The 110,553-nt window shown below is 71.9% G+C and carries 113 protein-coding genes, 2 tRNA genes and 1 riboswitch (2 of these 116 only partly in view); of the genes, 56 read left to right on the top strand and 59 right to left on the bottom strand.

The features are described from left to right. A riboswitch (TPP riboswitch) is annotated at positions 1-75 on the top strand; it begins 31 nt to the left of the window's first position. Beyond that, positions 66-767 carry a thiaminase II gene (tenA, locus tag FOF52_RS16430; RefSeq protein ID WP_248590824.1) on the top strand — a complete coding sequence of 234 codons (702 nt, stop codon included), beginning with the start codon at positions 66-68 and terminating at the stop codon, positions 765-767. (Overlaps the previous riboswitch by 10 nt.) A gap of 49 nt (positions 768-816) precedes the next feature. Here tenA and FOF52_RS16425 read toward each other — a convergent pair whose 3' ends face one another. From FOF52_RS16425 to FOF52_RS16415, 3 genes are all read right to left on the bottom strand, one after another. After that, positions 817-1,299: a hypothetical protein gene (locus tag FOF52_RS16425; RefSeq protein ID WP_248590823.1), complete on the bottom strand. Its 483-nt coding sequence runs from the start codon at positions 1,297-1,299 to the stop codon at positions 817-819. A gap of 288 nt (positions 1,300-1,587) precedes the next feature. Then, the gene (locus tag FOF52_RS16420) at positions 1,588-2,274 is read right to left on the bottom strand and encodes a hypothetical protein (protein WP_248590822.1); all 687 of its coding nucleotides are present in this window, start codon (positions 2,272-2,274) and stop codon (positions 1,588-1,590) included. Between the two features lie 493 nt (positions 2,275-2,767). Beyond that, on the bottom strand, positions 2,768-4,024 hold the full coding sequence (locus FOF52_RS16415; protein WP_248590821.1) for an LCP family protein: 1,257 nt from the start codon (positions 4,022-4,024) through the stop codon (positions 2,768-2,770). Between the two features lie 355 nt (positions 4,025-4,379). Here FOF52_RS16415 and FOF52_RS16410 point away from each other — a divergent pair, with 355 nt between their 5' ends. Both FOF52_RS16410 and FOF52_RS16405 read left to right on the top strand, forming a co-directional pair. Continuing rightward, on the top strand, positions 4,380-4,766 hold the full coding sequence (locus FOF52_RS16410) for a hypothetical protein (RefSeq protein ID WP_248590820.1): 387 nt from the start codon (positions 4,380-4,382) through the stop codon (positions 4,764-4,766). A gap of 27 nt (positions 4,767-4,793) precedes the next feature. Next, the gene (locus FOF52_RS16405) at positions 4,794-5,150 is read left to right on the top strand and encodes a hypothetical protein (protein ID WP_248590819.1); all 357 of its coding nucleotides are present in this window, start codon (positions 4,794-4,796) and stop codon (positions 5,148-5,150) included. A 285-nt stretch (positions 5,151-5,435) separates the two neighbouring features. Here FOF52_RS16405 and FOF52_RS16400 read toward each other — a convergent pair whose 3' ends face one another. The 6 genes from FOF52_RS16400 to FOF52_RS16375 all read right to left on the bottom strand — a co-directional run bounded on the left by FOF52_RS16400 (position 5,436) and on the right by FOF52_RS16375 (position 9,901). Further along, a complete protein-coding gene (locus FOF52_RS16400) occupies positions 5,436-6,113 on the bottom strand; it encodes a response regulator (RefSeq protein WP_248590818.1) in 678 nt (225 codons plus the stop codon). Between the two features lie 114 nt (positions 6,114-6,227). After that, positions 6,228-7,385 (bottom strand): sensor histidine kinase, encoded by a 1,158-nt coding sequence (locus FOF52_RS16395; protein ID WP_248590817.1) that lies wholly within the window; start codon positions 7,383-7,385, stop codon positions 6,228-6,230. Continuing rightward, positions 7,349-7,672, bottom strand: a complete 324-nt coding sequence (locus FOF52_RS16390; protein WP_248590816.1) for a hypothetical protein — start codon at positions 7,670-7,672, stop codon at positions 7,349-7,351. Before FOF52_RS16390 ends, FOF52_RS16395 begins: the two co-directional genes overlap by 37 nt. Positions 7,673-7,712: 40 nt before the next feature. Continuing rightward, positions 7,713-8,420: a signal peptidase I gene (locus tag FOF52_RS16385; protein ID WP_248590815.1), complete on the bottom strand. Its 708-nt coding sequence runs from the start codon at positions 8,418-8,420 to the stop codon at positions 7,713-7,715. A gap of 223 nt (positions 8,421-8,643) precedes the next feature. After that, positions 8,644-9,435, bottom strand: coding sequence for a hypothetical protein (locus tag FOF52_RS16380; RefSeq protein ID WP_248590814.1), 792 nt, complete (start codon positions 9,433-9,435; stop codon positions 8,644-8,646). After that, positions 9,413-9,901, bottom strand: a complete 489-nt coding sequence (locus tag FOF52_RS16375; RefSeq protein WP_248590813.1) for a hypothetical protein — start codon at positions 9,899-9,901, stop codon at positions 9,413-9,415. The genes FOF52_RS16380 and FOF52_RS16375 overlap by 23 nt, the downstream gene beginning before the upstream one ends. 418 nt (positions 9,902-10,319) lie before the next feature. On the opposite strand from FOF52_RS16375, the gene FOF52_RS16370 reads away from it, so the two are divergent. The 3 genes from FOF52_RS16370 (at position 10,320) to FOF52_RS16360 (ending at position 12,225) form a co-directional block, all read left to right on the top strand. After that, on the top strand, positions 10,320-10,946 hold the full coding sequence (locus FOF52_RS16370; RefSeq protein ID WP_248590812.1) for a TasA family protein: 627 nt from the start codon (positions 10,320-10,322) through the stop codon (positions 10,944-10,946). A gap of 80 nt (positions 10,947-11,026) precedes the next feature. Next, positions 11,027-11,611, top strand: coding sequence for a TasA family protein (locus tag FOF52_RS16365; RefSeq protein WP_248590811.1), 585 nt, complete (start codon positions 11,027-11,029; stop codon positions 11,609-11,611). Between the two features lie 11 nt (positions 11,612-11,622). Next, complete coding sequence (locus FOF52_RS16360; protein WP_248590810.1) at positions 11,623-12,225, top strand: hypothetical protein; 603 nt, start codon at positions 11,623-11,625, stop codon at positions 12,223-12,225. A gap of 74 nt (positions 12,226-12,299) precedes the next feature. On the opposite strand, the gene FOF52_RS16355 is transcribed toward FOF52_RS16360, so the two are convergent. The 3 genes from FOF52_RS16355 to FOF52_RS16345 all read right to left on the bottom strand — a co-directional run bounded on the left by FOF52_RS16355 (position 12,300) and on the right by FOF52_RS16345 (position 15,020). Beyond that, positions 12,300-12,800 (bottom strand): ATP-binding protein, encoded by a 501-nt coding sequence (locus tag FOF52_RS16355; protein ID WP_248590809.1) that lies wholly within the window; start codon positions 12,798-12,800, stop codon positions 12,300-12,302. Between the two features lie 207 nt (positions 12,801-13,007). After that, complete coding sequence (locus tag FOF52_RS16350; RefSeq protein ID WP_248590808.1) at positions 13,008-14,480, bottom strand: collagen-binding domain-containing protein; 1,473 nt, start codon at positions 14,478-14,480, stop codon at positions 13,008-13,010. A 258-nt stretch (positions 14,481-14,738) separates the two neighbouring features. Next, a complete protein-coding gene (locus FOF52_RS16345) occupies positions 14,739-15,020 on the bottom strand; it encodes a GlsB/YeaQ/YmgE family stress response membrane protein (RefSeq protein ID WP_248590807.1) in 282 nt (93 codons plus the stop codon). A 220-nt stretch (positions 15,021-15,240) separates the two neighbouring features. On the opposite strand from FOF52_RS16345, the gene FOF52_RS16340 reads away from it, so the two are divergent. Continuing rightward, positions 15,241-16,029 carry an aldehyde dehydrogenase family protein gene (locus FOF52_RS16340; RefSeq protein ID WP_248590806.1) on the top strand — a complete coding sequence of 263 codons (789 nt, stop codon included), beginning with the start codon at positions 15,241-15,243 and terminating at the stop codon, positions 16,027-16,029. Here the strand turns inward: FOF52_RS16340 and FOF52_RS16335 are convergent. The 3 genes from FOF52_RS16335 to FOF52_RS16325 form a co-directional block, all read right to left on the bottom strand. Continuing rightward, on the bottom strand, positions 15,998-16,564 hold the full coding sequence (locus FOF52_RS16335; RefSeq protein ID WP_248590805.1) for a hypothetical protein: 567 nt from the start codon (positions 16,562-16,564) through the stop codon (positions 15,998-16,000). The genes FOF52_RS16340 and FOF52_RS16335 overlap by 32 nt on opposite strands. 109 nt (positions 16,565-16,673) lie before the next feature. Further along, a complete protein-coding gene (locus FOF52_RS16330; RefSeq protein ID WP_248590804.1) occupies positions 16,674-17,315 on the bottom strand; it encodes a hypothetical protein in 642 nt (213 codons plus the stop codon). Positions 17,316-17,459: 144 nt separating this feature from the next. After that, positions 17,460-18,302, bottom strand: a complete 843-nt coding sequence (locus FOF52_RS16325) for an SDR family oxidoreductase (protein WP_248590803.1) — start codon at positions 18,300-18,302, stop codon at positions 17,460-17,462. A gap of 143 nt (positions 18,303-18,445) precedes the next feature. On the opposite strand from FOF52_RS16325, the gene FOF52_RS16320 reads away from it, so the two are divergent. From FOF52_RS16320 to FOF52_RS16305, 4 genes are all read left to right on the top strand, one after another. Continuing rightward, positions 18,446-20,824, top strand: coding sequence for a phosphoketolase family protein (locus tag FOF52_RS16320; protein WP_248590802.1), 2,379 nt, complete (start codon positions 18,446-18,448; stop codon positions 20,822-20,824). Further along, the gene (locus tag FOF52_RS16315) at positions 20,824-21,909 is read left to right on the top strand and encodes an acetate/propionate family kinase (protein WP_248590801.1); all 1,086 of its coding nucleotides are present in this window, start codon (positions 20,824-20,826) and stop codon (positions 21,907-21,909) included. The genes FOF52_RS16320 and FOF52_RS16315 overlap by 1 nt, the downstream gene beginning before the upstream one ends. A 111-nt stretch (positions 21,910-22,020) precedes the next feature. Next, entirely contained in the window at positions 22,021-23,094 is a 1,074-nt protein-coding gene (locus FOF52_RS16310) for a winged helix DNA-binding domain-containing protein (protein ID WP_248590800.1), read from the top strand. A 142-nt stretch (positions 23,095-23,236) separates the two neighbouring features. After that, positions 23,237-24,013, top strand: coding sequence for a thioesterase family protein (locus tag FOF52_RS16305; protein ID WP_248590799.1), 777 nt, complete (start codon positions 23,237-23,239; stop codon positions 24,011-24,013). Between the two features lie 143 nt (positions 24,014-24,156). Here FOF52_RS16305 and FOF52_RS16300 read toward each other — a convergent pair whose 3' ends face one another. Continuing rightward, on the bottom strand, positions 24,157-24,702 hold the full coding sequence (locus FOF52_RS16300) for a DUF7144 family membrane protein (protein ID WP_248590798.1): 546 nt from the start codon (positions 24,700-24,702) through the stop codon (positions 24,157-24,159). A 180-nt stretch (positions 24,703-24,882) separates the two neighbouring features. Beyond that, positions 24,883-25,320 (bottom strand): SRPBCC family protein, encoded by a 438-nt coding sequence (locus FOF52_RS16295; protein ID WP_248590797.1) that lies wholly within the window; start codon positions 25,318-25,320, stop codon positions 24,883-24,885. 194 nt (positions 25,321-25,514) lie between these two features. Between FOF52_RS16295 and mftD the strand changes: the two genes are divergently transcribed. The 3 genes from mftD to FOF52_RS16280 all read left to right on the top strand — a co-directional run bounded on the left by mftD (position 25,515) and on the right by FOF52_RS16280 (position 28,226). Continuing rightward, on the top strand, positions 25,515-26,720 hold the full coding sequence (gene mftD, locus FOF52_RS16290) for a pre-mycofactocin synthase MftD (RefSeq protein ID WP_248590796.1): 1,206 nt from the start codon (positions 25,515-25,517) through the stop codon (positions 26,718-26,720). 169 nt (positions 26,721-26,889) lie between these two features. Further along, positions 26,890-27,522, top strand: a complete 633-nt coding sequence (locus FOF52_RS16285; RefSeq protein ID WP_425265497.1) for a pyridoxamine 5'-phosphate oxidase family protein — start codon at positions 26,890-26,892, stop codon at positions 27,520-27,522. 371 nt (positions 27,523-27,893) lie between these two features. Beyond that, positions 27,894-28,226, top strand: a complete 333-nt coding sequence (locus tag FOF52_RS16280) for a histone-like nucleoid-structuring protein Lsr2 (protein ID WP_248590794.1) — start codon at positions 27,894-27,896, stop codon at positions 28,224-28,226. A gap of 108 nt (positions 28,227-28,334) precedes the next feature. Here the strand turns inward: FOF52_RS16280 and FOF52_RS16275 are convergent, their stop codons facing one another. The 4 genes from FOF52_RS16275 to FOF52_RS16260 form a co-directional block, all read right to left on the bottom strand. Continuing rightward, on the bottom strand, positions 28,335-29,438 hold the full coding sequence (locus FOF52_RS16275; RefSeq protein WP_248590793.1) for a cytochrome P450 family protein: 1,104 nt from the start codon (positions 29,436-29,438) through the stop codon (positions 28,335-28,337). Beyond that, positions 29,402-30,766, bottom strand: a complete 1,365-nt coding sequence (locus FOF52_RS16270; RefSeq protein ID WP_248590792.1) for a cytochrome P450 — start codon at positions 30,764-30,766, stop codon at positions 29,402-29,404. The genes FOF52_RS16275 and FOF52_RS16270 overlap by 37 nt, the downstream gene beginning before the upstream one ends. A 1,062-nt stretch (positions 30,767-31,828) precedes the next feature. Then, positions 31,829-31,917, bottom strand: a tRNA-Ser gene (locus FOF52_RS16265). Between the two features lie 64 nt (positions 31,918-31,981). Continuing rightward, a complete protein-coding gene (locus FOF52_RS16260) occupies positions 31,982-32,497 on the bottom strand; it encodes a SigE family RNA polymerase sigma factor (protein WP_248590791.1) in 516 nt (171 codons plus the stop codon). A gap of 372 nt (positions 32,498-32,869) precedes the next feature. Between FOF52_RS16260 and FOF52_RS16255 the strand changes: the two genes are divergently transcribed. Together FOF52_RS16255 and FOF52_RS16250 are read left to right on the top strand one after the other, a co-directional pair. Beyond that, a complete protein-coding gene (locus FOF52_RS16255; RefSeq protein ID WP_425265555.1) occupies positions 32,870-33,799 on the top strand; it encodes a hypothetical protein in 930 nt (309 codons plus the stop codon). After that, entirely contained in the window at positions 33,796-34,596 is an 801-nt protein-coding gene (locus tag FOF52_RS16250; protein WP_248590790.1) for a MauE/DoxX family redox-associated membrane protein, read from the top strand. Before FOF52_RS16255 ends, FOF52_RS16250 begins: the two co-directional genes overlap by 4 nt. 200 nt (positions 34,597-34,796) lie before the next feature. On the opposite strand, the gene FOF52_RS16245 is transcribed toward FOF52_RS16250, so the two are convergent. Further along, complete coding sequence (locus FOF52_RS16245) at positions 34,797-35,522, bottom strand: hypothetical protein (RefSeq protein WP_248590789.1); 726 nt, start codon at positions 35,520-35,522, stop codon at positions 34,797-34,799. A 197-nt stretch (positions 35,523-35,719) separates the two neighbouring features. Here FOF52_RS16245 and hisC point away from each other — a divergent pair, with 197 nt between their 5' ends. Next, positions 35,720-36,805 carry a histidinol-phosphate transaminase gene (hisC, locus tag FOF52_RS16240; RefSeq protein ID WP_248590788.1) on the top strand — a complete coding sequence of 362 codons (1,086 nt, stop codon included), beginning with the start codon at positions 35,720-35,722 and terminating at the stop codon, positions 36,803-36,805. 46 nt (positions 36,806-36,851) lie between these two features. On the opposite strand, the gene FOF52_RS16235 is transcribed toward hisC, so the two are convergent. The 8 genes from FOF52_RS16235 to fbaA form a co-directional block, all read right to left on the bottom strand. Further along, the gene (locus tag FOF52_RS16235; RefSeq protein ID WP_248590787.1) at positions 36,852-38,108 is read right to left on the bottom strand and encodes a transcriptional regulator; all 1,257 of its coding nucleotides are present in this window, start codon (positions 38,106-38,108) and stop codon (positions 36,852-36,854) included. Positions 38,109-38,372: 264 nt separating this feature from the next. Beyond that, positions 38,373-39,668, bottom strand: a complete 1,296-nt coding sequence (murA, locus tag FOF52_RS16230; protein WP_248590786.1) for a UDP-N-acetylglucosamine 1-carboxyvinyltransferase — start codon at positions 39,666-39,668, stop codon at positions 38,373-38,375. Positions 39,669-40,059: 391 nt separating this feature from the next. After that, positions 40,060-40,983 (bottom strand): phosphoribosylaminoimidazolesuccinocarboxamide synthase, encoded by a 924-nt coding sequence (locus tag FOF52_RS16225; RefSeq protein WP_248590785.1) that lies wholly within the window; start codon positions 40,981-40,983, stop codon positions 40,060-40,062. Between the two features lie 73 nt (positions 40,984-41,056). Further along, positions 41,057-42,364 (bottom strand): adenylosuccinate lyase, encoded by a 1,308-nt coding sequence (purB, locus tag FOF52_RS16220; RefSeq protein WP_248590784.1) that lies wholly within the window; start codon positions 42,362-42,364, stop codon positions 41,057-41,059. A 121-nt stretch (positions 42,365-42,485) separates the two neighbouring features. Further along, on the bottom strand, positions 42,486-43,739 hold the full coding sequence (gene purD / locus FOF52_RS16215) for a phosphoribosylamine--glycine ligase (protein WP_248590783.1): 1,254 nt from the start codon (positions 43,737-43,739) through the stop codon (positions 42,486-42,488). 106 nt (positions 43,740-43,845) lie between these two features. Then, a complete protein-coding gene (locus tag FOF52_RS16210; protein ID WP_248590782.1) occupies positions 43,846-45,129 on the bottom strand; it encodes an adenylosuccinate synthase in 1,284 nt (427 codons plus the stop codon). 169 nt (positions 45,130-45,298) lie between these two features. Continuing rightward, positions 45,299-45,715, bottom strand: a complete 417-nt coding sequence (locus FOF52_RS16205) for a DUF3151 domain-containing protein (protein WP_248590781.1) — start codon at positions 45,713-45,715, stop codon at positions 45,299-45,301. Positions 45,716-45,815: 100 nt separating this feature from the next. Next, a complete protein-coding gene (gene fbaA, locus FOF52_RS16200) occupies positions 45,816-46,838 on the bottom strand; it encodes a class II fructose-bisphosphate aldolase (RefSeq protein ID WP_248590780.1) in 1,023 nt (340 codons plus the stop codon). Between the two features lie 295 nt (positions 46,839-47,133). On the opposite strand from fbaA, the gene FOF52_RS16195 reads away from it, so the two are divergent. Next, positions 47,134-47,562, top strand: a complete 429-nt coding sequence (locus FOF52_RS16195; protein WP_248590779.1) for a DUF4115 domain-containing protein — start codon at positions 47,134-47,136, stop codon at positions 47,560-47,562. Between the two features lie 29 nt (positions 47,563-47,591). Here FOF52_RS16195 and pyrE read toward each other — a convergent pair whose 3' ends face one another. Continuing rightward, complete coding sequence (gene pyrE, locus FOF52_RS16190) at positions 47,592-48,125, bottom strand: orotate phosphoribosyltransferase (protein WP_248590778.1); 534 nt, start codon at positions 48,123-48,125, stop codon at positions 47,592-47,594. A gap of 53 nt (positions 48,126-48,178) precedes the next feature. On the opposite strand from pyrE, the gene cutA reads away from it, so the two are divergent. The 5 genes from cutA to FOF52_RS16165 all read left to right on the top strand — a co-directional run bounded on the left by cutA (position 48,179) and on the right by FOF52_RS16165 (position 52,182). Next, positions 48,179-48,523 (top strand): divalent-cation tolerance protein CutA, encoded by a 345-nt coding sequence (cutA, locus tag FOF52_RS16185; protein WP_248590777.1) that lies wholly within the window; start codon positions 48,179-48,181, stop codon positions 48,521-48,523. Continuing rightward, positions 48,520-49,113, top strand: a complete 594-nt coding sequence (locus FOF52_RS16180; protein ID WP_248590776.1) for a hypothetical protein — start codon at positions 48,520-48,522, stop codon at positions 49,111-49,113. Before cutA ends, FOF52_RS16180 begins: the two co-directional genes overlap by 4 nt. A gap of 144 nt (positions 49,114-49,257) precedes the next feature. Beyond that, positions 49,258-50,799 carry an NYN domain-containing protein gene (locus FOF52_RS16175; RefSeq protein ID WP_248590775.1) on the top strand — a complete coding sequence of 514 codons (1,542 nt, stop codon included), beginning with the start codon at positions 49,258-49,260 and terminating at the stop codon, positions 50,797-50,799. A 33-nt stretch (positions 50,800-50,832) separates the two neighbouring features. Continuing rightward, positions 50,833-51,387, top strand: a complete 555-nt coding sequence (locus FOF52_RS16170) for a hypothetical protein (RefSeq protein ID WP_248590774.1) — start codon at positions 50,833-50,835, stop codon at positions 51,385-51,387. Between the two features lie 84 nt (positions 51,388-51,471). Beyond that, a complete protein-coding gene (locus tag FOF52_RS16165) occupies positions 51,472-52,182 on the top strand; it encodes a helix-turn-helix transcriptional regulator (protein WP_248590773.1) in 711 nt (236 codons plus the stop codon). A 1-nt stretch (position 52,183) separates the two neighbouring features. Here the strand turns inward: FOF52_RS16165 and FOF52_RS16160 are convergent, their stop codons facing one another. Further along, positions 52,184-52,582 (bottom strand): VOC family protein, encoded by a 399-nt coding sequence (locus tag FOF52_RS16160; protein WP_248590772.1) that lies wholly within the window; start codon positions 52,580-52,582, stop codon positions 52,184-52,186. A 492-nt stretch (positions 52,583-53,074) separates the two neighbouring features. On the opposite strand from FOF52_RS16160, the gene FOF52_RS16155 reads away from it, so the two are divergent. From FOF52_RS16155 to FOF52_RS16120, 8 genes are all read left to right on the top strand, one after another. Then, positions 53,075-55,603 carry a ribonucleoside-diphosphate reductase subunit alpha gene (locus FOF52_RS16155; RefSeq protein ID WP_248590771.1) on the top strand — a complete coding sequence of 843 codons (2,529 nt, stop codon included), beginning with the start codon at positions 53,075-53,077 and terminating at the stop codon, positions 55,601-55,603. Positions 55,604-55,678: 75 nt separating this feature from the next. After that, positions 55,679-56,743, top strand: a complete 1,065-nt coding sequence (locus FOF52_RS16150; RefSeq protein WP_248590770.1) for a ribonucleotide-diphosphate reductase subunit beta — start codon at positions 55,679-55,681, stop codon at positions 56,741-56,743. A 325-nt stretch (positions 56,744-57,068) separates the two neighbouring features. Then, the gene (locus FOF52_RS16145) at positions 57,069-57,944 is read left to right on the top strand and encodes an SPFH domain-containing protein (RefSeq protein ID WP_248590769.1); all 876 of its coding nucleotides are present in this window, start codon (positions 57,069-57,071) and stop codon (positions 57,942-57,944) included. A 193-nt stretch (positions 57,945-58,137) separates the two neighbouring features. Then, the gene (locus tag FOF52_RS16140) at positions 58,138-58,962 is read left to right on the top strand and encodes a CPBP family intramembrane glutamic endopeptidase (protein ID WP_248590768.1); all 825 of its coding nucleotides are present in this window, start codon (positions 58,138-58,140) and stop codon (positions 58,960-58,962) included. Further along, entirely contained in the window at positions 58,959-60,116 is a 1,158-nt protein-coding gene (locus FOF52_RS16135) for a sensor histidine kinase (RefSeq protein ID WP_248590767.1), read from the top strand. The genes FOF52_RS16140 and FOF52_RS16135 overlap by 4 nt, the downstream gene beginning before the upstream one ends. Continuing rightward, positions 60,113-60,772: a response regulator gene (locus tag FOF52_RS16130; protein WP_248590766.1), complete on the top strand. Its 660-nt coding sequence runs from the start codon at positions 60,113-60,115 to the stop codon at positions 60,770-60,772. Before FOF52_RS16135 ends, FOF52_RS16130 begins: the two co-directional genes overlap by 4 nt. Before the next feature lie 122 nt (positions 60,773-60,894). Further along, entirely contained in the window at positions 60,895-62,427 is a 1,533-nt protein-coding gene (putP, locus tag FOF52_RS16125; protein WP_248590765.1) for a sodium/proline symporter PutP, read from the top strand. Between the two features lie 114 nt (positions 62,428-62,541). Further along, positions 62,542-63,114: a putative glycolipid-binding domain-containing protein gene (locus FOF52_RS16120; protein ID WP_248590764.1), complete on the top strand. Its 573-nt coding sequence runs from the start codon at positions 62,542-62,544 to the stop codon at positions 63,112-63,114. 13 nt (positions 63,115-63,127) lie between these two features. Here FOF52_RS16120 and FOF52_RS16115 read toward each other — a convergent pair whose 3' ends face one another. Beyond that, positions 63,128-63,706 (bottom strand): Uma2 family endonuclease, encoded by a 579-nt coding sequence (locus FOF52_RS16115; RefSeq protein WP_248590763.1) that lies wholly within the window; start codon positions 63,704-63,706, stop codon positions 63,128-63,130. Between the two features lie 164 nt (positions 63,707-63,870). Here FOF52_RS16115 and FOF52_RS16110 point away from each other — a divergent pair, with 164 nt between their 5' ends. Beyond that, complete coding sequence (locus tag FOF52_RS16110) at positions 63,871-64,680, top strand: alpha/beta fold hydrolase (protein WP_248590762.1); 810 nt, start codon at positions 63,871-63,873, stop codon at positions 64,678-64,680. An 87-nt stretch (positions 64,681-64,767) separates the two neighbouring features. After that, positions 64,768-65,535: a maleylpyruvate isomerase family mycothiol-dependent enzyme gene (locus FOF52_RS16105; RefSeq protein WP_248590761.1), complete on the top strand. Its 768-nt coding sequence runs from the start codon at positions 64,768-64,770 to the stop codon at positions 65,533-65,535. A gap of 61 nt (positions 65,536-65,596) precedes the next feature. Here FOF52_RS16105 and FOF52_RS16100 read toward each other — a convergent pair whose 3' ends face one another. The 3 genes from FOF52_RS16100 to FOF52_RS16090 all read right to left on the bottom strand — a co-directional run bounded on the left by FOF52_RS16100 (position 65,597) and on the right by FOF52_RS16090 (position 70,043). Then, positions 65,597-67,777, bottom strand: coding sequence for an MMPL family transporter (locus FOF52_RS16100; RefSeq protein WP_248593897.1), 2,181 nt, complete (start codon positions 67,775-67,777; stop codon positions 65,597-65,599). A gap of 281 nt (positions 67,778-68,058) precedes the next feature. Then, positions 68,059-69,528, bottom strand: a complete 1,470-nt coding sequence (locus FOF52_RS16095) for an SDR family oxidoreductase (protein ID WP_248593896.1) — start codon at positions 69,526-69,528, stop codon at positions 68,059-68,061. Between the two features lie 2 nt (positions 69,529-69,530). Continuing rightward, positions 69,531-70,043 (bottom strand): hypothetical protein, encoded by a 513-nt coding sequence (locus FOF52_RS16090; protein ID WP_248590760.1) that lies wholly within the window; start codon positions 70,041-70,043, stop codon positions 69,531-69,533. 151 nt (positions 70,044-70,194) lie between these two features. Between FOF52_RS16090 and FOF52_RS16085 the strand changes: the two genes are divergently transcribed. Continuing rightward, a complete protein-coding gene (locus FOF52_RS16085) occupies positions 70,195-71,193 on the top strand; it encodes a glutathione S-transferase family protein (RefSeq protein ID WP_248590759.1) in 999 nt (332 codons plus the stop codon). A gap of 8 nt (positions 71,194-71,201) precedes the next feature. On the opposite strand, the gene FOF52_RS16080 is transcribed toward FOF52_RS16085, so the two are convergent. Both FOF52_RS16080 and FOF52_RS16075 read right to left on the bottom strand, forming a co-directional pair. Continuing rightward, the gene (locus FOF52_RS16080) at positions 71,202-72,413 is read right to left on the bottom strand and encodes an MFS transporter (RefSeq protein ID WP_248590758.1); all 1,212 of its coding nucleotides are present in this window, start codon (positions 72,411-72,413) and stop codon (positions 71,202-71,204) included. Positions 72,414-72,470: 57 nt separating this feature from the next. Then, positions 72,471-73,328, bottom strand: coding sequence for a CPBP family intramembrane glutamic endopeptidase (locus tag FOF52_RS16075; RefSeq protein WP_248590757.1), 858 nt, complete (start codon positions 73,326-73,328; stop codon positions 72,471-72,473). Positions 73,329-73,656: 328 nt separating this feature from the next. Here FOF52_RS16075 and FOF52_RS16070 point away from each other — a divergent pair, with 328 nt between their 5' ends. Genes FOF52_RS16070 through FOF52_RS16060 form a run of 3 tightly spaced genes read left to right on the top strand, consistent with a single transcriptional unit; the run spans position 73,657 to position 75,318 of the window. Next, on the top strand, positions 73,657-74,283 hold the full coding sequence (locus FOF52_RS16070; protein WP_248590756.1) for a hypothetical protein: 627 nt from the start codon (positions 73,657-73,659) through the stop codon (positions 74,281-74,283). Between the two features lies 1 nt (position 74,284). Continuing rightward, positions 74,285-74,740 (top strand): phage holin family protein, encoded by a 456-nt coding sequence (locus FOF52_RS16065; RefSeq protein ID WP_248590755.1) that lies wholly within the window; start codon positions 74,285-74,287, stop codon positions 74,738-74,740. Beyond that, positions 74,698-75,318, top strand: coding sequence for a DUF3618 domain-containing protein (locus FOF52_RS16060; RefSeq protein WP_248590754.1), 621 nt, complete (start codon positions 74,698-74,700; stop codon positions 75,316-75,318). Before FOF52_RS16065 ends, FOF52_RS16060 begins: the two co-directional genes overlap by 43 nt. 71 nt (positions 75,319-75,389) lie before the next feature. Here the strand turns inward: FOF52_RS16060 and FOF52_RS16055 are convergent, their stop codons facing one another. The 4 genes from FOF52_RS16055 to FOF52_RS16040 all read right to left on the bottom strand — a co-directional run bounded on the left by FOF52_RS16055 (position 75,390) and on the right by FOF52_RS16040 (position 79,237). Continuing rightward, entirely contained in the window at positions 75,390-76,511 is a 1,122-nt protein-coding gene (locus tag FOF52_RS16055; RefSeq protein ID WP_248590753.1) for a cellulose binding domain-containing protein, read from the bottom strand. Positions 76,512-76,658: 147 nt separating this feature from the next. After that, positions 76,659-76,877, bottom strand: coding sequence for a hypothetical protein (locus tag FOF52_RS16050; RefSeq protein ID WP_248590752.1), 219 nt, complete (start codon positions 76,875-76,877; stop codon positions 76,659-76,661). Between the two features lie 165 nt (positions 76,878-77,042). Continuing rightward, positions 77,043-78,554, bottom strand: coding sequence for an MDR family MFS transporter (locus tag FOF52_RS16045; RefSeq protein WP_248590751.1), 1,512 nt, complete (start codon positions 78,552-78,554; stop codon positions 77,043-77,045). 29 nt (positions 78,555-78,583) lie between these two features. Continuing rightward, on the bottom strand, positions 78,584-79,237 hold the full coding sequence (locus tag FOF52_RS16040; RefSeq protein ID WP_248590750.1) for a TetR/AcrR family transcriptional regulator: 654 nt from the start codon (positions 79,235-79,237) through the stop codon (positions 78,584-78,586). Between the two features lie 278 nt (positions 79,238-79,515). On the opposite strand from FOF52_RS16040, the gene FOF52_RS16035 reads away from it, so the two are divergent. Then, positions 79,516-80,352 (top strand): alpha/beta fold hydrolase, encoded by an 837-nt coding sequence (locus FOF52_RS16035; RefSeq protein WP_248590749.1) that lies wholly within the window; start codon positions 79,516-79,518, stop codon positions 80,350-80,352. 68 nt (positions 80,353-80,420) lie between these two features. Here the strand turns inward: FOF52_RS16035 and FOF52_RS16030 are convergent, their stop codons facing one another. Continuing rightward, positions 80,421-80,909 carry a GNAT family N-acetyltransferase gene (locus FOF52_RS16030; RefSeq protein ID WP_068756178.1) on the bottom strand — a complete coding sequence of 163 codons (489 nt, stop codon included), beginning with the start codon at positions 80,907-80,909 and terminating at the stop codon, positions 80,421-80,423. Positions 80,910-81,242: 333 nt separating this feature from the next. Between FOF52_RS16030 and FOF52_RS16025 the strand changes: the two genes are divergently transcribed. Beyond that, positions 81,243-82,088: a poly(ethylene terephthalate) hydrolase family protein gene (locus FOF52_RS16025; protein WP_248590748.1), complete on the top strand. Its 846-nt coding sequence runs from the start codon at positions 81,243-81,245 to the stop codon at positions 82,086-82,088. Between the two features lie 850 nt (positions 82,089-82,938). On the opposite strand, the gene FOF52_RS21965 is transcribed toward FOF52_RS16025, so the two are convergent. Both FOF52_RS21965 and FOF52_RS16020 read right to left on the bottom strand, forming a co-directional pair. Continuing rightward, complete coding sequence (locus FOF52_RS21965) at positions 82,939-83,064, bottom strand: hypothetical protein (RefSeq protein ID WP_282573559.1); 126 nt, start codon at positions 83,062-83,064, stop codon at positions 82,939-82,941. A gap of 77 nt (positions 83,065-83,141) precedes the next feature. Further along, positions 83,142-83,212 (bottom strand) — tRNA-Gly (locus tag FOF52_RS16020). A 142-nt stretch (positions 83,213-83,354) separates the two neighbouring features. On the opposite strand from FOF52_RS16020, the gene dcd reads away from it, so the two are divergent. Beyond that, complete coding sequence (gene dcd, locus FOF52_RS16015; RefSeq protein ID WP_248590747.1) at positions 83,355-83,945, top strand: dCTP deaminase; 591 nt, start codon at positions 83,355-83,357, stop codon at positions 83,943-83,945. Here the strand turns inward: dcd and FOF52_RS16010 are convergent. Beyond that, the gene (locus FOF52_RS16010; protein WP_248590746.1) at positions 83,939-84,577 is read right to left on the bottom strand and encodes a rhomboid family intramembrane serine protease; all 639 of its coding nucleotides are present in this window, start codon (positions 84,575-84,577) and stop codon (positions 83,939-83,941) included. The two genes, dcd and FOF52_RS16010, sit on opposite strands and share 7 nt — an antisense overlap. Before the next feature lie 484 nt (positions 84,578-85,061). On the opposite strand from FOF52_RS16010, the gene FOF52_RS16005 reads away from it, so the two are divergent. The 3 genes from FOF52_RS16005 to FOF52_RS15995 all read left to right on the top strand — a co-directional run bounded on the left by FOF52_RS16005 (position 85,062) and on the right by FOF52_RS15995 (position 88,447). Next, positions 85,062-86,150, top strand: coding sequence for a quaternary amine ABC transporter ATP-binding protein (locus tag FOF52_RS16005; RefSeq protein WP_248590745.1), 1,089 nt, complete (start codon positions 85,062-85,064; stop codon positions 86,148-86,150). After that, the gene (locus FOF52_RS16000) at positions 86,147-87,397 is read left to right on the top strand and encodes an ABC transporter permease (RefSeq protein WP_248590744.1); all 1,251 of its coding nucleotides are present in this window, start codon (positions 86,147-86,149) and stop codon (positions 87,395-87,397) included. Before FOF52_RS16005 ends, FOF52_RS16000 begins: the two co-directional genes overlap by 4 nt. 102 nt (positions 87,398-87,499) lie before the next feature. Beyond that, on the top strand, positions 87,500-88,447 hold the full coding sequence (locus FOF52_RS15995; protein ID WP_248590743.1) for a glycine betaine ABC transporter substrate-binding protein: 948 nt from the start codon (positions 87,500-87,502) through the stop codon (positions 88,445-88,447). Positions 88,448-88,525: 78 nt separating this feature from the next. On the opposite strand, the gene FOF52_RS15990 is transcribed toward FOF52_RS15995, so the two are convergent. Further along, positions 88,526-89,011 carry a hypothetical protein gene (locus FOF52_RS15990; RefSeq protein WP_248590742.1) on the bottom strand — a complete coding sequence of 162 codons (486 nt, stop codon included), beginning with the start codon at positions 89,009-89,011 and terminating at the stop codon, positions 88,526-88,528. Positions 89,012-89,339: 328 nt separating this feature from the next. On the opposite strand from FOF52_RS15990, the gene FOF52_RS15985 reads away from it, so the two are divergent. The 5 genes from FOF52_RS15985 to FOF52_RS15965 all read left to right on the top strand — a co-directional run bounded on the left by FOF52_RS15985 (position 89,340) and on the right by FOF52_RS15965 (position 95,097). Next, positions 89,340-89,843 carry a helix-turn-helix domain-containing protein gene (locus FOF52_RS15985; RefSeq protein WP_248590741.1) on the top strand — a complete coding sequence of 168 codons (504 nt, stop codon included), beginning with the start codon at positions 89,340-89,342 and terminating at the stop codon, positions 89,841-89,843. Positions 89,844-90,043: 200 nt separating this feature from the next. Further along, entirely contained in the window at positions 90,044-90,391 is a 348-nt protein-coding gene (locus FOF52_RS15980; protein WP_248590740.1) for a hypothetical protein, read from the top strand. A 42-nt stretch (positions 90,392-90,433) separates the two neighbouring features. Then, a complete protein-coding gene (locus FOF52_RS15975; RefSeq protein ID WP_248590739.1) occupies positions 90,434-91,804 on the top strand; it encodes an SWIM zinc finger family protein in 1,371 nt (456 codons plus the stop codon). Then, a complete protein-coding gene (locus tag FOF52_RS15970) occupies positions 91,801-94,662 on the top strand; it encodes a DUF6493 family protein (RefSeq protein WP_248590738.1) in 2,862 nt (953 codons plus the stop codon). Before FOF52_RS15975 ends, FOF52_RS15970 begins: the two co-directional genes overlap by 4 nt. A 72-nt stretch (positions 94,663-94,734) precedes the next feature. Then, positions 94,735-95,097 carry a DsrE family protein gene (locus tag FOF52_RS15965; RefSeq protein WP_248590737.1) on the top strand — a complete coding sequence of 121 codons (363 nt, stop codon included), beginning with the start codon at positions 94,735-94,737 and terminating at the stop codon, positions 95,095-95,097. 117 nt (positions 95,098-95,214) lie between these two features. On the opposite strand, the gene FOF52_RS15960 is transcribed toward FOF52_RS15965, so the two are convergent. The 3 genes from FOF52_RS15960 to FOF52_RS15950 all read right to left on the bottom strand — a co-directional run bounded on the left by FOF52_RS15960 (position 95,215) and on the right by FOF52_RS15950 (position 99,047). Further along, entirely contained in the window at positions 95,215-96,678 is a 1,464-nt protein-coding gene (locus tag FOF52_RS15960) for an endo-1,4-beta-xylanase (protein ID WP_248590736.1), read from the bottom strand. Positions 96,679-96,853: 175 nt separating this feature from the next. After that, the gene (gene dtd / locus FOF52_RS15955) at positions 96,854-97,279 is read right to left on the bottom strand and encodes a D-aminoacyl-tRNA deacylase (RefSeq protein WP_248590735.1); all 426 of its coding nucleotides are present in this window, start codon (positions 97,277-97,279) and stop codon (positions 96,854-96,856) included. Between the two features lie 13 nt (positions 97,280-97,292). Next, positions 97,293-99,047 (bottom strand): DUF2207 domain-containing protein, encoded by a 1,755-nt coding sequence (locus tag FOF52_RS15950; RefSeq protein WP_248590734.1) that lies wholly within the window; start codon positions 99,045-99,047, stop codon positions 97,293-97,295. A 155-nt stretch (positions 99,048-99,202) separates the two neighbouring features. Here FOF52_RS15950 and FOF52_RS15945 point away from each other — a divergent pair, with 155 nt between their 5' ends. Both FOF52_RS15945 and FOF52_RS15940 read left to right on the top strand, forming a co-directional pair. Then, a complete protein-coding gene (locus FOF52_RS15945) occupies positions 99,203-100,171 on the top strand; it encodes a neutral zinc metallopeptidase (RefSeq protein WP_248590733.1) in 969 nt (322 codons plus the stop codon). A 13-nt stretch (positions 100,172-100,184) separates the two neighbouring features. Further along, a complete protein-coding gene (locus tag FOF52_RS15940) occupies positions 100,185-101,141 on the top strand; it encodes a neutral zinc metallopeptidase (protein ID WP_248590732.1) in 957 nt (318 codons plus the stop codon). A gap of 4 nt (positions 101,142-101,145) precedes the next feature. Here the strand turns inward: FOF52_RS15940 and FOF52_RS15935 are convergent, their stop codons facing one another. From FOF52_RS15935 to FOF52_RS15915, 5 genes are all read right to left on the bottom strand, one after another. Next, on the bottom strand, positions 101,146-101,460 hold the full coding sequence (locus tag FOF52_RS15935) for a DUF2516 family protein (RefSeq protein ID WP_248590731.1): 315 nt from the start codon (positions 101,458-101,460) through the stop codon (positions 101,146-101,148). 90 nt (positions 101,461-101,550) lie between these two features. After that, positions 101,551-102,495: a M56 family metallopeptidase gene (locus FOF52_RS15930; protein ID WP_248590730.1), complete on the bottom strand. Its 945-nt coding sequence runs from the start codon at positions 102,493-102,495 to the stop codon at positions 101,551-101,553. A gap of 4 nt (positions 102,496-102,499) precedes the next feature. Next, positions 102,500-102,877: a BlaI/MecI/CopY family transcriptional regulator gene (locus tag FOF52_RS15925; RefSeq protein WP_282573557.1), complete on the bottom strand. Its 378-nt coding sequence runs from the start codon at positions 102,875-102,877 to the stop codon at positions 102,500-102,502. Positions 102,878-103,086: 209 nt separating this feature from the next. Next, a complete protein-coding gene (locus tag FOF52_RS15920; protein ID WP_248590729.1) occupies positions 103,087-103,278 on the bottom strand; it encodes a DUF397 domain-containing protein in 192 nt (63 codons plus the stop codon). Between the two features lie 9 nt (positions 103,279-103,287). After that, positions 103,288-104,094, bottom strand: a complete 807-nt coding sequence (locus tag FOF52_RS15915; protein WP_341849839.1) for a helix-turn-helix domain-containing protein — start codon at positions 104,092-104,094, stop codon at positions 103,288-103,290. A gap of 242 nt (positions 104,095-104,336) precedes the next feature. Between FOF52_RS15915 and FOF52_RS15910 the strand changes: the two genes are divergently transcribed. The 3 genes from FOF52_RS15910 to FOF52_RS21960 all read left to right on the top strand — a co-directional run bounded on the left by FOF52_RS15910 (position 104,337) and on the right by FOF52_RS21960 (position 105,312). Further along, the gene (locus FOF52_RS15910; protein WP_248590727.1) at positions 104,337-104,753 is read left to right on the top strand and encodes a hypothetical protein; all 417 of its coding nucleotides are present in this window, start codon (positions 104,337-104,339) and stop codon (positions 104,751-104,753) included. A 64-nt stretch (positions 104,754-104,817) separates the two neighbouring features. Beyond that, positions 104,818-105,030: a hypothetical protein gene (locus FOF52_RS15905; protein WP_248590726.1), complete on the top strand. Its 213-nt coding sequence runs from the start codon at positions 104,818-104,820 to the stop codon at positions 105,028-105,030. Between the two features lie 159 nt (positions 105,031-105,189). Beyond that, positions 105,190-105,312 carry a hypothetical protein gene (locus tag FOF52_RS21960; protein ID WP_282573555.1) on the top strand — a complete coding sequence of 41 codons (123 nt, stop codon included), beginning with the start codon at positions 105,190-105,192 and terminating at the stop codon, positions 105,310-105,312. Between the two features lie 49 nt (positions 105,313-105,361). Here the strand turns inward: FOF52_RS21960 and FOF52_RS15900 are convergent, their stop codons facing one another. Continuing rightward, positions 105,362-105,868: a hypothetical protein gene (locus FOF52_RS15900; protein ID WP_248590725.1), complete on the bottom strand. Its 507-nt coding sequence runs from the start codon at positions 105,866-105,868 to the stop codon at positions 105,362-105,364. After that, positions 105,859-106,065, bottom strand: a complete 207-nt coding sequence (locus FOF52_RS15895; RefSeq protein ID WP_248593980.1) for a hypothetical protein — start codon at positions 106,063-106,065, stop codon at positions 105,859-105,861. Before FOF52_RS15895 ends, FOF52_RS15900 begins: the two co-directional genes overlap by 10 nt. A 7-nt stretch (positions 106,066-106,072) precedes the next feature. Between FOF52_RS15895 and FOF52_RS15890 the strand changes: the two genes are divergently transcribed. Then, complete coding sequence (locus FOF52_RS15890; protein WP_248593894.1) at positions 106,073-106,591, top strand: protein-L-isoaspartate O-methyltransferase family protein; 519 nt, start codon at positions 106,073-106,075, stop codon at positions 106,589-106,591. Here FOF52_RS15890 and FOF52_RS15885 read toward each other — a convergent pair. Further along, a complete protein-coding gene (locus tag FOF52_RS15885) occupies positions 106,480-106,728 on the bottom strand; it encodes a hypothetical protein (protein ID WP_248590724.1) in 249 nt (82 codons plus the stop codon). The genes FOF52_RS15890 and FOF52_RS15885 overlap by 112 nt on opposite strands. A 107-nt stretch (positions 106,729-106,835) precedes the next feature. After that, on the bottom strand, positions 106,836-108,800 hold the full coding sequence (locus tag FOF52_RS15880) for an N-acetylmuramoyl-L-alanine amidase (protein WP_248590723.1): 1,965 nt from the start codon (positions 108,798-108,800) through the stop codon (positions 106,836-106,838). A gap of 145 nt (positions 108,801-108,945) precedes the next feature. Between FOF52_RS15880 and FOF52_RS15875 the strand changes: the two genes are divergently transcribed. Both FOF52_RS15875 and mshA read left to right on the top strand, forming a co-directional pair. Next, the gene (locus FOF52_RS15875) at positions 108,946-109,467 is read left to right on the top strand and encodes an O-acetyl-ADP-ribose deacetylase (protein ID WP_248590722.1); all 522 of its coding nucleotides are present in this window, start codon (positions 108,946-108,948) and stop codon (positions 109,465-109,467) included. 152 nt (positions 109,468-109,619) lie between these two features. Further along, positions 109,620-110,553, top strand: partial view of a D-inositol-3-phosphate glycosyltransferase gene (gene mshA / locus FOF52_RS15870; RefSeq protein ID WP_248590721.1) — the 5' portion only. The gene runs 371 nt beyond the window's last position; only the first 934 of its 1,305 coding nucleotides appear in the window; its start codon is at positions 109,620-109,622; the stop codon falls past the right edge of the window.

Below are 110,553 nucleotides of genomic sequence, written 5' to 3'. Positions count from 1 at the left end.
GAGACGGGCCGGGGCCCGAACCCGTTGAACCTGATCTCGTTAGCACGAGCGGAGGAACGGTGGGCGTGCTTCCTGTTGCCGCCGGTGAGACCGGTTTCACCGCCGACCTTGGGCGTCGGCACGCGGACCTGTTCGAGGCCTTCTACCAGCATCCCTTCCTCAAGGGCCTGCGCGAGGGCAGCCTCGCCAGGGAACAGGTGCTGCACTACGTCGGTCAGGACCACCAGTACCTGACCGCCTACGTCCGCTGCTACGGCCTGGGGCTGGCGCTCTCCCCGGACCGGGAGTGGATGCGGTTCTTCCACGACGGCGCTTCGGTGATCCTCGGCGCGGAGAGCCACGCGCACGAGGCGCTGTGCGAGTACGCGGGCGTCTCCTACGAGGAAGCGCAGGTCGACCACCTGGCGCCCAGCGCGCAGGCGTACGTCGACCACATGATGGCGGCGGGCCGCGACACCCTCGGTGTGCTGCTGGCCGCGCTGCTGCCGTGCCCGTGGACCTACCTCTGGGCCGCGGCGCGGTTCACCGAGGAGGCGCCGCTGGCCGCCGACCACCCCTTCCACGGCTGGTGGGACTTCTACGCGGGACGGTACGAGACGGACAAGCTCGCCTGGACGCGTTCGCTGCTGGACCGGGCGGCCGCCGAGGCGGGGCCCGCCGAACGGGAGCGGATGGAGCGGGCGTTCGTGGCCAGCTGCCACCACGAGGTCCGGTTCTGGGAGATGGCGTGGTCCCTGGAGGACTGGACTCCGCCGAACGGTTCCTGACCCGGGCACCGGCGGCCGGTCCGCGCGGACCGGCCGCCGGTGCGGCGGGCTACAGCGACAGGCCCTCGCCCAGCAGCCCCTTGCCGAGCAGGCCCTCGGTGGACAGGCCCAGCGTCTCGGCGGGGTCGGCGGCGTCACGCTGCGGCACGACGTCGGGCGCGGCGCCGCCGAGCAGCGACCCGGCCCTCTCCTGGTGGACCGCGGACCGGCGTTCGATCTCGTCGAGCAGCACCTGCGCGGTGTCCTTGCCCTCGGGCAGCACGGTCAGGTCACCGGAGACGGTCGGCTTCTCCTCGCCCTCGGTGACGGGGGCCCTCATCGGGACGATCCGGTCGTCGACCAGGTCGCCCGGCAGCGAGTCCGCGGGCGCTGCCTCACCGGGCAGGCTGATGCCGAGCCCGCCGAGCGGTCCGGTGAGGTTCTCGGCGGTCGGCACGGCGGCGAAGGCGACGCCGCCGCCCAGGGCGACCAGCCCTGCGGCGCCCAGGGAGAGGACGACGGTCTTCACGGTGGCGCGGATGGTGTCGAACATGGGTTCTCCTCACTGAGTCGGTGTTCGGGGAAGGAACACGAGATGTGCGGCCGGGACGGGAGTCGGCGGGTGTGGGGTGCGACTCCGGCGTGCCGACACGTCAGCCGAGCGGTTCGACGGGCCGTTCAGCTGACCTGAGCCCCGCGGCGGTCGGGTGCGCGGAGTTCAGGACAGCTTCCAGAGCGGGCTGGGGCCGCGGGCCGGTCGGGCGGGAAGGACGCGTCGCCGGTGGTCGGAGACGGTCGGCCGCCGGGGCGGTGCGCGGTCGCGGGCCCGGAACCGGAGCGGCTAGTCGGGGGAGAAGGAGGGGTCGGCCGCGTGCTGTCGGGTCGGAAACGCGGCGGTCGGGCCGACCGTGGCGGTGAGTGCGTCGCGGCGGGGCGCGGCGGGCGGGCGGGGGAGGTAGCCGACGAGCGCCCCGGGGAACGAGGGGCCCTGCTGCTGGGCCTGTGCGGGCTGGGGCGGAGCGGACGCCGCGGTCGCGGACGGTTCCGTTCCGGGGTCGGCCGGGGGCGCGGCGGTGGCGTCCGGTTCGGACGCGGTGGGGTCGAGGACGGGGCTTGCTGCGGGGGCGGCGCCGGATCCGGCCTCTCCGGACTCTGGGGAGCGCCGGGGAGAGGTGTCCGGGGTGCCGGGTGCTTCGGCGGGGGCGCGGCCGGTCTCGGGGGAGCCGGACCGGGGGCCGGTCGGCGTCGCCGGGGACGGGTCCGCCGCGACCGGGTCGAGCAGCGGGCCGAGGCCGACGGCCCGGGGGAGGTCGACCGGCGGCGCCGGCGCGGCGGAGTCGTCCGGGGTGAGCACGTCCTGCACGGTTCCGGTCAGGTCGGCGATCTCGACAGGCTGCTGCGCCCCGGCCCGTTCCGGGACCAGGGCGACCTCGGTGAGGGTGTCGAGCGTGTCGGCGAACGCCGGGGCCGTCGCGCCGAGCACCCAGGCGACCAGGGTGAACCAGCCGAGGGCCACGGCGCGGCGCACCGGGAGGGACCAGAGGGCGCGACCGAGACCGCGGAAGCGCGGTGTGCGCTCCGTCCGTCTCCTCCACGTCATGGTGTCCTCCGGGTGTGCCGCCGACATGTGAACACTTTGAGTAGTTCTTTGCTTACTCAAAGTGTTGCTCGCTGTGGTCAGTGACCGTAGCACGACCACGGCTCAGAAGGGGAGCCGCTGCGGGGAAAACACCGTGCTCACCTGGACCGTTGGGACCAAAGCCCCGGCCGTATGCGGTCTTTGTGCCGATGCCGCGCCCCCTCGGTCTGGGGTTGACTGATGGTGGCGGTCGAGAGTGCGGTCCTCGACCGCCGTCAAGAAAGCCCCCGACGGGGCGGGCGCGAAAGAACTCCTCACTTCGGCTGTACCGGGCAGACTCCACAGCCGTTGAGCGCCCCTCGCGGGGACGGCCGGGAGCGCGGACCCGGCCGTCCCCGCCGTTTCCTTTCCTCCCCGCTTCCCCGACGGCCGGCCGGCGGCGTCACCACCCCTGCGTTCCGGTGGTCTCCGTGCCCAGGCCCAGACCGTTGACACACGGGTTGGCGGTCGCGTCGCGTCCCTCGATCGCGTCGTGGGGAGTCGCGGACGGGACCGGTTCGTGGTGGACCGAGGGGTCGGTGGAGGGCTCGGCCGGGTAGGACGGGGTGAGGTCGGCCGACGGGCTCGGCTCGGCCTGCGGCCGCCCGGTCTCCAGCAGCGCGTCGTCCACCGGTTCGTCCTCGTTGATCGCGTGGAACAGGCGCGCGGCCTTCTCCTCGTTCCAGACCACCCGGTTCGGGTCCCAGGGGGCGGGCCAGGACGGCACCGTGTAGAAGGTGATGTTCCGCGGTTCGACGTCGGACAGGGTGAACCCGATCGACAGCATGGTGTCCAGGGTCAGTTCCGCGTCGGTCGCGGTGTACCGGGTGACCGAGTCGAGCAGCGCGTTCAGCTTGACGGGGTTGGCCAGCACCCTGCTGCTGAGCACCTGGGAGGCCAACGCGCCGAGGAACATCTGCTGGCGGTCGATGCGGCCCAGGTCGCCGCCGTCGCCGATCTCGTAGCGGGCCCGGACGAAAGCGAGCGCCTGCTCACCGTCCAGCACCTGGGTGCCCGCCTCCAGGTCGAGTTTGGCGCGCTGGTCGTGCATGGGTTCGGGGATGCACATCTCCACCCCGCCGATCGAGTCCACCATCTCCCGGAAGCCCACGAAGCTCAGGTGCACGAAGTGGTCGACGCGGATCTGGGTGAGCGACTCGATCGTCTTGACCACGCACGGCGGTCCGCCGTGGAACAGCGCCGCGTTGATCATGCCGTAGTAGCCGTAGGTTCCCTCGGTCTCCCCGTACGGGTCGCAGTCGGGCAGGTTCACCAGCGAGTCGCGGGGGAAGCTGACGACGATGACCCCGTTGTCGGGGGAGATGTGCGCCAGCAGCAGGGAGTCGGAGCGCTCGCCGACGAAGTCCCGGCCGCCGTAGGCGGCGTTGCCCCCCTCCCGGCCGTCGGAGCCGATGAAGAGGATGTTGACGGCGTCACCGATCTTCGGCGGACGCTCTTCCTCGGGCAGGAGGGCGGTCAGGTCGTGGTGGACCATGTTGGCGCGGAGCGACCGGTAGTAGACGTAGGCCGTGCCGAGGCAGGCGATCAGGGCTGCGGCCAGGCACAGGGAGGTCCACACCACCACCCGCCGTCTGCTGCGGCGGCGCGGTGGCGGGGAGTCCGTGGAGGAGGCGGCAGGCGTGGGGGCGTCGTCGGACATGGGGGCTTCCACGAGGGGTGTGGGACTCCGGGGAGTCAACGTGCCAGGGCACCGGATCAAAGGCACAACAGGTGACAAGAGGTGACTGGGAGCCGATCCTATGAGATTCCTCATGGGGAATGCACGGCGAGGGGACCGTTATCGGACAGCCCAGGTTACAGATCGGTACCGCGCGAAAAACACCGTTCCCCGGTGGCTTAGGGTGGAGGGGAATCACGGTGACCGGCTCTGTTGCCGCTGTTCACCGCCTGGATTCAGTGGACCGACAACAACGGCGACTCAGCGTGTGAAACCGGACTTCTGGATGCCTGTCTCCCCCTTCTCCTCGACCGGCGAGCCCTTCCGGTTGCCAGCCGTGTCCGACCACGAGCGGCAACCCGATCTGGTCGAACGGATCACGGACGGACTGCGCGACCATTCCCGTGTCATTCTGGACGCGGCCACCGACCGGGACCGGCAACGCACCGTCGCGGCGGGCAAGGTCGCGGGCAAGCACCTCAAACGCGCGACCCGGGCCACTGTCACCAGCAGGGGCGTGCTGGTCGAGTTCGACGACCTCGACGATTCCTACCAGCAGTTCCAGGACGAGCAGGAGCAGTGGCGGGCACGGCCCCGGCCGACCTCTTCCGAGGCGGCTCCTCCGGTCGAGCAGTCCGTCCACCACCCCCCGGAAGGACAGTTGCCGCGGCGGATTCCCGGAGCGGGCCCCCGGCCGGGGGCACCCGGCCCCGGTCGGCGCTGAGCGGGACACGAGACAGTGGAGAGAGCAGTGCACGACGTGCTACCCGGGCCGGTCCGCTGGGCCAGAATCCTGGTCTTCGTCCTGGCCGGCCTCATCTTCGTGCAGAACGCCGTGCAGTTGCTGGGCGTGGCGTCCGCCGCGGAGGCGACCAGCCACCTGGTGGCCGCCGGGACGTCCGGCGGTGCGCAACTGGTTCTGGGACTGCTCATGCGCCGCCACGGCTGGCCGGTGCTGGCCGCCGTCATCGTCGTGCAGGTGCTGACCGTCGCCGCCACACTGCTCTCGGCTGCCCAGGGGGTCGCGCTCACCCAGCTTGCCCTGCCCGTGGCGGTGGTCGTGCTGGTGCTGACCCGTCCCTCCCGGGAGTACTACCTGGGGACCTGACCCCCGTTGGCCGCGGCCGGGGTCCGGAACCGCCGTCCTCGCGGACGCCCGTGGTCCCTCCCCGCGCGGCGCCGGGGCGGAGCGGCGGCCCCGGTCGGGGCCGTGCCCCGGAGGCCGCCGCAGACGCGGAAAGAGAAGGCGGGCGGTGGTTCATCCCCCCGGAAACCACCGCCCGCTGCCATCCCCCCGGTAGAGGTCCTGACCCTGGAGCGGGGGTCCAAACACCGGGCGGCGAGAAATCTTCGCCTTCCCCTCCCCCGGGGGAGAACACGGGGCGCCGGCGGTCTACCCGTCCTGCTCCTTCGCCAGCGCGACCGCTTCGAGCTGGGATTTCACGTTGAGCTTGGCCAGGATCGACCGGATCTGGGAGCGGACCGTGGCGATCGAGACGTACGACTCCTCGGCGATCACCTTGGCGCGTTTGCCCTCCACCAGCGCGGCGAGCACCTGGCGTTCCCGCTTGGTCAACTGGTCGAACATCTGCTTGGTGGCGCGCCGCTGCGCCTGCCGGGCGCGGTACTCGGACAGCAGCTCCTGCCGCTCGGCGGGGTCCATCATCGGCCGGCCCGCGAAACCGTCGAGGATGGCGTAGATCAGGTCCTCGAAGGGCACCGACTTGGACAGCCAGGCCGCGGCCCCGGCCGCGAGCGCCTCGGCGATCCGCTGCCGTTCGGTGCTTCCGGTGACCAGTAGGACCTGCCAGCCGTCGCGGTTCAGGTCCCGCGCCAGCGTCACGCCGTCCAGGGGGCGTCCCGCGGCGTCGTTGCCCAGGTCCAGGTCGAGCAGGACCAGCGACGGCCGGAGTTCGGCGGCCTGGGCGAGCACGTCCGGCGGGGCCAGGGAGGGGGCGCGTACCGCGTTGATGCCTCGGCCGCGCAGTGTCATCTCGACGGCGGCGCTGAACAGTTCGTGGTCGTCGACGATGAGGACCGACGGGGAGACCGGGCGGTCAGGGGTGGGCATTGCCGCTCCCGTTACTCGTGGTGGGGGTGGGTGTGGCGGACGGTTCGGCGGGACGGCCCGACCCGTTCCGCCGGGAGGAGGGACCGCGGGGACAGGGCGGTCCGATGCGGACGACTATCCCGAACGCGACTTCACGGGCAGGTCGATGAGGACGGTGCAGCCGGAGCGGTCCGGGCGGTTCGGGGCGATCCGCAGCCGTCCCCCGTGGGCCGCGAGCAGGTCCTGGCACACGGCCAGACCGATGCCGTCCCCGACCGAGCCGCTGCCCCTGACGCCGCGCCGCACCACCTCGCTCTCCTGTCCGGGCGGGATGCCCGGGCCGTCGTCCTGGACCCGCACCCGCACCGTGTCGCCGCGCCGATGGGCCTCCACCCACACGTGCGCGCCGGGGGCGTGCCGTTCGCAGTTCGCGAGGATGTTGGTGACCACCTGTGCGATGGCGTCCTGGGGCATGTCGACGACGAGGTCCTGGTCCACCGTGAGGTCGATCCGGGTGCCGTTGCCGCGCCGGATCAGCACCAGCTGCTCCAGCAGCGGCCGGAGCCGGGTCCGCTCCTGGCGGTTCTGCTCCGACTGCGGGGACAGCATGGCCCGCATCCGGTTCAGTTCCGCCGACAGCGCGGCGCGCAGGGCGGCGCGGTCGACCCTCCCTTCCGGGTCGTCCATGGTGAGCAGCTGCGCCGCGCCGTCCACCCCGGCCAGGGCGTTGCGGAGTTCGTGCGCCTGCGTCGACAGCCGCTCGCGTGCCTCGACGGCCTCGGCCTCGGCCTTGGCGAGTCGCTCCCGGTCGAGGTGGAACCGCTGGTAGGTCCGGTAGGCGACCTGGAGCACGGCCAGCAGGACCAGGGTCGTGCCCAGCGCGCGGATCGCCGGGACCAGCAGCGGCGAGTACAGCAGCGGGTCGCCGCTCCAGAACCGGGGCGCGTGCCCCAGGACGATGGCGAGCTGTCCGAAACCGGTCCACACCCGCATGCGGTGCCGCCGCAGCAGTCCCGTCACCAGGGTCGTCAACGCGACGTGCAGCCACAGCAGCGCGGCGCCGTAGAGCAGGAAGGGCGAGCGGACCACCAGGTGGGCGGTTTCGGGGAACACCGCGGCGACCGCCCCCGCGGCCAGGGAGCACACCGTTGCGACGAACAGGCCGCGCAGACCGGTCGCCGGCGTCCGCAGCGGACGCATCGGCCAGGGGCGGGGCCGGTCGAAGGGGACCACCGCGAGCAGCAGCAGACCGATCGTCAGCAGCGTGCCGGTGTGCCGGATCGTGGCCACCACGATGGTGTCGACGGTGGCGGCGGCCAGCCCCGAGGCCGTGGGGGGATGACCACCATGCCGTAGAGCATCATCGCGGCCGCGATCCGGCGCAGCGAGGGCTGTTCGGAGAGCCGGGTGACCAGTTCGGCGGCGAATCCGGCGGCCACCGCGGTGGCCGCCGCGAACATCGCCATGGTCGCCATCGCCCCGGAGGTCAGCGAGACCCAGGGCTCCAGGGCGGAGAGCGTGAGCGCGCTGCCGATGACCAGCGCCAGCAGGACGCCTGCTTCCACAACGAGTCTGCGCACGGTGCAACCGTCCTTCACTACGGGGGCAGAGCGGGAAGGCTCATCGGGACGCGCCCCCTCCGCCCGCCACCGGGGGGACCGGCCGCGGCCGGTCGTCGTCGGACGGCTCGTCGTCGCCGAGCGCCACGCTGAGCAGCCAGATGCCGAAGACGAAGAGCAGACCGGCCAGAACGTAGACGAGGGTCGGCCCCTGGACCAGGGCCTGCTGGGCGTAGCCGAAGTAGGGGATGTGGTACCACACCCTCCCCTGGACGTCGGCGGCGGGGACCGGGGGGTCGTCGGGGACCGTGTTGGCGTCCCCCTGGGTGTGGAAGAACGTGCCCTCGGCGGTCGTCTCGACGTCGATCACCCGGTGGGTCACCAGGGGGGCGGAGGCGGACTCGGCGACCTCCGTCTGGGCCGGGGCGGCGTGGGTGAACGTGATGATGTCGCCCACCTCGACCTCGTCGGGCGCCACGGGGCCGGCGATCACCACCGAGCCGACCGGGAGGGTGGGTTCCATGCTGCCGCTGAGCACGATCAGGGCCTGGGCGCCGGTGACACGGGGCAGCACCGACACGGAGAAGACGATCGCCAGTGCGACGAGCACGAGAATCGTCACGGTGATCCGGAACAGTGCGGAGAGGACGCGGAGAATCACGGAACGTTTCTTGGGTCCGGGGTCCGGCGGCTCTTTCCCGTGGTCGTCCTCCGAGAGTCCGCCGGGCGGCGAAGTACCGTCGCCGACCTGGTCGAGACGGTCGTCCATGTGCTCTCCCCTTCGCGTTCGCGTGCCTCGCGGGCCTGGTCACCGCGGCTGTGCGACGCGGCGGAAAACCCGTTCTCGCGTGATGCGTCGAACGGACGGAGGGAACAACACCGGTTCGTGTCGCCCGTCAGCGATTTTACGAAGAATTGATATGAATCGGAGCATCTCATGAAGTTTTTGAATTTTCTTCGGGGGGTCGGAGACGCGTGCACGGACGAGGTGTTCACCGTTCGGTAGAACGGTCCGCCGGCTGCCGTTCCGCTCCGCCTCGCCGCGTCATGAGAAACAGCAGGGCGCCGCCCGCGACCAGGGCCACCGCCAGGCCGACCAGCAGCATGATCCGGGCGCCCGTCTGGGCCAGGTCCGCGGAGCTGTCGCCGCCCACGACGGTCGACCGCAGCTCCACCCCGTCCTCGGCCGTCTCCGGCACGGTGCCCAGAACCGTCTCGGCGCGCCACACCAGGACGAAGTCCACCGAGTCGGTCTGCACCTCGTTGCCGGTGCTGGCGGGCAGGCGCAGGCCGATCACCACCTCGGTCTCGCCCTGTGCGGGGACGGTGACGAGCTGGCCGCTGCCCGAGACGGCCTCGTCCAACGGCGCGCTGAACATGCGGACGTTGTCCGGGGTGCCCAGCCGCAACCGCAGGTGCTCGCCCAGTTCTCCGTCACCGTCGCAGGTGTCGTCCACCCGGGACTCGGGGCCGCTGCACCCGTTCTCGGCGTTGCGCAGGTCGTCCACCCGCACCCCGACGGTCACCGGCTCGGGGCGCTCGTTGACGACGGTGACCAGCCAGGAGTCCTCGTAGCCGGGGGCGATGTCGGACACGTCGAGACCGTGGAAGCCGCTCACGTCCACCTTCTGGCCGATCCGGACCACTCCGCCGGGCCGGGGGGAGCCCTCCGCGAGGACCGGGGCGCCGGAGGCCAGCACCAGGGCGGGGCACAACAGGAGCGCGGCGGTCCGTGCGGCGATCGACCGGGCGGTGGAGGGTTCACTCCTGCGCAAAGTCGCCACCTCTCGGTTCTCGTGCGGTGGAGGCGTCCGGGTCGGACGAGGACAGGCCGCCGTGGGGGGAACGAGGGGAGCGTCCTTGGCCGTCCCCCTCGAAGGGGGCGTCCTGGGGGACCCCCGAGGACTCCTGTGGGGACGGTCGTGCTCCGGCACCCTCCTCCTGCTGCGGGGAGGACGCGGGGGAGACCGGGGCCGAGGGGGAGGGGTCCGCGGCGGGGGGTGTCGGCTCCGCGGGGGCGGTGGGGGACGCGGAGGCTGTGGGGGCGGGGGCGATCACCTCGATGGGGGGAGTGGTGGCGCGCACTGTGAAGGCGGCGCTCGTGCCCGCCAGGGACAGCAGGGACAGCGCTGCCGCGGCCGACGCGGCGGCGAACACCACGACCAGAGCGACGGAGCGGACCGCCGCGGCCGACGGGTTCGGCTGCCGTGTCGCTGTGCCGGCGCCGCGGTCGGCGCGGTTGATGCTCATGCTGTCGATCCTCGAACCGGGACGTTGGGAACTGTTGTCGGCGGTCTGGGCCACGACCACGGATATCACCGACCAGACTGCCCGGGGCGGAGCGGGGGCTCATCGCCAAAAAAGGGGGAAACGACTTCGTCCACTTTGGGGATGACCGGGGAACGGCGGATCGGCAGAGTGCTCTACGGCAGAACCGGAGGGTCCGGTGGCGGAGCACGGCCACCGCGGTGGCGACACCGCCGGTACGGGCGTGCTGCGGGTGCGAAGCCGCGCCACATCCCCCTGACGGTCCCGCTGCGTCACCGCGACAACGGGACGGTTCGGCGTGGACTGGCACCGCCCGACTGCACCCTCGGGTCCCCGCTCTCCGGTTCTGCCCCGCGAACTTCCCCCGGCTTCGCCTCACGGCGTGAAAGGAAGGGCCATTGTGGCCACCAAGATGAACAAGAGCAGAAGACTCGTCGCGGGCTTGGGTGCGGCGGCGGTGATCGGCGCAGCGGTGGCGATCACCGGCGGTACCTACGCCTACTTCACCGACAGCGCCCGGACCGTCGAACAGGCGATCGAGGCCGGAGACCTGGAGGTCCGCATCGACCAGTCCGGGCACGGGGTGTCGAACAAGCCGGTCAACATCACCAACGCCGCGCCCGGGGACGTCTACGTCGAGGACCTGACCTTCCCCCACATCGGACACAAGTGGTACCGCCTGAAGGTCACCAACACCGGCAGCATCGACGGTGAGATCAACTCCCTGGAGATCGTCGACCTGGCCGGCAGCACCCCCAACCTGGCCGACCGGCTGCAGATCCGCGCGGTCGTCAGGCAGTTCGACTTCGAGCCCGGCTCCTTCGGCAACCCCGGCTTCGAGCCGCTGGACAGCGGCAAGCTGGACAACCTGCCCGGCATCAAGCTTGTGCCCGCGGGCCACTCCGTCTACATCTACTTCCAGATCGAGTGGCCCAACGGCAGCCCGGAGGAGGACAACCCGTACATGAACGCGACGACCTCCTTCAAGTTCCAGGTGAACCTGGACCAGGTCAACCAGGGGAACTAGCCGTGCCCACCCCCGCACCGGTGGAGGCCGGTGCGGGACCGTCGCACGGTCGCAGGAATCCGGGGAGATGAGACGCGAGCATGAGGAAGAGGACCGCCCTGGCCCTGGGAGTCGCCGCGGCCGGTGCGGCACTGCTGTTGTCCGTCGGCGGCACCTACGCCTACTTCTCCACGAGCGCGGTCTCCCAGCCCGGCCAGATCACCGCGGGAAACCTCAGGGTGGAGGTGGACGAGCACGGCCCGAACGGGGCCAGCGGCCTGGTCGGCCTCAGCGGAGCCGCTCCGGGGGGACGCTGGCCGGCCTCCTCCGCCGAGTCCTACACCCTGGTCATCACCAACACCGGTTCGCTCTCCGCGCTGATCGACTCCATCGACGTGGTGGTCACCGACGGAAGCCGACCGAACCTCAGTGAGGCCCTGGAGATCAGGTACAGCCTCGTCCCGGGGAACCGCGAACCGGACTGGTCGCGCGGCAGCGGCTGGGTCGGACTGGACCCCGGACCGGTGCTCGACCACCTGCCCGGGCGTCCCGCTCCGCTCGGACCGGGCAGCTCCAGCGAACTGCACTTCCAGCTCCGGTGGCCCAACGGCACCCCCGAGTACGACAATCGCTTCCAGGGCGCCGAGACCGAGTTCATGTTCGACGTCAGTCTCGGCCAGGCGTGACGGGGGACCGGATGAAGAGGATGAGACTGCGCAAGCCGGTGCTGGTGGCGGCGAGCGTCGCCGCCGCCGCGGCGGCGGTGTGCGGGGTTCTCGTGACCACCCAGGCCGCGTTCACCACGCAGACCACCGCAGGTGAGCTGCCGGTCTCGGCGGGACGCCTCGACGTGGCGCTGACCACCTCGCTCACCGGCCAGGACCCGATCCTGGTGGACCTGTCGGAGGTGGGGCCGGACCTGATGTGGCCGGAGGACGGCGCGCTGGCGGTGTCACTGCGCAACACCGGGACCCTGGACGGCGTGGTCAGCGGCTTGGAGACGGTGGAGGTCGCCGACGGCGGTCCCGGCGGCTCCGCGGCGCTGAGCAGGGTGCTGGAGGTGGCGGTCAGCGCCGACCCCGGGCAGGACTGGCACGACCCGGCGCTGACCTGGGAGCGTATCGCCGCGGAGGCGGCTCCCGGCGGTCGTGCCGTCGCCTCGGGGCTGGGAGGGCTGCCGGTCGGGCAGACCCGTACCATCCACCTCAAACTGCGTTTCGCGGACGTGTCCGATATCGACGCCTACGCCGGGACGACCACCTCCTTCCGGCTGGTCGCGACGGTGACCCAGGCGCTCTGACGGCCGGGCCCGTCCGCCGACGGCCCCGGCCGCCGTGGCCGCGGTCCCGAGGAAGGGAGATGGCCGGGAGCCGTTCAGGGGCTCCCGGCCATCTCCATCTCCTGACGAAGGGCGAATTCCACCCAGGTGGTCATGGCACCGTCGCGGTGTTCCCGGACCGGCTCCGCTGGGCGGGGTCCGTCGCCGTCGGCCGGGAAGCACCCCCACGCGTACGACACCACCGAGGTGATGAACAGGCCGCGGCCGCTCTGCGCGTCCTCGGGCGGCAGCATGGCGCGGGACACCTGCCTGGGCACGTGGTTTCGCCGACCTTCGTCGGTGACCTCCAGGCGCAGCAGGGACGGAGGGTCGCCTTCGGTCCGGACCGTCACCCGGACCGTCCCTCCCGGGTCCCCCGACGCCGTGTGTCTGATCGCGTTGGTGAAGAGTTCGCTGATGACCAGTTCCGCCGAGTCGCGGATCTCCGGATAGGGAAGGATCAGGGAGCGGATCCAGGAACGCGCCTGGCCGCAACTCTCGGCCGTTCCCGGGAAGGTCCGCGTCGCCTGGATCGGGCCTCGGGCGTCATCGCTCATGGGCACCACCATTCCTGGGCGTCGCACCGGATCGCACGGGGGAACGGCTACCCGGTCATCGGACCGCAACGCCCCGGAACGGTATTCCCGTCCTCCTTTTTGTCCTTTGTCCAGTTGACGGAAGTGGGCCGGCGGCCGGGGTGGGCCGCCCCGGAGAACCGGAAAGGGGGCCGACCGCGCGGCCCCCTTTCCGGCTCGGCTGTCCGGTCAGGTGCTCCTGCGGCGGCGGGTGAGGAAGAGGGCGGCGGCACCCGCGGCGACGATGGCGACGGCCGCGGTGATCAGGCCGACGAGGCCGGCGCCGGTGACGGGCAGGCCCTTGTCGGCCGTGGGACCGCCGGCTTCGGGGCCCTCGGTCCTGGGGGCGGGGGAGGCGGTGGCGTCCGGGTCGCCGGGCGGAGGCGTGGTCCCGCCGTCGCCGGTCTCCTCCTGCTCCTCCTCGTCGGTCTCCTGGTCGTCGTCGCCGTTGTCGGCGGGAGGAGCCTCGGTGCCGCACAGTTCGACCTCGGCGGCGAAGGGGACGTGGTACAGGGTGTTGTCGAACTCCGGAATCTCCTGCACCTCCGTCACCACCTCCTCCTCGATCTCCAGGAACTCCTCGAACTCCTCCGGTTCCCCGAAGTCCTCGGTCGCCGTCGGCTCCCCCTCCTCGGGGAGGAGGAAGGTCATGAAGCGCTGGGTGATGACGTTGCCCCGCATGCCGTCGGCCAGGGCCGCCAGGACGGTGGCGTCGGGGGCGAACAGGGTGCCCGGGAAGGTGCCCAGGCTGACCAGGAGGAGCTGGCCGTGCGCGGAGGAGAGGTTGAACAGGACGTAGGGGGCCTCCGCCGCGCCCAGCCCGTCCACGGGCGGGAGCACCAGGAAGGAGGTGTCGAACTCGTCCGCGGAGGTCTGCACGTTGATCACCAGCGGGGTGTCGGCGCTGGGCTTGACGGCGCCGACCTCGATCCCCGCGAGGCTGGACAGGTCCTCGTCGGAGACGTTCCAGACGTTCTGCCGGCCCGGTTGCAGGGTGAGCTGGGCGACGCGTTCGGCCATGGGGGAGTCGCCGAAGGGTTCATCGGTGTCGGTGTCGACCGGGACCACGTTCGGTTCGCAGGAGGCGAGCGCGGCCGAACGGGTGCGGTACTCGGCGAAGGCCGCCGCGAAGTCGATCGGGGAGCCCTGGACCGTCTCCTCCGCCTGCCGGGTGGTGAGGGTGATGCGCGAGGGCTCGTCGTTGACGGGGGCGAAGGAGATGACCGTGTTCTCCCCGGAGTTGTCGACCTCGGCGTTGCCGGTGTCACCGATCCTGACGAGGCCGCCGTTGTGCACCCGCAGCTCGCCCACGGAGCCGAGGGCGCCGACCGCACCGCCGACGACCAGCGCCGACGGCTGCTGGTCACCGGGCGCCACGAATGAGCCGGCGGTGGCCGTGGCCACGCTGTAGTCCACGAAGTCCAGGGTGGCGCCGACCGCGACGGGGCCTTCGGAGCGGCCACCGCCGAGCAGGGCCTCGGCTTCGGTCATCACCAGGAAGCCGTGGTTGCCGGAGACGGGGTTGACCGTGACGGGGGCGGCCGAGACGGGGGCCGCGGTCAGGCCGAAGGCGAGCAGGGCCGCGGTCGAGGCGCCGGCGACGGCGACCCCGCGGGAGCGGGAGAGTCCACCGCGGCGGCCCCGGGGCAGGGAAGAGCTCATGAAGGATTCCAAGTCGACGGGGGATGGGGAGTGCGGGCACGGGGCAGGCACGGTTCCCGCACAGTCGCTGATTCTGCCGACGGGGCCGTTCCGCGCCATCACCAAAAACGACGAAAGTTGGTTTTTCTTCGCATAACGGAAGGAGCCCGCACTCGACGGTGCGGGCTCCCGGGAGACCGGCCCGGGCGAGCAGCACGGGGCCCGCGCCCTGGAGCGCGGGTCCCGTTCCTCGTGGCTGTGCTGCGGGATGTGCGGACGTCACACGGGGCTGTGCCGACGGCGCCCGCCGCGCATCATCGTGATGAGGTAGACACCGGCCGCCGCCAGCAGGACCTGGACGATCAGGGTGAGCCAGAAGGAACTGGTGAAGCTCGCCATGATCGCGGTCCCGAGCAGGGCGGCGACGATGCCGATGACGAGCATCAGCCAGATGGGCATGTCCTGCTTGCCGGGGACGATGAGACGTCCCAGGGCACCGACGATCAGGCCGACGAAGAGGGCACTGATGATGGTGCCGAAGAATCCACCGCCGATCTCCATGCTTACCTCCCGAGTTCTCTGGACATTCCCCACCTGCCCGGGAGTGTCGGAAAGATGCGCGCGGATGTCGGCGGGGGCGCGCGGCGGCCGGTTGGGCCGGGCGCGTCCGGGCGGTACCGGAATAAGGGATGAACCGGGCGCGGCGAAGCACTACGCTCTTCGGCGGATTCCGACGGCCGCGGTTGCGGCGCGGGCGGTGCCCCGAAAGGAGAGGGTGGCGATGACCGGACACGCGGAAGGCGGCGCCGATCCGTCGGTCCGTGCCGCCGGACGGACCGCCCCCGCGGAGAGCTACCCGGTGGTCGCCCATGACGGGACCGCGCTGGGCCGGGTGCCCCGGATGTCGCACGCCGACGCCCACCGTGCGGTGCGTGCGGCCCGCGCGGCCGCCGACGGCTGGGCACGGCGCTCTGCCGGGCAGCGGGCACGGGTCCTGCACCGGGTCGCCGACGCGCTGCGCGGCCGCCGCACCCGCCTGGTCCGCCAGGTCGTCGACGCCGACGGAGTCCCCCACGACCTGGCCGAACGGCTGGTGGACACCGCCGCCGAGCGGTGGACCCGCTACGCCGAGCAGATCGCCGGAGGGGCGTGCGCCGGGAGGCCCCCCGTCGGCGTCGTCGCAATCGTCGCCCCGCCGTTCGGTCCGCTGCTGGGTCTGGTCTCGGTGCTCGCCCCGGTGGTCGCGGGCGGCAACACGGCGGTGGTGGCGGTCAGCGAACGCGCGCCGCTGCCCGCGCTGGCCCTCGCCGAGGCGCTGGCCGAGGCGCAACTGCCGGACGGCGTGGCCGCCCTGCTCACCGGGCCCACCGCGGAGCTCGCGCCGCTGCTGGCCGCGCACCCCGGCATCGACGCCGTCGACCTGACCGGTGCGGGGGAGGCGGCCCCCGGACTGGCGGACCGCTCCGCCGCGACGGCCAAGCGCATCCTGCGGTCCGAGGGGCGCGTCGACTGGTTCGCCGACCCGGGGACCGCCCGCCTCACCGCGTTCCTGCGCCCCGCGGCGGACTGACCGGCTCCGCGGGCGGCCACAGCAGCGCGGACGCCAACGCCAGCTGCACCTGGGTGATCCCGACGACCAGCAGGGGGACGAGCCAGAGCGCGACCAGCCCGGCCAGTCCGTGCACCAGCCACGCCCCGGCCAGCGTGGGTCCGCCCCACGCGTCGGCCGTGAGGCTGGCGGTGTCGGGTTCGGCGAGCAGCCGGACCGGATAGGCGATGTTCAGCACCACGACGGCCCAGCCGTAACCGGCGACCACCGACGCGAGCACGTCGAGGGGCAGGCCGAACAGTGCGTGGCCGACCACCCTCGGCCAGGTGGGGACGGAACGGCCCGGGGAGGCGTCGAGCAGGCGCACGGCGAGCCGCCGGCGCACCCGCGCGGCGGCACGGTGGCCGCCGAACAGCGCCACCACCAGGAGGCACAGCCCCACCAGCGGGGAGACCACCGCGTACAGCGTCCGCCGCCACGTTCTGCCCCGGAACGGAAGCCGCAGGAACCCCCCGGGGAACGACCGTTCCACTTCGGTGCCCACCGTCTCGCCCATGACCGCCTCCCTGGTCCGCCGTCTCCCCGGTTTCCCGTGACGGCGGGCTGTGAAACAGCGGAGGGGCCGGTGGGACGGCCGGCCGGCGGAGCCGACGGGCCGCGCCGGCTCAGTCCAGCGGGTCGGAGTCCTTGGTGTCCTTGGCGGTGCTCTTGCGGGTGCTGCGCGGTCGGCTGCGCACCTTCCGGGTGGGGACCTCGGCGGTGTCCGCGGCCGGCGGCTCCTCGGCGGGCTCGGGGGGCAGGAAGCCGTTGGTGTCCTCCGCGGGCCGGGGAGCCGAGGAGACGACGCCCGCGCGGATGTTCAACGCCTCGTTCTCGACGCTGCGCATACTGCGGACGGTCTCGGGCGCCTGCGGCAGCCGGTCGCCGCGCAGGTGCGCGCCGAGGACCGCCAGCCCGTGGTCGCACAGGATCTGCCGGGCCCGCGCGGCGGGCACCCCGCTGAGCTGCTCCAACTCCGGCAGGTCGCACTCGCGGAGCAGGCGGATCACCTCCTGCACGGCCTCGCGGGGGCGGCGTGCGGTGATGGTCGCCGCGAGCAGTTCGGCCTCGGCGAGCGCGGTGGTCGACGGAGTGCCCTCGGGGGCGTCGCGCTGCGCGATGAGCAGACTGGTCAGTTGCCGGGTGGCGGTGCGTGACGCCGACCGCGTCTCCGCCCTGCGGGCGTAGCGCCCCTGCAACCAGGTGACGGTGGCGCTGGTCACCAGACTGACGGCGCCACCCGCCAGGACGAGGAGGAATTCGTTCAAGACTACGCTCCGTGCGGGAGGGAAAGCGGACGTTTGGTGAGCATTCGCCACTCGGGGGCGACTTGTCAAGGATCGCTCACGGTGATCCTCACCGGGAAGGGGCCCCGGGAGGTCACGGCCCCCCTCCCGCCGCGGACGGCGACGTCAGTAGGTGAAACCTCCCTCACTGCTGATGACCTGACCGGTGATCCACCGCGCCTCGTCGGTGGCCAGCCACGCGATGAGCCGCGCCGGGTCGTCGGGGAACCCGCAGCGGCCGAACGGCAGCATCGGCCGCAGCCGGTCCAGCAGCTCCCCGGTGAGGTAGCCGGTCTGCACCGGCCCGGGGTTGACCGTGTTCACGGTGATGCCGCTCCGGGACAGTCCGGCGGCGACGCTCGGCGTGATCGCGGCCAGCGCGCCCTTGGCGGCGGCGTAGCAGATCTCATCGGGCATCGGACCACGCACCTGGCCGGAGGTCAGGAAGACCACCCGGCCGCCCGCGCGGCCGTCGTGCCGGGCGGCGAACTCCTTGGCCAGCAGCAGCGCGGAACGGGTGTTCACGGCCCAGTGCGCGTCCAGCATCGCCGCGTCCACCTCGGACAGGCGGCCGTCGCCGCCGCTGCGCGCGTGGTTGGCCACGAGGATGTCCACGTGCCCGAACTCGGCGGCCGCCGCGGCCACCACCCGGCGCGGCGCGTCCACCTCGGCCAGGTCCGCCGAGAGGTCGGCCACCCGCGCGCCGGGAGCGGCCAGCGCCCGGCGCACCCCCGCGAGCACCGCGGCCACGTCGTCGCCGCCCCACGGCTGCTCCTCATCGTGCGGCCGGTAGTGGTGGCAGAACACGCTCGCCCCGTAGGCCGCGAGCCGCCGCGCCACCGCGTACCCGATGCCCTCGCGCCGGCTCACCCCGGTGACCAGGGCGACGCGGCCGCGCAGCGGAAGCGGGTCACGGGCCAGTTCCTCGACCGTGGGACGGGCGACCGGAACCAGATCGTCGTTGTCCATGGGGAGACTGTCGCGCAGCACCCCCGCCGCGCGCATCCCGTTTTCCGTGGTGCGGCGGGTCCCGTGCGGGGAGCCGGAACCGCATAGAACACCGGGGCGGCGGTAGTGAACGAGGTGATGTCCACCGATCCGAGGGAAGCCGTATGACCGCGACCGAGTCGGTTCCCCGCCAGAACCTCACCGCCGCCGAACTCCACGAGATCGACCGGTACTGGCGGGCCGCGAACTACCTGTCCGTCGGCCAGATCTACCTGCTGGACAACCCGCTGCTGCGCGAACCGCTCGCCCCCGGGCACATCAAGCCGCGGCTGCTCGGCCACTGGGGCACCACGCCCGGCCTCACCTTCGTCTACGCGCACCTCAACCACCAGGTCCGCCGCCGCGACACCGAACTGATGTGGATCGTCGGCCCCGGGCACGGCGGGCCCGCGGCCGTCGCCACGGCGTGGCTGGACGGCGTCTACTCCGAGGTCTACCCCGACGTCGGCCGGGACGCCGCGGGCATGCGCCGCCTGTTCCGCCAGTTCTCCTTCCCCGGCGGCGTTCCCAGCCACGCCGCCCCGGAGACGCCCGGCTCCATCCACGAGGGCGGCGAACTCGGCTACGCGCTCGCCCACGCCTTCGGCGCGGCCTTCGACAACCCCGACCTGGTGGTCGCCGCCGTCGTCGGCGACGGCGAGGCCGAGACCGGAGCGCTGTCCGGGAGCTGGCAGTCGGTCCGCTTCCTCAACCCGGTGCGCGACGGCGCGGTCCTGCCGATCCTGCACCTCAACGGCTACAAGATCGCCGGACCGACCGTACCGGCCCGCATCCCCGAGGAGGACCTGCTCGCCCAGCTGCGCGGCCACGGCTACGCACCGCACGTGGTCGCGGGCGACGACCCGGACACCGTGCACCGGTCGATGGCCGGGGCCCTCGCCTCCTGTCTGGAACGCATCGACACGATCCGGTTCCGCGCCCGGCACAGCGGCAGCAGTGTCGAGAACGTGCGCTGGCCCATGATCGTCCTGCGCACCCCCAAGGGCTGGACCGGCCCCCGGACGGTGGACGGGCAGCCGGTGGAGAACACCTGGCGGTCCCACCAGGTGCCGCTCGCCGCCCCCCGGGAGAACCCCGAACACCTGCGCCAACTGGAGGAGTGGCTGCGCGGCTACCGGCCCGGGGAGCTGTTCGACGACGACGGCGCGCCCCGCCCCGGGACCACCGCCGTGGTACCGCGCCCCGAACGCCGCATCAGCGGCAGCCCGCACGCCAACGGCGGCCTGCTGCTGCGCGACCTCCTCCTGCCGGACCTCCGCGACCACGCCGTGCAGGTGACCCGCCCCGGGGTGGAGAAGGCGGAGGCCACACGGGTGCTGGGAGGTTTCCTGTGCGACGTCGTCGCCGCCAACCCGCGCAACTTCCGGATCATGGGCCCCGACGAGACCCGGTCCAACCGGCTCGACGCGGTCTTCGAGGCCACCGACCGGGCCTGGACCACCGGCCGCCTGCCCGTCGACCGGCAGCTCTCCCCCGACGGGCGGGTCATGGAGGTCCTCAACGAGCAGCTGTGCCAGGGCTGGCTGGAGGGCTACCTGCTGACCGGGCGGCACGGCCTGTTCAACTCCTACGAGGCGTTCATCCACATCGTCGACTCGATGTTCAACCAGCACGCCAAGTGGTTGAAGGTCTCCCGCGACCTGCCGTGGCGGCGTCCGGTGGCCTCGTTGAACTACCTGCTCAGCTCGCACGTGTGGCGGCAGGACCACAACGGGTTCAGCCACCAGGACCCCGGTTTCATCGACCACGTGGTCAACAAGAAGCCGGAGATCGTCCGGGTGTACCTGCCGCCGGACAGCAACACCCTGCTGTCCACCGTGGACCACTGCCTGCGCTCGCGGAACTACGTCAACGTGGTCGTCGCGGGCAAGCAGCCGCAGTTCAACTACCTGCCGATGGACGCGGCGGTCGCGCACTGCGCGCGGGGGGCGGGCCTGTGGGAGTGGGCGGGCTCCGAGGACGGCGCCGCACCCGACGTGGTGCTGGCCTGCGCCGGGGACGTGCCCACCCTGGAGACGCTGGCCGCCGCCGACCTGCTCCGCCGCCACCTGCCGGAGCTGCGGGTGCGCGTGGTCAACGTGGTGGACCTGATGCGGTTGAGCAACGAGGGCGAGCACCCGCACGCCATGACCGACCGCGAGTACGACACCCTGTTCACCCGTGACAGGCCGGTCATCTTCGCGTTCCACGGCTATCCGTGGCTGATCCACCGGCTCACCTACCGCCGCGCCGGGCACCCCAACCTGCACGTGCGCGGCTACAAGGAGGAAGGCACCACCACGACGCCGTTCGACATGGTGATGCTCAACGACCTGGACCGCTTCCACCTGGTGATGGACGTGATCGACCGGGTGCCGGGACTGGGCGTGCGTGCGGCGGGGCTGCGCCAGCATATGCGGGACGAGCGGCTGCGCTGCCGCGCGTACACCCGCGAGTACGGCGAGGACGCGCCCGACATCCGCGACTGGGTGTGGGAGCACTGATGCGGGTCCTCGTGGTCAACACCGGGTCCACCAGCGTCAAACTCCGGCTGCTGGACGCCGACGACACGCTGCTGGACCGGTACGACCTCGCCGTCGTCGACGGCCGCCTGCCCGCCGACCAGGTGGTCCGGGCGCTGCGCTCCCTCGGCCCCTGCGACGCGGTGGGGCACCGGGTGGTGCACGGCGGCACGGCCTACCGGTCGGCGGTGCGCATCGACGACCGGGTGCGCCGGACGCTGCGGTCGCTGACGGAACTGGCGCCGCTGCACCAGCCGCAGGCGCTGGCCGCGGTCGACACGCTCCGCGACCTGCTGCCCGGGGTGCCGCAGGTGGCGTGCTTCGACACCACGTTCCACAGCACCCTGCCGGAGGCGGCGGCCACGTACGCGCTGCCCGCCCCGTGGCGGAAGCGGTTCACGCTGCGCCGCTACGGGTTCCACGGGCTGTCGCACGCGTACGCGGCCCGCCGCGCCGCCGAGCTGGTGGGCGGCGACCCGGGCCGGGTGGTCACCGCCCACCTGGGCGCGGGCGCGTCGCTGGCGGCGGTGCGCGACGGGCGCTGCGTGGCCACCACCATGGGGTTCACCCCGTTGGAGGGCCTGGTGATGGCCACCCGCGCGGGGGACGTGGACCCCGGCCTGATGCTGTGGCTGCTGCGCGAGGGGCGGCTCACCTACGAGGAGCTGGACCACGGTCTCACCCACCGCAGCGGCCTGGCCGGACTGGCGGGCACCGCCGACCTGCGGGAGGTGGTGAAGCGCGCCGAGACGGGCGACGCCGAGGCGCGGCTGGCCGTGGACGTGTACCTGTACCGGCTGCGCGGCAAGGTCGCCGCGATGGCCTCGGCCCTGGACGGCCTGGACACCCTGGTGTTCACCGGGGGCGTGGGCGAGCACCAGCCCGTGGTGCGGTCGGGGGCGGCGGCCGGGCTCGGCTTCCTGGGCGTCCGCGTGGACGAGGAGGCCGACCGGACCGCGGTGCCGGACGCGGAGCTGACCGCCGAGGGCTCCCGGGTGCGGGTGTTCGTGGTCGCCGCCCGCGAGGACCTCCAGATCGCCGGGGAGACCCGGGAGGCGCTGGCCTGACCTCGACGGGGCCGTCCGCGCACCGCGGCGGCGGGGGCGCCGGCCGCTGCGGTGTCGGAAGCGGGACCGCCGGACGGTTTCGGTGACGGTACCGCGGTGTACCAAGACCCCATGACTCCCGCTCTCACCGCCGCCTCCGCCCGTCGTCTGCGCGCCGCCGCGCAACTGCTGCTCGGGGAGCGCGAGCGCGACCCCGTCCGGGTGCTCGACCGGATCCTCACGGTGCAGGCGCAGGACGCCACCGCCGCCGCGCTGGGGCTGCGCGCCCGCGCGGCGGACGCCCGCCTCAGCGACGTGGCTCGTGCCGTCGGGACCGACCGGACGGTGGTGCGCGGCTGGTTCCTGCGCGGCACCCTCCACCTGGTGCCCGCTGCCGACGTGCGCTGGCTGCTCGCCCTCCTCGGACCGGTGTTCCTCGCGGCGAGCCGCCGCCGCTGCGCCGAACTGGGGTTGGACGAGCCCCTGCTGTCCCGCGCCGACGCCCTCGTCTCGGACGCGGTCGCCGAACGTCCGCGCACCCGTGCCGAGCTGGCCGGGCTGCTCACCGCGGCCGGGGTGCCCGCCGCCGGGCAGGCCGCGTTCCACCTGATCCGGCGCAACGCGCTGGCCGGGCGGATCTGTCAGGGGCCGGTCCGCGACGGCGAACCCGCCTACGTCGCTTTGGACGACTGGGTTCCCGGTCCCGGTCCGGGGTGGGACCGGGAGGAGGCGGCGGCCCGCCTGGCCGGCCGCTACCTCGCCGCGCACGCCCCGGCGTCCCTCGCCGACTTCGTCCACTGGTCGGGGCTGCCCGCCGCCGTCGCCCGGGCCGCGTGGCGGACTCTCGACACCGTCGAGGTCACCGTCGACGGAAAGCCGTACGCGCTGCCCGCGGAACGCGCCGACGAGATCGCGGCGGCCGGGCGCGCCGGCGGCCCCGGGGACGTGCGGCTGCTGCCCGCTTACGACGACTACCTGGTCGGCTGGCGCGACCGGACGCTGGCGGTGCCGCCGGGGCGCGAACGGGCGGTGTGGCCGGGCGGGGGGCAGATCCGCCCCGCCGTCGTCGTGGACGGCCGCGTGGTCGGGACGTGGTGGCGCACCGGCGGGGAGGTGGGGACCACGTTCTTCGAGCCGCCGTCCGAGCCGGTGGGGGAGGCGGTCGGGACCGAGGCGGCCGACGTCGCGCGCTTCCTCGCGGAGTGAGCCGGGGGTCCGGTGCGGTGGCTGACCGGCGCACGGGGGGTGACGGGGCACCCCCGCTCCAGTCGAAACCGAATCGGATTCGGTAATCTCTGGGTGTCATGCCCCTCCGCCCCGACCGCACCGCCCCTGCGAGGACTGAGCCATGAGTGAACCGGCGGAAGCCTTCTACCTGCCCCTCGGCGACGACCGCTACGAGCCGACCCGCGCCACCGAGAGCCCCTGGGACCCCGGAGCCCAGCACGGCGGCCCGCCCACGGCGCTGCTGGGACACCTCCTCGACGAGGCCGCCGGCCCCGGCATGCGGCTGGCCCGGATCTCGGCGGACTTCCTCGGCGCCATCCCGCGCCGCCCCTTCCGCGTCGAGGTGGCCCAGCTCCGACCGGGCCGGCGGATCGCCCTGTCCGAGGCGCGGATGGTCTTCGACGACCGTCCGGCGGTGGTCGCGCGCGCCTGGGCGATCGCGACCGGGCCGACTCCCCCGTCCACCGGGGAGCGCATCCAGCCGCCCGCCCTGCCCGGGACCGGGCAGGGGCCCGACCTGACCGGCTGGGGCTACGGCGAGGCGATCGAGTGGCGGTTCACCCGCGGCGGCCACGACACCGCCTCCGGAGCGGCGGACGTGTGGACCCGGGTCCGCATCCCCCTGATCGCGGGGGAGAAGCCCACCGGCCTGGACCGCACGCTGGTCGTCGCGGACTCCGCCAACGGCCTGTCCGCCGCCCTGCCGATGACGGAGTGGCTGTTCATCCCGCCGTCCATCACCGTCACCCTGGGCCGCTTCCCCGAAGCCGAGTGGGTGCACCTGGCCTGCCGTTCCCACCTGTCCACCGACGGGCTCGGCGTCTCCCACGCCACCCTGAGCGACCCCGACGGCCACCTGGGCGAGGTCAGCCAGCCGCTGCTGGTCCGGGAGCGCTGAGCGCGGTCCGCCGGAAGCGTCCACGGTGGACCCGGCCAGCAGCGATCATGTCCACGGGGCCGGATTCGGCGGCGGTCCCGGCCCCAGGACCAGGCCAGGGGCAGCTGCGTCCTGCCGTGCCCCCGGCCGTGAGCCGAGCACGCTCAGCGCGCGTGCTCGCCCCGGGACGGCTGCGGGATGTGCGCGCCGGAGGACGCGCCGGAGGAGGGAGCCTCCTCGCGGGTCTCCCGAGCCTCCCGCATTCCCGCCTCGTAACCGGAGCGGTAGGAGTCCTCGGCCTCCCGACCGGACTCCCGCTCCTCCTCGGCCGCGTGGGCCGAGGACCAGCCGGCGGTCAGCCCGTAGATGGCCAGCAGGTCAACGGCGATGACCACCAGCGACCACAGCGGGTTGGCGGCGAAGAACGCCAGCTGCGCGACGACGTTGATCGCGAGCAGGACCACACCCAGGGTGCGCGCCCAGCTCCTACCGCTGGTCAGGGCGAAGCCCGCCCCCAGCAGGAGCAGCCCCCACAGGCCCAGCAGGAGGCCCCAGGGGGTGAGGGTGAAGAAGAACGCCTCGCCTCCGGTGATGAAGAGGTAGTCCCTCAGGAAGAGGGCGAAGATGCCCTGGATGAGATTGACCGCTCCCGTCAGGAACAGCAGGGTCGCGGCGAAGAGCATCCAGCCGCGGGAACGTGTCCGGTTCATTGCCTTCCCTTTCCCTTCGCGGGCTTGCTCGGGGCCGGGGACGGGATGGCGATCGGCGCCGTCCTTACTCCCGTTCCGTCCCACCCCACAAACTCCCCCGTATCGGGGCGAAGGTTCACGCGCGTGGGCAATGAGTTCGCAAAGGACGGAGTGTTGCCGTGCCGGACGGCGGGAACGCGGTCACCCGCGCCCGTAGCGGTGGGCCAGGGCGTCCAGGCCCACGGCGAACACGCCGTCGCCCATCGTGGACTCCAACTCCTGCGCGGTCTCCGCGGAGCACTCGAACGTCGCCGTCCAGACCACCGTGCAGTGCTGCGCGTCCCGTTCCACGACCTCCAGGACCGCCCGGTGGTCGGTGATGGGGAATGGCGGATCCGGCATCGTGTAGACGAGGCGGCGGGCCGACTCGTCCCGTTCCACGAGCCGCTCGACCAGTTCCTGTTCGGTCCGCTCACCGAAGACGCGCTCGGCTCTCGGCGTGTTGGGGGAGGCCGGGCCGCGCATGACCGGGGCGCTGACCTCCGGGTGCCAGCGGTGGATCGAGGAGAAGTCGCCGATGAGGTCCCAGACCTCTGCGGCCGGTGCGGCCAGGTCAACACTGCGTCGTAGGGTCGCCATGCCCCGAGTATTCGACACGGCTGCGGCGACACGCCGCAGGTGCGCCCCCGTGTCGCGGAGCCGCCCCTTTCGGGTTTGTCCGTTCCTCCCCCCGGTTAGACGGAGGGCCGAGCCGTTGGGAGGCCCGCCGTCGACCGACACCCGGGGCGGCGGACCGCTTCCGTCCGAACGAGTCCGACGAGGAGTGTGTCCAGGTGCTGTTCACGAGTGCCCCATTGGAATCCGTCGCCGAGGCGCAGCGGCGCGCGAAGAAACGTCTGCCGACGGCGGTGTACGCGTCGCTCATCGCCGGAACGGAGAAGGGGGTCACCCTGCACGACAACATCCAGGCGTTCGACGAGATCGGATTGATCCCGCGCATCGCCGCGGACCTGCCGCCCAAACGCGAGATGAGCACGACCGTCCTGGGGCAGGACATCGACTTCCCGGTCATCGTCTCGCCCGCGGGGGCCCAGGCCGTCCACCCCGGCGGGGAGGTGGCCGTGGCGAAGGCGGCGGCGTCGGTGGGCACCGCCATCGGGCTGAGCTCGTTCGCCAGCATGCCCTTCGAGGACATTGCCGCGGCCAACCCCAAGGCGTTCTTCCAGCTGTACTGGGTGGGGACCCGCGACGACATCGCCGAGCGGGTGGAACGCGCCCGCCGGGCCGGGGCGAAGGCGCTGATCCTCACCCTGGACTGGTCCTTCGCCAGCCGCCGCGACTGGGGCAGCCCCACCATCCCGGAACGGGTGACGTTCTCCACGCTGCTGCAGTTCGCGCCCATGGGGCTCTCCCGGCCCGGGTGGGCGCTGCGGTTCCTCCTCAACGGCATCCCCGACCTGAAGGCGCCCAACCTGCACACCGAGGCCAAGGGCACGCCGACCTTCCGCCAGGCGTACGTGGAGTGGGCGCAGACCCCGCTGCCCACGTGGGAGGACGTGCGGTGGCTGCGGGACCTGTGGAACGGCGAGTTCCTCGTCAAGGGCGTCTACTATCCCGACGACGCGCGGCGGGCCGTCGACTGCGGGGCCACCGCGATCTCCGTCTCCAACCACGGCGGCAACAACCTCGACGGCATCCCGGGGGCGCTGCGCGCGCTGCCCGGCGTCGTCGAGGCCGTGGGCGACCAGGTCGAGGTGCTGATGGACGGCGGGGTCCGCCGCGGCAGTGACGTGGTCAAGGCCCTGGCCATGGGGGCGAAGGCGGTGCTCGTGGGGCGGGTGTGGCTGTGGGGGCTCGCGGCGGGCGGCGAGGACGGGGTCCGCCAACTCCTGGAGATCCTCCGTGCCGGGATCGACGAGTCCCTCATCGGACTGGGTCACCGGTCGATCCACGACCTGAGCCCCGACGACCTGGTCATCCCGGCGGGATTCACCGTTCCCACGATGACCGCGATGACGTCGGTGCCCGGCAAGAAGTGACGCGGTCCCCGTCGGCGCCGGACCGCACCGGACGGCGGTCCGGCGCCGACGGGGATGTCCGGGGGCGGGAACCGCTCCGGGCTGCCGTCGCGAAGCAGTCCGGGAAAAGAGGTGCTTCCTGAACCGCTTAAGGGCTACTCTGGCCGTCAGCCGTGGTCGCCGTCGGGGAGTGGTTGTGGAAGAAAGCGGTCTGGCGGAGGTCACCTCGGAGGAGGAACTCACGGAGCTGCTCGGCGCCCCGGCCCCGCAGGCCCTGGCCAAAGAGCGCACGGCACTGCACGAACTCGACCGGGAGTGGCTGGCCGCCTCCCCTTTCTGCCTCATCGCGACGTCCGACGCGAACGGCCGGTGCGACGTCTCCCCCAAGGGCGATCCGCCCGGTTTCACGCTGGTTCTCGACGACACCACGATCGCCATTCCCGACCGCAGGGGCAACCGCAGGTTCGACGGTTTCCGGAACGTGCTGGCCAATCCCCACGTCGGCCTGGTCTACCTGATTCCCGGACGGGGCGACACGCTGCGGATCAACGGCCGCGCCAGGGTGCTGCGGGACGCGCCGTTCTTCGACGCGATGGCCGTCCGGGGGAAGCGGCCCGCGCTCGCCCTGCTCGTCGAGGTCGAGGAGGTGTTCCACCACTGCGCGAAGGCCTTCCTCCGCTCCTCGCTGTGGCGGCCGGAGACCTGGCGCCCCGACGCACTGCCGTCGCGGGCGCGGATCGCCAAGGACATGGAGCGCCGGGACGAGCCGCTGGAGGCGATCGAGCGCTTCTACGCCGAGGAGTACACCGGGGGGCTCTACTGACGGATACCCCTTCGGGGGCGGCCGGAACGGCCGTGCGGGGCACGGCGGCCCGCGGGAGGGACCGGAGGCCGAATCCGGCCAATCCCATTTTCGGACCTGTCGGGAGGTTCACTGTTCTGCCGTGATTGGCGGGAGTCCGGTGAGGTGGCCCGGTCTGCGTGTCCTCCCGTCCCGACTTGACCGGTAAAATGGACCCGGTTTTCTAAACGGACCCTGAAACGGCCTCCGATCTATCGAAATCTTATAGAAAAGATAAAGATCGTAATACGGGATGCCGTGCGGTCCGGAAAAACCTGACATTCTGTTGAAGTTATCCAGATCACCTGTCTGGTATCCGAAGTCTCTCTTACCGATGGATGGAGACCGTCCCCATGGCGCAGAAGGTTCAGGTGCTTCTCATCGACGACCTCGATGGCGGAGAGGCCGAGGAAACGGTCTCGTTCGGGATCGACGGCTCCGCCTACGAGATCGACCTCAGCAGCGATAACGCGGCGAAGCTCCGCTCCGCGCTCGCGCCGTTCGTCGAGGCGGCCCGCAGGGCCCCGACCAAGCGCAACACCTCCCGGGGGAAGCAGCGCGGCGCGTCCGGCAGGGACCGCAGCGCCGAGATCCGGGCGTGGGCCAAGGCCGCGGGCAAGCAGGTCAGCGACCGGGGACGCATTCCCCAGGCGATCGTCGACGAGTACCTCGCGACGCACGGCTGATCCGTACCGCACACCGGGACACCAGGGGCCGGGGCCGACGGCGGGCCGACCGCCAAGACGGCGTTCCCGGCCCCTGGTGTGTCTCCCTCTGGAGAACCGGGAGAACGGTCAGGGAGTCGGACGCAGCAGCACGGGGCGGGCCAGCGGGTGGTTCATGAAGACCGTGGGCGTGGGCGGGGCCTCACCGACCAGGGAGATCTCGGGGAAGCGCGTGAACAGCGCGGGAAGCGCGATCAGCAACTCCAACCGGGCCAGCGCGGCTCCCAGGCAGAGGTGCGCCCCGTGGCCGAACGCCATGTGCCGGATCTTCGGACGGGTGATGTCGAAGCGGTCGGGATCGTCGTGGGCCCGCGGGTCCCGGTTGGCCGAGCCGAAGGAGAGCAGCACGGCGTCCCCGGCGGGGATGGTGATGCCGTCGATCTCCACGTCCCGCGTGGTGTACAGGAACGGCAGCATGACCACCGACGACTCGAAACGCAGGCACTCCTCGATGGCGTTCTCCCACGACACCTGACCGGTGCGCAGCAGTTCCAGCTGGTCCGGATGGGTGAGCAGCAGCTGCACCGAGTTGCTGATCATGCCCATCGTGGTCTCGAAGCCGCCGATGATGAGCAGCAGCGTGTTGTGGATCAGCTCGGTCTCGCTGAGCCGGTCGCCGTCCTCGGCGCGCGCGTTGATCATCGCGCTGATCAGACCGTCGTCCGGGTCCTTCCGCTTGGCCTCGATCAGGGACGCGACAAAGGCGAACGCGTCGGTGTTGGCGTCGGGATCGGTGCCGGAGAGGGTGCGTCCCACCAGGGTCTGCAGGGTGAGGTGGTCCTCCTCGTCGAGGCCGAGGAGGTCGCTGATGACGCGGATGGGCAGGGGGAAGGAGTAGGCCGCCTTGAGATCGACGGTTCCGTCGCTCTCGGCCATGCGGTCCAGCAGTTCCCCGGTGATGGCCTCGATGCGGGGGCGGAGGTCCTCGACGCGGCGGCGGGTGAAGGCGGACTGGACCAGGCCGCGCATGCGCTTGTGGTCCGCTCCGGAACGGGCCAGCATCGACTCCACGCGCAGCATGTTGGCGACGGGGTGGTGGGGGTCGACCTCACCGGCCATCAGGGGGCGCCAGTTGCGCCAGCCGCGGACGAAGACGGACTCGTCGGCCATCGCCTCCCGCAGCGGCGCGTCGTGGGTCAGTGCCCAGACCTCCAGGTCCCCGGGAAAAGCCACCCGTACCAGCGGGCCTTTTTCGAGGAATTCGCGTCTTTGGGCGGGGATGTCGACTCTGCCGGCGGGGTCGAGATGGATGGTGTGGGGGCGGCGGGGGTGTCCCATGAGGTTCCTCCGGGGTTGCTGACGGGGACAGGGGTGAAACGGACGGGCAGCGCCTCCAGGCCGCGGACGGTCAGCGAGGGGCGCCAGCGCAGCTGGTCCGGGGGGACGCTCAGCGCCAGGTCGGGGAGTCGGCGCAGCAGCCGGTCCACGGCGGTCTCGGCGATGGCCAGGGCCATGTCCTGACCGCGAACGGGACAGGTGTGGGGGCCCACGCCCCAGGTCAGGTGGGCGCGGTTGGTGAGCATCGCGTCCGGTCCGCTGCGGGCCATCAGGTCGAGGCTGGCCGCGGCGAAGCCCAGCACCAGGCAGTCCCCGGCGCGGACGTGGGCGCCGGCCAGCCGCACGTCCTGCACCGGATAGCGGCCGATGAGGGTCTGCAGGGGCGGGTCGGTCCACAGCGCGGTGTTGACGGTCTCCGCGATCAGCGTCGACGAGGTGGCGAGTCGGGCCCGGACTCCGGAGTCGACGAGCAGCATCCGGATGGTGTTGCCGATGAGGTGGGTGACCGGGTCGTCGGCCGCGGCGATGATCAGCAGCAGGTTGTCGCGGACCTCGACGTCGCTCAGCCCCTGGGCGACCAGGGAGGAGGCCAGGTCGTTGCCGGGGGCGCGGCGGCGCCTCCGGGCCAGGTCGGTGAGCATCTCCGCGATGCGGAGGCGGGCGGGGAAGGCGTCCGGCCCTTCGCCCCACATGGCCTGCATCTCCAGGCAGATGCGCATGACCTCGGCCGGGCCGAGGCCGAACAGGCGGCACAGCACGGTGACCGGGAGCTGGCGGGTGTACTGGGTGACCAGGTCGGCCTTGCCGTGCAGGCAGAAGGCGTCGATGAGCTGGTCGGCGGCCGCGGTGATGTGCTGGACGACCTGGGAGAAGGTCAGCGATTTCAGTGCGGTGAGCAGTGCGTTCCGGTACCGCTCGTGCTCGGCTCCGTCGGAGTACAGCGCCGACTGGTACTTGCCGAACAGGATGCGCAGCGGGGACTGCGGACCGATCCGGCCGTCGGTCATGGCGGCCCAGCGGTCGGGGTCGCGGGCGTAGGTCTGGTGGTCGCGCATGACCTCCCAGTTGAGCCGCCAGGACAGCAGCAGCCATCCGTGGACGCCCGGCTCCAGTTCGACCGGGGCGATCTCCCCGTACTTCTTCAGCAGCTCGGGCCACAGGGCGCTGGGGTCGGTGGTCTCGTAGAGGCGGACCACGGGGGTGGGAGAGGAAGGGCGGCTCATGGGCATCACATCTCGGCACGGGCGGAGGGACAGCGGGAGGGGAGGCGGGCGGTGCGTCCTCGGAGGCTGCGGGTCCGGTGCGGTTCCGTGACGGTTGTGCCGTGCGCGGAAATCGTTCGGGCCGGGCTGATAGGCGACAGGAATTTCCGAATATGTGCTTCTGGCATTCGAGTAGTGGATCTTAACACCACATAATGCCCAGAGGGGGGTGTAGCGCAATATTTCCGAATTCTCTGCAGGATGCCGTAGTGGCTGTGGCGGATGACCTGCCCTTTCTCTTTCCTGGCGGACCGAGGGTTGGGGAAATGTGGGATTAGTTCATTGTTTGCCTGGTTTGTCCTTAACTGCGGGTGGTGTGTGTCCAAAAATCCCGCGGTGGGCCCGGAGTTCCCGGAGGCGGAGCCGCAGGGGATGAGTGGCCGCGCTTTCCCGCAAGGAAACCGCTGGTCACAGGGATTTTTGAGGTGCGGGGTCCGGGGTGGGCCGGTCGGAGGCCGTCGGCCGGAGGGGAATCGCGACGGCGCACGCCTTCGGTCGCCGCCCCGATTCCACGGGCGCCGCTGTCGGCCGGGCGACGGCACGGGACACCGGGCCATTTCCCCCGCCGGAGTCCTCGTTCGGACAGTTCACGGTCTCTTTTCGGCCGCCCCGGTGCGCGCGGGAGGACGACGTTTCTCTACCGACCGGAAAGAAAATCCCGGGCCGGCGGCGGCCGTATCGAGATGCGGAGCCGACGGCCGTTCGCGAACGGGAGACCGCCCGGTCCCGCCGCTTCGGGGACGGACGTCTCGCCCGCGTTCCGCGGCCGGCGGACCGCGGAATTCCGGATCCGGAGTCGTGCGCCGCGGTCCGGCGGCCGGCGTCGCGGTGGGCGCGGGCGGGCTGCCCCGGCGCGCCGGGAAACGGCGGCGGCCTGGCCGGGCCCGCCGCGGACGTCCGGGGCCGGCCCGCCGCGGCGGCTCGGCGGCCAGGCCCCGGGGCGGGTGCGGCCCGGGGAGGCAGGGCGGTCGGGGCAACAAGAAGAGCCGGGCCCCGACAGGGTCGGGGCCCGGCTTCGCAGCGCGGAGGATCGGGGATTTGAACCCCGGAAGGGCGTGAGCCCTAACCGCATTAGCAGTGCGGCGCCATAGACCGGACTAGGCGAATCCTCCTGGCTGGGACAAGCGTACAGAGAGAAGGGGCCAAGGTGCAAAACAAAAGCGCGCACCGCTGTGGTCAGGGGGTCGTGCGCTCGATGACCAGGTCGGCGTCGTGGCGTAGTTTGGCCACGGCGCGGGAGACGGTGCTCTTGACCGTGCCGACGCTCACGCCCAGCACAGAGGCGATCTCGGTCTCGGACAGGTCCTCGTAGTAGCGCAGGATCACGGCCAGCCGCTGCCGGTGCGGCAGCCGGTTGACCGCGCGGTTGACGGTGTCGGCCAGGTCGGTGCGCCAACTCGGGTCGTCGATCCGCTGCTCGGGGATCTCGTCGGTGGGGTAGACGTCCAGATGCCGCCGCCGCCACTCGGAGATCTGCGTGTTGACCATCGCGCGGCGCACGTACCCGTCCCGGGCGCTCGGGCTGGTGATGCGGTCCCAGGCGAAGAAGGTCTTGATCAGGGCGGCCTGGAGCAGGTCCTCGGCGTCGGCGTCGTTGCTGGTCAGCGACCGAGCCATGCGCCGCAGTGCGGGACCGCGGCGCCGCACGTACTCGGTGAACTCGTCGTACGTGGCTCGCGTCGCTTCGTTCACACGACCACCGACCCCCGAGGTACGTGTTTTCGGTCACATCACCACGTTCTTCACTGTGACATGGGAAGCGTCATCGTTTGCCCTGTTCGGGGGCATCTTCTGACAAACAGGTCGGAAGGCGCCGCGGTCCCGTGGAATCCGGCGTCGTCGTCTGTGGGGCCGGTGCGGCGCTCCGGGAGCCGCGCCGGACGCCTCCCCCCGCCGACGGCGCACGTCAGGGACGGTCTCCGCCCGGCCGGCTCCGGCCCTGGGGGAGAATGGGAGGTGGTTTCCACAGCGTGTGGACAGCGGCACGACGCCGCGCCGACCCCCAGTGGAGAGGACGCACTCGTGGCAGCGGACCTGGCAGCGGAGGGACACGACCGTCGCCGCATGACCGCCGCCCTGCTCGGCCCGGCCGCGGCACCGGAACCCGACCCCGCCCCCGCCCACGTCGTCCGGGGAACGCTCACCGACATCAGCCCGCACATGCTCGGCCTGGCCACCCCCGGCGGCGAGCGGCGCTTCATCCTCACCCCGCAGACGACCTTCTGGCACGGCGGCGACCGCGCGGCCCGCGACCTGCGCCCCGGCCAGGACGTGCTGCTGCGCTGCGTGCCCGGAGCCGAGCTCGTCGTCGAGCGGGTCTGGGCGGACCTCGCCCGGGCCGCCGGGGTGATCACCGCGGCCGACGGCGACACCCTGGAGGTCGCCACCGGACACGACCGCGCCCCGGTCACCGTGGCCATCCCGTACCGGGCCTCCGGCCGGATGCGGGTACGCCACCCCCGCCTGGAACCGGGATACCTGTTCGACGCCGTCGGCGTGCGCGACGGCGACGCCGTCCGCGCCCTCGTGCCCGCGACCACCCAGCCGCCCTACCCCGTCGTGGAGACGCCGCGGCGCCCCCCGACGAACCGGGGGAGCATGCGGGTGACGGGGACGGCCGCCTGGTACGACCCGGTGCTGGGCCGCGACGTCCACGCCGACGCGCGGGGCACGCTCATGGGTGTGGCCTACCCGGCCCTGGACCGGACCGGTGACTGCGGTCCGGTCTGCGACCGGGCGACCTCGTGCGCGCCGCTGCCGCTGCTGTCCCTCGGCGCGACGGTCCGCCTGGTCAACGAGTGCGCCCGGACCGCCGCGGTGCTTCCCGTGGTGGCCTGCGGTGCGGCCGCCAGCCACTTCTGCGACCGCTGCACCGTCTGCGACTCCCCGGCCAGCGGCCGGATCGCCGAACTGACCCTCGCCGCCTTCGTGGCGTTGGGCGGACAGCCCGAGACCGGGTGCTGTACCGCGACCCTGACCGCAGGTGGACCGTGATCGAGACGTTCCGTGAGACCCAGTTGTGGATCCTGGCCGCCGTGCTGCTGCTCGGCGCCGCGGCCAAGGCGGCGGATCGCACCCCCCAGGGGCCGGCGGTGCTGCTCCCCGTGGCTCTGCGCCAGCCGTTCTCACTGGCCCACGCGGTGCTGGAGGCTGTGCTGGCGGTGGCGCTGCTGGCCCTGGCCGGACCGGTCGCGCAGGCCGCCCGGGTGGTCTGCGCCGCGATGTTCGCCGTCGGCCTGGTCGCCCTCCTCCGGTTGCGCAGACGTGATCCGGAGCTGGGGTGCGGCTGTTTCGGCGGACTGAGCACCGAACCCGTCGGATGGCGCAGTCTGACCCGCAGCGGCCTGTTCCTCGCCGCGGCGGCGGCCACGATCGGGCTGCCCCGCTCCGGTTGGGCGGTACTGGCCGACTCCTCCCCCTGGCACTGGGGGCTGCTGGCCGCGGAGGTCGCGGTCGTCGCGGCGCTGTCCCCGGAGCTCCGGGAGCTCGGGAGGCGGATGCGCTCCCCTGTCCCGTGCGAGCTGCGCGAGGTGTCACGCACGCGGATGCTGCGGCGGCTGCGGGCCAGCGGGGAGTGGCGGGAGCGGCGGCGCCTGCTGGTCTCGGCCGAACCGGTGGACGTCTGGCGGCACGGATGCTGGTGGCTGGCCCGGTTCGCCGGACGGGACGGGGAGCGGACGGTCGACGTGGTCTTCGCGGTCGGGGTGTCCGGACGCCGTCCCGAGGTGCGGGCCCTGGTCGCGGACGCGTCGGCGGACAGCCCCACGGGGGCGCGAGGAGCGGCGGGATGAGGCCGCGGCGGGCGCGGTCAGCCGGGCCGGGAGGGCGGGGGAGAGGGCTGTCCCGCCAGGCCGGACCGGATCGCCCCGCGGTCCGACGTGGACGCTGCCGTGGTCACGCCCTCTCCCCCCACTGGAGTCGAACGTGCGTTCGAACTGCCGTCCACTCTAGTGGATCGGCCCGGGGGGCGCCAGCCGTGGCGGCCGGGGAGTCACCCCAGGACCTCGCTCTGGTACTCCAGGGCGGCGGCGGCGAAGTCCGCGACCCGCTGCTCCGTCTCGGGTCCGCCGATCATGGAGACCGAGCCCAGGCGTCCGCCCTCCCGGTAGAGGAGGCTGTAGAGCAGCACCGCCTCCCCGTCCCCGGACTCCGTCGCCACGACGAAGCCGCGGGACTGGTCGCCGATGGTCTCCAGGTCGAGTTCGCGCACCGTGTACGAGTGGGAGGCGCCGTCCTCCAGGGTCGCCTCGTAGGTGGCGCACTCCTCGACGGGCACGGTGTCGATGGCCTGCGTGGCGAGGTCCTCGGGAAGCTCCAGCAGAGTGTGGGTGAGGGAGCCGTCCGCTCCCCGGAAGAGCGCCACCGAGGCGGGTGCCTCCTGCACCTCCGGCAGTTCCTGCCACTGGCTCGCGGCGTCCGCGCACTCCGGCTTGTCCAGGACCAGCGCCTCGCGCTTCTCCGCCGCCTCGCGCACCACGTCGAGTCGGCTGTAGACACCGGTGCGGCTCTCCTCCTCCACGCGTTCGAGCCCCTGGAACCCGCTCAACTGGGCCTCGTGCAGTCGCGCCGCGACCTCCTCCGGGGACCCGTCGGCCGAGCGGCCCGCGTCCTCGGAGGCGGTCCCGGAGTCGCTTCCGCAGCCCGCCAGCACCCAGGCCAGTGCTGCGGCCCCCAGGGACGCGGCGGCGGTCGTGCGCAGCTTCTTGGGAGAATTCATGAGACGTGGTTCCTGTTCTCTGGTGGTGTTGTGCCCGGAGGCGGTGAAGGGCGGCGGCCGCGGGGACGGGGTGTGCGGCCCCGGCTGCGGGCGCCCGCGCGGTTTTCTCGGTGGACGAAGGGGTGGTGCTCCCTCAGGGGAAAGCGAACTCCGACTCCGAGAAGTAATCAGATGATTGCACAAAGTATCAGGGAAGGATGACGGTGTCGGAGCGGAAAACCTCGTACCTCCGGTCGGTACTCGACTCGGTCCCGCCCTACCGGCCCGGACGCAAGGTCGTCGGGCCGGACGGGAGGTCGGCCAAGCTCTCCTCCAACGAAAGCCCCTTCGGCCCGCTGCCCTCGGTGCGCCGGGCCGTCGCGGACGCGGCGGCGGACCTCAACCGCTACCCCGACCCCGCGGCGGCCGCCTTGACGGCCGCCCTCGCCCGCCGCTTCGAGGTTCCCGCGGAGCACGTGGCGCTGGGCGCGGGGTCGGTGGGCCTCCTCCAGCAGCTGCTGGAGGCCGTCGCGGAACCAGGGGCGGAGGTGGTCTACGCGTGGCGCTCGTTCGAGGCCTACCCGCTGCTGGTCGGCCTGTCGGGGGCCGCCTCCGTGCAGGTGCCGCTGCGCGCGGAGAGCCACGACCTGGACGCGCTCGCCGCCGCCGTCACCGACCGCACCCGCATGCTGTTCGTGTGCAACCCGAACAACCCCACCGGCACGGCGGTGCGCGAGGCAGAACTCGCCGCGTTCCTCGACGCCGTCCCCGACCACGTGCTGGTGGTCCTGGACGAGGCCTACCGCGAGTACGTCCGCGCCCCGCAGGTGCCCGACGGGATGCGGCTGTACCGGGACCGCCCCAACGTCGCCGTGCTGCGCACCTTTTCCAAGGCCTACGGACTGGCCGCGCTGCGCGTGGGCTTCCTCGTCGCCCACCCCCACGTGGCCGAGGCCGTGCGCAAGACGATGGTGCCCTTCGCGGTCAACCACCTCGCCCAGGCGGCGGCGGTGGCCTCCCTGGACGCCGAACAGGAACTGCTGGAACGGGTCGACGCCACCGTCAAGGAGCGGGAGCGGGTCCGCGACGCGCTGCTCGCCGACGGCTGGACCGTTCCCGAAACCGAGGCCAACTTCGTCTGGCTGAGGCTCGGCGAGGACACCCTCGACTTCGCCGCCGCCTGCGAACGGGCCGGTGTCACGGTCCGCCCCTTCGCGGGGGAGGGCGCCCGGGTCAGCATCGGACTGCCCGAGGACAACGACGCCTTCCTGGCGGTGGCCCGCGCCCACCCGCGACGGCACTGAGCGGAGACGCCGAGGGGCCGGGCTGCGGTCCCGGCCCCTCGACGGGCTACTTGTTGTTGTCCGCCTTGTCCTTGTCCAGCTTCTCCACGATGAGCCGGTACAGCTGGCGGGGACGGCCCGGCTGCAGGGTGCGGTTGGGCGGGAGCGGCCAGGCCAGGCCCTCCTCCACCAGGGTGCGCAGCAGCCGCCGGGCCGTGCGCGGGGTCACCCCCAGCATCCGGCCCGCGCTCTCGGCGTCGACCACCAGGGGCGCGTCCTCCTCGGCGATCTTCTCCGACAGCCGCATGAGGGTCTCGCGGCCCTTGGAGCGCAGCGGCTCCCCCGTCTGGCGCTGTGGGGCACGCTGGGCGGGCACCAGCGAGCGGCCCTCCCGGTCCACCGCGAAGCTCTGCCGGGTCGCCTGTGCGCGATTCAGCGCCGCCCTGGCGTGCGTCTCGGCGTCCTGGGTGGTGCGGCCCATGCCGATGCCGACCTCGATGGCGATGCCCAGTTCGGCCTTGGCCCGCTCCACGAACGGCGGTTTGCGGAACCCCTCGGTGGCCGTCACCAGCGACCCCCGGGTCGCGGTGATCATGAAGGTGTGGTCGTCCACCTGGTGGGCGGTGGCGTTGATCCGGTGCGCCTCCTGCATCAGCAGCCGGTGCAGCGACAGCCGCAGTTCGTCCCGCCAGTAGCGGGGCGTGGAGCGGCGGCTGGAGTCACGCAGTGTGGGCACGTCCACGATCACCACGCCGAGCTGGGCCTCCTCCAGGCGGTGGTGGGCGCCCAGCAGGCCCGCGGTCTGCAACGCACTGCGCACCCCCGCCGTGGTGGGGCGCAGCCGCAGGTTGGGCACGCCGATGGCGTCCAGCCGCTCGGCGACACCCCGCACACAGGTGATGGCCATCTTGGTGATCTTGCGCCGCCACAGCCCCTCGTGGAAGGCCGTGAGCGTGGCGGTCCCGGCCAGCTCCTCGTGGACGTGGAGGCCGTCCACCGGCAGGTCCACCTCGGAGTACGCCTCGACCACGTCGGCGCGGCTGAGTACGTCCAGACTGGCCCGGGTCGGGTCGAAGCGCTCGTCCAGGGTGGCGTGCAGCAGGGCCTCGTGCAGACTCGCCCCGCTGAGCGGGACGTAGGTGGCCGGCATCGTCAGCACGCCGGCTTTCCGGGCGAACTCGTACGGAACGGGACTCGCGAACAGGTACGCGTCGATGGCCGCCCCCAGCCGGAGCACCTTGTCGGTGGCTTCCTGCTCATCCCGATAGGCGGCTGCGATGAGTCTGGCGTTCAGGGGACCGGTCGACCCCGGGCCCATCAACATGACGCGTTCGACAACCTCGTGCGGCCCGATGACACCGATTGTCAGATCGCCAGTACGTTGCGCACTCACCTCGGGTTGCTCCCCGCTACCGTTTCACGCTCTGCACTCTGTGCGCCCACCGGTCCCGACCCATGTTCTTTCCATCGCGGCATTGCCGCGATCGTACCCATTGTTGAGAGCCAGTGAAGATCGTTTTCCCCAGAACGTCAAAACACGCGGGCGGGAAGGCACTCTTCCCGCCCGCAGTGAATCAGACTTTCCGGGCTAGTTGTGTTCTTCCCTGACGACATCGGCACCCAGCGCCGACAGGCGGGTGGCGAACTGCGAGTGACCGCGGTCCACCGGGTAGGCGGGAGCCACGATCGTCTCGCCCTCGGCCACCAGGCCCGCCAGGATCGCCGCCGCGCCGCTGCGCAGGTCGTGCGCGATGACCTCGGTGCCGCGCAGCACGGTGGGGCCGTGCACGATGGCGCGGGTGCCGTCGACCTCGATCTTGGCGCCCATCTTGGTGAGCTCGTCGGCGAGCGCGAACCGGCCGTCGTAGATGGCCTCGTGGATGTAGCTCTCCCCGTCGGCCAGCGTGGCCAGCGCCATCAGCGGCGACTGCAGGTCCGTGGCGAAGCCGGGGAACGGGGAGGTGACGGCGTTGATCGGCCGCAGCGGCACGGAGGGGTCGCGGCGCACCCGCAGGACCGCGCCGTGCTGGGTGAACTGGACGCCCATCTGCTCCAGCTTCCACCGGGCCACGCCCAGGTGGTCCAGGTTCGCCCCGACCAGGCTGACGTCGCCGCCGGTGGCCGCCGTCATCATCGCGAACACGCCGGCGTCGATCCGGTCCGACATGACGGTGTGCTCGACCGCGGTGAGCTCGGGAACCCCCTCGACGGTGATCAGGCCGGTGCCGCCCCCGCTGATCTTGGCACCCATGCTGCCCAGGAACTCGATGACGTCGAGGACCTCGGGCTCCAGCGCGGCGTGCTCGATGACGGTGGTGCCCGGGGTGAGCACCGCGGCCATGATCAGGTTCTCGGTGCCGGTGTGCGACGGGGTGTCCAGGTAGAGGCGGCCGCCCCGGAGGTTCTCCGCGCGCACGTTGATGTGGTTGCGCTCGGGGTCCTCGGTCACCTCGGCGCCCAGGCGGGCGAAGCCCCGGTAGTGGAAGTCGAGGTTGCGGCTGCCGAGGTTGCAGCCGCCCACGCCCTCGATGCGGGCGCGGCCCATGCGGTGCATGAGCGCGGGGACGAAGAGCACGGAGCCGCGGAAGCGGGACGCGATGGCCGCGGGCAGCACCGCCCGCGAGGGATCGCTCAACTGGGTGGCGTCGATGACGATGGTCCGCTCCGCCTCGTGGAACTCGACCTTGGCGCCCACGTACTCGGCGAGTTCCAGAGCACGACGGACGTCTTCGATGACGGGAACGTTCCGCAACACCGTCCTGCCCTTGGACGCGAGCAGGGCCGCGCCGATCATCGGCAAGACAGCGTTTTTCGCCCCCTGGATGAACGCGGTTCCGTTCAGGGCATGACCGCCGCGGACGCGGTAGCGAACCTCCTGGCCCATGCTCTTTGGCTCCTTCGTGAGGCAGAAAAATTCAAGGGTGTTCTTACCGGTGTGACCTGATCCCGAAGTATCTGACGAGGAAAGTGCGCGGCGGGTTCCGACAAGTAAGGGGACTGGTGTCAGCCGTTCCGTTGCGTCTCAGCGGCAACGCACTTCCCGGTCCGCGGATGACGCGGTGATCACAGGTCCAACGGCATGGTCACACCACCTGTGGCCGATTTCCTGGCTTTGGGTAGTTCTATAACGCTTTCCGGCGCCACGGTAGATACTTCACACCTGTTCGGGGTGCTCAGGACGCCGAGCACCACTTTACGTCGCACCGGTGCGAAACGGGCACAATCCCGGGTGGGCGGCGTTGCGCGATCAGCCACACAACCCCCTCCCACCTGCGTCAACGTCGCGAATCCCGGACGAAATCGGCGGTTCGGCCGGTCAACCGCTCGAACACCTCGACATACCGGGCGCGGGTGTGCTCCACCACGTCGTCGGGGAGCGGCGGGGGCGGCGTCTCCGCGGCGCGGTCCCAGCCCGAGGCGGGGGAGGCCAGCCAGTCACGGATGATCTGCTTGTCGAACGAGGGCTGCGCCCGGCCCGGACGCCACTCCTCCTTCGGCCAGAACCGCGACGAGTCGGGCGTGAAGACCTCGTCGGCCAGCACCAGCGAGCCGTCGGCGTCCCGCCCGAACTCGAACTTGGTGTCGGCCAGCAGGATGCCGCGCTCCTCGGCGACCGCCCGGCCCCGCTCGTACAGGTCCAGGGTCAGCTCCCGCAGCCGGGCCGCCAGCGCCGGGCCGTGCAGCTCTGCCACGGTGTCGAACGAGACGTTCTCGTCGTGCTCGCCCACCTCGGCCTTGATCGCCGGGGTGAAGATCGCCCGGTCCAGCCGGGACCCGTCCACCAGCCCCCCGGGCAGCGGCACCCCGCACACCGACCCGGTGGCGGTGTACTCGCTCAGCCCGGAGCCGGTCAGGTAGCCGCGTGCCACGCACTCCACCGGCACCATGTCGAGCCGGCGGCAGACCAGGGTGCGCCCCGCCCAGTCCTCCGGAGCACCCGGCGGGGGAGTGTCCGAGATCACGTGGTTGTCCACCAGGTCGGACAGCTGGTCGAACCACCACAGCGACAACTGGGTGAGCAGCCGCCCCTTGTCGGGGATCTCGGTGGGCAGCACCCAGTCGAAGGCCGAGACCCGGTCGCTGGCCACCATGACCAGCTCCCCCGACCCGGTGGCGTACAGGTCCCGCACCTTGCCGGTGTGCAGGTGGGTGAGGCCCGGCACCTCGACGGGCACCGGCTTGGCGACAAAACCGCTCATCGTGGTCTTTCCGATCTGCGTGGGGGCGCCGCCGGCAGAGCCGCCGGCGGCGCGAACGGCCCGGGACGGCGGCTCAGCTCAGGTTCTTCAACCGGTCGAAGACCCGGTCCAGACGGCGGACGAACCGCTCCGGCCGGCACACCTCGTCCAGCCGCGCCTCGTCCAGCTCCACGCCGCTCTCGGCGGCCCGCTCCCGCAGGGACTGCCGGAAGGCGACCCCGGTCTCCCAGGTGCGCATCGCGGCGGACTGCACCAGCGCGTAGACGTCCTCCCGGGACAGACCGGTCTCGATCAGCTCGGAGACCACCGTGGAGGAGTAGATCAGGCCGTTGGTGGAGTCCAGGTTGTACCGCATCCGCTCGGTGTCCACGACCAGACCACGCACCAGGCGGGTGGTCAGATGCAGCAGGTAGTCGGTGGCGATGGCGGCGTCCGGCAGCGCGATCCGCTCGGTGGAGGAGTGAGAGATGTCACGTTCGTGCCAGAGCGGGATGCCCTCCATGACCGGCACGATCTGGGCGCGCACGATCCGCGCCATGCCGCAGATGCGCTCCGACAGGATCGGGTTCTTCTTGTGGGGCATGGCGCTGGAGCCCTTCTGCCCCTTGCCGAACGGCTCCCACAGCTCCCGCACCTCGGTGCGCTGGCCGTGCCGGACCTCCAGCGCGATCGCCTCGCAGACGGTCGCGACGACCGCCAGCGCGCTCACCCACTCGGAGATGCCGTCACGCAGCACCACCTGGGTGGACACGTCCGCCGGACGCAGCCCCAGCTTCTCGGCGACGTAGTCCTCGACCCGGGGGTCGATGTTGGAGTAGGTGCCCACCGGACCGGAGATCGCCATCACACCCACGGCCTCGCGGGCGCGCCGCAGCCGGTCGCGGGAGCGCGCCATGCCGAACGCGAAGTCCGCCACCCGGTGGCCCCACACGTCGGGTTCGGCGTGGATGCCGTGGGTGCGGCCCACCCGCAGCGTCTCGCGGTGCTCCAGGGCGTGGTCGCGCAGCACCGCCACCAGCTCGTCGGCCTTGGCCAGCAGCACGTCGGTGGCCTCCACCAGCTGCGCGGCCAGCGCCGTGTCCAGCAGGTCGGAGGAGGTCATGCCGAAGTGCACCCACTTGGCGGCCTCCCGCGGCTCGGTGTTGTCGGCCCACGCGGTCAGGAACGCGATGACGTCGTGCTGGGTCACCGCCTCGATCTCGGCCACCCGCTCGGGCGTGGGCGGAGGAGCCTGGCGGACCGGCTCCACCGCGTCGGCGGGGATCGTCCCGGCCGCCGCGTGGGCCTCCATGACCAGGGTCTCCACCTGGCACCAGAGCTCGTACTTGTGGGCGTCGCTGAAGACGCGCCCCATTTCCGGAAGGGTGTAGCGCTCGATCACCCTCCCATTGTCGCAGAGCGCCGGGAAGCGGGGCGGACGGTGACGAGTTCGGCGGACCCGGGACCGCGGACCCGGGTCCGCCCCGGCCGCCGGGCCGGGGCGGCACGCCGCGAACCGCCGGTCAGAGCTGCCCCAGCGCCGCCTTCTCCGCGATGTCGGTGCGGTGGAACGAACCGCGCAGCTCGATCCTGGACACCGCCTCGTAGGCGCGCCGCCGCGCCTCGGCGAGGTCGGCGCCCGAGCCGACCACGCTCAGCACCCGGCCGCCGTTGGACCTGACGTCGCTCACCCCCTGCCACGCGGTGCCCGCGTGCAGCACGTAGGCGCCCTCCACGGCGTTGGCCTCCGCCAGCCCGCCCACCAGGTCGCCCTTGACCGGGTCGGCCGGGTAGCCCTCCGCGGCGACCACCACGGTCACGGCCGCGCCCGGACGCCACTCCAGGGCCGACACCCCGCCCAGGTTCCCGGTGTCGGTGGCCTGCAGCAGCGCGCCCAGCGGTGTCGCCAGCCGGTCCAGCACCACCTGGGTCTCCGGGTCGCCGAAGCGGGCGTTGAACTCCACCACCCGCACCCCGCGCGAGGTCAGCGCCAGCCCCGCGTACAGCAGCCCCTGGTAGGGGGTGCCGCGCCGGGCCAGCTCCGCGACGGTGGGCCGCACCACGGTCTCCATGACCTCGTCCACGAGGCCGGACGGAGCCCACGGCAGCGGCGCGTAGGCGCCCATGCCGCCGGTGTTGGGCCCCCGGTCGCCGTCGTGGGCGCGCTTGAAGTCCTGCGCGGGCAGCAGCGGCACCGTGTTGCGTCCGTCGCTGAGCGCGAACAGCGACACCTCGGGGCCGTCCAGGTACTCCTCGATGACGACCCGGCCGCACTCCTGGGCGTGCCGTTCGGCGAGCGCCCGGTCCTCGGTGACCACGACGCCCTTGCCCGCGGCCAGCCCGTCGTCCTTGACCACGTACGGCGGGCCGAACAGGTCCAGGGCCTCGGAGACCTGGGAGGCCGTGCGGCACACCCGCGCCTCGGCGGTGGGCACGCCCGCCGCCGCCATCACCTCCTTGGCGAACGCCTTGGAGCCTTCGATGCGGGCCGCCTCCCGGTCGGGGCCGAACACCGGGATGCCGCGCCGCCGCAGCTCGTCGGCGACACCGGCCACCAGCGGAGCCTCCGGGCCGATCACCACCAGCTCCGCGCCGATGCGCGCGGCCAGCTCGGTGACGGCCAGTCCGTCGGTGGCGTTGATGACGTGGTTCTCCGCCAGCTCCGAGGTCCCCGGGTTGCCGGGGGCGCAGTGCAGGCTGGTCACACCGGGGTCGAGGGACAACGCGCGCACCAGCGCGTGTTCGCGGCCTCCGCCGCCGATCACGAGGGCTTTCACAGCAATGGACCCTATTGGTTTCGATGGGGGAAAGGGGAAAGCAGCGCGGCGTTTCGGGGGCGCCGCGCCGGTCCGCGGAGCGGGGTGGCGCCCCGCGGGACGACGGCTACACGAGGGGACGCAGCTCCAGGGTCTGGTCGCGGCCCGGCCCGACCCCGATGGCCGAGATCGGCGCCCCCGACATCTCCTCCAGCGCCCGCACGTACGCCTGCGCGTTCTTCGGCAGCTCGTCGAAGGACCGCGCGCCGGTGATGTCCTCGTCCCAGCCGTCCAGGTACTCGTAGACCGGCTTGGCGTGGTGGAACTCCGTCTGCGTCATGGGCAGCTCGTCGTGCCGCACGCCGTCGATGTCGTAGGCCACGCACACCGGGATGCGCTCCAGCCCCGACAGCACGTCCAGCTTGGTGAGGAAGAAGTCGGTGATGCCGTTGATCCGGGCGGCGTAGCGGGCGATCGGCGCGTCGAACCAGCCGCAGCGGCGGTTGCGTCCCGTGGTGACGCCGTACTCGTGGCCCTGGGTGCGCAGCCACTCGCCCCACTCGTCCTCCAGCTCGGTGGGGAACGGCCCCGAGCCGACGCGGGTGGTGTAGGACTTCAGGATGCCGATGACCTTGGTGATGCGGGTGGGGCCGATACCGGAGCCCGCGCACGCGCCGCCCGCGGTGGGGGAGGAGGAGGTGACGAACGGGTAGGTGCCGTGGTCGATGTCCAGCAGGGTGCCCTGCGACCCCTCCAGGAACACGGTCTTGCCCTCGTCCAGCGCCCGGTTCAGCACCAGCGCGGTGTCGGCGACGTAGGGGCGGATCTTCTCGGCGTAGCCCAGGTACTCGTCGAGGATGCGCTCCACGTCCAGGCCGCGGCGGTTGTACACCTTGGTGAGGATCTGGTTCTTGTCGTTGAGCGCCAGCTCCAGCTTCTTGCGCAGGATCTTGGCGTCGAACATGTCCTGCACGCGCACGCCCGCCCGGGAGGTCTTGTCGGCGTAGGTCGGGCCGATGCCGCGGCCGGTGGTACCGATGCGGCCCTTGCCCAGGAAGCGCTCGCTGACCTTGTCCAGCGCCCGGTGGTAGGGCATGATCAGGTGCGCGTTGGCCGAGATGAGCAGGCGCGAGACGTCGACGCCGCGCGCGATCAGCCCGTCGAGCTCCTCGAACAGCACCGCCGGGTCGATGACGACGCCGTTGGCGATCACCGGGACGACGCCGGGGGAGAGGATGCCCGACGGCAGCAGGTGCAGGGCGTATTTCTGGTCGCCGATGACCACGGTGTGGCCGGCGTTGTTGCCGCCCTGGTAACGGACCACGTAGTCGACGCGGTCACCGACAAGGTCGGTCGCCTTCCCCTTCCCCTCGTCACCCCACTGGGCCCCAACGAGCGTGATCGCCGGCATCGCCGTCTACCTCTTCATTCCTCGAATCGGACCGAGACCTGCCCCGGACGTGCCGAAGCCCCTGGCGCAAGAAGCGGCAGGGGCTCTTGCACATAGAGGTTACACGACCGGTAAGTCCCGCTCAGAGGCCGAAGCGGGGACCGCGTCCGGCGGACCTGCGGCTCCGCGGTCAGCCCTGGAGTTCCCGGGCCGCGGTCTCGCTGCTGTCCCGCAGGAAGGCGGCGCACCGCTGCGCCTCCTCGGTCTCCTCGATCGCCTCGGCGGCCTTGCCGAGGTAGTACAGCGAACGCAGGAAGCCGCGGTTGGGCTCGTGCTCCCACGGGATCGGGCCGTGCCCCTTCCACCCGTTGCGGCGCAACTGGTCCAGGCCCCGGTGGTAGCCGGTGCGCGCGTAGGCGTAGGCGGCGATGTCCTCACCCGCCTCGTAGGCGCGTTCGGCGAGCGCGGCCCAGGCCGCCGAGTACTCGGGGAAGCGCGCCGCGACCTCGGCCGGATCGGTCCCCGCGGCCAGGGCCTCGCGCGCCTCCGGCAGGTCGGGCAGCTCGGTGGGCGGCGGACCGCCCAGCAGGTTCTGCTTCAGCTCCATGCCCCCCATCCTGCCAGGGGGCGCCCGGGAGAGCCGACACCGACGGGGCCCCCGGAAGCCGTGGTCCGGGGGCCCCGTGCCGCGGAGTACTCCGCGCCGGCTACTTCATGCGGGTGCCGGCGGACTTCAGCTGCTGCGCGGCCTCGACGACGCGGGCGGCCATGCCCGCCTCGGCGGCCTTGCCGTAGGACCGCGGGTCGTAGGCCTTCTTGTTGCCGACGTCGCCGTCGACCTTCAGCACACCGTCGTAGTTCTTCATGATGTGGTCGACGATGGGCCGGGTGAACGCGTACTGGGTGTCGGTGTCGATGTTCATCTTCACCACGCCGTAGGAGATCGCCTCGTGGATCTCCTCGACGCTGGACCCGGAGCCGCCGTGGAAGACCAGGTCGAACGGCTTCTCCTTGCCGTACTTGGCGCCCACCGCCTCCTGGATGTCCTTGAGCACGGAGGGACGCAGCTTCACGAAGCCCGGCTTGTACACGCCGTGCACGTTGCCGAAGGTCAGCGCGGCGATGTAGTAGCCCTTCTCGCCGAGGCCGAGCACCTCGGCGGTGCGCAGGCCGTCGCCGGGCGTGGTGTACAGCTTCTCGTTGAACTCGCCGACGATGCCGTCCTCCTCACCGCCGACGACGCCGACCTCGATCTCCAGGATGGTGCGGGCCTCCTTGGAGGCGGCCAGCAGCTCCTCGGCGATCTGCAGGTTCTCCTCAAGCTCCACCGCGGAGCCGTCCCACATGTGCGACTGGAACAGCGGCTCCTGTCCCCTGGCCACGCGCTCCTTGGAGATCTGCAGCAGCGGGCGCACGAAGCTGTCGAGCTTCTCCTTCGGGCAGTGGTCGGTGTGCAGCGCGATGTTCACCGGGTACTTGTCGGCCACGACCCGGGCGTACTCGGCGAAGGCCACCGCGCCGGTGACCATGTCCTTGACGGTCGTGCCGGACAGGAACTCGGCGCCGCCGGTGGAGATCTGCACGATGCCGTCGCTCTCAGCCTCGGCGAAACCGCGCAGGGCCGCGTGCAGGGTCTGGCTCGACGTCACGTTGATCGCCGGGTAGGCGAAGCCCTGGGCCTTCGCCCGGCTCAGCATCTCGGCGTAGACCTCAGGCGTTGCGATAGGCATGGTGTTGACTCCCCTGATTGGCCTGGAGTGGTGACGGAGCGGTTTCGGATGGTTCCGTCACCTCGATTTTTCCACGACGGGTTTCCGGCGGTCACCCGCCCGGCGCTCTGGAGGGCGTGTCCGTCACGAAAGGTCTAGACCACAATGCCGTGAACGCCTCCCGTGCGCAACAGCGGCCCGGACGGACACGGGGAGTGGCGGACGCGGCGGGAGCGGGCCCCGCGCCGACGGGCGGAAAAGAAGAAGCTCATGCCCCTGTCGATTGTTATGGGTGATTCGCGCTACATTCAGCAGCGTGGGACGACACCGCAATGACCCGAGAGGCATCGGCCAGGCACTCGCGATCGCCGGAGCGATCGCGCTGCTGGTCATCCTCATTGTATTGGGCGGATACTTCTTCTACCGCTCTCTTCCCGGCAACAGCGACGTCTTGGTGCCCAGCGAGTCCGGCTCCCTCGCCGAGCCCTCGCAGCCCGCCGCCGAGGAGCAGAAAGTGCTGCACATCCGGGTGGTGGGGGAATCCAGCGACGTCCTCGTACGAGTACCCGGAGGCGAGGTGCTCATCGACACGACCATGACCCGGGGCGAGTACGTCTCCTACGACAAGCCCCGCATGGACGTGACCCTGGGCACCCCCTCAGCGGTCGAGGTGCACGTCAACGGTGAACCGAAGGACGTCAGCGGAGAGGAGCCCGGCTACACCTTCACGGCCGAGGCCGACTAGGCCCTGCCCCGGCAGGGCCCGACGGACGGTCAGACGTCCAGGTCGTCCAGCGTGTAGGCGGCCCGGTAGGGCAGCCCCTCGCCGACGATCCGGTCCCGCGCCCCCCGATCCACGATCACGGCCACGCCGACCACCTCGGCACCCGCCTCACGCAACGCGGTCACGGCCGTCAACACCGACCCCCCGGTGGTCGAGGTGTCCTCCACCGCGAGCACCCGGCGACCGCGGACGTCGGGCCCCTCGATACGGCGCTGCAACCCGTGTGCCTTGCCCTCCTTGCGCACCACGAACGCGTCCAGGCGCCGCCCCCGCGCCGCCGCCGCGTGCAGCATGGCCGTGGCCACCGGGTCCGCGCCCAGCGTCAACCCGCCCACCGCCTCGTAGTCCAGGTCGGCGGTCGCCTCCAGCATCACCCGCCCCACCAGCGGCGCGCTCTGCCCGTCCAGGGTGACCCGGCGCAGGTCCACGTAGTAGTCGGCCTCGGCACCCGAGGACAGGATCACCCTGCCGTGCACGACGGCCTTATCGTTGATCTGTCGCAGAAGATCGTCACGGTCGCTCATGGCTGCGAGCCTAGAGCGTGCCGGACACCGTCGGGCAGTCGAGGGAGCGCGCTTTGACGCACATCGAGAGCGGCGTCGGTCACGTGCGGGTCGAGGTCACCGCGGGCAGCAGCGAGGAGGCCCGGGCACTGGCCGACGCGGCGGTGGACGCCCGCCTGGCCGCCTGCGCCCAGATCAGCGGCCCCATCACCAGCGTCTACCGGTGGGAGGGCAGCATCCACGCCGACGAGGAGTGGCGGATCGTGTTCAAGACCGCCGACGACCGGCTGGCCGAACTGACCGCGCTCCTGGTCGACCGGCACTCCTACGAGGTCCCCGAGATCGTCGCCGTCCCCGTCGAGGGCGGCAACCCCGAGTACCTCGCCTGGGTCACCGAGTCCACCCGGCCCCGGCCGTGACCGGGCCGCTCGGGCGGCTCTGCCCGGTGCTGCTGCACAGTCCGCTGGGCACGGCCGCCGACTGGGGGAGCCTGCCGGACGACCTCGCCGACCGGGGCGTCGAGACCGTCGTCGTCGAGGTCACCGACGACGACCGGCCGCCCTTCGCCTCCCGCTACGTGGCGCGCTGCGCCCTGCAGGTCGCGGCCGCCGCCCCGCGGCACCCGCTGCTGCTCGTGGCCTCCGGAGCGGCCGGACCACTGGTGCCCGCGGTCGCCGCCGCCCAGCGCGCCGCCCACCGCACGGTCGCCGGATACGTCCTGGTCGACGCGCTCCTCCCGCAGCCCGGCACCCCCACCCGGGCCGAGCTCGCCGCTGCCCAGCAGCACCTCGATCCGCCGGTGCGGCCGCCCGAGTTCTTCACCGAACCGTTGCCGATGACCGCGGACTGGCCGGACGCGCCCTGCGGGTACCTGCGCACCGGGGAGGACTACGCCCGCCCCGCACACCTGGCGGCGCTGCGCTCCTGGCCGGTCCACCGCACGGCCGGAGCCCCGCTCGCAGACGCACTGGCGGAGCTGGTCACGGAACTGCTGCCGGAGGGCGGATGACCTCCGCAGCGGAGTCGCCCCACAGAGCACACAGACTTGGCTAGGCTGTGGCCTGGCCCCAGTCCGGCCGAAACCGACTGTTGGACCAGCTCGGCCGCGCTCGTGCGTCCGAGGCCACCAGAACCAAGGAAGGGACGGTGTCACGTGGATCGCTGCGCGCTGTTCGTCGACGCCGCCTACCTCCTGGCCGAGGGCGCGATGGCGGTGCATGGAACACGCGACCGCGACTCGGTGTCGTGGGACTACGCGGCGCTCGTGCAACTCCTCAACGAGGTCGCCCGCGACCGCACGGGACTCCCGCTGCTCCGCTGCTACTGGTACGAAGCGGTCACCGACGGTCGCCGCTCCCAGGAGCAGGAGGGCATCGCGGAGCTGCCCGGTGTGAAGTTCCGCGCCGCCCGCATCCGCCCCGGCCGGCGAGAAGGCGTCGAGAACTATGTGCAAAAGGACCTGGTCCCGCTGGCTCGCAACGGCGCCATCTGCGACGCCGTGCTCATCTGCGGCGACGAGGACATGGCGCCGGTCATCGCCGAGGCCCAGGAGTTCGGGGTCCGGGTCACCGTGGTGAACATCTCGATCGAGGGGAACTGGACGATCTCGCGCGCGCTGCGCCGCGAGTGCGACGACCTCATCGAGATCGGCGCGGGACACCTGCGCCCGCACGTCAACCTGCTGGAGGCGGGGGCGGGCCCGGCCGACGACACCATCCCCTCCGGGCAGAACGGTCCGCTGGCCAACGGACGGTCGCGTCCCACCACCGGCCCCACGACCCGCCAGCCCGCCACCGCGCACGCGGGGGCCTCCCGGGTGGAGCCCGCGGCGGCCGTGGAGGCCATGTTCGCGGCGACGGGCGCCCAGCCGGCCGCCACGGGCAGCGCGATGGAACAGCTGCGCGCGATGCGCCAGAGCCTCGCCCAGCAGCGCGGCGACCACCTCGCCGCGCAGAACACCGCCGCCATGGAACCGCGCACCGGCGGCCAGCCCTCCCTCGGCCAGGCGGGCTATCCGCCGCAGCACGGCACCGGAGCCCACCCCGGCATGGCGGGCGTGGTCGGCAACACCCCGACCGGCGCGCACCCGGCCATGCCGCCCCAGGGGTATCCGACCCCCGGCCAGGGGCAGCCCGGCCAGCACCAGGGCCAACCCCGGGACCCGGCGATGGGCGGCGCCTACGAACGGGAGGCCCCACCACCAGCCAGGGAGGTCCCTCCCGAACCACGGTTCGGGGGCAACACCGGTGAGAACCCGGGATACGGGGGTAACACCGGCGCAAACCCTACTTTTGGGGCCAGTACGGGAACTGACTCCCGCTACCGGAGCACTCAACGGGTCCACCAGGGCCCCGAGACCGCTGCTGGCCCCCGTCCGCAGAACAACCAGGCACCGCACAACGCCTACCCCAGCCCCGCACCACGCCTCGGCCACCCCCCGCAGGGAGGCCACACCCTCGAAGAGGCCGTCGGCATCGCCCACCAGGAGGGCAACGACTTCGCCGAGTCGATCGCCCGGGACGCCCCCGTGCTGTGGCTTGAGGCGGTACTGGCACGTAAGCCCCGCATGCCCTCCGACCTGGAAGCCCGTCTGCTCCAGGGATCCGCGCTGCCCGTCGACTTCCTGTTACGGGACGAGGTCAGGCACGCGCTGCGCCAGGGTTTCTGGGATGCTTTGGAGCGTTCCCGCACGTGACCACCGGGGCCGCGAGCAGCAGGAAGGACCGCGATGACCCGCGTGACGACAGCCGACCTCGACCGGTTGGAGTTCCAAGCCGTGCAGTCCGGGGACCATATCGCGGTCGCCGAGCAACTCATCAACCTGGCCAACCAGGTGGCGGCCGACAGTGAGGTCTGCCGGGCGGAACTGTTCGTGCGCGCGGGAGAGCAGTGGGAGATGGCCCAGGAGGCCGAACGGGCGGTGCGGGCCTACCAGCGGGCGATCGACGACGGCGGAGAGACCATCATCGACGCCCGAGCCCTGCTGGCGGGAGCGCTCCTGGAACTCGACCGCGTCGACGAGGCCTACGCCCACCTGGACCGGCTCAAGGCCGTGGGAGTCCGCAACCTCCCCACCTACATCCACGTCACCGAGACCCTGATGGCCCACTCCGACCTGGAGAACGCGCACGCCTGGGCCACCCGGGGCGTGGAGTGCTTCCAGCACCAGGACGTCTCCCCGTACATGCACGACCTGCTGATGGAACTGCTGCGCATCCGCTACCGCATCCGCGTCGACCTGGGGCTGCCCGAGGACCACCTGGACAAGCTCGTGGAGGACTGAGACGGCGGCCGCGCCGCCCCGCCCGCGGTCCGCGGCGGCTCCTGCCCGGCGGTCACCGGGCGCCCCGGCGGGAAGGGGTGGGACATGGACCAGGAGAGACCGTCGACGGTGGCGGGCGCGGTGCTGTGGCGCTACCGGGCGCCCGACCACGTCGCAGAGGAGCGCCGGATCCTGCCCGACGGATGCATGGACATCGTCTGGCTGGGGGACCGGCTGGTCGCGGCCGGCCCCGACACCACGGCCCACCTGGTGAGCGACACACCGGGAGGCGTCTACGCCGGGCTCCGGTTCGCTCCCGGCCGCGGGCCGGCGGTGCTGGGGGTCCCCGCCGCCGAACTGCGCGACACGCGCGTGCCGTTGGACCGGCTGTGGCCCGAGCCCCTGGTCCGGCGGATCACCGAACAGGTGGCCGCCGCTGCCGACCCGGCCCGGGCCCTGGAGGCGAGTGTCGCCGGACTGCCGCTCCGCGGCGACTCGGTCGACCCGGTGGCCGCGGAGGTGCTGGCCCGCCTGCGGACGGAGGCACCCGCCTCCCCGGGGAGGCGGGTGCGCGAGATGGCCGCGGCGGTCGGCCTCAGCGAACGCCAGCTGCGCCGACGCTGCCTGGCCGCCTTCGGCTACGGCCCCAAGACCCTCGACCGCGTGCTGCGCCTCAACCGGGCCCTGGACCTGGCCCGGGCCGGGACGCCGTTGGCCGAGACGGCGGCCCGGACCGGCTACGCCGACCAGGCCCACCTCACCCGGGAGGTGCGCGCCCTGACCGGGATGACGCCGGGCGCGCTGCTCGGAGGCTGACTCAGCCCCCGGCCAGGGGCGCGTACAGGTCCACGGAGTTGTCGTCGGGGTCGCGCACCACGGCGTAGCGCTGCCCCCACTCCGCATCCCAGGGAGCGAGCAGGCCCGGGTACCCGGCTCCGGTCAGTTCGGCGTAGACGGCGTCCACCTCGGCGGGGCTGCCGCAGGCGAACGCCAGCCCGACCCGTCCGGCGGCCCCGTCGCCCCGCCAGTCCGGGTCGTAGGAGCGGACCACCTCGTCGGTGTCCCAGGCGAGCCGCACACCGCCGCCGAGGTCCACCTCGACGTGCGGCAGCGTGTCCGCCCCGGCGGGGACGGGCAGTCCCAGCCGCCGGTAGAACGCCAGCGACCGCGCCATGTCCGAGGTGGTGATGCCGATGTAGTTCAACGTGACGGTCATGCCGCCAACCTAGGCGGCGCGGGCGTGCCGGGTCTTGAAGGAAACGGACGTCCCGGTGCTGGGAGGACCCGGGCAAGGCAGCGGACCTGGATTTCACATCATGAAAGTCAAGAACCGACACACCATCATGTTGTGCCTTGAATGGGTGAGCACCACTAGATGATGTGTTGTAGAGTCGTGCCCCGCCGACGGTTCGCCGCGGGAGAACAAGGCCGCGGCGACCGGAGAACGGTGTGTCCTCGGGCTGCCCAGGGTCAGTGAACAGGGCGAAGCCCGTGCCCGGACAGTCCCTCGGGCCGCACCGGCGACAGGGGGAACGACGCGGGAAGCGACGCGTCCGCCGCCCGCCGTCGGCATGCGCCAAGCGCACCACCACGGGGGCCGCCGAAGCCGCCGCGCAGCAGCAATCCACGGTCGCACGCCACGTGCTCCGTCGGCGTGCGCGCGGTTTCCCACCCCCAGCCGGTCGTCACCTACCAGGTTGGAGCCACCTTGACCATCGACACGGACGTCGATTCCGCCGCGACCCCCGCCGGCATCCCCACGGAGCGGATCAGGCAGGTGGTCACCGAGGCGTGCCAGGGGCTGCCCGGCGCCTCGGCGGAGACGGTCATCGCGGAGGCCGAGCGCGGGCTGTACCCGGGCATCACCCCCGCCGAACTCGAACTCGCCCTGATCATGGCGGCGCGTACGTTCGTCGAAACCGACCCCGACTACTCCCACGTCAGTGCCCGGCTGCTGCTGGACAAGCTCCGCCGCGAGGCGCTGACCTTCCTCAGCGGCGCCCCCGACGAGGCCACCCACGCCGACATGGTCCGGCGCTACCCCGCCTACCTGCGCGCCTACGTCGCACGCGGCATCGAACTGGAGCAGCTCACCCCCGAGCTCGCCGACTTCGACCTGGACCGCCTCGGTGCGGCGCTGCGCCCCGAACGCGACCTGAACTTCACCTACCTGGGCCTGCAGACCCTCTACGACCGCTACTTCCTGCACCACGGCGGCACCCGCTACGAACTGCCGCAGGCGTTCCTCATGCGGGTGGCCATGGGACTGGCGCTGCGTGAGGACGACCGGGACGCGCGCGCGATCGAGTTCTACGAACTGCTGTCCTCGTTCGACTTCATGTGCTCCACGCCGACCCTGTTCAACTCCGGCACCCGGCGTCCGCAGCTGTCCTCCTGCTTCCTCACCACCGTCGGCGACGACCTCGCCCAGATCTTCCACGCCATCAGCAACAACGCCCTGCTGTCCAAGTACTCCGGCGGCCTCGGCAACGACTGGACGCCCGTGCGCGGTCTGGGCGCGCACATCAAGGGCACCAACGGCAGGAGCCAGGGCGTCGTCCCCTTCCTCAAGGTCGCCAACGACACGGCGGTGGCAGTCAACCAGGGAGGGCGCCGGCGGGGCGCGGTCTGCGCCTACCTGGAGACCTGGCACATCGACATCGAGGAGTTCCTCGACCTGCGCAAGAACACCGGCGACGAGCGCCGCCGCACCCACGACATGAACACCGCCAACTGGGTGCCCGACCTGTTCCTGGAACGGGTGGAGAGCGACGCCCAGTGGACCCTGTTCTCCCCCGACGAGGTGCCCGACCTGCACGACCTCTACGGGGAGGAGTTCGCGCGCGCCTACACCGCCTACGAGCGCGCCGCCGACCGGGGCGAGATCCGCGTGTTCCGCCGGGTGCGCGCCGTGGACCTGTGGCGGCGCATGCTCACCATGCTGTTCGAGACCGGGCACCCGTGGATCACCTTCAAGGACCCGTGCAACCTGCGCTCCCCGCAGCAGCACGCCGGCGTGGTCCACTCCTCCAACCTGTGCACCGAGATCACCCTGAACACCAGCCTCGACGAGGTCGCCGTGTGCAACCTGGGCTCGGTGAACCTCGCCAACCACGTCGGCCCCGACGGGCTGGACGCCGAACGGCTGCGCCGGACCGTGCGCACCGCCGTGCGCATGCTCGACAACGTCATCGACGTGAACCTGTACACCGTGCCCGAGGCCGAGCGCGCCAACCTGCGGCACCGCCCGGTCGGCCTGGGCCTGATGGGCTACCAGGACGCGCTGTTCACGCTGCGGCTGCCCGTGGCGTCGCCGGAGGCCGTGGAGTTCGCCGACGCGAGCATGGAGTTGATCAGCTACCACGCCATCGAGGCGTCCGCGGACCTGGCGGCCGAGCGCGGCGCCTACTCCTCCTTCGACGGGTCGCTGTGGAGCCGGGGCATCCTGCCGATCGACTCGCTGGAACTGCTCGCCGAGGCCCGCCGCGGCGGCCTGGACGTGGACCGCACGCGGCGGCTGGACTGGGACGCGCTGCGGGAGAAGGTACGCACCACCGGGATGCGCAACTCCAACGTGATGGCGATCGCGCCCACCGCGACCATCGCCAACATCACCGGCGTCAACCAGTCCATCGAGCCGATCTACCGCAACCTGTTCGTCAAGGCGAACATGTCCGGCGACTTCACCGTCGTCAACCCGTACCTGGTGCGCGACCTCAAGGAGCGCGGCCTGTGGGACGAGGAGATGGTGGCGGCGCTGAAGCTGTACGACGGCAGCCTCGGGCCGATCGACCGGGTCCCCGCGGACCTGAAGGAGCTGTACGCCACCGCCTTCGAGATCGACCCGTCCTGGCTGGTCGACGCGGCCTCGCGGCGGCAGAAGTGGCTGGACCAGGCGCAGTCGCTGAACCTGTACATGGCCGAGCCGAGCGGCCGCAAGCTCGACGAGCTGTACCGGCGGGCCTGGCGCCGGGGCCTCAAGACCACCTACTACCTGCGGTCGCAGGGCGCCACGCACGTGGAGAAGAGCACGCTGCGCGGCACCGACGGCCGACTCAACGCGGTCGCGCCCGTCGCGGCCGCCTCTCCCGCTGCCTCCCCCGCCCCCTCGCCCGGTCCGGCCCCGCGCCCGGCGGCCGCGCCGTCGGCGCCCCCGGTGAGCGGGTCGGCCCCCGAGATCGACCCGGACGCCGCGTTCTGCTCGCTGGACGACCCCGAATGCGAGGCCTGCCAGTAACCGGCCGAGTCCCCGCCCCCGGCCGCGTCCGCCCCCGTGGCCGCGGCCCCATCCGGAACACGCTGAGAGGAACCCATGACCACCGTCGACAGCACCGGTCTCGGTGAGATCCAGAGCGGCGCCGCGCGCGTCGACGTCGCCGACAAGCGGATGATCAACTCCCGTGCCGACGTCAACCAGCTGCTGCCGCTCAAGTACCGCTGGGCGTGGGAGAAGTACCTGGCCGCCTGCAACAACCACTGGATGCCGACCGAGGTCAGCATGCAGGCCGACATCGCGCTGTGGAAGTCCGCCGACGGCCTCACCGAGGACGAGCGGCTCATGGTCAAGCGCAACCTCGGATTCTTCGCCACGGCGGAATCTCTGGTGGCGAACAATATCGTGCTGGCGGTCTACCGGCACCTGACCAACCCCGAGTGCCGCCAGTACCTGCTGCGGCAGGCCTTCGAGGAGGCCGTGCACACGCACACCTTCCAGTACATCTGCGAGAGCCTCGGCCTGGACGAGGGCGAGCTGTTCAACATGTACCGCGAGGTGCCCTCCATCACCGAGAAGGACGCGTGGGCGCTGCGCTACACCCGCAACCTGGAGAACCCGGACTTCGCCACCGGCACGCCAGAGGCCGACCAGGCGTTCCTGCGCGACCTCGTCGCCTTCTACGTGGTGTTCGAGGGCATGTGGTTCTACACCGGGTTCGCGCAGATCCTGTCGCTGGGGCGGCGCAACAAGATGGTGGGCGTCGCCGAGCAGTACCAGTACATCCTGCGCGACGAGAGCATCCACCTGAACTTCGGCATCGACGTGATCAACCAGATCAAGATCGAGAACCCGCACCTGTGGACCGAGGAGTTCCAGGCCGAGGTGCGGAGCATGCTCACCGAGGCGTGCGAACTGGAGGTCGCCTACGGGCGGGAGACCATGCCGCGCGGCATCCTCGGCCTCAACGCCGGGCTGTGCGAGCAGTACATGCGTTTCATCACCGACCGCCGTGCCGAGCAGATCGGCCTGGCGCCGATCTTCGGTGAGACGGAGAACCCGTTCCCGTGGATGTCGGAGATGATGGACCTGAAGAAGGAGAAGAACTTCTTCGAGACCCGGGTGATCGAGTACCAGACCGGCGGCGGCCTGTCCTGGGACTGATCCGGGACGGTGCCGCGGCCCTCCCCTCGGCCGAGGGGAGGGCCGTTCTGCTGCCGGGAGCCTTCGCCGGGCCGCCGCCCCGCCGGGGCGGCGGCCCGGCCGTGTCGGAGATTTTCGCGGCGACGAGGGATCCATTAGGCGTTTTCGGGAGTCAAAGACAGAGGAGACGCGGAGCCGCCCCCGGTGCGGCGCGTGGCGCGTCCCGAAGACGACCGTCGGCCGCGTGTCCCTCCCGCGGCCGGACGGCACCGATCCGACCCCCCGCAGCCGGGCGGTCCGCCGGGCTGCCACGGACCGGGAACGACCGACAGGAGATGGACATCCAGTGAAGACCCCCCGCATTGCCGCCGCGGCCCTGCTCGTGCTCGGAGCCACGGCGTGCTCCGTGTCCACCGGCCCCGACCAGGTGGGACTGGAGTACGACGCCGGGGCGTTCTCCGCCACCACGTTCGACAACTGCATCGGCCCCGGCGAGCGCGAGTACTACGGTCCCGGCGACCTCACCTTCATCTACCCGGGGGGCCAGCGCACGTTCACGTTCAGCGCCGCCGAGACCGCCGAGGCGCCGCAGGCCACCGTCGTGTCCAACGACGACCTGGAGCTGACGGTGGAGGGGGTGGTCACCTTCACCCTCAACCCGACCTGCGACACGCTGCGCGAGTGGCACGAGCGCATCGGGCTGAAGTACGAGGCCGACACCGACGAGGGCTGGGTGGAGATGCTGACCACCTACATCGGCCAGCCGCTGAACCGCGCCCTCGACGACGCCAGCAAGCAGTACTCCTGGCGCGACCTGTACACCTCGGCCGAGACCAAGGCCGAGTGGGAGCAGAAGGTCGGGGAGCTGCTGTCGGAGTACATCGCCGAGCAGGGCGGCGGCGGCGACTTCTTCTGCTCCCCCAACTACACCGGGGCCGAGGACCAGGACTGCGGCACCCCGCAGCTGACCATCCAGCAGCCGGTGCCTCCGGCGGACGTGCGCGCGGCGCTCACCAAGGCGCAGACGGCCATCGAGGAGACCGCCGCCCAGGAGGAGGAGAACAAGCGCGTCGAGATGGAGCTGGAGGCGATCGAGCAGCTCGTCGACGTCCTCGGGCCCGAGGGCTACATCCTCTACGAGGCGATGCGCAACGGCGACATCGAGCTGATGCCGGTGCCGCAGGGCGGCGCGGTCAACATCACTCCCCGCCGCGGGGAGTGACCGTCCCCGGACGGTGACCTCCCCGGCTCCGTACCGGTCCCGGCGGCCGCCGGGACCGGTACGCCCGCAGGGCTTGTCCCCCGTGCGAGCCACACGCAGGTGTCCACCGCATGGTGACGACTCCCGGCCGCCGGATCCGTAGTGTTCGACGCGGTCGCGGCATTCGGGCCGCGCGGATGGTGAAGGAGTTCCGGTGAGACTGGTGTGGCAGTTCGCGGCCGTCGCGGCGGTCGCCCTGATCGGCAGCCGGGCTGCCCTCGCGCTGGGGGGCAGCCCGTGGGCCGCGTCGGCCCTGGGGGTTCTGACCGCGGTGTTCGCGGTGCTCGTCTACCGGTGGGTGGTGCGGCGGACCGAGGACCGCGCGCCCACGGAGCTGGCCGGGAGGGGCGCGGCCGCCGCGGTCGGCTGGGGGACGCTGGGCGGCACCGCGCTGTTCGGGGCCGTCATCGCGGCCATCGCCCTGCTCGGGGGCTACGAGGTCGGCGGCCTCGGCTCGGTGACCGGCGCGGTGGGGCTGTTCGGCTTCATGGCGGCCGCTGCTGTGACGGAGGAACTGCTGTTCCGCGGCGTCCTGTTCCGGATCGTGGAGGAGCGCGTCGGCACGTGGATCGCGCTGGTGCTGATCAGCGTGCCGTTCGGCCTGCTGCACCTGGTCAACCCGCACGCCGACGTGTGGGGCGCCGTCGCCGTCGCGATCGAGGGCGGCGGCATGCTCACCGCCGCGTACGTCGCCACCCGCAACCTGTGGGTGCCGATCGGCCTGCACTTCGGCTGGAACTTCGCCGCGTCCGGCATCTTCAGCACCGAGGTCTCGGGCAACGACACCCCGCAGGGGCTGCTGGACGCCGCGACGTCGGGACCGGTGCTCGTCACCGGCGGCGACTTCGGTCCGGAGGGCAGCCTGTTCGCGGTGCTGTTCTGCGTGCTGGCGACCGTCGGGTTCGGGTGGCTGGCCCACCGGCGCGGACGCCTGGTGCCTTTCCGCCGGGGCGCCGCCGCCACTACACTTCCCCGGTGACCAACTGTCGGCGGCTCCAGGAGCTGTGGCGCCGACTCGGCACCGCGGCCTGGTACCTCCCCCCGCTCAGCCTGCTGCTCTTCGCCGGGTCGTTCCTCCCCGCGCTCCACAGCCAGGGGACGCAGCTCGGCGGCGTGCCGTCCCGTCCCTTCGACGAGTGGGCCGTTGTGGCGGTCGCCCTCGAAAGCCTCGCGCTCTCCGTGGGCCGGCGCTGGCCGGCCGCCTGCCTCGCTCTCGTGTCGCTCGGCTTCGCGGTCGACCAGCTCCGCGGCTACCACTCGTTCGCGGGGGTCGCGCTGCCCATCGCGCTGCTGAACGCGGGGTTCCGCCTGGAGCGGCACCGGCGTGCCGCCGCGCTGCTGTTCTCCGCGGCGTACGTGCCGCTGGCGGTCGCGCTCTCCGTGCTCGGCTCGGGCGAGTCGTTGAGCGGGTTCGTGACGTTCTACCTGGCGCTGGTCCTCATGTGGGGCATCGGGGCGTGGATGCGCTCCACCCGGGCCGCGGAGGCGGAGCGCCGCCGCCGCGTCGCCGAGGACACCCGCGCCGCCGAGCGGACCCGCATCGCCCGCGAGCTCCACGACGTCGTGACCCACCACGTGACGGCGATGGTCGTGCAGGCCGAGGCGGCGCGGTACCTGACCGCGGCGCCCGACCGCCTCGACCAGGCCCTGGCCGCCGTCACCGACACCGGCCGGCGGGCCATCGCCGACCTGCGGAACCTGCTCGACCTGCTCAACCCCGACCACGGGGCCGGGGGCGGGATGCCGTCCGCCGACGGGATCCCCGCGCTGGTGGAGCAGACGCGCCGGGCGGGGCAGCCGGTGGAGTTCACCGAGGAGGGCACGCCGGCGGAGCCGGGCGGCAGCGCCCACCTCGTGGCCCACCGGGTCGTGCAGGAGGCCCTGACGAACGCCCTCAAACACGCCTACGGCAGCCGCACCTCGGTCCGGGTGCGCCACGACGAGAAGGAGATCACCGTGGAGGTCGACACGGACGGTTCCGGCTCGCGGGGAGGCTCCCCCGGAGGGAGCGGGCGGGGGCTCGCCGGCCTCCGGGAACGGGTCGACGTGCTGGGCGGCGACTTCCGCGCGGAGCGGCGGCCGGACGGCGGCTTCGCCGTGCGGGCGCGCATCCCCGCGGGGGACCCGTCGTGACCGCGCCGATCCGGGTCCTGGTCTGCGACGACCAGGCGCTGATCCGCACGGGGCTGACCACGATCATCAACGCCCAGGACGACCTTGAGGTGGTGGGCGAGTGCGGGGACGGGCGGACCGCGGTCGACCTGGGCGGCCGACTGCGTCCGGACGTCGTGGTGATGGACGTGCGCATGCCGGTGCTCAACGGCATCGAGGCCACCCGCCTGCTGGCCGGCGCCGGGGTGCCGCACCCCGTCAAGGTGCTCGTGGTGACGACGTTCAACCTGGACGAGTACGTCTACGAGGCGCTGCGCGCGGGGGCCAGCGGGTTCCTGCTCAAGGACGCGCCGCCGGCCCAGCTGCTGCACGGCATCCGGACCGTGGCCGCCGGCACGGCGCTGCTGGACCCCAAGGTGACGCGCCGGCTCGTGGGCAGGTACGCCGCCCGCATCCGGCCCGCCGAGCACGGCCCGCGCGACCTCCCGCTGACCCCCCGGGAACTGGAGGTCCTCCGTCTCATCGCGGAGGGCCTCTCCAACCGGGAGATCGCCGAGGCCCTCCAGTTGAGCCAGGAGACCGTCAAGACCTTCGTGTCGCGCATCCTCACCAAACTCGGGCTCCGCGACCGGGTCCAGGCGGTGGTCTACGCCTACCGCCACGGCCTGGTGGTCTGACGCGCCGTGCGGGCGGCCCGGGCGCCCCGCTCGACGGGACCGGGGGTTGTCGGGGCCGCCGATCGGGCTCACTATGTGAGTCAGGTCACCCCCCGCCCGATTGCGGGCAGTAAGGAGTCCCCATGACCGACTCGGTGCTGGCCTCGGCGGTCACCTTCGCCGTCTACTTCGCGGTGATGGTGGGCATCGGCCTGTGGACGTACCGGCGGACGACCTCCGCCTCCGACTTCTACCTCGGCGGGCGCAGCCTCAACAGCTGGGTGTCGGGGCTCAGCGCCAACGCCAGCGACTTCAGCGGCTGGCTGCTGCTGGGGCTGCCCGGCGCGATCTACCTGTCCGGACTGGGGGAGGCGTGGATCGCGGTCGGGCTGGCGATCGGCTTCTACGCGAGCTGGCGGGTCGTCGCGCCCCGACTGCGGGTCTACACCGAACGCGCCACGGACGCCCGCCGGGGAGGCGAGTCCGACTCCCTGACCCTCTCGTCCTTCCTGGAGAACCGGTTCGGTGAGCGGCGGGGCCTGCTGCGCGGTGTCTCCGCCCTGCTCATCCTGGTGTTCTACCTGTTCTACGTGGCGTCCGGGCTGGTCGCCATGTCGGTGCTGTTCGACCAGGTCTTCGGCCTGCCGGGCACGGCGGCGGTGGTCCTGGGCGCGTCGGTCATCGTGCTGTACACGTTCCTCGGCGGGTTCCTCGCGGTCAGCTTCACCGACGTGGTGCAGGCCGCCATGATGTGGGCCGCGCTGCTGGCGGTGGCGGCGACCGCGCTGGTCGCGCTCGGCGGCCTCGGCGGGGCCGTCGACGGGGTGGCGTCGCGCGGCGACGCCCTGCTCTCCCCGCTCGGCGGGACGGCGCTGGCCGACGGTGAGTGGACGTCCACGGAGACGCTGGGCGTCCTGGTGATCGTCTCCGGACTGGCCTGGGGGATCGGGTACTTCGGGCAGCCGCACATCCTGGCCCGGTTCATGGGGATCCGTTCGGTCGCCCACATCCCCCGCGCGCGCGTGGTCAGCGTCGCGTGGGCGGTCACCGCGATGGCCCTGGCCGTCCTCGTCGGCTTTCTCGGCATCGCCTACTTCGACCGGCCGCTGGACAACCCGGAGAGCGTGTTCCTGTCGCTGATCCAGGCGCTCACGAACCCGTGGGTGGCGGGCTTCCTGCTGTCGGCGGTCCTCGCCGCGGTGATGAGCACCGCCGACTCGCAGCTGCTGGTCGCCGCCGCGGCGCTGACCGAGGACGGCTACCGTGTCCTGGCGCGGCGCGAGGTGTCGCCCGCCGCGATGGTGTGGATCAGCCGGTTCGCCGTGGTCGGGGTGGCGGTCGCGGCCGGAGTGCTCGCCGTGACCAGCCAGGACAGCGTGCTGGACCTCGTGGGCTATGCCTGGGCCGGGTTCGGCGCGGCGTTCGGGCCGGTGATCGTGCTGGCGCTGTACTGGCGCCGGATGAACTGGGCGGGGGCGCTGGCGGGCATGGTCGCGGGCGGCACGGTCGCGCTGGTCTGGCCCGGCGTCGACCCGATCGGCCTGTACGCGATGGTCCCGGCGGTGCTCGCCTCGGTGGCCGCGATCCTCGTGTGCAACCCGCTCGGCCCGCAGGCCACCGAGCAGCTGGCGGCGGACTTCCGCAGAGTCGAACAGGAGGTCGCGGGCGGACTCTGAGGCCGCGGCGGCGTCCCGGGAGGGCGCCGCCGCCGGGATTTCGGCCTCTCGACACGTCACGAACCGGACACCGGGTGTGGCGTCAAAGCGCGAAATACCGGTAGAACGGTCGACATGAGCCCCAAGAACGAGCTCCCCGTCGCCTGGTCCCGGCTCGACGTCGCCGAGGGGCTCTGCGTCGGCACCCTGGTCACCGAACGGCACGGCTACCGCCTGGAGGCCGGTGAGGTCGTCGCCGATCCGCGGGAACGGTACTCGTGCCGGTTCAGCGTGCGCACCGACCTGGCGTGGAGCACCCGGAGCGCCCGGGTGGACGTCGTCGACGCGCGCGGTGCGCACGTCCTGGAACTGGTCAACCGGTCCGGGCAGTGGACGGTCAACGGTGCGGCGGCCCCCGAACTGGAGGGGTGCGTGGACGTGGACGTGGCCGCGGCCCCGCTCACCAACACGCTGCCCATCCGCCGTCTGGGCCTGGAACCGGGGGAGCACCGCGACATCCACGTCGCCTGGGTGGACGTGCCGGAGCTGCGGGTCACCCGGATGCGGCAGCGCTACACGCGCCTGACCCCCGAGGAAGGGTTGGACCGCTACCGGTACCGCGACTCCGGGTACGGGGCGTTCGACCTGACGGTGGACCGCAACGGCCTGGTCGTCGACTACGAGCGCCTGGCCCGGCGGATCGCCTGAACGGCGGGTCCGGTCACCGGACCAGCCTTCGGAGGTCCACGTCGATGTCGAAGGGAACGCTCACCGTCAGCCGGTCATGGGCGATCGTCGTCGGAACGTACTGTCCTGTTGCCGGATCGAGTTCGTAGACGTAGACGACCGGGAACCCGGAGTCGTCCTCCTCCACCCGCCAGAAGTGCGGAATTTCGGCCTTGGCATATTTCAGCGGTTTGGTCTCGCGATCGCGTTCGGCCGACTCCTCCGACACGATCTCCACCACGAGCAGGACCTCCTCCGGCAGGTAGAAGGTGCGGTCATTGTCGCGGTCGGAAGTGCGGAAAGCGAGGATGTCGGGTTCGGGACGCTGGCGTTGCCCCAGCTTGACCGCCATCTCGATTTCGACGCCGATGCCTTCCGGGGCAGCGAGGTCCAGGGCACTGCCCAGACGCAGCATCACGCGGGAGTGGAAGGACCGGTGGGGGGACACCACGATGAGCGCTCCGTCGATCAGTTCGATGTGCTGCGGCGCCTCCGGGGGGAGCCGGTCGAGGTCGTCAGCCGTCCAGCCCCCGGGGGGCGGCATGAACCAGTCGGGCAGCGGCTCAGCGGACAACGTCGGCTCCTTCAACTGGATCGACACGCTCGGTTCGCCCCTGGTCGCGTTCGGTGACGACTCCGGGGTGGGAAGGTATCGGAAAGCGTACCCACACGCGGCCGGAAGCCACGGAACGCGGCGTTAGGGAATGGCCCTTTCCTCCCCGGGTACCGCTGTGGTTCATGGGGGAGTCACGGATCGTTTACGAACGGCGGGGCAGCGGCAGCCCTCTGGTGCTGCTGCACGGGCTGGGCCACCGCAGGCAGGCGTGGCGTCCGGTGCTGCGGATGCTGGAGACCGTCCACGACGTGGTGGCCCTGGACCTGCCGGGGTTCGGGGAGTCGCGGGCGCCCGGAGCGGGGGAGCGCTACGACATCGCCTGGCTGGTGGAGGCGGTGGAGCGGTTCTGCGACCGGTTGGGGCTGTACCGCCCGCACCTGGCGGGCAACTCGTTGGGCGGGGCGATCGCCCTGGAACTGGCCGCGCGCGGGACCGCCGCCTCGGCCACCGTGTTCTCGCCCGTCGGGTTCACCGCCGGCGCGGAGAACCTGGGCAACCGGCTGCTCGCCGTGGGCGCGGGGGTGGCCGCCCGGGTCCCCGAGCACATCCGGGTGGCGGTGGCCGACAGTCCGCTCATGCGGTCCGTGGCGCGCCGGGTGCTGCGCGGCACCCCCGGTCCGGACAGCCACCGCGACGTGCGTTTCGACGCCACCGCGCTCTCCGCCGGCTCCCCCTTCGTCAGGCTGGCTCCCGAGGTCGCCTGCTACTCGTTCACCGCGAGCGTGGTGTGCCCGGTGACCGTCGGCTGGGGGGACCGCGACCGCGTCCTCACCCCCCACGCGGCGCGCCGGGTCGCCGCGCGCATCGCCCACGCCCGCCTGGTCAGCCTGCCCGGATGCGGGCACGTGCCGATGGCGGACCGTCCCGCGCTGGTGTCGGCCGCGATCACCGAGACCACCCGCACCGCGGAACGGCCCGGCGTCCCGTCCTGAGGTGCGCGTTCTGGTCGATCCGCCGATTCGCGCGGAAACGCCGTGTGGTTGCCTTGAGAGAGTTTTCCCCTCTGGAGGTGAACAACGGTGAGGACGCGACGGGACGAGCACGTCCGCTGGCTGCGTGTGGAGGGCGAACGCATGGCCGACGCCGCCGAGGCCGCGGGCATGGACGCGAAGGTGCCCACCTGCCCCGAGTGGCGGGTGCGGGATCTGCTGCGGCACACCGGCGGGGTGCACCGCTTCGCCGCGACCATCGTGAGTGAACGGCTGGAGAGGCGTCCGCAGGGCGAGAAGCACGCGGCGGCCATGCGGAGCTGGCCGGAGGACGACGGTGAACTGCTCGCCTGGTTCCGGGAGGGCCACGCCCGGCTGGTGGACGTCCTGGGCGGCGCCGACCTGTCCACGCGGTGCTGGTCGTTCCAGCCCGCGCCGTCCCCGGTGGAGTTCTGGGCCCGCCGCCAGGCCCACGAGACGACCATCCACCGCGTCGACGCCGAGGCCGCGGGCCGGGGCGTGACCCCGGTGTCCGCCGGTTTCGCCGCCGACGGCGTCGACGAGATCCTGCGCAACTTCTTCACCTCCCGCAACCCGGTGGTCACCGCCGAGCCGTCGCGGACCCTGGCGGTGCGGGCCGTGGACACCGGCGACGCCTGGCTGGCCACCATCGGTCCGGAGGGCGTGGCCACCGTGCGCGGCTACGGCACGGCCGACTGCACGGTCACCGGCAACGCCGGCGACCTGTACACCCTGCTGTGGAACCGGCGCGGCACCGCCGGGCTCACCGTGACGGGGGACGCCTCGGTCCTGGAACTGTGGCGGACCCGGGCGCGCGTGGTCTGGCCCTGGGACTGACGCCGCGCCCGGGACCGGCCGGGGGCGGGAGGGCGACGCCTCCCGCCCCCGGGGCCGCGGGTCAGGACCGGTCGCGGGCCAGCCGGCTGGGCCACCACATCGCGCGGCCCACGTCGAGGCTGAGCGCGGGGACCAGCAGGGAGCGCACGACCAGCGCGTCCAGCAGCACGCCGAACGCCACCAGGAACGCCAACTGGAGCAGGAACAGCAGCGGCACCACCGCCAGCGCGGCGAAGGTCGCGGCCAGCACCACGCCCGCGGAGGTGATGACGCCGCCGGTGACGGTGAGGCCGCGCAGCACCCCCTCGCGGTGGCCGAAGCCCGCCGCCTCCTCGCGGACCCGGGTCATCAGGAAGATGTTGTAGTCGATGCCCAGGGCCACCAGGAACACGAACGCGAACAGCGGCACCCCCGGGTCCGCGCCCGGCAGGTCCAGCAGGTGGTTGAAGACGAGCGCGCCCACGCCCAGCGCCGAACCGAACGACACCACCGTGGTGATCATGAGCAGCACCGGGGCCACCACCGACCGGAGCAGCACGACCAGCACCAGCAGCACCACGGTCAGCACCAGCGGCACCACGACGTACAGGTCGCGGGTGGCGGTGTCGAGCGTGTCGAGGGTCTCCGCGGAGGGGCCGCCCACCAGGGCGTCGGCGCCGTCCACCGCGTGCACGGCCGCCCGCAGGTCGCGGGTGATGTCCACGGCCTCGGTGGACGCGGCGGGTTCGCTCAGGGACGCCTCCAGCAGCACCCGGCCGTCCACGACCTTCGGCTCGGCCTCGGACGGTCCTCCGCCGGCGACGCCGGGTGGCGGTCCGTCCCCGGTGGCGCCGGGGGGCGGTCCCTCCGTCCCCGCGTCCGGGCCGTCCGCGGCGCCGGGCGGCGGACCGCCCGGCGTGTCCTCCCCGCCGGCCGCCGGGGGAGCGCCGCCCGCCGGGTCCGGCTTCTCGGTGACCGGCACCACCTCGGTGACGCCGTCGACGCCCTCGGCGGCCTCGATGACCGCGTCGATCTCGTCGGCGTCGGCGACGATCACCGCGGGCTGGGCCGTCACCGCCTGCCCGAAACCGTCCTCCAGCACCTCCTGGCCGGCCACCGAGTCCACCTCGGTGCGGAACACGTCGAAGTCGGAGGTCCCCTCGGCGCGGAACTGCGGCACGAACGCGGCCGCGGCCAGCAGCACCAGCGCCGTCGCCACCCAGTAGCGGCGGGGGTGGCGCGCCACCGAGGTGGCGATGCCGCCCCACAGGCGGTGCCGGCGCAGCACGGTGTCGGTGGGTTCGGCCTCCCCGGTCGCCTCGACTCCCTCGAAGCGGGGGCGGATCGGCCAGAACGCGGCACGGCCCAGCAGCAGGAGCACCGCGGGCAGGAAGGTCAGCGCCGCGAACAGCGCCGCGGCGATGCCGATCGCGGCGACCGGGCCGAGACCGCGGTTGGAGGCCAGGTCGCTGGCGAGCAGGCACAGCACGCCGAGGATGACGGTGCCGCCGGAGGCGAGGATCGGCTCGACGGTGCCGCGCACCGCCGTGCGCATCGCGTCCAGGGGCCGGGCGTGCTCCTGGAGGGTCTCCCGGTAGCGGGAGACCAGCAGCAGCGCGTAGTCCGTGCACGCGCCGACGACCAGGATGAACAGGATGCCCTGGCTCTGCCCGTTGAGCTGCACCCAGTCGGCCGCCGCCGCGGCGTAGACGGCCGCCGCGGCCAGTACCAGGGCGAGCATCGCGGCGAGGATCACCACGACCGGCAGGATCGGGGAGCGGTACACGGAGATGAGGATGACCAGCACCGCGCCGAGCGCCACCAGCAGCAGGGTGCTGTCGATGCCGCCGAAGGCCGCCGACAGGTCGGCGACGAGCCCGGCGGGACCGGCCACGTACACCTCCACCCCGTCGACGGGGTGCTCGGCGAGGAGGGCGCGCAGCTCCTCGACGGTGTCGCCGACGTCGGCGTCCTCGCGCAGCGGCACGACCACCTGGGCGACGGAGTCGTCCTCGGTGCCCACCAGCGGGCCGACCGCCTCGCCGTCGGAGATCTCCGGGCGGTCCCGTACCGCCGCGACCTGGTCGCCGATGGCGGCCAGCTGCTCCTCGGTGAGGGTGTCGTCGGCGGAGTAGGCGATGATCGCGGGGACCCGCTCCTGTTGCGCGAAATCCTGCTGGATCCGGCTGACCTCGGTGGATTCGGCGCTGACCGGGAGGAAGGAGGACTCGTCGTTGGTCTGCACCTCGGTGAGGCGGCCCATGAAGGCCCCCAGGGGGCCCGCACCGAACAGCCAGGCCAGGACGAGCAGGACCGCCGCCCCGTACCAGACGCGGCGGTGGCGCACCGGTGGCCGGGACCCGGGGGGATGGTCGGCGTCCGCCGACTGTTTCGCGATCCGGTGCAAGAGGGCTCCTCACGTGGTGTTCGACAGCGGAAGAAGGGTCGGGTCGGCGTGGGCGTGCGGGGCCCGGTCCACGGGGCCGCCCGGCGCGGCCGACCGCGGGGAACATGACACCACACCCCGAGTAATGGTGATCTGGATCACGTTCGCTGGTGCGCGGTCTCGCGCACGGCCGCGAGCGCGATGTTGCGCGCCATCGAGGCGAAGACGACCCCGTGGAACACGGTGATGCCGCGCCAGTACAGGTGGCCGCCGAGGCCGTGCGGACGGAACAGCGCACGCTGCCGGTAGCACGTGTGCCCTCCCTCGGTGTCGGCGCGCAGCTCCAGCCAGGCGTCCCCGGGCAGCCGCATCTCGGCGCGCAGCCGCAGCAGCGAACCGCGGTCGACCTCCTCGACCCGCCAGAAGTCGAGGGAGTCGCCCACCCGCAGCCGGTCGGGGTCGCGCCGCCCCCGGCGCAGCCCCACCCCGCCGCCCAACCGGTCCAGCCAGCCCCGCGCCGCCCACGCCAGCGGCCACGAGTACCAGCCGCGCTCACCGCCGATGCCCTCGATGACCCGCCACAGCGCCTCACGCGACGCCGCGACCGGGCGGACCCGCTCGTCGACGTAGAGGGAACCGCCCGTCCACCCCGGGTCGGTGGGCAGCGGGTCCGCGGGAGCCGACGGCCAGGCCGCCGACGACCAGCGGGTGTCCACCCGCGCCTCCCGGACCCGGCGCAGCGCCAGCCGCACCGCCTCGTCGAAACCGAGCCGGTCGTGGTCGCCGAGCAGGTCGGCCAGGTCGTTCTCGCCGCAGACCACCTCGTTGCGCAGCGACTCCACCAGGGGCCGCGCGACAGCGGCCGGAACCGGGGTGACCACGCCCACCCACAGGCTCGACAGGCCCGGCGAGAGCACCGGGACGGGGACGATCAGCCGCCGCCGCAGCCCCGCGACGCGGGCGAAACGCTGGATCATCTCGGCGTAGGTGAGGACCTCCGGCCCCCCGATGTCGAAGACCCGGTCGACGTCGGCGGGCAGGTCCGTGCACCGGACGAGCAGCCGCAGCACGTCCCGCACCGCGATCGGCTGCACCCGGGTCGTCACCCAGCGGGGCGTGGTCATCACCGGCAGCCGCTCGGTGAGGTGGCGCAGCATCTCGAAGGAGGCCGAGCCCGAACCGAGGATGACCGCGGCCCGCAGCACCGCGGTCGGCACGGGCGAGGCCAGCAGGATGTCGCCCACCTGGGCGCGGGAGCGCAGGTGCGGGGAGAGCCGCTCCCCTCTGGGGACGAGCCCGCCCAGGTAGACGATGCGGCGGACGCCGGCGGCGTGCGCGGCGGCGGCGAAGTTGCGCGCCCCCTCCTCGTCCCGGCGGGCGAAGTCGGCCCCGCCGCCCATCGAGTGCACCAGGTAGTAGGCGACGTCCACGTCCGCCAGCGCCGGAGCCAGGGTCTCGGGGGACAGCACGTCGCCCCGGACGACCGACACGTCGGCGCGCCACGGGTGGTCGCGGAGCTTCTCGGGCGAACGGGCCAGGCAGCGCACCCGGTGCCCGGCGGCGAGCAGTTCCGGGACGAGCCGGCCGCCGATGTAGCCGCTCGCCCCCGTGACCAGGACCCGCGCCATGCTCACCCCCGGCCGGTGAAGAACGGGCGCTGCCGCCGGGGCGGCTCCGCAACGGCGTGCGGATGGCGCGACCGCCAGTACGGGTTGTCGTACGGCAGACGGCCGCTGAACCGCCCGTACATGCCGAACGTCAGCAGCACCACGCCGACGGCGAAGACGCAGAGCACGTTCGGCATGCGCAGGGCCAGCAGGTTGTACGGGGTGTCCAGCACCGCCAGGGACGTCAGGCCGCTCAGCACGAACACCGCCCCCAGCACGATGTTGACGGTGGAGGCGAAGGTGCCGCCGACGACCGCGCCGCCGAGCAGCAGCGAGCCGAACGCCACCATGAGGAAGCCCACCGCCTCGGTGGTGGAGACCCCCGAGAACACCTCACCCTCGGTGGTGAGGAACGCGGCCTGGTCCGCCGCGCCGAGCAGGCCGAGGACGACGAGCGCCCCGCCGGTCAGTGCGGCGCCGAAGCGGTAGACGTTGCCGAGCCGGCGGTCCTCCGGCCGGTTCCTGTCGAGTCTCATGCCTCACCTCCTGACGGGCAGCCCCCTACCCACTCGGCGGCGGGATACCGGGGAATCCCCGATCGGCGGGGAATGTTCTGTCCATCGCCGGATCCGGGCGGCCCGCCGCGCGGAACGGCACGCCACGGACGACAGACACGAAAGGGTGGGCATGGGAACCGACACGTCGGACAAGCCGGAGTTCAAACGGTCGCCGAGCGGTTTCGTCGACCGCATCACCGCCGACGGCTCCGAGGGGTGGCCGGTGGAGCCGGGACGGTACCGGCTGGTGGTGAGCCGCGCCTGCCCGTGGGCCAACCGGGCGATGATCGCGCGCCGCCTGCTGGGCCTGGAGCCGACGCTCTCCCTGGCCGTGGCCGACCCCATCCAGGACGAGCGGAGCTGGCGGTTCACGCTCGATCCGGACGGCCGCGACCCGGTGCTCGGCATCCGCTACCTGGCCGAGGCCTACCACGCCCGCGACCCCGAGTACACCGGCGGGATCAGTGTCCCCGCAATCGTCGACGTCCCCAGCGGGAAACTGGTCACCAACGACTACCTGAGGATTCCCGCCGAACTGGCCACCGAGTGGCGGAGCCTGCACCGCGCGGGCGCGCCCGACCTGTACCCCGAACCGCTGCGGGACGAGATCGAGGAGATCAGCGAGGAGATCTTCCGCGACGTCAACAACGGGGTGTACGTGTGCGGGTTCGCCCGCACCCAGCGGACCTACGAGCGGGCCTTCACCGCGCTGTTCGACCGGCTGGACGCGCTGTCCGACCGCCTGGCGCGGCGGCGGTACCTGGTCGGCGACAGCATCACCGTCGCCGACATCGCGCTGTTCGTCACCCTGGTCCGCTTCGACGCCGTCTACCACGGCCACTTCAAGTGCAACCGGAACAAGCTCACCGAGATGCCGGTGCTGTGGGCCTACGCCCGCGACCTGTTCCAGACCCCGGGCATCGGCGACACCGTGGACTTCGACCACATCAAACGGCACTACTACGTGGTGCACCACGAGATCAACCCGTCGGGGATCGTGCCGCTGGGCCCGGACCTGTCGGGCTGGCTCGCCCCGCACGGCCGCGAGGAGCTGGGCGGACGCCCGTTCGGCGACGGCACCCCGCCGGGGCCGCCGCCGGAGGAGGAGCGCCTCCCCGCGCAGTTCTGACCCGAGCGTCAGGGGGTACGACGCCCGACACGTTCGCGTCGGGCGTCGTACCAGGCGAACGGGACGGCGGCGGCGACCAGGAGCGCGGCGGCGGAGTAGGCGCCGGGGAAGGCCAGGGCCTGGGCGAGCAGCCCGGTCGACGCCGACCCCGCCCCGGCGCCCGCGTCGAAGGCGACGTTCCACGTCGCGCTGGCCGTCCCGGAACCGCCCGGCCCGGCCCGGTGGAACATCACCACCAGGGTGTCGTTCTGCAGCACGCCGAAACCGAACCCGTAGAGCGCCGCCGCGGCCACGGCCAGGACCGGGGAGGTGGCGACCGCGGCCGCGAGGCCGCCCATGCCCGCCGCGCACAGCACCGTGCCGGGAACGAGCAGGCGTCCCGCGCTGCCGCGGTCGCTCCACGCCCCCGCGGCCCAGCGGCCAGCGATCATCGCGGCCGACAGCGCGAACAGCGCGGCGGGAGCGGTCGTGCTCCCCACCACGGCCAGGGGCAGGAACGAGGTGACGCCGCCCAGCGCGCACGCCGAGACCACCATGAGGAGTCCCGGTACGGCCAGGGAGCGCAGCAGCCCGGCGGCGGGGCGCGTCCCGTCCCGTTCCGGTGCCGCGCCGCCCGCGCGCCGCCGCCTCATCCCCGCCACCAGGAGCGGCACCAGGGCGCTGGAGGCGCCGGCGGCCAGGAAGACCGCGGTGAAACCGAACGACTCGGCGAACCACACCCCCAGCGGGAGGAGCACGACCTGGGGCAGGCCGACGGCGATGCCGTGCCACCCCACGGCCCGGCCGCGCTGCGCGGGCGTGGTCAGGTCGGCCACCAGCGCGCTTCCGGCGACGGTGACGATCCCGAAACCGAGGCCGCGCACCGCCGAGACGGACAGCACCCAGCCCAGGTCGGTGGAGAGCGGGTAGCCGAACGTCGGCACGCCCAGCAGCAGCGCCCCGACGACCAGGAGCCGGTACGGGCCGAAGCGCCGCAGCAGCCGGCCCATGCACAACTGGATGGCCACGGTCGTCGCCATGGTCACCCCGGTCGCGGCGCCCGCCCCGCCGTGCCCCGACCCTCCCTCGGCGGCCCACAGGGGGACGACGGACAGCAGGGGCGCGTGGTTGGCGAACATGCCCAGCGTCGCCGCGAGCAGCAGCAGGAAGTCTCGTTCGGCGAGCGGACCGGGGGCGCGGAAGCCGTCGCGTTCCCGGCGCCGCAGGGGGAAGAGGGACATGCTTCCTTGGTACCTGCGGGGAGGCGGCAACGGCACACGGGGAGGCCGCCGGGAGGGTCAGACGGGGTCCGGTGCCCGGTTCCGCCAGTTCTGCGGCGAACGTGCCAGCAGGGAGGCGATCGTGGGGCCGAGGACGAAGGCGCTGCCGAAGACGACCGGTACCAGGACGTCCGCGCCGCCGATCGCCACCTCGGCGTAGTGGCCGGTCAGCAGGAGTTGCGCCACCACCTGGAACGCCAGGTGGTAGCCGACGCAGCCCCACACGTTCGCGGTGATGACCCGGAGGCAGCCCAGCACCACCCCCATGCCGAGGAAGAGCGGTGCCCGCTCCGCCAGGGCGCCCCATCCCGCCGAGACCACCCACAGCACCGTTCCGAAGAGGGAGAACAGCAGGGCCTGGACGGCCACCGCAGCCCACGGGGGCATCGCCGCGTCCAGGTTGCGCTGCAGGTAGCCGCGGAAGACCAGTTCCTCCGGGAACGCCTCGAAGACGAACACCAGCACGGTGAGCAGGAGGAGCGCCCGCAGCAGTTCCAGGGGAGTGGCCCGCACGTCGATGTGCGCCCAGCCGAGGGCGACGCACAGCGCGATGCCCGCCAGCCCGGGAACCAGCCAGGAGAGCGCTCCCACGGTGAACGGCCACCATCCCGCGCGGATACCGGTGAGCCGCAGTCCCGACCAGGAGCGCCGGTCCAGCAGGTGCCGGGCCGCCACGACCAGGGGGACGGCGAGGCCCGCGACCACGGCCGCGTTCAGCGCGTGCCGGGCGAGCTGCGGAAGCCCGCCGTAGACGTGCTCGGACAGGTAGCTCATGCCCAGCCAGATCACCAGACTGCCGGTCATCACCACGGCCAGGCGCAGGGGCAGCCCTGGCTGTTTCGGTGTGGCGGTGCGGGGGCGAATCTGTTCGGACATGCTGTCCTTCCTGGCGGCGGAGGCGAGCGGGGCTTCTCCGCAAACCTCCAAGGATGGAGGGCGGAAGCGGGGCGGACAACCCTGTTGGCCGCTTCCGGCCAGGGGGAGGCGGGCGCGCTGAGACCGGGAGCGGGGCGGTGCGGCTTCCGGCCGACAGTGCTGCGCGGCACGGCTTTTTCCGTGGCCCGCGCCGTCTGGACTGCCCTGGTCTGTACCGGTTCCGGTGCTGTGCCCTCGGTCGGCCGGGGGCGGCAGGCATGCCCGCAGATGCCGTGGGTAGCTGCGAACACCAGCAATCATACAGGCCCGAGACGAAAAGGTGGCGGTAATGGCATATGAGACCGCGCCCCCCGGATCAGGAGGACGGTCCGGCCAGGGGAAGGAGAAGGCTTCGGAGGCCATGGGACAGGCCCGGCAGTCCGCGGGCGAGGTCGCCACGACCGCGAAGGAGCAGGCCCGCGACGTCGTCGGCGAATCCCGCGCCCAGCTCAGGGACGCGACCGCGAAGATGCGCGACCGGATCGACGAGGAGACGCGGACCCAGGCCCAGCGTGTCGCGGAGCTGGTCCGCGAGTGGTCGGACGACCTGGCGCTCATGGCGGACAGGGCCGAGACCGATTCGCCGGTGCGCGGCGTCGTGCGGCGGATCGCCGACAGCGGGCACAGCACCGCCGACTTCCTCGACCAGCGCGGCCTTGAGGGCGTCGCCGACGAGGTGCGCACGTTCGCGCGGCGCCGTCCGGGGGTCTTCCTCGCCGGAGCCGCTCTCGCCGGATTCGCGGTCGGACGGCTGGCCAAGGCGATCACCAAGGAGTCGCAGGAGTCCTCCGAAGCGTCCGGGGCGATCGAGAGTTCCGCTTCCGGGCCGGGCCACAGCACTCCGCAGCCGCGTCAGGAGGAGCCCGCCCGGGACGTGCCTCCGCACGACCGGTCCGGATTCGGAGAGGGGAAGTGACATGTCCTCACCCCAGGTTCCTCAGCCGAGCAGCGAGCCGCGGGTCCGGGAACCGGAGCGGCGGGACGAGTCGCTGGGTGAGCTGCTCAGCACGGCAATGGGCGACCTGCAGAAACTGTTCCGCCAGGAGGTGAACCTGGCCAAGGCCGAGCTGCGCGAGGAGGGCGTCAAGGCCGGCAAGGCCGCCGGGATGCTCGCCGGGGCCGCCGTGGCCGGGCTGCTCTTCCTGGTCCTGGCCAGCTTCGCCCTGGTGTACGCGCTGGCGAACGTGATGGACGCCGGCTGGGCGGCGCTGATCGTGGCCGCGCTGTGGGCGATCGCCGCCGCGGTGCTGGCCGTGCTCGGCCGCAACAGGATGCGCGAGGTGTCCCCCAAGCCCGAACAGACGGTCGAGACGCTGAAGGAGGACGCACAATGGGCCAAACACCCGACGAGATCAGGAACGACATCGAGGTGACCCGGGCGGAGCTGCGGGACGACGTCGACCGGATCGCCGACCGGACCAGCCCCAAGCGGATGGCGCAGCGCCGCACCGACCAGGTCCGCGGCAAGGCGCGGGCACTCAAGGAGCGGGTGATGGGCAGGGCCCCGGAGCGGGACACCTTCCGCGAAGCCGGACAGCGGGCGCAGGAGCGCGCCGAATCAGCCAAGGAGGGGGTCAGGAGCGGCATGGGCCAGGCGACGGAGACGGTGAAGTCGATGCCGGGCCAGGCCGTGGAGCGCACCCAGGGCAACCCGCTGGCCGCCGGGCTCATCGCGTTCGGCGCCGGACTCCTGGCGGCGTCCCTGATCTCCGACAGCCAGGTCGAACGCGACGCGGCCCGGCGGATCAAGGAGCAGGTGGGCGGCGCGGTCGAACCGGTCAAGCAGTCGCTGGCGGAGTCCGCCCAGCGCGTCAGGGAAGACGCCCAGGAGTCCGCGCAGCAGGCGGCGGGACAGATCAAGGAGACCGCGGCCCAGGCCGGCCAGACGACGCGGGACACGGCCCAGCAGGAAGCCCAGCGCTCCCGTGAGCAGATGGGCGGGAGCCGGTAGGCGGCACGGGGAGCGCCGCGGGGGCACGGCCTCCCGGCCGCACCCCCGCGTCCCGTCGGGAGGGGCGGGGCTCAGTCGAGCAGCGGGGTCAGCGCCGCCATCCAGTTCTGCGCGATCTTGGCGTCGCCCGAGGCGTTGGGGTGCACGCCGTCGTAGGTGTCGGAGCCGGTGTCGAAACCGGTCCACTGGTCCACGACGACGACCGGGGACTGGGCGGTGCTCTCGCTCGCCGCCCACCCGGGGATCGCGGCGTTGAGGGCCCGCACGCCCTGGGCGCAGGTGGCGCAGCTGCGCGCGGAGTCCATCGGGATGATCTGGGCGACCAGGACCGTCATGGACGGGTTGTGGGCCCGCATCTGGGCGACCAGGGTGCTGTAGGCGTCGAGGATCGTCTGGGTGGGCCGGGAGCTCCACACGTCGTTGGTGCCGAAGTGCATCAGCACGATGTCGGGCTCGGTGGCGGACAACCAGGTGGACAGCTGTCCGCTGGCGGCCAGGTTGGTGACGAGCATGCCCCCGTGGCCCTCGTTCTCGTGGTCGTAGGGGAAGCCGCAGCCGTCGCCGGCGCGGGAGCCGACGAAGTCGATGTCGGTGTACCCGGCGTCGGTCAGGTCGCGCCACAGCATGGCCCGCCAGCATCCGGGGGAGCCGGTGATGGAGTCGCCCAGGGGCATGATCCGGACCGGGCCGTCCGAGCCGCCGGGGTCACCGGGGCCGCCCGGATCGCCGGGGTCACCGGGATCTCCGGGGTCGCCCGGGTCGCCGGGGTCGCCCGGGTCGCCGGGGGCACCGAAGAAGCATTCAAGGTCGGAGGGGACGGACGAGGCGCCCGAACCGGTGCCCTGGAGGCCGAACGACGCGCTGCCCCCGGAGGGGAGCGCACCGTTCCAGCCCGCGTTGACCGCCCGCACCGCGGCCCCGTCCACGGACACCGTGGCGTTCCAGGCGTTGGTGATCGTGTGGCCGGAGGGCAGGGTCCACACGACGGTCCACCCGGTGACGGGGCCCCCGCTGTCGTTGGTGACGGTGACGTCGGCGGTGAACCCGCTGCCCCAGTCGCTGGCGACGGTGTACTCCACGGAACAGCCGTCGGCCGCCGACGCCGTGGACACACCGCCCACGACGACCGAGGCCGCCGTCAGGACGAGTGCGCCGCACGCGCCCGTAGCCGCACGGGCCAAGGTACGGGACATGGAAGACTCCTCAAGGTCGCTTCCCCCTCCCTCCCCAAGGACTGGAAAGCACGGTGAGTGGAGCAAGCAACACTCAGCGTGAATGCTAACGAGCCGGGGCAGGGGTGTAAAGAACGGGAAAAGCGAACAGGAGGGTGCGGTGCGGGACTATCCGGGCTCTTCCGCCTCGTCCCGCCGCGGCAGCCGGGGCAGCGGCCTGCGCGGCCCGCTCCGGAAGGCGAGGAACAGCCAGAGCGAGGCCAGCAGGAGGCTCGCCGCGACATTGGCGTTCCCGGTTCCCACCAGCCACACCGCGACCAGGACGATGATCGCCAGAACCACGGCCGTGCGCGCCCGGAGGCGCGGGGTCCGCTGCGAGGACGCCATCCGGGCTCCCCTCTTCCGACGGTCCGTTCCGGACTGGAGCAGCCGTTCCGGCACTCAGTGACAGACCACCCGAAACGGCTGTTTTCTCGGCTTCCCCGTGCGGGCCGGGCACAAACGTGCGGCCGGTTCACGCGGACCGGGGCTCCGCGTGGACCGGCCGGGGGACTAACCGCGGTCGATCGTGGTGGCCAGCGGCTTCTCCTTGACGAACACCAGCAGGGCGGCCGCGACGATCCCCAGCGGCGCCATCACCAGGAAGAGCGGGACGAGGGCCTCGTTGTAGGCGTCGATGACGATCTGGCGCAGCGCGTCGGGAAGGTTCTGGACCAGCTCCGGGGTGAGCGACGACCGGCCGCTCCCCGCGGGGAGGGCGGCCTCCGCGGGCAGGCGCTGGACCAGGAAGTCCATGAGGCGGACGGTGAAGAGGCTGCCCACGACCGCCGAGCCCAGCGAGGCGCCGATCTGGCGGAAGAAGTTGTTGGCCGCGGTCGCCGTGCCCACCTGCGAGGCGGGGAAGGAGTTCTGCACGATCAGCACCAGCAGCTGCATGCTGGTGCCCAGCCCCACGCCGATGACGGCGAGGTGGGCGCAGATGACCCAGACCGGGGTGGCGGGGCCGATGGTCGACAGCAGGACCAGGCCCGCCGCGATGACCACGGACCCGGCGACGGGAATCCACTTGTAGCGGCCGGTCCGGCTCACGAACTGGCCCGTGACGATCGAGGTGAGCAGCAGGGCGCCCATCATGGGGGTCATCAGCAGCCCCGCCGCGGTGGCCTCGGCCCCGGTGACCATCTGCAGGTAGGTGGGCATGTAGCCGAGGGTTCCGAACATCATCACGCCGGTGAGCAGCCCCGCGACGGTGGTCAGGTTGAAGTTGCGGTCGCGGAACAGGTGGAGCGGGACGATCGGCTCGGCGGCGCGGCGCTCGACCAGGACGAACAGGACCGAGGCGACGACGGTGCCGACGATGAGGCCGATGATCACCGGGGAGTCCCAGTCGTACTGGCTGCCGCCCCACGTGCTGGTCAGGATGAGGCAGGTGGCCGCAATGGCCATGAACGCCATGCCCCAGACGTCTACCCGGAGCCGTTCGGGCCGCCGCTTGGGCAGGCGCAGCAGGAAGGCCGCGGCGGCCAGCGCCAGCAGGCCGAGGGGAATGTTGATCCAGAAGGCCCACCGCCAGCCGATGCCCTCGGTGAACCAGCCGCCCAGCAGGGGTCCGGCGACCGAGGAGACCGCGAACACCGCGCCGATGACGCCCATGTACCGGCCGCGCTGCCGGGCGGGGATGATGTCGGCGATGATGGCCTGGGACATGATCATCAGGCCGCCGCCGCCCAGTCCCTGCACCACCCGGCCCGCGATGAGCCAGCCCATGTCGGGGGCCAGGCCGCCGATCACCGAGCCCACGGTGAACAGCGAGATGGCGGTGAGGAACAGTCCTTTGCGTCCGATGAGGTCGCCGAGTTTGCCGTAGACCGGCATCATGATCGTCGACGCCAGGATGAAGGCGGTCATCACCCACAGCATCTGGTCGACCCCGTTGAGCTCGCCGACCATGGTGGGCAGCGCGGTGCTCAGCACCGTCTGGTTCAGCGAGGCCAGCAGCATCGTCAGGATCAGGGCGAGGAAGACGAAGACGACGCTGCGCCGGGAACCGGCGGCCGGGCTCATTTCGGAAGACTCCGAACGGGCAGTGATGGTCATTGGAGTTTCCGCATTACCTTTCTCAGTAACTCCACCGTCTGGTCGAACCGGGATTCGATCTCCTCGATGGACGCGCACTTCCCGGCGGCGGGGTCGTGCACGGCAAAACGCATGGCTCCGGCGCAGACCACGACGATCATGCGGGCCGCGTCGTCAACGTCCAGGGAGCCGTCGGCGAACCGCTCGTCCGTCTTCAGGTGCCTGGCGACGACCTGCCCCAGACGCTGTTCGATGAGTGAGACGCGCTCCAGTTGGCGGCGTCGGAGCTGCGGATAGCGCGTCATGGCCTCCCAGATCTGCTCGCGGGTGCGTCCGCTGAGCGTCGCCGAGAACACCGAGCGGACCAGGTGGGCCACGTCGGTCAGCAGGTCACCGGTGGGCTCGCGGTCCATGAGCGACTCCATCGCCGCGTCCTCGGTGATGCTCTCCCGCACGTCCCGGAGGCCGAGGATCGCGTCCTCCTTGGTCGGGAAGTAGTTGAAGAACGTCCTCGTGGAGACGTCGGCCTCGGCGCTGATCTCCGCGACGGTCACGTTCTCGATCCCGTGCTCCAAGGTGCGGCGCAGCGCGGCCATGTGGATGGCTTCCCGGGTCTGCCGCTGCTTGCGCGCCCGCAGCGTCTCCCCGGACGAATAAGTGGTCTTGGTCATGGAGGTAGTGTTCCATCAAGGAAAAATTGCACGGATGCAAGCTTACAGCCGAGCAAGGATGCAGGGCTGCAAAATTCTGTTCAGAAAAGTGTGATGTTCCGGACACGGCCCGCGAGCAACCCCGGGAACGGGCGGGACGCGCGGGCTCCCCGGCCGCCCCCCAACCGTCGGGAGAGCCGGGAGGAGCCGCTCCCCCCCGGTGGAGCACGGCTGTTTGTGCGGCACGGCCGGGGGTAATGGGAGCACGGTCACCGCCGTCGTCTCGTCGGAGGCAAGCCATGGGGGAGCGGACGTGCCACGACAGCGCACACGCCCGCGGAAGGCCCCCCGGCGCCCTCGACACCCCCGCACCCTCCGCGGCCCCCGGCGGATGGGAGGGGTACGAGACCACTCCCGTCGCCGGTGTTCCCGTCCACGCCGCGGTCCTGGGCCCGGCCACGGCCCCGGAGGTGGTGTGCGTCCACGGGCTGGGCGTCTCGCACCGCTACTTCCTCCCGTTCGCCCGGGCTCTCGCTCCGCGCCATCGGACGGTCGCCGTGGACCTGCCGGGATTCGGCCGTACCCCGGGGCCCCGCCGCGGACTGGACGTTCCCCGGCTCGCGGCTGCCCTGGCCGAGTGGCTGCGCGCCACCGGCCGCGCGGGTGTGCCCCTGGTCGCCAACTCCATCGGCTGCCAGATCACCGTCCACCTGGCCGCGACCGCCCCGGAACTAGTGGGGCCCCTGGTGCTCAACGGCCTCATGCTGGAGGGCGGGAACCGCGGCGTCGCACAGAAGACCGGGCAGCTGCTGCTGACCGTGCCCAGCGAGAACCCGGCGCTGGTCCCCCTCGTCCTCGGCGACTACCTGCGCTGCGGCCCGCGGCGGATCTGGTGGACGCTGTGCCGCGCCCTCGACGACCCGGTCAGCCGCACCCTGCCGAAGGTGGCCGCCCCCGCCGTGGTGGTGCGCGGCACCCACGACCGGCTCAGCGACCACGAGTCCGCGGCGCTGGCCGCGGACCTGCTGCCCCGCGGGCGACTGGTGGAGGTCCCGGGGAAGGGGCACGCGCTGAACTACTCGGCCCCGCACACCCTGGCCCGCATCACCGAGGAACTGGTCACCGGACGGCCGTGACCGCCGGTCCGGGGCGACCGGACCGGCGGTCACGGCCGTCCGGCGGGCGGGTGCCCCTTCTCCAACCCTCAGAGCCGTCTGAAGTACCGGACGATCGGCAGCGGGGTGAAACCGGCCCGTTCGTAGGTCCGGCGCGCCGGGGCGTGCCCGGGGTCGCCGCCCGTCTCCACCAGGGCCAGGGCCATGCCCCGCTCCCGCATCCGGTCCAGGGCGAACTCCGTCAGCCGCGACCCGACCCCCTCCTGCTGGTACGGGGGGTCGACGGCGATCATGTGGATCTCGCCCGTGCTCTCGGCGGGGTCGAACCGCACCGCCACGAAACCGGCCACGGCCGTGCCGGCCTCGGCGACCCACACGTGCGTCCCCTCCGAGCGGCAGGCCTCCGCGACCGCCTTCCGCTGCGCCGCGGGCCAGCCGTCGGGATGCATCCACGCGAAGAGCCCGGAGCCGAGCACCTCTGCCAGGGAGGTGAAGACCGGAGTCCACGCGCGCACCGACAGTTCGACCACCGCGTCCAAGTCGTCGGGGCGGAATTCGCGGATCACGGATCGGGGCATGCCGCCATGCTGGCACTCCGCCCCACCCCTGTCAATCGGCTTTCCCTCCGGTGGGTCAGCACACCCGGCGACAACGGCGGAAACATCCCCGGACGCCGCGCTCCCGCCCGGCGGTGCGAGGAGCCCCGCCAGAATCCTGCGATCATGCCGAAATGCTCTGTTTCCCCAGTTCAGAAGCCCATTATCGGCAAGATCGGAATAAAGGGATCCGGGTATCGGTGAAACAACCGGTTCCTTTCATCCGGTGTTGACACTCCAATAACGCGGCCGAATATTTGACTGGGCGGACAGGGAAAGCCAGGAAAGTCCGCAATGATTTTTTGGAGTGGAGATATGAGAGTGCGCAGCCTGGCCCGCCGTGTGTCGACCGGTCTCGTCGGTCTGCTGGCGGCGGCCTTCCTCCTGCCCGTGACGTCGGGCACGGCCGTCGCGGCCACGGGCACGGGCCCGTACCCGGCCGAGTACGTGACCACGATCCGACTCCGGGACCACACGATCTACCGGCCCGTCACCCTGCCCGGCAGCGAGCGGCTGCCGATCGTCGTCTGGGGCAACGGCGCCTGCCTCGCCGACGGCACGATGTTCGAGAACATCCTCACCGAGTTCGCCTCGCACGGCTTCCTGGTCATCGCGAACGGCCGGCCGGGCGGTTTCGGCCGCACCGACGCCGCGATGCTCACCGAGGCCATCGACTGGGCGGTCGCGGAGAACACCCGCCTGTTCAGCCCGTACCGGGGCAAGCTCGACACCGACAAGATCGCGGTCATGGGCCAGTCCTGCGGCGGCCTCGAAACCTACGAGGTGGCCGACGACCCGCGGATCACCACGACCGTGCTGTGGAACAGCGGCCTGCTCAGCGACCGCGACAACCACCTGCTCACCCGCCTGCACGCCCCCATCGCCTACTTCACCGGCGGTCCGACCGACATCGCCTACGCCAACGCCGTGGACGACTGGGGCCGCCTGCCCGCAGGGCTGCCCGCGTTCATGGGCCACCTGGACGTCGGCCACTACGGCACCTTCGGCGAACCCAACGGCGGCGAGTACGGCCGGGTGGGCGTCCAGTGGCTGAAGTGGCAGCTCAAGGGCGACCAGAACGCCCGCCGGCAGTTCGTCGGACCCAACTGCGGCCTCTGCACCTCCCCCGACTGGGACGTGGACCAGAAGAACCTCGGCTGAACGGCTTCCGGGGCGCCCCCGAGCGCTCCGGACCTCGACGGCGGTGACACCAGAGTTACGGTCAACGCCTGACATGACCCTGGTACCAAGATCACCGCCCACCTCGAAGGCCCAGGCCCGGCCCCCGCACCGGCCTGGGCCTTCCCTTGCCGCTACCGTGCGGACGAGTGGGCCGGGCCGTTCACGTTCGTCGCCGGCCCGGAGGGGTTTCTGCTGCCGGCCCGGCGGCGCAGCGGACACGCGGCGTGCGCCGGTGATGCCGAGAACCGATGATCTTGACACGAGTGGGCATGAAACCGCAGATTATGGGCCGTTTCCGTCAAGATCTATTGGTTCGTGCTGGGATGTGTCGGAAGCTGTTTTGACGGCAGCGGTTTCCGGTGAAGCGCCGGGGTGCGGGCGAGCGGTGAATCAGCGGGTGTGCTTCGGCCGGGAGGCCCGGCAGCCTTGAGGTTCGCTCTGGTCCCGGGGGATGGTCGGCTTTCCGTGGCGCTTCACCACCGGTCGGCCTGTGGCCGTGTGACGGCGCTTCACCCCGAAGACCCGCCACCCGACAACCCCTCCGGCACCGGAGCGGCGGTCAAGGCTGCCGCGCCTCGCGGCCGAAGACACCGGTCACCCGACCGCCTTCATGGCCATGATCTTGACGGAAACGGGCCATGTTCCGCGGTTGGGTGCCCCACGGTGTCAAGATCATCGGAGTCGGGGCCGGGGTGCGGGCGAGCGGTGAATCAGCGGGTGTGCTTCGGCCGGGAGGCCCGGCAGCCTTGAGGTTCGCTCTGGTCCCGGGGGATGGTCGGCTTTCCGTGGCGCTTCACCACCGGTCGGCCTGTGGCCGTGTGACGGCGCTTCACCCCGAAGACCCGCCACCCGACAACCCCTCCGGCACCGGAGCGGCGGCGAGGACGAGCCGCGCCTCGTCGGCGTGCGGCGCTGAGGTGGGGGAGAGGTCGAGCATCGGGCACGTAACGGGCACGCGCCTTCTCAAGCGCCCTTCCAACGCCGAAGGCCCAGGTCCGGGAAACTGTCCCTGACCTGGGCCTTCGCTGTGAGAGCGGATGACGGGAATCGAACCCGCGTTATCAGCTTGGGAAGCTGAAGTTCTACCATTGAACTACATCCGCATGAGCAGCTCGCTCTGCAGAGAGGTTACCGCACTCTGCGAGCTCATGGGTAAGGATAATGATCGCGGCGCGGCTCGCAAGTCCGTGAGGGGGCAGGCACCGCCCGATCGGGCGGATCGTACAGCAAGGTAGATTCGTCAACGTGCTTCTCTCCGACCGTGATCTCAGGGCCGCCATCGAATCGGGGCGGGTCAAGCTGGACCCCTACGATCCCGAGCTCGTCCAGCCGTCCAGCATCGACGTGCGGCTGGACCGTTACTTTCGGGTGTTCGAGAACCACCGGTACCCGCACATCGATCCGGCGGTGGAGCAGCCGGGGCTGACCCGGCTCATCGAGCCGGAGGGGGACGAGGCGTTCATCCTGCACCCCGGCGAGTTCGTGCTGGCGTCCACCTACGAGACGGTGACGCTGCCCGACGACATCGCGAGCCGGCTGGAGGGCAAGAGCTCCCTGGGGAGGCTGGGGCTGCTCACCCACTCCACGGCCGGGTTCATCGACCCGGGGTTCTCCGGGCACGTCACCCTGGAGCTGTCCAACGTGGCGACGCTGCCGATCAAGCTCTACCCCGGGATGCGGATCGGACAGCTGTGCATGTTCCAGTTGTCCTCGCCCGCCGAGCACCCCTACGGTTCGCAGGTCTGCGGTTCGCGCTACCAGGGGCAGCGCGGTCCCACGCCTTCACGCTCCTATCTGAACTTCACGCGCACCACGGTCCGGCACGGGGATCAGTAGCCCGGGTACCCCTGCGGCGGGGGGCCGTAAGGGCCGTAGGGGCCGTAGCCCTGGTGCGGGGGGAGCGGCTGGCGCCTGGTGCGCCTGGGCAGGATGTAGGCGGCGAGCAGTCCGCCGAGGAAGCCGAACAGGTGGGCCTGCCACGAGATGCCCTGGCCCTGCGGCAGCACGCCGAAGATGAGGCCGCCGTAGAAGAGCACCGTGCAGATCATGATGACGATGTCGATCGTCTTGCGTTCGATGATGCCGCGCAGCACCAGGTAGCCGAAGTAGCCGAAGATCAGGCCGCTCGCGCCGACGGTCAGTGAGCCGGGGGCGGACAGCAGCCACACGCCGATGCCGCTGACCACGGCGATGATGGCCGACGCCCACAGGAAGCGGCCCAGTCCGCTGAACGCCACCAGTGCGCCCAGCACCAGCAGGGGCACGGTGTTGGCGGTGATGTGGGCGAGGTTGGCGTGCATGAACGGCGCGGTGAAGACGGTCCACAGGTCCTCGGCGGCCCAGGAGCGGATGCCGAACTGGTGGTCGAGCAGCCCGCCGAGGAGGAAGAAGTCGACGATTTCGAGGATCCACATCGTCGCGGTGAACACCCCGACGGTGAGGATCGCGCTGATCCGGGACTTGGTCACTCTTCGACTGTATTTGACCGTGCTCTCCTCCTGGAAGGGAGCGCTTCCGTGCCGCGCGGCCGGGGCGTTGCGGGACCGGTCGACGGCGGACGCCGTTCCTCACCCGGGTGAGTGGACCTGTGCTCAGGAAGATTTCAAGAGCTAAAAATGTGATCTATTTCACTCTTGAAGTGTGAGTGATGTAAATCACAAAATCTTGCTTTTTGGTCGGTCCATCCTCCCTTGCAAGAGGAGTTTCGTGGAGGTTGAAACTTAAACCCGTTTCCTCTCTGTGACCTTTCTAAGGAAAATCCCAGGTCAACGTCTCTAAGGTGGCGTATCTACGCAAATCGGACGTGTGGTGTTCGAAGTGCGGGGCCCCGAGGGCTCCGGTACCGGGCCGACGCTGACCCCGCGCATTCCTCAGCGGCACGTCACGGGACCCGAGGAGGAGGGCACCACGCCGAAGACGCCGTGCCAGACGAGGTCGACCGAAGAGGAAGCCGTGCCAGCTGTACGCGCGAACCACCTGTACAAGGTGTTCGGCAAACGAGCACCCCAAGCCGTCGAACTGTTGTCGGACGGGCGCCACCGCGACGAGATCAAGGAACTGAACGTCACAGCCGCCGTCATCGACGTGTCCTTCGAGGTCCAGCCCGGCGAGATCTTCGTCGTCATGGGTCTTTCGGGCTCCGGCAAGTCCACGCTGATCCGCATGCTCAACGGACTGCTGCCGCCCACCTCCGGGACGGTGGAGATCGACGGGACCGACATCACCGCCCTGTCCCGGCGCGCCCTGCGCGCCCTGCGCGGTGAGAAGATCAGCATGGTCTTCCAGCACTTCGCGCTCTTCCCGCACCGCACCGTGCTGGAGAACGCCGCCTACGGGCTGGAGGTGCGCGGCGTCCCGCGCGCCCAGCGCCACGAACGCGCCGCACACGCCCTCGACCTGGTGGGGCTGGGGGACTGGAAGAGCCACCTGCCGCAGCAGCTGTCCGGCGGTATGCAGCAGCGCGTGGGCCTGGCCCGGGCCCTGAGCGCCGACACCGACATCATCCTCATGGACGAGGCGTTCAGCGCCCTGGACCCGCTGATCCGCCGCGACATGCAGACCCAGCTGATCCAGCTCCAGGCCGAACTGGGCAAGACCATCGTCTTCATCACCCACGACCTGAACGAGGCGATGCGCCTGGGCGACCGCATCTGCGTGCTGCGGGACGGCCGGGTCATCCAGATCGGCACCCCCGAGGAGATCCTCAACCACCCGGCCGACGACTACGTCGCCCGGTTCACCGAGGACGTGGACCGCAGCCGGGTGCTGACCGCCGCCTCGGTCATGGAGCCCGCGCCCAAGGCCGACTCCGCTGACTGGGACGACTGGGAGCGGGTGGAGCCGGACGCCCCCGTCGCCGAACTGTTCCAGCGGGCGGCCGCCTGCGACAACCCGCTCGCCGTGGTCGACGAGGAGGACCGGGTGATCGGCGCGGTCTCCCCGAGCACCATCCTGTCCGCGCTGGCCATGCCGGAGGAGCAGGAGAACGGCGTCGTGCCCGCGCCCGTGCGCGGTGAACGGCGTGAGGAGGTCCGCCAGTGAGCTGGCTGTTCCCCTTCCCGCCGCGGCTGCCGCTCGGTGAGGGCTTCGAAGCGCTGAACGAGTGGCTCAAGGAGCACTTCGGCGGACTCTTCGACGCCATCGGCGCCACCATCGACTGGTCGGTCACCACGCTCCGGGACTTCCTCACCGAACCCCAGGCCGCCCAGCTGACCGCCATCGCGGCCGCCGTCCTGGTGGCGGTCTTGGTGCGCGCCCGCCCCATCCCGGTGCTGGTCATCGCCGGCACGGCCGTCGCCCTGTACGTGGGGCAGGCCGCGTTCGCGCTGGGCGACACCCTGGTCAACCACTCGCCGCCGCAGCTCTTCCTGTGGGCGATGCACCTGTTCGGCCAGGACGGGGTGGAGTCCAACCTGGTCATCGGGATCGTCGCGCTCGCGGCCCTGGTGGTCGTGGCCGCGGTCCACCGGATCCGGCTGCCGCTGGTCGCCGCCGTGGCCGGCGGCTGGCTGGTGACGATCCTGTGCGGCTGGCTGCTGTTCGACGCGGTCCCCGGGGTGATCGGCCAGCCCACGGCCACCCTCGTGATGCTGCTGCTCAGCGCCCTGGCGTGGGCGGTGGCGGGCTGGAAGCTGGGCGTGTTCTCGCTGGTCGCGCTCACCGTCGTGATCAGCATCGGCCAGTGGAACAACGCCATGTCCACGCTGTCCCTGGTCCTGGTGGCCAGCCTCATCGCGGTGATCATCGCCATCCCCATCGGTGTGCTGGCCGCCTACAGCACCGTGGTCAGCCGGGTCGTCAAGCCGGTCCTGGACCTCATGCAGACGATGCCCGCCTTCGTCTACCTGATTCCGGCGATCTTCTTCTTCTCGCTCGGCGCCGTCCCCGGGGTCGTGGCGACCGTCATCTTCGCGATGCCGCCCGGGGTGCGCCTCACCGAGCTGGGCATCCGGCAGATCGACAAGGAGATCGTCGAGGCGGGCGAGGCGTTCGGCGCGCCGCCCGCCAAGATCCTCACCGGCATCCAGCTGCCGCTGGCGCTGTCGACGATCATGGCGGGGGTCAACCAGGTGATCATGCTCGGCCTGTCCATGGTGGTCATCGCCGGCATGGTCGGCGCGGGCGGCCTGGGCAACCAGGTCTACCAGGGCATCTCCCGCAACGACGGCGCGCTCGGCTTCGAGGGCGGCATCGCCGTCGTCATCCTCGCGATCTTCCTCGACCGGCTCACCGCCGCGGTCACCCGCCGCTCCCCGCAGGCCCGCGCCGAACAGGCGGCCGCGGCCTGAGCCGACAACCACAGACCGTGCTGCCGCTCCACGAGCGTGCGGCAGTGCACGCTTCCCCGTCCCGCACGGAAGCGTGAAGCCAATGAAGAAGGGAACCACCACGTGAAACCCACCAAGCGCACCCGGCGCCTCGCCTCGGTCACCGCAGGGCTGGCCTCGCTGGCCCTGCTGGCCACCGCCTGTGGAGGAGACGGCGGAAGCGGCCTGGCGGGCGGCGGAGACGAGGGATCCGGGCAGGGCGGCGACAAGCAGATCGAGATCGCCCTGATCCCGTGGGAGGAGGCCATCGCCACCACCAACATGTGGAAGGTGCTCCTCGAAGAGCTCGACTACGAGGTGACCATCACCGAGGTCGACGTGGCCCCCATGTACCAGGGCGTGGCCAACGGCGACGTCGACATGTTCCTGGACACCTGGCTTCCCCTCACCCACGCCGACTACTGGGAGGAGTACGGCGACAAGGTCGAGGACCTCGGGGCCTGGTACGACAACGCCGTGCTGACCCTCACCGTCCCCTCCTACGTGGACGAGGTGGACTCCATCGCCGACCTGGCCGACAACGCCGACCTGTTCGGCGGCCGGATCGTCGGCATCGAGTCCGGGTCCGGCCTGGTGCGCACCACCAAGGAAGAGGCCATCCCCACCTACGGCCTGGACGACTACGAGCTGATCGAGTCCTCCACCGCGGCGATGCTCGCCGAGCTGGACGCGGCGATCGCCGACGAGGAGCCGATCGTGGTCACCCTGTGGCGGCCGCACATCGCCTACGCCCAGTACGACCTGAAGGACCTGGAGGACCCCGAGGGCGCGATGGGCGGCGCCGAGGAGATCCACGCGGTGGGCCGCGCCGGCTTCAGCGAGGACTTCCCGGAGCTGGCCGAGTGGCTCGGCAACTTCGAGCTCAGCGACGACGAGCTGAGCTCCCTGGAGCAGGCCGTCCTCGCCGACCACGAGGACGACCCGGAGGCCGGCGCCCGCGAGTGGCTGGCCGCCAACCCCGAGTTCATCGAGCGCACCCTCGGTGAGGCGGGGGCCGACCTGGAGTTCTGACCCGCCGGGTGACGGAGCGGAACGAACGGTGGGGCCGTCCCGGCAGCGGGACGGCCCCACCGGGCTGCGGACGGCAGGTCAGGACCCCGAGGTGAGCGACCGGTCGCGGGGCGGGATGCCCGCGGTGCTCATGAACGCGTCGACCTTGGCCGGCGAGGTCAGGCCGGTCAGCGGCAGGTAGGGGCGTCCGGCGCGGCGGCCCTCCACGGACGGGAAGACCTTCGGGCGTCCCGTGGGGTCGCACAGGCCGAGCGACCGGGTGCGGCCGGGCAGCAGGTAGTAGGAGCCGATCTCGGAGAACGGCACGCGGACCACGTAGCGGCCGCGGATGTAGCAGAAGTCCTGGTCGTCGATCTCCAGTACGGGGGACTTGGCGCGCAGGCCGTGCCACAGCACGGCCAGGCCGCCGCCGATGACCAGCACACCCAACACCACACTGGCCCAGTGGGACGGATCCATCGCGATGACGACCCCGCCGAGCGCCGCCAGCGCCGCGCCGCCCCACAGTTCGACATGCTTGCGCCCCAACGGGCAGGTGAGGCGAACCTTCTGGGTCACGGACATGCCTCTTTCACAGTCGTCTGGATCTCGCGACGAGCCGCGGGGGGGACCCGCCGTCCCGGGGACCGGGGAGAGGGGTGGTCAACCGCAGCCGCCCACGGCGCACGGGGCTGGTGTCGCGGAGAGAGGCGATGACTATCGCTGAAGAAACCATATCGTTCCCCGACGTCCGTTAGGTGCCGAATCTCCACTTCGGAGGAGTGCCGCGGATCTCGTTCCCCCGGTCACGGGGGCGGTCCGTCCGTTAGGGTCGGCGGCGGTATTGGGAGAGGGCGTCAGCGGGAATGACCGGCATGACCCGACGTCCCCGACACGGAGGAGACCGACAGCCATGGCCCGCCCCAGCATCGACTTTGGCGAACATACGGCGTCCATCGCGGCGGCCGTCAGAGCCCGCCGCGAGGAGCTGGGGCGCAGCCGGACGGAGTTCGCCCAGCAGACCCCGAAGATCCCGCCGCGCCTGCTGCAGGACCTGGAGAGCGGCAGGCGGTCCCGCTACAGCCGGGACCTGTGCGCCAAGTTGGAGTTCAAGCTGGGGTGGACGCGCGGGTCGATCGAGCGCATGGCCTCGGGCGGGGATCCCGAGGAGGTCAACGACCTCATCTCCGTGGTCCGCGACGAGAGCCAGGGCACCGAGACCCGCCGCTACCTGCTCGGCAACGAGGAGCTGCTGCAGCGCATCTACACCGACCTGCAGGCCGACACCGCCGACATGCCGGAGGAGGAGGCGCGGGCGCTCGTGGAGCAGGCCCTGGAGACCGCGCGCGTCCAGGCGCTGCTCGTGGTGCACCGGGCCAGACGCAGACGCATGAGCGGCAACGGCGCACTGCACTGAGCGGTCGGCACCGGGCGGCGCACCCCGCGGGGAGGCGGCGGGCCCCCGGAACCGCTGAAGCTTTCTCCGCGGCCCTCGACCGGGATGTAAGAATGGTGACAAAACGTAGTGTGCTGGTCGCCGGGGATCGGGACGGAGGCGCGAAGACCCTGAATCCCCCGAGCGGCCGCCGCGCCCGCAACGTGACGAAGAGGTCAGACATGCCGCAGCCGCCGCACGGTCGTCCCAGGGCGGGCCCCCGCCGCCCGAAACTCTCCCTCACCTACAGCCCGCTCCCGCCGCGTGTGCCGTTCCTCCTCACCCGGCACCGGTACGGGACGCTCATCACCATCCGCGAGTCGCTGACCTACGCCGAGGCCGTCGACGCCTGTCTGCGCCGGATGCAGCCGAAGCTGCTGGACTTCGTCGTGGACAGCCTGGGCCTGGGCGACCCGAGGATCCCCGGCAGCTTCCATCCCTCGTGGGACCTGGACACGAAGATGGACTGGGACTTCATCCACCGTCTGGAAGCGGCGGGACGCCTCCTGCCCTGGCCGCACCGGAGCTGAACCGGCCCTCCCTGTCACTGCCGGCCCCTAGGGTCACGGGACATGACGGAAGCGGTGCACGCCCCCAGCTACCGGTGCTCCTCGACCCTCGACTTCGGGGGAGCCGGAGGACGCCTCTGCCTGCAGACCTCGACGGGACTGACGCCCGCCGGCTCCCACCCGCACCCCCGGTTCTTCAGCGGTTTCCTCACCGAGCCGGGGGCTGCCGCGGCGGCGCTGCTGAGCGTGGCGGACGTCGCCGCGGCCCGCTACCACCGGCAGTTCCCGGACGCCTCACGGGACCCCGTGGTCACCGGGAACGGCGACCGGCTCCGGTTCGAGTCGTTCTCCGCCTGCGGGGGCGTCTACGCGCGCCTGGACGTCCTGGCCGCCGGGCTCGACGGCGGCGAGGTCGGCCACGGCACCACCAACGTCGACGTCAACGACCCGCTGCGGGAGGCCCTGGCCCGGGTGGGCGGCGCCGATCCCCTGCACCTGAGCGTGGGCCCCGACGAGCTGGCGGTGGCCACCCCGGACGGCGCGGTGGTGGAGAAGAAGGTGCCGCTGCCCGACCGCTGGCTGCGCGGGTTCGCCGAGACGCAGGTCATCGCCTCCACCTTCGACCTGCGCGGCGAGGTCCCCGCGGCCGAGGCGGTCCGTTTCCTGCGTTCGCTGCCCCGCGGCTCCCGCGACCCCGGCTGGGTGGTGCCCGGCGGGCGCACCCTGCGGCGCACCAGCAGGCCCGTGCCCGGCGCGGTCTGCCTGCCCGGCCCCGTGCGCCTGGCCGCGCTGGGCCGGGTGCTGCGGTACGCCCGCGCCCTGCGGGTGTACGGGCCGCCGGTGACCGCGCGCAGCGAACCCGTCGCCGCCGCCTGGGAGGTGGTGCTGCCGGGGATGCGCCTCACCCTCACCCTGTCGCCGAGCGCGGCCCGGGGCTTCTCCGGGGAGGGGTCGGCCTTGGAGGCGCTGGCCGACGCCGACGCCGCCGACGCCGACCGGGTCGCGGCGCTGCTGGCCTGGGAGCCGCGCCTGGACGTCGCCGACCTCGCCGAGCAGGCCGGGCTGGCCCCCGCCCGGGTGCGCGCCGCCCTCACCCTGCTGGGGACGGCGGGCCGGGTCGGCTACGACACCGCCGAGGCCGCCCACTTCCACCGGGAGCTCCCCTACGACGCCGCGCACGCCGAGCGGCGCAACCCCCGCCTGCGGATGGCCCGCTCCCTCGTCGCCGCCGGCGCGGTCCGCCTCGACGGCGACCTGGCCGCCGTCACCGTCGACGCCGACCGCGTCCACCGGGTCCGCTCGGGCGGCGGGGAGTCCACCTGCACCTGCCCGTGGTGGACGCGGTACCGGGGCGGACGCGGACCGTGCTCCCACGTCCTCGCCGTCCGCCTCGCCCGAGGTACCGTCGTCCGACCCGAAGGAGACAGCAGATGAGCACGTCCCCCGCGCCGGAGCCGCGAACCGCGCCGGAGCCGCCGGCCGACGACCCGGTGGACCTGCTGCTGCGGTTCGCCCGGCGCACCGGTGTCCGGCTGGAGGCGGCCAGACGGCTCACCGAGGAGGACCGGGAGATCCTGGAGGAGACCGCTCGGCGGCTTACCCCCGAGGCGGCGGGGGTGGTCGCGGCCGTGACGGACGTCCGCAAGGAGGACCTGTTCCCGAGGCTGGCGGCGCTGCCGGAGCGGGACCGGGGCTCCTGCGTCCCCTACCTGGAGCGGTTCCTGCGCCTGCTCCGGGACGACTGGGACGCGACGAGCATCCGCTACGAGCGACACCGGCAGATCCTGCGCCTGGCCGGAGTCGCGTGCGAGCCGACCCCCGCGGCGGCGGTCCGCTGGATCATCAGCGACGAGCTGTGGTGGGCGAGCACGGAGCCCCGCGACACCGACCGGCTCCTGCAGGTCCTGGCCGACCGCCCCGCACGGTGGCGGGCCGACCTGGTGGCCCGCGTCGTGGAGCGCTGCGACCGGACCACGGAGTCCTTCTGGTACCCCCTGGTCAGGGGACTGCTGCTGATGTCGGACCTCCCGCCCCCCGAGCACGACGCCTTCGTCCAGGCGTGGATGCGCGACCTCACCCATCCGCACTGGCACCCCGCCGGGGGGCGCCACCGGACCTCCTCCCGCCCCGACACGCTGCTGGACCGCCTGCGCGACGACCCCTTCCGCGACACGCTCCTGCCCCGGATCTTCCGGGGCGGCACCGTCGCCCAGCTGGCGGAGCGGGGGGCCGGCGGGGAGGACGCCGACCGGTGGCCGCGGGCGCTGGCCGCGCTCGCCGCGGAGGGGCGCCTGGACCGCGCCTTCCTCATTGACACCGCCCTGGCGTGCCTGCTGCGCGGCGGTCGGCCGAGCGACCTGACCGCCTGCTTCGAGGTGTTCACCAGCCTGGACCCCACCGACGACGAGTGCGGCGAGCGGGTGCCGGTCCTGCTGCGCCTGCTGTCCGAGACGCCCTCCGCCGTCGCGGAACACGTCCAGCGGAGGCTGCGGGCGCTGGACGACGCGGGCAGGCTCACCGCTGAGCAGTTCGCCGACGCCTCCCGGTCGGTGCTGTTCCGCCCCCAGAAGAAGCTGCTGCGCGCCCAGCTGTCCTGGCTGGACCGGTCGGCCCGGCGCGACGCCTCCCGCGCCGGGGTGGTGGTGTCGGCCGTCACCGGCCTCTTCGGCCACGAGGACGTCACCCTCCAGGAGAGGGCCTGGCAGGTGGCCGCCCGCCACCTGCCGCACGCCCCCGAGGAGGTCCGCGCCGGCCTGGCCGCGGCGTCGGCCGCGCTCCACCCGGGACTGCGCGACCGCGCCGCCGGACTCCTCGGCACGGCACCGTCCGCGGCCGCGGAGCCGGCCGACCTGCTGCCCCCGGTGGCCGTGCCCGCGCCGCTGGCCCCTCCTCCGGCCACCCCGGCCGAGGTCGCCGAGGAGGTCGGCGCGGTGGTCCAGCGGACCCGGGGCGGGTGGGCCGCCGTCCGCGCGGTCGACGTCCCCACCTTCGAACGCGCCCTGGACGGCCTGGTCCGCCACGCCCACCGCGACCTCGACGGGCTGGTCGCGGCGCTCGAACCGGTCGCCCGCGCCTGCCCCTGGGACCTCTCGTGGCGTTCCCGGGAGCCGTGGGAGCGGGAGTGGCGTCCCGGGGACCTGCGGTACGTCCTGGCCCATCTGCTGGGCGAGGAGGACCCGGGAGTCCTGTGGGCGTGGCGGGAGCAGTGGCTTCCGGGGCGGGCCCCCAGCCGGTTCAGCCGGGTCATCCGGGCGCGGCTGCACGAGGTCGCCCAGCGCCTGGCCACCGATCCGCCGCCGTTCCTGCTGGCCACCCCCACCGCCGTGGACGGGCGGATCGACCCGGCCGAACTGGTCGCCCGGATCGCGGCCTACGAGGACGCCGGCGTGTCCCCCGGGGAGGTCGACCTCTCCCAGGCGCTGCTGCGGGTGGATGCCGCGGCCTGCCCGGACGAGGTCCTGGACCGCGCCGGGAAGCTGGCGGGGTCGGCGGGGCGGCGGCTCGCCGCGTGGCTGGCGGCCGGCGGCCTGCCCGAACCGGTGGAACGCGCTCCCTGGGACGGTCCCGGCGGCGACGGCACCCCGGCGGGCGCTCTCCTGGTCGCCAGCGGGGCGGTGGCCCCGCCCGGCGCGCTGCACGAGGTCTTCGGGGCGCTGCTGGAGGGGGGCGGCGTCGACGACCGGGACCTCTGCCGCCACCTCCCCGACCCGCACTGGCTGGCGATGCTGCCGGTCTCCCGGCGGCTGCTCGCCCTGCGGCTGCAGCGGGCCTACGTCGACGCGGCCGACGGGGGCGCGAGCGGGACGGTGCGGCTGCTGCCCGTCCTGGCGGAGGCCGGGGGCGGGGCGGGAACGGCCCTGCACATGGGGGTGGCCTGCGCGCTGGGCGTGGCGGAGGCCGAGGACCGGCCCGCGGCGGTCGACGCCCTGCTGGCCCTGGCGGCGCGCGGCGACCTGGACGCGGCGCTGCTCGGCCGCTGCCTGGGCGAGGCGGTGCGCGTCGGGGCGGTCGTCCCGACGAGGCTGGCCGCGGCGCTGCGGGACGCGGCGGCGGGCGGCGCCTACGGCACGGTCTGGTCGGTGCTGGAGGCCGTCCTGCCCGGCCTGCTCCGCTGCTGCGACGGCCCCGCGCCGCGCGGGCTGGCCGACCTGGTCGCGGTGGCCGCCGAGTGCGCGGGCCGCTGCGGTGCCCGGGGGGAGATCCCCGAGGTGACGCAGGTGGCCGCACGGAAGGGGCGGACCCGGTTGGTCCGGGAGGCGCGGGCGCTGCGCGACGCTCTCGCCGCCGGGTGACCTCCGGGGACGGAGCACCGCGATCCCGGCGAACCGTGGGACCGCGGCGGACACGGGCGTTACGCTGACGGCATGGAACGCGTGTTGGTGATCAAGGCGACCGCCGGTGAGGACTCCCCCGAACGCTGCAACCAGGCGTTCACGGTGGCGGCGGCAGCGGTGGCGAGCGGGGTGCGGGTGTCGCTGTGGCTGACCGGGGAGGCGAGTTGGCTGGCGGTCCCCGGCCGGGCGGAGCGGTTCACGCTGCCGCACGCGGCTCCGCTCGACGAGCTGCTCGACGCGGTCCTGGCGGGCGGGCAGGTCACCGTCTGCACCCAGTGTGCGGCGCGGCGTTCGCTGACCGAGGCGGACCTGGTCGAGGGCGTGCGGATCGCGGGCGCCCCCACCTTCGTCGAGGAGGTCATGGCGGACGGGGTCCAGGCGCTGGTCTACTGATCCGGCTGACCGTGCCCCCGGTGCCGGAGCGCTCCGGAGGCGGGGCCGAAGACCGCGGGGGCCGCCGCGTCTGTGGCGCGGCGGCCCCGTTGGTGTGTTCAGGTGGTCAGGTCACCGTCAGGAGCAGGTGGCTCCGTTGAGGGTGAACTGGGTGGGGGTGGAGACGCTGCCGGTCTTGTCGGCGACGAAGCCGAGTTCGGTGCTCTGACCGGGGTTGAGGGTGGCGTTCCAGGCGGGGGCGGTCACGGTGATCTGGGAGCCGTTCTGGGTCCAGTCGCCGTTCCAGCCGTTGGAGATGTTCACGTTGGCCAGGGTGAACTGCAGGGTCCAGTTGCTGATCGGGGAGGACCCGGTGTTGGTGACGGTCAGGGCGCCCTGCATGCCGTTGCCCCAGTCGTTGACCACGGCGTAGTCCACGTCGCAGGGACCACCCGGCGTACCCGGCTCGCCCGGCTCCTCACCCGGACCACCCGGCTCCTCGCCCGGGTTACCCGGCTCCTCACCCGGGTCGTCGGTGCCGCCGAGGGCCTCGTAGACGGCGTACCAGGCGGGCTTGCGGTTGTACTGGCCGTCGTAGAGCAGCGGGGCGCCTTCGCCCGGGAAGGTGTAGGGCACCCAGGAGCGCTCGTCGTCGATGCCCCAGACGGTGATGCCGATGCAGCGGTTCACCGCGAGGCAGGCGTCGACTACGGCCTCGTAGTCGCGGGCCTGCTGCTGGAGCTTGTTGTTGTCCGCGGGCATCTGCATGCGGATGTCCAGCTCGGTGATGGCCACGTCCAGGCCCAGGTCGGCGAAGCGCTGCATGTTCTGCTGGAACGTGGACGGCACCTGGCCGACGATGAGGTGGCTCTGGATGCCGACGCCGTGGATCGGCACGCCCTCGTTGAGCAGGTCGACCACCAGGTTGTACAGACCGTTGCTCTTGGCGTTGATGCCTTCGATGTTGTAGTCGTTGATGTACAGCTTGGCGTTGGGGTCGACCTCGTGGGCCTTGCGGAAGGCGTGGGCGATGTAGTCGCGGCCCATGCCCTGGTACCAGATCGAGTTGCGGAACGTGCCGTCCTCGTTGAACGCCTCGTTGACCACGTCCCAGGCGTAGAGGTCACCCCTGTAGCGGCCGGCCACCACCTCGATGTGGTTCTCCATGATGGAGCGGAGCTGGTTGCCGTTGTAGCCGCCGTTGTTCAGCCAGGACGGCAGCTGGCTGTGCCAGACCAGGGTGTGCCCGCGCACGATCTGGTTGTTGGCCTTGGCGAAGTTGATGATGGAGTCGGCCTGGCTCCAGTTGTACTGGCCCTGCTGCGGCTCCAGCGCTTCCCACTTCATCTCGTTCTCGTGGGTGACCGCGCTGAACTGGGCGGCCGCGATGTCCCGGTACTGGGAGTCGCTGTTGAGCGGGTTGTAGGTGAGGGCGGTGCCGAAGTGGCGGCCGCCGTTCTGTGCGGCCAGGTCCCGCAGGGTCGACTCGGCCTGCGCCGGGGAGGCCGTGACCAGCAGGCCGGCCGCGGCCAGTGCCGAGGTGAGGAGGAGGCTGAGCGAGCGTCTGGCTCGCCGCGGGGAACGGTGACGGGCTTCCGTCATCGGTTCTTCCTTTCGCGCGACGGTTGTTCTTCCTGTTGCGCGACCGACGTGCCCCCTCAGCCTGTCGGTCAGATCACACGTCCGGGAGCGCTCCCACGTGCAACCGGTGACCAATCTAACACGTTAGGTATCGAAGGGGAAGATCGTCTTTACCGCATCACTACGGGGCTGGTCCCTAGACCTCCACGATGACGGTGAACGGGCCCTCGTTGGTCAACTCCACCGACATCTGCGCCCCGAACACCCCCGTCTCCACCCGCGCGCCCAACCCGCGCAGCTCCTCGACCACCCGGTCCACCAGCGGTTCGGCCACCGGACCGGGCGCGGCCGCCTGCCAGGTGGGGCGGCGGCCCTTGCGGGCGTCGCCGTACAGCGTGAACTGGCTGACCACCAGCAGCGGGGCCGCGACGTCGGAGCACGACTTCTCGTCCTCCAGGATGCGCAGCGTCCACAGCTTCCGGGCCAGCTTGGCGGCTTGCGCGTCCCCATCGGTGTGGGTCACCCCCACCAGCGCCAGCAGCCCCGGCTCCTTGATCGCGCCGACGACCTCGCCGTCGACCGTCACCGAGGCGCGGCTGACCCGCTGCACCACCGCACGCATGAGACTGCTCCTCTCAGATCAGGGACCGGAACTGCCGGGTACTGGAGATGACACCGGACAGGGTCAGCGTGAACGCCTTGATGGAGTCGGCGAAGTCGCCCAGGGTCCAGTCCTGCGGCCCGCGGTACCAGGACAGGCCCTGGCCGCCGGACTCCTCCGCCCCCGCGGCCGCCAGGATCCGCGCCCAGTGCTCGACGTTGTCGAAGATGATCGCGTACGGCAGGTAGCGGGAGAACAGGTGGACCCGGCGCTCGGGCGGGACGTCGTCGACCCGGGCCCGCAGCAGGTACGCCCGGAACCCGGCGACGTGCGCGAACACGGCACTGCCCAGCTTCGTCTTGGCGGGCATGTACTGCGCTCCGACGGTCACCGCCGCGCCCGCGATGACCAGGGCAAGCCCGGTGAACGCGGCGTGCGTGAAGATCGCCAGCAGCACGGTGACCACCGCGCCGAGCAGGGACAGCACGATCCCCACGGTCGTCCACTGGTTGCGCTCCCGGTTGGGGCGGCGCGCGAACCACTTGAGCCGCACCATGTCGCGGTACAGCTCCTCGCGCACGTCGGCCAGCCGGTTCGCGAACTCCTCGTCCAGTTCCGACAGCCGCGTCCGCGGGCCCCGGGGGAAGAGCGCCTCCAGCAGCAGGCGCTCGTAGGTCAGCAGGGTCTCCTCGCCGCGCTGGCCGGTGCGGGTCAGCAGCCAGTCCACCGACGAGTAGCGCTGGTGCGGCAGCTCCTCGATCCGCAGGTATCCGCGCACCGCCAGGTCCACCACGGACGCGGTGACGTCCACGACGTCGGCCTGCTCGTCGATAAGGGTGCCGATCTGCCCCGGGTGCACGTTGTCCGGCGGATGGAACTGCAGGTTCCCGCCCACCCCCGGCTCCAGCGGGGCGTGGTCGGCCTTGCACGCCTCCGACCGCAGCGCCCGCTCGTCCCTACCGCGCACCCAGATCAGCAGCACCAGTCCGCCGACGAGCACCACGAGCAGCAGCCCGAAGACGCCCGCCGTCGCGGGGGTGATCGCGAACGCGGAGGTCAGCGACCAGGACCGGTCCAGGATCAGGCTGCTGTCCGCGGTCCCCGGGGGATAGCTCACCACGATGCCGAGCGTCTGCCCCGCGTCCAGGTCGGCCTGGAGGAAACGGGCCACGAGCGCCTGGGGGCCGCCCATGTCCGAGGCGGTGCAGTAGATGGAGCTGAGCGGTTCGCCCGCCGCGCACGACAGCGCCTGCGGCGGATTCGGGGCGTCGACGACCACCGTCGTCTCCTCGACGAAGTCGCTGTAGCCCCCGACCGCCGTCCACTCCAGCTCCAACCGGTCGCCGACCTCGCTGACCGTGCCCGTGACCTGGTAGTCCACGATGACGACCGGGGCGCCGGCCACGTCCAGGGTGGCGTTCAGGGTGGTCTCGTCCTCGGTGACGGTGACCTCCACCGGGGTGCCGTCCCCGCTCTGCGCGGCCAGGCCGGTCAGCTCGTACAGCCGGTCGTGGTCGGTGTCGTAGGGCTCCCGCAGCAGGAAGGTCCGGGTGAACTCCGCGGGGCCCGCGCCGCCGAAGGCGATGCGCTCCTGGGCGTGCAGGACGCCGTTGCCGTCCAGCCGCAGGGAGATCGTGTTGACGATCTGCCCGTCGGCGAGCTCGCCCTGCTGGAGGGTGTGGGTCTGCGGGTCGTGGGGTGCGGCGGCCGCCGGTCCCGCCAGCAGCACACCGGTGGACACGACGGCGGCGAGACCGAGCAGGGCCCTCCCCGTCGCTGTTCCCGTCATCGCTTCCTCACCTGTTCTGCTGGACGTGTCGCTCACGGTGAGCCTATCGACCACGTCCAGTGGTCCGGAGAGAAGGAGGCGGGCACCGGGGCCGTCCCTTTCGCCCGGCATAATCGAAAAGTCACCTTGACGGACCGACAGGGGGGAAACGACGGGTGCGGGGACGGAACAACGCGACGGAGCCGGTCCGCAAGCGGAGTCTCGGCAGCGAGTACATGCTGCCCGGACGCGCGGGACGGGCCCGGCCGCGTCCCCTGGGCGTCGGCGTCTCCGTCGTCGTGGTCATGGGTCTGGCCTCCGTCGCCCTGGCCGGGTTCGTCTCGGTGGCCTCCCTCTTCGGAACCGGGTCCGGGCCCGCGCCGGCCACGGGTCCGCCGACGGGGCCGTCCGAGCAGGCCGACCCGGACCAGGGCCGGCCCCGGGACGTGCTGACCACCAACGCGCTCTACCTGAGCGGGGAACTGCGGTCGGTCGCCTGCCCGGCCCCGGAGATGGAGGTCGGCGACCCCCGCTCCATGGAGGACTTCCTGCACGAGGTGACCGACTGCCTCGACCAGGCGTGGGGGGAGCACCTCACCGCGGCGGGACTGGAGTTCGAACCCCCGAACCGGGTCTACTGGTACTCGTCGGGGCAGAGCCCGTGCGGCACCTATCCGGTCGAGGGGCTCTCGGCGTTCTACTGCCACGCGAACAAGGGCCTGTACCTCGGCGTGGAGGACATCGTGGCCGGTTCCGGCCACAGCGACCGGACCGCGGCCTACACGTTCCTGCTCGGCCACGAGTACGGGCACCACGTGCAGGGCGAGACGGGAATCCTGTCCCAGTACCAGGAGATGCGGAGCGGCAGCAACGGCGAGGAGAGCCGGGACGAGTGGAGCCGCCGCAGCGAACTCCAGGCCAACTGCCTGAGCGGGGTGTTCCTGGGGGCGGTGGAGAACAGCTTCCCCATCGGGGAGGCGGAACGCGAGGAGGTGCTGCGGGACGCCGCGCTCCGCGCGGACCGGGGGGACACGCACACGCACGGCAGTCCCGCCAACGGCCGGCTGTGGACCAGCCACGGCATGGACCGCCGGGACCCCGCCGCGTGCAACACCTGGGAGGCGGAGGAGGAACTGGTCGACTGACCGGGGTGTGGCGGTGGACGAGCCGGGACGGGAAGTGGAACGGGCGCACGACCGGACAGCGCGGAGCGGAAGGCGCGGCTTCGGTCGCTTCGTGGGGGTCGGCGCGGTCGTCCTGGCCCTGGCGGTCCTGGTGGGACACGGGGTCGGCGGCGAGGAACGGGGGGCGCCGTCGCTCGGCCGCACCTCCCAGGAACAGGCCCCGCCCGAGGACCCGCACCGGGGACCGAGCAGCGGCCTCGGAGCGGAGTTCACCGGGGAGGGCGTGCTCCGGCACAATCCGCTCTACACGACCGGACGCCTGGCACCGCTGCCCTGCCCGGCCCCCGGACTCGACGTCCACGACACCGCGTCCATGAAGCGCTTCCTCGACACCGTCGCGGACTGCCTGGACCACGCCTGGGCCACCCAGTTCGCCAAGGCGGGGCTGGAGTTCGAACCGCCCGGACGGGTCTTCTGGACGGAACCCGGCAGCAGCCCGTGCCGCGACTACCCCTCGGCGGCGGGCGGCTTCTACTGCCGGGCCAGCAAGAGCGTCTACATCGGCCTGAGTGACGTGGTGGAGAAGTGGCGCCACAGTCCCGACAGCGTCGTCTACGCCTCCCTGCTCGCCCACGAGTACGGGCACCACGTGCAGGGCGAGGCCGGAATCCTGGACTACTACCACGAGCAGCGCCGCCTGGAGAGCGACCCGGTGGAACGGAGCTTCTGGACCCGCCGCAGCGAACTCCAGGCCAACTGCCTGGCGGGAGCCTTCCTCGGGGCGGTGAGCGTCACCTACCCCCTCGGGGACGCCGAGCACCGGGTGCTCCTTGAGGACGCCGCGGCCACCGCGGACCGCGAGGGCAGCAGCGACGCCGAGCGTACGCACGGCTCGGCGCAGAACAGCGCGCTGTGGCTGGAGCGGGGGCTGGACTACCAGACCCCCGGTTCCTGCAACACCTGGGCGGCCGAGGAGGACCTGCTCCAGTGAGCGGTCACCAGGAGCCGTAGGGGCCGTCGCCGCCGGAGCGGCCGATCTGGCGGATCGCGGGGCGCACGTCGATCAGGAAGATCAGGGCGGCGATCAGCGCCAGGATCGTCAGGAACGCGGACATGCCCAGGAACGCGGCCAACGAGACCACCGTGCCTCCGGCCAGCAGGCCCACCCACAGCCCCTTGGTCTGCTTGTCCATCGCGGGGAATGCGGGCGCGGGAGTGCGGGCGGCCTCGATCAGCGAGTACAGCGACAGCACGAAGGTCACCAGGTAGAGGACCCTGAAGAGCAGATCGAAGAAGCCTACGGCGTACACGCGAGCACCCGGCCTTTGACTTGAGGGAACCTTGCCTTCAGAGTAAACGCACGACAGGCGGGAATCGTGCCCGAAAGGCCGTGACCCGCCTCAAAGAGGCAGGTGCCACAGGGTCAGGGTCGCGGCCATGAGGGAGGCCGATCCGGTCAGCACGGTCGCGGAGGCCCGACGGGACAGCTCCACCGGGTTCAGCAGCCGGGAGACGCGGGCGAGCACCTCCGGCTGCTGTTCGTTGGGGATCACCGCCATGGCTCCGGCGGGGACCGTCGTGCCGCCCGCGGTGCCGAACCGCACCAGTGCCGTTGCCAGTTCGCGGGGGGAGTGGTGGCGGCGGGCGTGGTCGTCGGCGCACATCTCGATGAGCAGCGCCACGGCGTTGTAGCAGCGCTCCATGAACCGGATCCGGGGGAAGGCGCGCTTCAGCGAGGAGAACGGGAGGAGGACGAGGTCGTGCCGCTGGCGCAGGTGCGCGTGCTCGTGGGCCAGGACCGCGGCGAGTTCCCGGCGGTCCAGCACCTCCAGCGCCCCGGCGCTGATGACGATCTGCGGGTTCAGCACGCCGGGCAGGCAGTAGGCCGCTGCCGCGGGGTGGTCGAGCACCCTGGTCCCGGGAAGCTCCGGGTGGTCGTGGGCGACCAGTTCGAGGAGGGCACGGTGGCGGCGGCGGGTGCGCACCACCTGGATGAAGGAGATCGCCAGTCCCCAGAGGAGCACCAGGGTCAGGCCGACCGCCGCGACGAGCGCGGCCACCTGGGTGGCGGCGAAGCGTCCCTCGGACAGGACGTCCAGTCGCAGGCCGTTCGCGGCGGCGTCCTGGGCGAGGGCGGTCAGGCCGTGTAGCACTCCCTGGCCGTAGGGGGCCAGTCCGAAGGCCAGCAGGGCGCCGATGGTCGATATGCCCCATGCCAGTCCCAGCGCCTGCCAGGCGACAACGGCGACGTGTGGGCCCCGGGAGGGCCACTGGGCGCGCAGCAGGCGGCGGGCGGCGAGAAGGCAGCCGCCTGCGATCGTTGTGAGCAGTGCGGCAACGACCATTCGGCTACATCCTTGATCTGCCGGTCTCCCCGTGGTTCTCCGCGAGGAGACGGCGAAGTACCTCAGCTTCCGGGCCGCTCATGGAGCGGACGAAAGCAGCCAACGCGGCGTCGCGGTCACCGGTCTGGCCGAGCGCGTCCAGCATCATCTCCGAGATGAAGGTCTCCCGGCTGGCTGCCGGGCGGTACCGCCACGCGCGCCCGTCGCGGGTGCGACGCACGACTCCCTTCTTGGCGAGCCGGTCGAGCACGGTCATGACGGTCGTGTGGGCGAGGTCGCGGTCAGCCAGAGCGCGGCCCACTTCCCGAACCGTCATGGGCTCGGTTTGCTCCCACAGTACATCCATCACCGCGCGTTCAAGGTCGCCGAGCCTGGTCTTCATGTGAGCCAGTTTACCGGCGGTAGTACTACACGGCGTAGGACCCCCTGTTAGGGACTTCGGTCCCCTTGCGCAACGGGGGATCGCGTCCCTGTGTTCCCCTGACCGGGGGCCGGGTGCCGGGGTAGCATGACCCGGGAAATGCATCTTGGGTACGTGCATCGAGACGGCCCCCGCCGTGTAGGCGGGGGCCGTTCTCGTTGTTGCCGGGGTCAGATGCGGTCGGTCTTCACCGCGTCGAGGAACGCGCGCCACTCGGTGGCCGGGAAGGTGAGGTGCCCCGCTTCGGGGTGCTGGGAGTCGCGGACAGCGGTGGCACCGGGCAGGTCGGCGACCTCGACACAGTTCTCGTGCCGGGCGCCGGAGTAAGAGGACTTGCGAAACCGGAGCTGGGAAACGTTCATGGTGGCTCCTTACATCGAGTCCAGTAGGTGCTGGATGAACCCGCGTGATTCTGCCGGGGAGAGAGCCACGGCGCACAGACGGTCGAACCGGTCCTCGTGCTGGCGGATCTCCGCAGGCTCTTCCAGGAGCAGCGAAGTGTCGGTTGTTTCCACGTAGACCACGGTTGGGTCCTCGGTGAACTCCAGGATCGTGAACGCTCCGGTCATCGCAGCATGAGGGCCGATCCGGTCCGGTACCACCTGGAGGCGGTGCGGCTCCTGAAGGTCCAGCAGCCGCTGGAGTTGACCGCGCAGTTCCGGGGTGATTTTCCGTAGCACCGATTCGTCGATGACCGCGTGCAGCGTGGGAGCGTCCGCCCGGGTGAGGATCTGCTGACGCAGCAGCCGCGCCTCCACGCGCCGGTCGACCTCGTCGGGATCGGTGACGTCATCGCCACGGAGCACCGCACGAATGTAGTCCTCGGTCTGGAGCAGTCCCGGGACCAGCATCAGCTCCACGGTGCGGATACGGGTGGCCTCAGTCTCCAGGCCGACGTAGGCGCCGCGGCCCAGGGCGTCCGAGTAGCTGACCCACCAGCCACGTTGCCGGGCCTGACGGGCCAGCGTCAGCAGCGCCTCCCGCTCGTCCGGATCGGTGACCTTGTAGATGGTCAGCAACTTTTCGATGTCCGCAGGGTTGGGGCGTGTCCACTCGTCACGCTCCATGCGTGTGAGTTTCCCGCGCGAGAACCCTGCCCGCTTGGTGACCTCCTCCGAGGTGAGGCCCCGTTCTTCACGCAGCTCTCGGAGTCGCCGCGACAGGCGCTTGCGGCGCACGGTGGGACTGCCCGCCACGTCGTCGCTCCCCTGCTGGTAGGCATTGCGATTCCGCTCCGATCCTACGTGCGCCTGGTTTGAACTGGACATTCTTCTCACTGACCACATTATTGGGCGATGTTCAAGTTGACTTGGTCTATGACTTTGAACATGGGAATTGCGAATTTATCTGGGATGGGTCAGCATTGGCATGTATCTGAGATGCCTGCCGGACCCCGTCCGGCCCGACCCCTGGAGGGGCCATGCTGTTGCGCCTGTTGACGCTGCCCGTCGCACTGCTGCTGGCGGTGTTCGCCCCCGCGCGTGGTTCGTACTGGCCGCGCCACGCCACCCGCACCGAACCCGCGGCGCATCCCCCGGCGGCTCCCGCGCCGACCGGGCCCGTCCCCCGGCCGCAGGCCCGGGCCGTGCCCCCGCGCATCCCCGACTACCCGGTGTTCGCGGAGTGCGCCGAGCGGCACTCCGCGCTGTGGGAGGTCACCTACGCCTACGGGGCGCCCTGCCCCTACACGGCGCGCAACCGGGTCACCGGGCACCTGGTCGCCGTGTCCGACGTGGACCTGCTCGACCACGTCCTCACCGAGTACCAGCCCCCGCATACGGTGCGCGCCTACTGCGACCGGGGCCGCGTCCGCGCCTACGCGCCGAGCGGCGGGTGACCCGCCGCCCCGAACGGCACGCCGCACGACCGCATCCGCACCCCCGAGCAGAGAGAGGACCCCGGTGGCGGACTACACCCTCACTCCCGACCAGCTGGCGCTGCTCGCCGACGGCCGCGCCCGCGTGGAAGAGCACGAGCACGGCCTGGCCGTCGTCCTCGGCGCCGACCGGCTGATCCTGCCGATCGGCGACCCGGTGCGCACGGTCACCGCGCTGGCCAACCTCGACACCGTGCTCGGCACCGCCCTGTCCACGGCGATGCTGTGGGGCCGGTAGCACCGTGAACTCCCCGGGGCCGGGCCTCTCTGCTCCAGTCCCTACCCGGTCCCGGGGCCAGACGTGGTGGGCGGCGGCGCGGCCGCTCACCACCCGGGGACGTCCTCCAGAAGGGGAGGACATCCTCTTCTCTCCCCTCACTATGGAAAGGAGGTGACCATGAAGACCCTGATCGCACGCATCCGGATGATCGTCCAGGAGATGTGCTCCAAGTGCCAGGGACAGGGCATCGACAGCAACGGTGACCTGTGCACCAGGTGCAACGGCCGCGGCATGCACTAGGTCCACGCGAAACAGGAGGGCCAGGGGGACATCCCCTGGCCCTCTTCTCCTACGCTGCCCCGGCCAGCAACCGTTTGATGGGAGCCGGCGGGTAGAACTCGGCTCCGATGATTCCCGAGAGGACGTCGTCCACCACCCACACCCGTTCCTGGAACTCCAGGCAGTACATGTGGTCCAGGACCCGCGACACGTCGACTGCCACTTCGACGCCAGTGATCGTGATCTCGCACAGCCCGAACGTGTCCGGCGTCGGCGGATAAAGCATCCCCTTCCTGCGGCCCATCAGCGTCGCCAGCGTCACCACGCTGTCCAGGCGTTTGCCTTCGGCCAGAGCGGCCAGGGTTTCGTGCTCCGCCCACGCTGAGTACAGCTCAGCGGCCAGCCCACCTGGTGCGAGATCTCGGGCAGCGAGCCGCGTCCCGTCCCAGCGACAGATCTTGCAGGACTCCAGCACTGCCCCAGCGATCTTCCGTGCCAGCTCGGATTTGCGGCGCACAGGCGACCGGAGATCCCTGGTGTAGGTGTGAGTCATGCCGTTTCGGCACTTCAGATCCATGACACCCCTTCTGCCGTGTGGGGCTCTAAGGTAATGCGCCGGAGATCGATCCAGCTGAGAAAGTGCCACATGCTGACGACGGCGGGCAGCAGGAGTGCGGGGCCTGCGGCGGACGACGCGGTGGTGACCCGGGTCGACGACGGCGCCGAGGACGGGCCGGGCCTCCCGTCGTCGTCCTCCAGCGCGCCGAGCGTCATAGCCGCCATGCTGGACGAGCTGGAGGTGCACCCCGGCCTGCGGGTGTTGGAGGTCGGCACCGGAACCGGAGGAAACGCCGCCCTGCTGTGCGAACTGGCCGTCCAGCACCGCCGGGTCGTGACCGTCGAAGTGGACCCGGTGCTCGCCGAACGGGCGCGGACCGCGCTGACCGCCGCCGGATACCAGCCGCACACGGTGGGGCGAACTGGAGCAGGCGCACGCCTGGTGGGACCAGCGGGGCCGCCCGGGGGTCGAGGAGTTCGGGCTGACCGTCGGAGCGCGGGGCCACACGGTCTGGCTGGGCTCCCCCGACGGCCCGTCCTGGCGGTACTGACCCGTCCCCGCCGCGCCCCACGCGGGCGCGGCGGGGACGGAAGCGCCCCGGTCCGGCGGGGCGCTTCCGCCCGGCGGGATCAGGAGGGGGAGGCCAGGTCGTACTTGGGGGTGCCGCGCAGGCCGAGGCCCAGCAGGACCCGGCCGAACGCGGGCGACACGCGCTCCTCCAGGACGCGGACGGCCGTGTAGTAGACCCCCGCGACGAGCACCGTGACGACCTCGGTGAGCGCGGCCTCCGGCAGGTCGATGCCGAGGCGGGTGGCGGCGAAGGCGCTGAGCGCGCCGACGATGAGCGGCACGGTGGTGCGGACGACGGATGTGAGCATGGCGGACCTCCCGGTTGGCTGGCTGACGGAGAGAGAAGGAGAGAGACGAGGAGGAGACGGACCGGGGGACGGGGCCGGAAGACGTGCGACGGGGGCGGTGTGCGGGGTCAGCGCAGCCAGACGTGCCCCTTGAAGGTGGCGCGGCGCAGGGTGAAGGGCTTCTGGCTGACGTTGTAGACGCGCAGGTCCATGGTGCGTCCGTCGGGGAGCCGGTTGACCACCGGGAACACGGGGAACGACCGGCCGCCCGTGCCGACCCCCTCGGCGATCGGGTGCAGGTGGTACTTCTTGGTCTTGCGCTCCCAGTCGGCCATGCGCACCTGGACGTCCTCGCCCTCGTCCAGGCCCTCGATCTCCAGCCAGAGCGCGCCGTTGAGGTCGCACGGTTTGGAGATGACGGCGAGGCCGTCCTGGTGCGCGATCTTGGCCGTGTCGGTCCACACGGTGTCCCAGCGCAGCGAGACGTACTTGTCGGGCGAGACCACGACGTCCTTGGTCTGGGCCATGTTGAGGTAGTGCGGCACCTCGTCCTCCTCCCCGGTGGTTCCCCACCGTGCTGGTTGGTTGAAGACTCCGTCGCGGACCATCCGGTAGAGCTTGTCGCCGGGACAGGACGTGCTGATGAAATCCCGGTGGCCCCTGACGGTTCCGCTGATCGACGTGCTCGGCTCCATGAGCCATTCGCGCAGTTGCCGGACGGCGTTGATCTGGGCGTCGGTGATCTCGTCGGAGGGGCCGGACATGAGCGTCACCGAGTAGTAGGTGGAGTTGCCGCCCGGCTGTGCGGCCTGGGACTTGTACAGGCCGCGCCCCTCGAACACGTAGCCGTGCGGGCAGGCCCCGAAGCTGTTGCCGGTGAAGTAGACGGTTCCGGCGCGGCGGGCCAGCCAGGTGGCGTTGGGGGTGCGCACGCACCACACGTGCCCCGCGTAGCGCTCCTCGGCGATGGTGAAGGCGCCCCTCCGGGCCGCCGCTGCCCTGGGGGCGAAGTCCTGGGCCGTGCGGAGGCGGACCAGCCACGTGTCGTCCGGTCCGAGGCGGTGCAGCGAGGTCGCGTGCCCCGCCAGGAGCGCGGCGAACTGGAACGCCTCGGCCCGGCCGCGGTCCGGCTGGGCGAAGGTCCTGGCGGCCGTTCTGCCGGTACCGTTCGCGAGCAGGGACGTCTCGACGAAGAGGTCGAGCTGGGCCCGCGTCAGCGACCGCAGGAAGTCGAAGCGCACCACCCGGTCGGGAGCGTGCTCCAGCAGCACCCGGCCGGCCTCCGCGGACAGGTGGAACTCCACCGGCTGCCGGTCGGGGCACTCCCGCCAACGGGGCCGGCCGTCGGTCCGCCGCCCGGTCCGGGGGAAGCCCTCGACCGGCGGTCCGAACAGGGCGTGCAGCGCCGCCCTGATGCGTGCGGCCCCGAGGCCCCCTCGTGGCCGGAGGGCGACACCGGCGTCGGGGCGGCGGCTCCGCGGTGCGGCGCGGCCGCCGGTCCACAGCCACGCCACGAGTTCGACGAGGGCGTCGGACCACTTGGGTGCGGTCGGCAGGTCCGCGCACGGCGCCGCCTGGGGGATGCGGTCCCCGTGGGCCAGCGTCTCGGTGGTGGCCCAGGTCCGCTCCCGTTCCGGTCCGTTCCGGGAGTGGCGCTCCACCGGCCAGCGGTGCTGCGGCGTGGTCAGCGAGGAGTGGAAGCGCCCCGCCATGCGGATCATGGTCCGCGGCTGTGCGGGGAAGACGTAGACGTCCAGGACCGGCTGCCACTCCGCCAGCCCCGTCCCGTGGTCCAGGGTCAGCGCGACGTCACCGGGGCGGACCTCCCGGAAGGTCTTCCAGCCCGCGGCGGTGAGGATCTCGGTCTCCTCGTCCACGCAGTAGCCGATGTCCGCCCAGCCCCGGGACGGCCCGGTGTGGAAGTCGCGGGTGCTCTTCCAGTACCGGACGCACGCCTCGTGGTCCCGGGAGGCGAGTTTCTGGTCGGACCCGTCGTAGTGGATCACCAACCCCTTCTTCGGATCGGCGTAGGAGGCGCCGGAAGCCCCCCAGCCGAGAGCGGACCGGGACACGAATCTCTCGGGTTTCGGCATGCGTTCCTCCGTGCGGAGAGGGGTTATGACCAGGGCTGTTACTGGTTGTTCCGCGACAACCGGGGCTTGATAAACACCGAGGGAGAAGTGGACACTACTCTTCGTGAAAAGGCATGGCCGTAACCCGGCGGAGCATCATGGAGACATGGACCTGCGACTGCTCCGGGGAGACATCACCGAGCAGCGGGTGGACGCCGTGGTCAACGCGGCCAACTCCAGCCTGCTCGGCGGGGGAGGGGTGGACGGTGCGATCCACCGCCGCGGCCCCGACATCCTGGCCGAGTGCCGGGCCCTGCGCGCCGGCCGCTACCGCGACGGCCTGCCCACGGGGCAGGCGGTGGCCACCACGGCCGGGCGGCTGCCCGCGCGCTGGGTCATCCACACCGTCGGCCCCGTCCACAGCGCCGAACACGACCGTTCGGCGCTGCTCGCCTCCTGCTACGCCGAGTCGCTGCGGATCGCCGACGAGCTGGGGGCGCGCAGTGTGGCCTTTCCCGCCCTCTCCACCGGCGTCTACGGCTGGCCGCTGGACGACGGGGCGCGGATCGCCCTGACCACGGTCCGCAACACTCCGACGACCGTGGAGCATGTCCGTTTTGTTCTTTTCGACACACTGGCGCACGCGGTCTTCACCGAGGTGTTCCACGCACTGGCCGAAGAGATCTGACCTCCCGGGAGAGCCGCCTCGGACAACCCCCACCCCGCGTTCCGGCCCGGCCCGCCCCCGTGGCCAATATGGGAACACTGCGCCCCTTGACGGATGTTGACCGTTGAGGTCCGCAGTGAGCACCGAGAGGACCGGAAGGGACGGGGAGCCGAGTGGCGTCACAGACTCCGGAGGCGGAGGAGCAGAGCCGGACCGCGTGGCCCGGCAGGATCGCCGCCATCAGCCTGCACACCTCACCCCTCGACCAACCCGGGACCGGCGACGCCGGGGGGATGAACGTCTACGTCGTCGAGGTGGCCAAGCGGCTGGCGGAACGCGGCGTCGCCGTTGACGTCTTCACCCGGGCCACCTCCTTCGAACAGCCCCCGGAGGTCGAACTGGCGCCCGGGGTCACCGTCCGCAACATCGCGGCGGGCCCCTACGGCACACTCGACAAGACCGTCCTGGTCCACTACCTGTGCCCGTTCGTCCACGGCGTCCTGCGCGCCGAGGCCGAGAACCTCGGCGGCCGCTACGACCTGGTGCACGCCCACTACTGGCTGTCCGGCCAGGCCGGATGGTCGGCCGCCCGGGAGTGGGGAGTGCCGCTCGTGCACTCCATGCACACCATGGCCAGGGTGAAGAACATGTCGCTGGCCGAGGGCGACACCCCCGAGCCCGAGGAGCGGGTGCGGGGCGAGGACGCGCTCGTCGCGCTCGCCGACCGGCTCATCGCCAACACCGACGACGAGGCCGCCCAGCTCATCCACTACTACGGCGCCGACCCCGGCCGCGTCTCCACGGTCTTCCCCGGGGTGGACCTGCAGACCTTCACCCCCGGACCGCGCGCCGAGGCGCTGCGCCGCCTCGGCCTGCCCGCCGACGCCGCGCTGCTGCTGTTCGTCGGCCGGGTGCAGCGGCTCAAGGCCCCCGACGTGCTGCTGCGCGCGGCGGCCCGGCTGCTGGAGGACGCCCCCCACCTGCGCGACCGCCTCGTCGTCGCGGTCGTGGGCGGCCAGTCCGGCAGCGGCTGCGCCGAGCCCGGACTGCTGTCCGACCTGGCGCGCTCGCTGGGCATCGCCGACGTGGTCCGCCTGGAGCCGCCCC

The organism is Thermobifida alba (assembly GCF_023208015.1).
Taxonomy (GTDB): domain Bacteria; phylum Actinomycetota; class Actinomycetes; order Streptosporangiales; family Streptosporangiaceae; genus Thermobifida; species Thermobifida alba.
Note: the sequence above shows the minus strand (reverse complement) of the source record. Positions and strands in the feature narration are given on the sequence as shown.

Bases quoted from the DNA above. Each gene is read 5' to 3' on its own strand.
- FOF52_RS16425 (WP_248590823.1), bottom strand. From the start codon at position 1,299: ATGTTCGACACCATCCGCGCCACCGTGAAGACCGTCGTCCTCTCCCTG.
- FOF52_RS16415 (WP_248590821.1), bottom strand. From the start codon at position 4,024: ATGTCCGACGACGCCCCCACGCCTGCCGCCTCCTCCACGGACTCCCCG.
- FOF52_RS16400 (WP_248590818.1), bottom strand. From the start codon at position 6,113: ATGCCCACCCCTGACCGCCCGGTCTCCCCGTCGGTCCTCATCGTCGAC.
- FOF52_RS16385 (WP_248590815.1), bottom strand. From the start codon at position 8,420: ATGGACGACCGTCTCGACCAGGTCGGCGACGGTACTTCGCCGCCCGGC.
- FOF52_RS16375 (WP_248590813.1), bottom strand. From the start codon at position 9,901: ATGAGCATCAACCGCGCCGACCGCGGCGCCGGCACAGCGACACGGCAG.
- FOF52_RS16365 (WP_248590811.1), top strand. From the start codon at position 11,027: ATGAGGAAGAGGACCGCCCTGGCCCTGGGAGTCGCCGCGGCCGGTGCG.
- FOF52_RS16360 (WP_248590810.1), top strand. From the start codon at position 11,623: ATGAAGAGGATGAGACTGCGCAAGCCGGTGCTGGTGGCGGCGAGCGTC.
- FOF52_RS16355 (WP_248590809.1), bottom strand. From the start codon at position 12,800: ATGAGCGATGACGCCCGAGGCCCGATCCAGGCGACGCGGACCTTCCCG.
- FOF52_RS16350 (WP_248590808.1), bottom strand. From the start codon at position 14,480: ATGAGCTCTTCCCTGCCCCGGGGCCGCCGCGGTGGACTCTCCCGCTCC.
- FOF52_RS16345 (WP_248590807.1), bottom strand. From the start codon at position 15,020: ATGGAGATCGGCGGTGGATTCTTCGGCACCATCATCAGTGCCCTCTTC.
- FOF52_RS16340 (WP_248590806.1), top strand. From the start codon at position 15,241: ATGACCGGACACGCGGAAGGCGGCGCCGATCCGTCGGTCCGTGCCGCC.
- FOF52_RS16335 (WP_248590805.1), bottom strand. From the start codon at position 16,564: ATGGGCGAGACGGTGGGCACCGAAGTGGAACGGTCGTTCCCCGGGGGG.
- FOF52_RS16325 (WP_248590803.1), bottom strand. From the start codon at position 18,302: ATGGACAACGACGATCTGGTTCCGGTCGCCCGTCCCACGGTCGAGGAA.
- FOF52_RS16320 (WP_248590802.1), top strand. From the start codon at position 18,446: ATGACCGCGACCGAGTCGGTTCCCCGCCAGAACCTCACCGCCGCCGAA.
- FOF52_RS16315 (WP_248590801.1), top strand. From the start codon at position 20,824: ATGCGGGTCCTCGTGGTCAACACCGGGTCCACCAGCGTCAAACTCCGG.
- FOF52_RS16310 (WP_248590800.1), top strand. From the start codon at position 22,021: ATGACTCCCGCTCTCACCGCCGCCTCCGCCCGTCGTCTGCGCGCCGCC.
- FOF52_RS16305 (WP_248590799.1), top strand. From the start codon at position 23,237: ATGAGTGAACCGGCGGAAGCCTTCTACCTGCCCCTCGGCGACGACCGC.
- FOF52_RS16300 (WP_248590798.1), bottom strand. From the start codon at position 24,702: ATGAACCGGACACGTTCCCGCGGCTGGATGCTCTTCGCCGCGACCCTG.
- FOF52_RS16295 (WP_248590797.1), bottom strand. From the start codon at position 25,320: ATGGCGACCCTACGACGCAGTGTTGACCTGGCCGCACCGGCCGCAGAG.
- FOF52_RS16280 (WP_248590794.1), top strand. From the start codon at position 27,894: ATGGCGCAGAAGGTTCAGGTGCTTCTCATCGACGACCTCGATGGCGGA.
- FOF52_RS16270 (WP_248590792.1), bottom strand. From the start codon at position 30,766: ATGAGCCGCCCTTCCTCTCCCACCCCCGTGGTCCGCCTCTACGAGACC.
- FOF52_RS16255 (WP_425265555.1), top strand. From the start codon at position 32,870: ATGACCGCCGCCCTGCTCGGCCCGGCCGCGGCACCGGAACCCGACCCC.
- FOF52_RS16245 (WP_248590789.1), bottom strand. From the start codon at position 35,522: ATGAATTCTCCCAAGAAGCTGCGCACGACCGCCGCCGCGTCCCTGGGG.
- hisC (WP_248590788.1), top strand. From the start codon at position 35,720: ATGACGGTGTCGGAGCGGAAAACCTCGTACCTCCGGTCGGTACTCGAC.
- FOF52_RS16235 (WP_248590787.1), bottom strand. From the start codon at position 38,108: ATGTTGATGGGCCCGGGGTCGACCGGTCCCCTGAACGCCAGACTCATC.
- murA (WP_248590786.1), bottom strand. From the start codon at position 39,668: ATGGGCCAGGAGGTTCGCTACCGCGTCCGCGGCGGTCATGCCCTGAAC.
- FOF52_RS16225 (WP_248590785.1), bottom strand. From the start codon at position 40,983: ATGAGCGGTTTTGTCGCCAAGCCGGTGCCCGTCGAGGTGCCGGGCCTC.
- FOF52_RS16210 (WP_248590782.1), bottom strand. From the start codon at position 45,129: ATGCCGGCGATCACGCTCGTTGGGGCCCAGTGGGGTGACGAGGGGAAG.
- FOF52_RS16205 (WP_248590781.1), bottom strand. From the start codon at position 45,715: ATGGAGCTGAAGCAGAACCTGCTGGGCGGTCCGCCGCCCACCGAGCTG.
- fbaA (WP_248590780.1), bottom strand. From the start codon at position 46,838: ATGCCTATCGCAACGCCTGAGGTCTACGCCGAGATGCTGAGCCGGGCG.
- pyrE (WP_248590778.1), bottom strand. From the start codon at position 48,125: ATGAGCGACCGTGACGATCTTCTGCGACAGATCAACGATAAGGCCGTC.
- FOF52_RS16170 (WP_248590774.1), top strand. From the start codon at position 50,833: ATGACCCGCGTGACGACAGCCGACCTCGACCGGTTGGAGTTCCAAGCC.
- FOF52_RS16165 (WP_248590773.1), top strand. From the start codon at position 51,472: ATGGACCAGGAGAGACCGTCGACGGTGGCGGGCGCGGTGCTGTGGCGC.
- FOF52_RS16160 (WP_248590772.1), bottom strand. From the start codon at position 52,582: ATGACCGTCACGTTGAACTACATCGGCATCACCACCTCGGACATGGCG.
- FOF52_RS16150 (WP_248590770.1), top strand. From the start codon at position 55,679: ATGACCACCGTCGACAGCACCGGTCTCGGTGAGATCCAGAGCGGCGCC.
- putP (WP_248590765.1), top strand. From the start codon at position 60,895: ATGACCGACTCGGTGCTGGCCTCGGCGGTCACCTTCGCCGTCTACTTC.
- FOF52_RS16120 (WP_248590764.1), top strand. From the start codon at position 62,542: ATGAGCCCCAAGAACGAGCTCCCCGTCGCCTGGTCCCGGCTCGACGTC.
- FOF52_RS16110 (WP_248590762.1), top strand. From the start codon at position 63,871: ATGGGGGAGTCACGGATCGTTTACGAACGGCGGGGCAGCGGCAGCCCT.
- FOF52_RS16100 (WP_248593897.1), bottom strand. From the start codon at position 67,777: ATGGGCCGCCTCACCGAGGTGCAGACCAACGACGAGTCCTCCTTCCTC.
- FOF52_RS16095 (WP_248593896.1), bottom strand. From the start codon at position 69,528: ATGGCGCGGGTCCTGGTCACGGGGGCGAGCGGCTACATCGGCGGCCGG.
- FOF52_RS16090 (WP_248590760.1), bottom strand. From the start codon at position 70,043: ATGAGACTCGACAGGAACCGGCCGGAGGACCGCCGGCTCGGCAACGTC.
- FOF52_RS16085 (WP_248590759.1), top strand. From the start codon at position 70,195: ATGGGAACCGACACGTCGGACAAGCCGGAGTTCAAACGGTCGCCGAGC.
- FOF52_RS16080 (WP_248590758.1), bottom strand. From the start codon at position 72,413: ATGTCCCTCTTCCCCCTGCGGCGCCGGGAACGCGACGGCTTCCGCGCC.
- FOF52_RS16075 (WP_248590757.1), bottom strand. From the start codon at position 73,328: ATGTCCGAACAGATTCGCCCCCGCACCGCCACACCGAAACAGCCAGGG.
- FOF52_RS16070 (WP_248590756.1), top strand. From the start codon at position 73,657: ATGGCATATGAGACCGCGCCCCCCGGATCAGGAGGACGGTCCGGCCAG.
- FOF52_RS16065 (WP_248590755.1), top strand. From the start codon at position 74,285: ATGTCCTCACCCCAGGTTCCTCAGCCGAGCAGCGAGCCGCGGGTCCGG.
- FOF52_RS16060 (WP_248590754.1), top strand. From the start codon at position 74,698: ATGGGCCAAACACCCGACGAGATCAGGAACGACATCGAGGTGACCCGG.
- FOF52_RS16055 (WP_248590753.1), bottom strand. From the start codon at position 76,511: ATGTCCCGTACCTTGGCCCGTGCGGCTACGGGCGCGTGCGGCGCACTC.
- FOF52_RS16050 (WP_248590752.1), bottom strand. From the start codon at position 76,877: ATGGCGTCCTCGCAGCGGACCCCGCGCCTCCGGGCGCGCACGGCCGTG.
- FOF52_RS16045 (WP_248590751.1), bottom strand. From the start codon at position 78,554: ATGAGCCCGGCCGCCGGTTCCCGGCGCAGCGTCGTCTTCGTCTTCCTC.
- FOF52_RS16040 (WP_248590750.1), bottom strand. From the start codon at position 79,237: ATGACCAAGACCACTTATTCGTCCGGGGAGACGCTGCGGGCGCGCAAG.
- FOF52_RS16035 (WP_248590749.1), top strand. From the start codon at position 79,516: ATGGGGGAGCGGACGTGCCACGACAGCGCACACGCCCGCGGAAGGCCC.
- FOF52_RS16030 (WP_068756178.1), bottom strand. From the start codon at position 80,909: ATGCCCCGATCCGTGATCCGCGAATTCCGCCCCGACGACTTGGACGCG.
- FOF52_RS16025 (WP_248590748.1), top strand. From the start codon at position 81,243: ATGAGAGTGCGCAGCCTGGCCCGCCGTGTGTCGACCGGTCTCGTCGGT.
- FOF52_RS15990 (WP_248590742.1), bottom strand. From the start codon at position 89,011: ATGTCCGTGACCCAGAAGGTTCGCCTCACCTGCCCGTTGGGGCGCAAG.
- FOF52_RS15985 (WP_248590741.1), top strand. From the start codon at position 89,340: ATGGCCCGCCCCAGCATCGACTTTGGCGAACATACGGCGTCCATCGCG.
- FOF52_RS15980 (WP_248590740.1), top strand. From the start codon at position 90,044: ATGCCGCAGCCGCCGCACGGTCGTCCCAGGGCGGGCCCCCGCCGCCCG.
- FOF52_RS15975 (WP_248590739.1), top strand. From the start codon at position 90,434: ATGACGGAAGCGGTGCACGCCCCCAGCTACCGGTGCTCCTCGACCCTC.
- FOF52_RS15970 (WP_248590738.1), top strand. From the start codon at position 91,801: ATGAGCACGTCCCCCGCGCCGGAGCCGCGAACCGCGCCGGAGCCGCCG.
- FOF52_RS15965 (WP_248590737.1), top strand. From the start codon at position 94,735: ATGGAACGCGTGTTGGTGATCAAGGCGACCGCCGGTGAGGACTCCCCC.
- FOF52_RS15960 (WP_248590736.1), bottom strand. From the start codon at position 96,678: ATGACGGAAGCCCGTCACCGTTCCCCGCGGCGAGCCAGACGCTCGCTC.
- dtd (WP_248590735.1), bottom strand. From the start codon at position 97,279: ATGCGTGCGGTGGTGCAGCGGGTCAGCCGCGCCTCGGTGACGGTCGAC.
- FOF52_RS15950 (WP_248590734.1), bottom strand. From the start codon at position 99,047: ATGACGGGAACAGCGACGGGGAGGGCCCTGCTCGGTCTCGCCGCCGTC.
- FOF52_RS15930 (WP_248590730.1), bottom strand. From the start codon at position 102,495: ATGGTCGTTGCCGCACTGCTCACAACGATCGCAGGCGGCTGCCTTCTC.
- FOF52_RS15925 (WP_282573557.1), bottom strand. From the start codon at position 102,877: ATGAAGACCAGGCTCGGCGACCTTGAACGCGCGGTGATGGATGTACTG.
- FOF52_RS15920 (WP_248590729.1), bottom strand. From the start codon at position 103,278: ATGAACGTTTCCCAGCTCCGGTTTCGCAAGTCCTCTTACTCCGGCGCC.
- FOF52_RS15910 (WP_248590727.1), top strand. From the start codon at position 104,337: ATGCTGTTGCGCCTGTTGACGCTGCCCGTCGCACTGCTGCTGGCGGTG.
- FOF52_RS21960 (WP_282573555.1), top strand. From the start codon at position 105,190: ATGAAGACCCTGATCGCACGCATCCGGATGATCGTCCAGGAGATGTGC.
- FOF52_RS15900 (WP_248590725.1), bottom strand. From the start codon at position 105,868: ATGGATCTGAAGTGCCGAAACGGCATGACTCACACCTACACCAGGGAT.
- FOF52_RS15895 (WP_248593980.1), bottom strand. From the start codon at position 106,065: ATGACGCTCGGCGCGCTGGAGGACGACGACGGGAGGCCCGGCCCGTCC.
- FOF52_RS15890 (WP_248593894.1), top strand. From the start codon at position 106,073: ATGCTGGACGAGCTGGAGGTGCACCCCGGCCTGCGGGTGTTGGAGGTC.
- FOF52_RS15885 (WP_248590724.1), bottom strand. From the start codon at position 106,728: ATGCTCACATCCGTCGTCCGCACCACCGTGCCGCTCATCGTCGGCGCG.
- FOF52_RS15880 (WP_248590723.1), bottom strand. From the start codon at position 108,800: ATGCCGAAACCCGAGAGATTCGTGTCCCGGTCCGCTCTCGGCTGGGGG.
- FOF52_RS15875 (WP_248590722.1), top strand. From the start codon at position 108,946: ATGGACCTGCGACTGCTCCGGGGAGACATCACCGAGCAGCGGGTGGAC.